Here is an 89,025-nt window from a genome sequence, read left to right as displayed (position 1 = left end):
TCATCTGCATGTAAATATCCAACGATTCCATGTGCTATTAATGCAATACCTAAGATGATGGTGATTAATATTGGATTGTTTGCTGCAAATACAGCAATGAACAAGATAACAATTCCTAATACTAAACCAACTAATGATCCGGTTTTATTGATTTCAGCTCCTCCAAGCAATCCGATTACGGAAGCTATGATAAGCATGAATCCAACAATATAAAACTGTAATCCAACTAGGAATGAAATTGCATTGGTTCCAAAGATGAATGCCAATCCTAAAATAATCATTACAACTCCAAATATTGCTGAAACAGTTGAAACAGCTGGTGAAATATCTTTTGAAATGATTCCAGTGTAAGCTAATCCTATACCAAATATCAATACAGCTGCACCAATAAGGATGGATATTAAATTAGCACTGAATATTGGGAATATGATAAATATTAAACCAATAATTATTGAAATAATAGCTAAAATCTTATTTGATTCCATTTTTTTTCACCTCATTTTACATTTAATTGTTTAATATTCTATTTATCAAGGTATATATAAATTATTCTTTATTTTTTATAGGGCCCATTTCTTCACTGCAAGGATTTTTTCATTTCAATTTTTTAATTAATTATTTAAATAATGATGAATTAATCTTAATTAATAATATTTTAAATTTTATAAATTTTTCAAGTGATAAAATGGCTGATTTTGAAGAGATTATCAATACAAGACGTAGTATAAGGGAATATGATTCCAAGGAAGTTGAAGATGAAAAAATAGAAAAGATTCTAAAGGCAGGTATGCAAGCTCCTGGAAGCAGGTTAGGCGCTGAACCTTGGGAATTCTTGATAATCAAAAACAAGGAAACTCTTGCTAAAATTGGAGAAATCAAACCTCGTGTAACAAATGCTCCAGTAGCTATTCTTTTGATTGCAAACATTGAAAGGTCCTTTTATAAATTGGTATGGCAACAGGATATGAGTGCAGCAGCAGAGAACATGCTTCTTGAAGCTGTCAATCTTGGCTTAGGAGGATTATGGAATGGTGTGGCACCTGAAGAGGAAAGAATGAATGCCATTGGTGAGATTGTAGGTTTGCCTAAAGATGACAACCTAAAGCCATTCTGCATAATAACTCTTGGTTATCCTGCTGAAGGTTGGGAAAACAAGTTCATGGATAAATATGATGAATCCAGAATCCATTATGAAACCTATTAATTAAATTTTAAACATTTTTTATAAAGTTTGCTAATAAATCTGATTTCAATTCTTAAACGGATGATGCATTATGAAATACAATTTTGATTCAATAATTGATAGAAAACACACCAATTCACTCAAATGGGATTTATTTGATGATGAATATCCTATGTGGGTTGCAGATATGGACTTTTATGCAGCTCCACTCATTTATGAATCAGTGAATAGAAAAGCAAAGCATGGTGTTTATGCCTATTCATTTGTCAATGATGAGATTTTTGATTCATATATCAATTGGTGGAAAAAATATGGCCTTGATATGAAAAGGGATGAATTGTTGTTTGCAACAGGGGTCATGCCTTCAATTACAAGCATCATTCGTGCATTCACTGATGTTGGAGATAATGTATTAATCCAAACACCAGTTTACCATGTCTTCTTTTATGTGATTGAAGATAATGACAGAAATGTTGTTGAAAATCCGTTGATTTATGATTCAGATTCCAATGATGTGGAAACTGCTTATGCCATTGATTTTGATGATTTGGAAGAGAAATTCAAGGATCCAAAGACCAAATTGATGCTATTATGCAATCCTCATAATCCAATCGGAAGAATATGGGATGAGAAAACCCTTGAAAAGATAGCTGTTTTAGCAAACAAATATGATGTCATTGTTGTATCTGATGAGATTCATTGTGATTTGACTGATCCTGATTTGAAATATGTTCCGTTTGCATCTTTAGATCATGAGTTATCAAATAACAGCATTACATGCATTTCCCCAAGCAAGACCTTTAACATTGCAGGTCTTCAAAGTTCTGCAGTCTTCACTCGTAACAAGGAACTTTATGAAGTTTTAGAAAAGCAATTGTCAGTTGATTGCTTCAATCACCCTAACATTTTTTCAATTGATGCCACAATTGCAGCATACAAAAGTGAAGATTGGTTAAATGAATTGAGAGAAGTCCTATTTGAAAATAAAATGATTGTTGATGAGTTCCTAAAAAGTGAAATTCCTGAAATAAAATTGGTTCCGGCAAATGCAACCTATCTTTTATGGTTGGATTGCAGTAAGTTAAGGGGAGAAAATTTTGAAGGTTGTGAATTTTCCACTTATTTATCTGAGTTTTTAAGAGAAAATGTAAGTTTATTCTTATCTCCAGGAATCCAATTTGGACAAAATGGAGATAATTTCTTGAGAATGAATATTGCATGTCCAAAAGACTTATTGCTTGAAGGTTTAAATGCATTAAAAATAGGAATTGAAAAATTTAAAAAAGAAAATAATTTATGAATTCTAAAAAAATTCTAAAAATAGTAATTTTTTTTTTTTTGAAAGTATTAAAAATAAAAAAGTAGAGAAAATTAATTTATTTTAATTTCTCTTCCCACTCTTTTTGTCTAAAACCAGTAAGCACTATATTATCTTCAGTCTCAATTATTGGACGTTTTACAAGCATGCCTTCAGTAGATAAAATCTTCAATTGTTCTTCTTCACTCATTTCTGGTAACTTGTCTTTTAATTGCATCTCTCTGTAAATTTTACCACTTGTGTTGAAGAACCTCTTGAGAGGTAGTCCACTTTTCTCATATAATGCCTTCAATTGATCATAATCGGGATTTTCCTCAACAATATGCTGTTCATCATATTCGAATCCATTTTCGTCTAACCATTTCTTAGCCTTTTGGCATGTGCTGCATCTTGGGTAGTAAATAAATAACATTCTCCATTCTCCTAAAAATTTTATAAAATCAATTTTTTGTTCTTATTCTTATTCTTATTTCTATATTTGAAATTTATAAATTATTCTAATTATTGATTAACTTTGTAAACTAAAGACTTTTATCATATGATTTTTAAATTAATATTAGAAAAATAAATAATATGAAATTAATTAAAAACAATAAGGTGATATCGTGAGTATTTTAGTTGCTTATTATTCAAGAACAGAAGTTACAAAAAAATTAGCAGAAGCCATTGCTGCAGAAACTGGTGCAGATATTGAAGAAATTGTTTCTAAAGTGAAATATGATGGTAAAATAGGTTTTGCACGTGGTGGAAAGGATGCTCTTTCAGAAAAGATCATTGATTTAGGGCCATTAGAACATGATGTTTCAGATTATGACTTGGTTTATTTAGGAGTTCCTGTATGGGCTGGAAAAGCTGCAAACCCTATGATTTCATACATTAAGCAAAATGAAGGAAAGTTCAATGATGTAAAATTCTTTGTAACTGCAGGTGGAAGCGGTTTTGAAGGTGCCATTGAACAAATGGAAAAATATGTCGGCAAAGCTCCTTTGAAAACATTAACTCTTGTAACAAAACAAGTAAAACATGATGAATTTGATGAAGAGTTAGCTTCATTTATAGAATAAACTAAATTTTAGTTTTTTTAGATTTTTAACCGTATACTATTAACTGATTTAATTATTAACCTATTAAATTATTTATTTCGCGAAATAGAAAGATTTAAATCCTTTAAAAATAATTTATAATATTAACAGATTTTTATTCACTTAAAATGTTTAATAAATGTAAATTAGGTGATATAATGTCAATTTATGATTTTGAAGTAAAAGACACTCAAGGAAACATGGTTTCCTTAAGTGAATACAAAGGAAAAGTATTGTTAATTGTCAACTCTGCTACCAAATGTGGTTTCACTCCACAATACACTGAATTGAATGAAATCTTCAATGAATTCAAGGATGAAGGATTTGTCATTTTAGATTTCCCATGTAACCAATTTGGTAATCAAGCTCCTGGTACTGGAGAGGAAATTGCAGCTACCTGCCGCAGTGAGTATTTGGTTCCTTATCCAATCTTTGAAAAGATTGAAGTGAATGGTGAAAACGAAGAGCCATTATACGCTTACTTAAAGCAAGAGCAACCATTTAAAGACATCACTGGTGATGGGGCTAGAAAATTGAAAATGGTCCTTAAGGTAATGGATAGACATTATAAGGACAATGATGACATCAAATGGAACTTCACTAAATTTTTAGTTGATAGAGAAGGAAATGTAGTTCAACGTTTCGAGCCAACTGAAAGTTTAGATGATGTTAAGGCAAGAGTTAAAGAATTATTATAATTCTTTATTCTATTTTTTCTCCATTTTTTCTATTTTTTTCAGTTTTTCAAATTCTATTTTTATTCTATTTTTCTATTTTTTTTAATTTTTTCTTATTATAATAAGCAGCATCTTTTTTTTCGTGTTGATTTATTAAATAGTTAAATAATTTAAGAATCAATATAACTTATGTGGGATTATGAAAAAGATTTTATACTTGACAGATTTATATTATCAGGCAAAAGGCAGAAACTACTATGAGGAGGACCTCTTTTTATCAGGGATACTTAAGGATTATTTTGATATAGTTTTGTGCAATCCAAAGAATTCTTCAAGTTTTGAAAATGATGTGGATTTAATCATTTTCAGAAACACTGGAAGTGTATTGAATTTTAAGGAAGGTTATGATTCCTTTAGAGAACGGGTGAAAAGCAACAATTTAAAAACTTTCAACGATTTCACTGGGAAGGCAGATATGTGCGGAAAGCAATATCTTGTTGACTTGACTTTAGAGGATTATCCTGTTATCCCTACAATTGATGATATAAAAAATATTGATTTATTGCCTAACTCCGATCTTTTTGTCATAAAACCAAAAGATGGCGCTGATTCAATAGGTCTTGAGTTTTTAACTAAGGAAGAATTAATCAAAAAGGATTTGAATAAGAATATTTTAATTCAGCCGGCAATTGATTTTGAATACGAACTGTCTTTTTATTTTATAAATGATAAGTTTGAATATGCATTATATGCTCCTAATAAAGAGGAAAGATGGAAACTTGAGAGATATGTTCCAAGCATTGAGGAGATAGGATTTGCAAAAAGATTTATTGAGTGGAACACTATTGAAAATGGTATTCAAAGAGTTGATGCATGCAAAACAAATGATGGTCAATTATTATTGGTGGAACTTGAAGATTTAAATCCATATTTGTCTCTTTTGGAGTTAAATGAAGAAACTGTTGAGATTTTTATCAATGATTTAGTGGATGCAATTAAAAATTTATGATTATTTTTTTGAAAGTGGTAAAATGAAATTGGAAATCAATACAGAAACCTGCACTGGATGTAAATTATGTGAAACCGTTTGCATTAGAGATAATATTGAAATTATTGATAAGAAAGCTGTTGAAGTTGATAATGGAGATTGCTTTGACTGTGGGCATTGTTTAGCTATTTGTCCAACAGGAAGCATATCCTTAAATACATATGAAGATCAAAAAGACCGTGTTGAAGATTATAATCCTCGTGAAATTCCAATCAATTCTGAAGATTTATTGCAATTCCTAAAACAGCGCAGAAGCATTCGTTGGTTCAAGAAGAAAAAAGTGGATAAGGAAACTTTTGATAAGCTATTTGAAGCTGCCTATTACAGTCCAAGTGCTCAAAATGCTCAAGATGTTGAATTTGTTGTTCTTGATGAGAAACTGGATGATTTCATGCATTTGGTTTATGATATAATCAAAGTGGAAGAAGATGAATTCTTCAGAATAAAACAGTTTGGTGAGTATCTTAGAGGTGAAGGAGATTATAAGAACCATCCACTTCTTTGGGAAGGAACACAGATGATTTTGTCCTTTTCCAAAAGTCAGGCAAATGCATTGATTGCAAATACAAGACTTGAGTTATTGGCTTATTCAATGGGTCTTGGAGGATTCTATTCATTATTCACTCTTAAGGCGGATGAATTGGATCATCAAAGATTAATGGAATTCTTCCCAGAAATAGACCGAGATAAGCACATGTATTCTGCATTCATAATAGGTTATCCTAGAGTAAAATACAGAAGAACAGTTCCTCATAAGAAAATAGATGTGTATTATAAATAGCTATTTAATTCTTTTTTTATTTTTTTATCTATTTTTTATTTTTTTATCTAAAAAACAAATCTAATTATAAAGTTAATTTAACGGAAAGGCAAGAAAATCCCTGTTCAATCTCAGATGAAACTGAAAGTTGATTGAATTTGGGGAATGATTTTCTAACATGTTCCAGGATTCTAAAGTCTATATAGATTTCTGTTACATAAAATTCAAATCCATCTGTAAAATAGTAAGTAGGCTTTCTGCATTTGAGCTTTGCACCATAGAAGAAATCTTCGAGCCTATTTTCCAAATCCCATTTTTCGTTTTCACTTAACTCTTTTCCATTGATGTAATCAATTATTTCATCTTCCAATCCCTCTTCAATAGGATAAAGCCTTAAGTCATTTTCCATTTCTTCTAATTCTTGATACAATTCTTCTCTGTTTAATTCAACCATAGTGTCACCATATTCAAATCTAAAAATAGAGTGATTTTTTAAAAATTTTCTTTAGAAAATTTTATAATTTAAATTTTAATAATTTGTAAAAAATAAAAATAAAAATAAAAAATAAAATGAAATTTTTATATGGAATTTTAATTAAAATTAAAGAGAAATAATTGAAAATTATTTCATATTTCCAAATAATCCTCTAATAATCCCTTTTGTAACTTCCCTTGCAGCAGTGTTTACAACAGTTGTAGTTGCCTTTTCAACAGTTGTCTTTCTTGTAGTCTTTCTCTTGGATTTAGTGGTTTGTTTTGTCATTTGATCCACTGCTGTTCCAACAGCTATGCCAATAACATCTTCAAGCAATCCTTTTTGTTTAGGTTGCTCTGGTGCTTGGGTTTGTGCTGGAGCTTGCTGTTCAGCAGGTGCCTGTTGGGTAGGTGTTTGTTGTGCTGGAGCTTGCTGTTCAGCAGGTGCCTGTTGGGTAGGGGCTTGTTGTGCTGGAGCCTGTTCTGCTTGATTAGGAATTTCCCTAATAGGTGCATCTTGAGGGATTTCAGATTGTACATTCGGATTGTTGTCAATCTTATTCAATAGCATCTCATATGCTGATTCCCTATCAACTGCATCTCTGTATTTTCCTCTAAGAGATGAAATGCTCATCAATTCTGCTCTGTAATTATCTTCAATAGCTCCAATATAACTTTGAGGAGGCAAAATGTCAACTTGTTGCACGATGCTTGGAGCTCCTTTTTCTTCAAGAACAGAGACCAATGCCTCTCCAGTTCCTAAAGTGGAAATGACTTCTGTTGTATCGAATTCAGGGTTTGGTCTGAAGGTTTCAGCAGCAGTCTTTACAGCCTTTTGCTCCTTTGGAGTGTATGCATGAAGTGCATGTTGCACTCTGTTACCAAGCTGTGAAAGGACAGTGTCCGGAATATCGGATGGACTTTGTGTAATGAAGTATACTCCGATTCCTTTTGAACGAATCAATCTTATAATCTGCTCTACCTTTTTCTGGAATGCAGGGGACATGTCATCAAACAATAGGTGAGCCTCATCGAAGAAGAAAACGAATTTAGGTTTGTCCAAGTCGCCTACTTCCGGCATTGTTTCGTAAAGTTCGGATATCATCCATAATAAGAATGTTGAGTATAATTCCGGTGCTGTAGACAGTTTTACAGAATCCAATACGTTGATCATACCTTTTCCTTCATCATTGCATTGCATGAAGTCACTGAGTTCCAATGCAGGCTCTCCGAAGAACAGGTCTCCTCCTTGGTCTTCAAGGGTAAGTATGGATCTGAGAAGTGTTGTTGCTGATTTCTTGGCAACTGCACCGTATTGGCTTTCATAAAGTTCAGCATTATCACTTACATGATTAATCATGGATTTCAAATCTTTCAAATCAATCAAAAGAAGGTTTTCATCATCTGCTACACGGAATACGATGTTCAATACCCCTTCTTGTGCTTCAGATAAGTTCAATATTTTTGAAAGCAATTGAGGGCCCATTTCAGAGATTGTGACTCTAATAGGCAATCCTTTCTCACCATATAAATCCCAGAATTCAACAGGATATGACTTGAATACAAATCCCTTATCAGCAAGTTTGTACTTTTCCATTCTTTCAGTTACTTTTGCGTTTGGTTCACCTACCTTTGCAAGACCTGAAACGTCCCCTTTCATATCTGCTAAAAATACAGGAACTCCCATATCACTGAAAGCTTCTGCAAGTGTTTTTAAAGTGACTGTTTTACCGGTACCAGTTGCACCAGCTATTAATCCATGACGATTGGCTAATTTGGATAACAAATAAACCTCTGTATTCTCATTAGCCCCAACTAAGATATTATTTTCTGCATACATGATAACACCTTTTTGATAAATCTGATAATGAAAAATTATTTAATTATTTCACATGTTCTTTAATTCTTATTATATTCCTAATAATATAAAAAATAATTTATTTTATTCTTTGTTTTTTCTTTTCGATTTTTCAATTCTTCATTAAAAATTATTTTCCATTTAATGCAAAGTAAAAATAATAAATTATATAATAGACTTAAAAAATATATTAAAATAAGATATTTTATTGAATAAAATTGATTTTATAATAATTTATGATTTTTATAAGGTGATGATTATATGTATGAAACCTTAACATTCACTGGTGGAATTCACAAAAGCGAAGAATTGAAAGAATTAATTGAGGATTTAGGAGGTTTTGTTCTTCAATCCAATATATTGCAAATGGAACTTGTATTGAATATGGCGGTTCCTATTGATGATGTGGATATTATTAAGGAAAAGGCTAAAGAGCTTTTAGGTGAACTCTCTGTTGCACCTATGGCAGGTTCTGAAATAGCTATTGTTTCCCCAACTCTTGCAAGACACCACCTTCCTCATGCTGCATGTGATATCTCCGAATACCTTAGACGTTATGGTGCTAAAGACAATATGGTCGGGTTGGCTCGTGGTCATGGTAAAGGAACTGCAGGAATCAGTGAAACTGAAAAGGCATTGATTGAAGAGCATGACATAGCCATTTTTGCATTAGGAAGCTTCAAGCAATGCATTATTGATAAGGCTTATCTTTACAATGACATTGATATTCCAGTGATTGTCACAGGTGCACCTGAAATTGATTTGGAAGAATTGCCTGGTGTAGACGCTTATGTTCCAGGATTAGGTAGAATTCCACGCAGATTAAAAAGAGGGGAAAACATAAGAGCTTTGAAAAAGTTAGTTGAAACTGTTGAAGACCTTTTGGAAAAACGTAAAAAAGAGCTTGCTCAAGACCCTCCAATTGCACCTTCAATTTTAGTCAAGAGCGAGATTGAAACTCAAGTTCCAGCTATTAAGGAAGTCATTTCCCCAACTCCTGTAACAAGTCAACTCTGTGGGCTTAGAGTAAAATTGGATTATGACAAGTATCATGAGGAAATTGAAAATGTAGTTATAGGGGACCAAAAATTAAAGGACATTGCAGAGATTAAAAAATCTCATTTCTATGATTACATACTCGTAGAGCTTTTAACTGAAAGTTCTTTAGTGGATTAAAGTTATTATATTAAAAAAATGATATTTTAAGGAAATATTTTTTAAAAAAAGTTATATTATAATAAATATAATTTTTTATATTTTTTATTATCTTATTTTTAAAAATCTCATGTCATCTTATTTTTAATGAATTATATAAATTATTTCTAATATTCAATCATCATAAATAATAATTAAATATTTATTTTATTATCAAATGTGAAGTGTAAAAATGCAAGTTATAGCGGATCTTGGTGGAACTCCTGGAAAAGATTGTAGAGGCTTTTGTAAGTTTTGCTACTTTAGAAAAGTGAAACCTTTAACAGAAGCTCTTGGATGCCAACATTGCCCACCTAATAAAGTGGGTTGTCCAAGATGTCTCGAAGGAGTTCAAGAGGCAGGGAAACCATTTCAACAGCCATTTTCAGTAATAAGTGAAGTTCAAATGGCTTTGATGATGAATCCTGTAAGAGATGCTAACTTGAAGGTCAACATCAGTGGTGGTGGAGATGTCAGCTGTTACCCTTATCTTGAAGAGCTTATATCTAACTTGTCTCAAATGCAATTGCCAATTCACTTAGGTTATACAAGTGGAAAGGGAATTGATGATGGCGATATAGCTACACAATTCTTGAATCAAGGAGTGGATGAGGTAACCTACACTATTTTTGCAGCAGACCCAAAACTCAGAAAGGAATGGATGTTGGATCCAAGTCCAGAGGAATCCCTTAAAGCTGCTCAACTTTTTGCAGAAGGTGCAGACTTGCATGCGGCAGCAGTTATCATTCCGGGGGTAAATGATGGTGCAGTGCTTCAAAACACTTGTGAAAAATTGGAAGCGTGGGGTGCAAAGGCATTGATGATGATGCGTTTTGCAAATAGTTATGACCAAGGGTTGATTTTAGGAAATGAACCTGTTGTTGAAGGAATAACTCCTCATGAACCTCTTGAATTCGAAGAGCTTGTAAAGGAAATCAACAGTGAATATAATCTTAGAGTCACTGGAACTCCATTATCCGATCCAACAATTGGAGCACCATTCATTTTAGCAAAAGATGAGTATGAGGAATTTTTAGGAATATTGCCTAAAGTTACTGGCGAAGCTACACTTCTAACATCTAAGATTGCAGCACCATTCTTGAAGAAAATATTTGATAAGATAGCTCCAGATAATGTGAATGTAGTGGCCACCAAGAAGGATATCGCATGCTTGATGACAAAACAGGACCTTGAAGTCTTGGATTTGGAAGACATTAAAGACACAGTCATTCTCCCTGGAAGAGCATTTATCCATCAATTGGATGCAGAAAGGATATTAAGTCAGGATGGCAAAAGCCGTCTTGTAGGATATGGTCCGGATACTTTAAGCGTTGATGGTGAGTTAAGCAGCGGCATGAGTGAAGAGGAAGTGATTGAACATGAGTTAGGTTCATTCATTGATCTTATTCAGGCCATCAATTTCTTTGGAATGAAAAGGGCTTTTTAATTTTTTAAATTTTTTTAAATTTCTTATTATTTTCATTGCCTTTTTGAATTTTTATTGCATTTTTGAAAATGAAAATAATTGAAAAATGAGAATATAATAATCACAATAAATAATATAATTTTTATATATTTTTTACACTACTTTTTTACACTATTTTTTCAAGTATTGATTAATTTTTCATTTGTTTAATTTTTTGATATTTTTTAAAAAAAATAGAATGTTTTTAGTATTACTAATAGTATTACTTTTGGCTAATTTATGTAATATTTTAATTTAACACGATTTTTAATTTTTTTCTTTATTTTCAATTAAAACGCTTTATTCAATTCTATTTTAGATTTAAGAAAAAAATTACATTTATTTTTTAAATTTAATTGAATGTATGTTATTTTACATTATTTGCTCCATTTTAATCAATTTAAAAAAGTATTACTATTGGGCTAATATATAATAAAAAAATTAAAAAATCTTATTACTTATAAAGTTTTCTATTTAATTCTTAAACGAATGTTTATATTATATTTTAAATAAACTAATATCTGTATACCAAATAGCTGGCTATTGCAAAAATTTTGCTGGATAGCTTACTCAACATAACTAAAAATTAGTTATTTTGGGTGGTATATTAACTCTATTTATTTAGGAGGGAAAAAATTGGCAAAGTTTGATGATAAAGTCGATTTATACGACGACAGAGGTTCATTAGTCGAAGCTGATGTACCAATCGAAGCTCTAAGTCCGTTACGTAACCCTGCTATTAAGAACATTATTAGCGGTGTTAAAAGAACTGTAGCTGTAAACTTAGAAGGAATCGAAAAATCTTTAAAAACTGCTTCCGTCGGTGGAGCAAAATCTAAAATCTTAGGTAGAGAAATGGATCTTGACATCGTAGCTCAAGCTGACTCCATTGCTGCTGCTGTAAAAGACATGCTTCAAGTAACTGAAGACGATGATACTAAATGTGAAGTACTCTCTGGTGGAAAAAGGATTTTAGTCCAAATTCCAACTATCAGATTAGACTCTTCCGCAGAATACTCCGTAGCAACCTTAGCTACCGCAACTGCATTAACTCAAGCTATTATCAAAGAGTTTGACGTAAACATGTACGACGCAAACATGGTAAAAGCTGCTATTTTAGGAAGATACCCACAATCTGTAGAATACATGGGTGCTAACTTAAAAACCATGTTAGACGTACCACAAAAATTAGAAGGTCCTGGTTACTCCTTAAGAAACATTAAAGCAAACGACTTCGTAGCTGCTACCTTAAAGAACACTTTACAAGCAACCGCTCTCGCAAGTATTTTCGAACAAACTGCTATGTTTGAAATGGGTGACGCAGTAGGTGCTTACGAAAGAATGCACTTATTAGGTTTAGCTTACCAAGGTTTAAACGCTGACAACATGGTATTAGGTCTCGTACAAGACAACGCAAAAGAAGGAACTGTAGGTTCTATCGTACAAGACACTATTGCTAAAGCTGAAGCAGATGGTGTAATCGCTGTAGAAAAAGAATTAACTGGATACAACATGTACGCAACTAGTGACGCAGCTAAATGGAACGCATATGCTGCTGCTGGATGTACTGCTGCTATTATGGTTAACGTCGGTGCAGCAAGAGCTGCTCAAGGTATTCCATCAACTATCTTATACTTCAACGACAACATCGAATTTGCTACCGGTTTACCTGGTATTGACTTCGGTAGAGCTGAAGGGGTAGCTGTAGGATTCTCTTTCTTCTCTCACTCTATCTATGGTGGAGGAGGTCCTGGTTTATTCAACGGTAACCACGTAGTAACCAGACACAGTAAAGGATTTACTATCCCTTGTGTAGCTGCAGGTATGGCATTAGATGCTGGTACCCAACTCTTCTCTCCAGAAGCAACTTCTGGATTAATTAAAGAAGTATACAGTGAGATTGACGAATTCAGAGAACCACTCAAATATGTTGCTTTAGCAGCTGCTGAGATTAAAGGTGACATCTAATTATCGAATTAATTTTTGTTAATTAAAATCTAATTTAAAATTCACGAAAAATTATTTAAATCGTCTGATTTAAATACTGAGGTTAAATAATGGATATTGAAATTTTTCCACACAGAATTTTAGGAACAGACACAACTGAAAAAGTATTGAATGATATCGAATCTTTAGACTCAGTTATAAGAACTGTTATTCAAGGACCAAGACTCCCACCTCAAGATGAGATTGACCGTATTTATGGTGATCGCAGAGTCATTGTGGTAAATGGTGAGGAAGTTGAATTGAAAGTTAAGACTGGTAGAATTTTTGTTGAACTATATGATGAATCTGGTATTGAAGAAATCAGATCCATATGTGATGAACATATTGATACTGGATATGATATCAACACTAGCAAATCCCAATACATCAGAAAACAAAGAACTGTTACTGATGGATTGAAATATGGTGAAAATACAGAGATTCCTGATGAATTGGTCGGTATCGCAGATACCCGTTCTAAATTTAAAGATCATGTCTCTATTCTAAAAAGGGATACATTGGAATAAAAAATATCTTTTAGGTTATTGATAATATGATTGGAAGATGCACACATCTTGTAGACTGTAGGGAAACAAGAGGTCTTGGTGAAGGAGGAGGAATTGCTCAAAGAGGAACTTTCGCAGAGTGTGGAAGTGATGTTTTGGCAGTTGCTATGTCTCCAGGTCGTAGACACATTACCAAACCTGTCTGTGAAATTACCTTTGGCTTACGTGAAGCAAACCTATTAACCAGTACCATGATATTGGATGCAGGTAGTGGTGTTCCACATGATGCTCCTGCAGGCGGTGCAGGTAATGCTTTTGGTTTAACTGATAAGGAAGTTGAACAAATGCAAAAGTTTAAGGTTATTGTGGTTCATTTAGGTGGAGTAAGAAATCATATTACATACAAGGCAAGATTAATCTTGCGTAACGTTAACAAACCTTGTGTTATTATTTGTGAATATCCTGTTGACTTTGAAGATTTTGCAAAAATCGGTGTCAAAACCGCAAAGGTCATGCCTGAAGAGGTAAAAACAGAAGGTAAAATCATGAACATAGTATCAGGGGTTATTAGGGGACAAACAGTGTCTCAAGAAAAATTAGATGAGATTATTAGAAAAGTTAGATTAACATTAGGAGATGCATAATTATGGCACAATATTATCCAGGAACTTCTCAGGTAGCTGAAAACAGAAGAAAATTCACTAACCCAGATGTTGAGTTAGAAGTTTTAAGAGAAATATCTGATGAAGATGTAGTAAAATTATTAGGTCACAGAGCTCCAGGTGAAGAATACAAATCCGTACACCCACCTCTCGACGAACTCGATGAACCTGATGACATTATTAGAGAAATTGTAGAACCTATTGACGGTGCAAAAGCAGGGGACAGAGTAAGATACATCCAATTTGTAGACTCCATGTACTTTGCTCCAGCTCAACCATTCTTAAGAGCAAGATCCTATGTATACAGATACAGAGGAATCGATACCGGTACTTTATCCGGTAGACAAATTATCGAAGCTCGTGAAAGAGACTTAGAAAGAATTTCCAAAGAAATCTTAGAAAACGAATACTTCGATACCGCAAGAACTGGAATCAGAGGTTCTGGTGTACACGGTCACTCTTTAAGACTCGATGAAAACGGTTTAATGTTCGACATGTTAAGAAGACAAGTACTCAACAAAGAAACCGGTAACGTAGAAATGGTAAAAGACCAAATTGGTCACGAATTAGATGAACCTGTAGTATTAGGTGAACCATTAGACGAAGAAACCTTAAGAGCTAAAACCACAATCTACAGATGTGATGGTGAAGCTTACAAAGACGATGAAGACGCTGTAACTGTCTTAAGACAAATACACGTCACCAGATCTCAATTTGGTTACAACCCAGAATATTAAGGAGGTTTATTAAAATGGCTGACAAAAAATTCTTAGATGCAATGACTAAAAAGTTCAAAGAAGCTCCAGAAGAAAAAACTACTACCTTCTATAATATGGGCGGTTGGACTCAATCTGAAAGAAAAACTGAATTTGTAAACGAAGGTAAAGCAATTGCTGAGAAAAGAGGAATCCCAATGTACAACCCTGACATTGGTAACCCACTCGGTCAAAGAGCTTTAATGTCCTACCAATTATCTGGTACTGACACTTTCGTAGAAGGAGACGACTTACACTTTATCAACAACGCAGCAATCCAACAAGCTTGGGACGATATCAGAAAAACTGTAATCGTAGGTTTAAACACTGCTCACAACGTACTCGAAAAGAGATTAGGTATGGAAGTAACTCCTGAAACCATTACCAACTATTTAGAAGTTGTAAACCACGCTATGCCTGGTGCAGCTGTAGTACAAGAACACATGGTAGAAACCAACCCATTATTAGTAGACGACTCCTACGTAAAAGTATTTACTGGAGACGACGACTTAGCAGCAGAAATCGACCCTGCATTTGTATTAGACATTAACAAAGAGTTCCCAGAAGAACAAGCTGAAGCTTTAAAAGCTGAAGTAGGTAATGCTATTTGGCAAATTGTAAGAGTTCCATCTGTTGTAGGTAGAGTTTGTGATGGTGGTACCACTTCCAGATGGTCTGCTATGCAAATTGGTATGTCCATGATTTCTGCATACGGTCAATGTGCAGGTGAAGGTGCTACTGGTGACTTCGCATACGCATCCAAACACGCAGAAGTAATTGGTATGGGTACTTACTTACCAATCAGAAGAGCAAGAGCAGGTAACGAACTCGGTGGTGTACCATTCGGATTTATGGCAGATATCTGTCAAGCAACCAGAGTAACCGACGACCCTGTAGAATCCGCATTAGAAGTAGTAGCTTTAGGTGCTGCTTTATACGACCAAATTTGGTTAGGATCTTACATGTCTGGTGGTGTAGGATTTACTCAATATGCTACCGCAGCATACACCGATAACGTATTAGACGACTTCTCTTACTTCGGTAAAGATTACGTAGAAGACAAATACGGAGAATTATGTTCCGCACCTAACAACATGGACACTGTTCTTGACGTAGGTTCTGAAGTAGCATTCTACTCCTTAGAACAATACGAAGAATACCCAGCTTTACTTGAAACCCACTTCGGTGGTTCTCAAAGAGCTGCTGTTGTATCTGCAGCTGCAGGTATTTCCACTGCATTCGCAACTGGAAACGCACAAACCGGTTTATCTGCATGGTACTTAGCACAATACTTACACAAAGAACAACATTCCAGATTAGGTTTCTACGGTTACGACTTACAAGATCAATGTGGTGCAGCTAACGTATTCGCTATCAGAAACGACGAAGGTTTACCACTTGAATTAAGAGGTCCTAACTACCCTAACTATGCAATGAACGTAGGTCACCAAGGTGAATATGCAGGTATCGCACAAGCACCTCACAGTGCTCGTGGAGACGCATTTGCAGTCAACCCTCTTATTAAGATTGCATTCGCTGACAAAAACTTGCCATTCGACTTCACTAAAGTCAGAGCAGAATTTGCTAAAGGTGCTTTAAGAGAATTCGAACCTGCAGGTGAAAGATCTATCATCATTCCAGCAAAATAAGTTTGGTGTAAACGGGAAATATGTAAATAAGGTTTTTAATCTATAGGATTCTTTATCCTAATAGATTTTACCTTATTTATTTTTTTCAATATGGTATTTGTTTGTATAAAGTAGAATGGATTTTTTTTCAATTGATTTTGAAAATAATAAAATGCATTTTATAAAGAAAATTTAAAAGAATTAGTGTCAATATAATAATTCAACTTAATTAAAATGGATTTAATTTCAATTGATTTTGATAAATCGCTTTAAAATTAAGGTAATGCTAAAAATAATTGATAAAATTTGAGATTTTTTAGTAAAGCTTATATATAGTGTTTTAAAAAAATTATAGAATATAGAGAGTTTAATGTCTCTAAATTAATTAATTTTAGGTTTATTTTAATTTAAGTAGACTTGAAAAAATTCTTGGTTTATCTTTTTAATTATTCAGGTTTAATTATTAAGATTTTTAGATTTATTCATCAAATATTTCATTCTTAACACTTTAAGGATTTAATCTAGCTAGATTAAAAGCTAAGTGGTTTGCCTTGGCTTATTTGATTTATAAAATCTTTGTTTAAGTTATGAGGTATAATCATAAAGTATAAAATCATTCAGATGTTCTAAAAATGGTCTAAATTTTGCTTTAGTCCATTATTTAGTCCATTTTTATTTTATGTCTTTATGGTTTTATATTTGAGCAGAATATGTCTAAATGTGGTTAATAGGAAAATTAATCACGTAATAGTTTATTAAATAATTAAATTTAATAAAATTTAAGGAGGAAAAGAAAATATGGACCCTATTACATTAGGTGTAGTCGCATTAATGGGTGCAGCAGCAACCATTGCTGGTGCTGCAGAGGACTTAGAGTCTGACATCGGTTCACAAAGTAACCCTAACTCACAAGTTCAACTTGCTCCACAAATGGGACATTTACACCGTATGATCAATAAGGCAGCTTCTGGTGAACCAGTAGCATATGGATGCTGGTGTGGTATCGCTGGTGGTATCGCAGCTCTTGCAATGGGTATGGGTATTATTCCTATAGTAGCAATTGCAATGGGTTCTACTGTTGCTGCATTTGTTCACGCAATTTATACAGTCACATCACACATGGGAAGGATTGTTGGTCAATCTCAATTTGAACAACCATTATTTATGGATGTATTAACCCAATCCTTAGGCCCTATCGCAGCTCATGGTTTTATAGCTAGTTTCGGTATTGTAGGAATCGCTTACTTAATGACCCTTCCATTAAGCGGTCTCGGACACCCATTCCCATTACCATTACTCGCTGTACTATGGGGAATTACTATTGGTGCAATCGGATCATCCACAGGGGATGTACACTACGGTGCAGAAAGCGAATACCAAAAATTCGATTACGGTGGAGGTACTCCTGTAGCTATTCAAGGGGATATCGTAACCAAAGCTCCTCTTGGTGCTAAGAACTCTATCGATGTAGGTAACTTCTGTGCTAAATATGGTGGACCTTTAACTGGATTCTGTTTCGGACTTATTGTTTTCGTAAGCTTCTGGATTACTGTTGTATTCGGAGCTATTGGAGGACAAGTTGTAGGACTTATCATCGTTATTTTATTAATCGCTGGTAACTACTTCCTTGAAAAGTCTGCAAGAGAAAAATTCGGACCATATGAGGAATAAGGAGGTTACATTATGGATCTTATTATGTTTATTATATGTGTTGTAATTGCAGGTATTATTATGGGAGGAGGTGTACACTTCATTCCTGTAGGTGGTGCTCCTGCAGCTATGGCTACCGCTACCGGTGTAGGAACTGGTACCGCAATGTTAGCAGCTGGTGCAGGATTAACTGGACTCATTACCGCAGCTTCTATGACAGGACAACCAGTATGGTTGATCATCTTAGCAGGTGCAGTTGGTTCCATGTTAATGATGGGTATCACCATGCTTATTGGTAACTTTATTTATATTTATGGTGTTGGTGTAGTACCAGCATCTGGTAAAGCTGCAGTTGACCCAATCACCAAATGGAACCAAGAAAAATATAAAACTCCTGGTACCGAAGGACACGGTATTCCTACCGTATGTTACATTAGTGGTATCATTGGTGGTTTACTTGGTGGTGCTGGTGGTGGATTAGTCTACTGGGCTATTAACGAATTCGCAACCGCTAACATGACTGGATTTGACGCTACTGTTATTGCAGGATTAGCTGCTATCTTATCTGTAGGTATGTTCTTCATCAACTCTGTAACTGCTTCCTATAACATTGGAGGTACTATTGAAGGATTTGTAGACCCTAAATTTAAAAGACTTCCTACTGGAATTTTAGCTTGTGCTATTGTATCTCTTGTAGCTGCAATCTTCATGGTATTAATGATTGGAGGTATTTAAGATGTCTGCTGGAGGAAGTGGAGCACCTGCAGAAGGTGCTGTAGATGCTAATGTAATGTTAGCTATTGGTATTATCGGTGGATTACTCGGTATATACTTATCTGGTATTAACCCTGTTATTGGACCTGTATTAAGCTGTCTTGGTGCAGTTTGTGCAATCCTTTGGGGTGTAATTGCAATCCGTAGTGTAGCAAGTTATGGTTTAGGTACTGGTGTACCTTCTATCGGTTACATGTCTTTAGGTATTGGTGTAATCGGTGCTTTAGCTGGTGTAGGTATTATCGCATCTTTAAAATTAACTGGATTAGAAATTGCTGGACCTATTCTTGCATTAATCTTTGCAATGATTATTGGATTATTAGTTGCTATTGTAGCTAAAAAAATTGTTGGTATGAAAATTCCTGTTATGGAAAGATGTACTGCAGAAATTGCAGGTGCTGCAGCATTATCTGTTTTAGGATTCTCTGCTGCTATTGCAGGTGGATATTCAATTGACTTACTCTTATCTGCTGTAATTGCTCCTGGATTTATTGCTATCTTTTACATATTATGTACTATGGCTATCCAACACCCATTCAACGCATGTTTAGGACCAAACGAAGACCAAGTAAGAACTCTTAAATGTGGTGCTTCTACTGCATTCTTAACTATGGTTATTACTGGTATTCTTGCTATTTCCGCTGGAGGATATGCATGGTTTGCAATTTTAATTGTCGGACTTATCGGTTGGTACATCTCATTTAAGATGTTTGTTAACGCTTCATGTGAAGCAGCAGCATCTGTTAAATGGGCTGGTTTATGGCCAAAAGTTGAGGAATAAGGAGGTTGTTATAGATGGTATTACCTTTAATACAATTTATTCCTGAATTAAACTTAAATCTTGACGCAGAATCCGGTATTCTCGGAGCTGGTGGTGGAGATTTAATTATTCTTTCAATGGATGAAATAAATGCAGAAATCGCAAAAGTCGAAGCAGCTGCTGACGAATTAATGAATTCCTTAGATCCTAACTCTGCTCCATTAGGTTCCTTCCCAGGAAGAGAAGGTAACTTTGTCATTGCAGGTAAATTAACCAACATGGTTTACGGATTTGTTTTAGGAATGTTCCTTATCATGGCAGCAATGCCTATATTAACAGCTATGGGGGTTTTATAGATGGCTGACAAAAAACCTGCTGCTGATAACTGGCCTGTAGTAAGTGGAGACTACATTGTAGGGGACCCAGAAAGTCCTGTTGCTGTAACTACTTTAGCTTCTCACAATGAAGATATCCCAGCTGCTGCTGGAGCAGCAATTGCTGGACCTTGTAAAACTGAAAACTTAGGTATTGAAAAAGTTGTAGCAAACATCATTTCAAACCCAAACATCAGATTCTTAATCTTATGTGGTGCAGAAGTACAAGGTCACATTACTGGTCAAAGTATCCAAGCATTACACGAAAATGGTTGCGACCCTGAAAAGAAAAAAATCACTGGTGCTACCGGTGCAATTCCTTTCGTAGAAAACATTCCTATGGAAGGTGTAGAAAGATTCCAACAACAAGTAGAACTTGTTGACTTAATCGATAACGAAGACGGTGGAGCAATCACAGCAAAAGTAAAAGAATGTATCGAAAAAGATCCTGGTGCTTTTGAAGAAGATGCTATGGTTATTGAAGTGAAAGAAGGAGATGACGACGACGACGATGGTGAAGAAATTCGTCCTATCTCTCCAGAAACTGCATTACTTGAAGCAAGAATCAGAAATATTGATACTCAAGTAAAATTAGTTGGTGCTGTACAAAGAAATATGGCAGGTAACTATTCAGGTAAAGTCCAAGGTATTATGATTGGATTAGTATTTACTTTAGTAATCGGTTTCTTATTATTAATGGCACCATTAGTAGGTGTATAAACTGGAGGTTTTATTTATGGTTAAATTTTCAAACAAACCAAATACTCGTGGTATTAAAAATGCTTCTAGTGATGTAGAATACCGTGCTAAGCTCTTAGGAAGAGAAGGAAGATTATTCGCTGGCGTAATCAGCACCAGATTTTCTGGTATAGCTATCGGTATTGGAATTGCTCTTTGTTTAGCTGTTGTTATTCCATACTTAGCTAAATTATGTGGATTATAGAGGTGTTAAAAAATGTCTGAAGAATCAGTACCTCAAATTATTGTATCTACCGACGATATGTCAGCTGCAGTCCAAAAATTAGATGAAGCTGAAGAAAAAGTAGAATTTGCTGTTGGGGAATACTTCCAACGTTTAGGTCAACAAAACGGTAGAGATATTGGTATTTTATATGGTATAATTTTAGGTCTTGTAATTTTAATAGTGTCCATTGAATTTGGTTTAGTAAGTGCAATGAGTACTATTATGGCAGGATTAATCTAAATTGGAGGATTATAAATGTTTAGATTTGATAAAGAACAACTCGTCGTAGATATTGCTGGAGTAAAAATGGGAGGACAACCTGGAGAATACCCTACCGTTTTAGCAGGAACTATCTTTTACGGCGGACACAAAATTATTAGTGATGAAAAAGCAGGAGACTTTGATAAAGACGCTGCTGAAGGATTAATTAAAACTATGGAAGAAATGTCTGATGTAACCGGAAACCCTTGTGTTGTACAAACTTTCGGTGCTACTGCAGAAGCTATGGTTAAATACTTAGAATTTGTAGGAGACGTCTGTGACAAACCTTTCCTTATCGACTCAACTGCTGCAGCTGCAAAAATTGCAGGTGTAGAATACGTACAAGAAGTAGGATTAGCTGAAAGAGCTGTATACAACTCCTTAAGTATGGCAGCTGAACCTGGTGAAATCGAAGCTGTAGCTAACTCCGACATCGACGCATCCATTCTCTTAGGTTTCAACCCACTGACCCCTGGTGTAGCAGGTAAACTCGAAATCTGGGAAACTGGTGGATCTGTAATCGATGAAGGTATTCTCGAAATGGCAGAAAGATGTGGAATTACCAAACCATGGATGGACGTAGCAGTAACTCCTTTAGGACAAGGTGCAGGTCCTGCAGTAAGAACTTCCTACGCTGTAAAAGCTAAATGGGGATACCCTGTAGGTTCCGGTATTCACAACGTACCTTCCGCATGGGATTGGTTAAGACAATACAAAAAAGAACACAAAGAAGCATGGCCTGTATGTGATATAGGTTCTAACATCGTACAACAAATGGCTGGTGGAGACTTCGTACTTTTCGGTCCTATCGAAAACGCAAGACTCGCATTCCCAGCTTGTGGTATGGCAGATATTATGATTGCTGAAGCAGCAAAAGATATCGGTACTGAACCTATTGAAGCACACCCATTGAACTTATTATTATAATTTGAAAGGGTCCGAGATTAGATGATTTATTCATCTAATCTTCTTCAAATTATAAAATTTTTCTATTTTTAACTTATTTTTACTTTACTTATTTTTACCTCAATTTTTTTTTAAATTCTCATTAACTACTTTTAATATTTTTTCTGGCTGATTTTTTTAATAATTTTAAAATTTATCTTTATTCTCAACATTTGAATATTTAACAAAATTATTTAACAAAATTTATATTATTTAATGAAAATAGTATATATTATATAGAATATTATGGGGATTTTATATGTCTTTTTTAGATAAATTTTTCAATAAGGGACCTAAGCCAATCATTGCTGAAAGTCAACCAAGGGATTTAAGTATTTTAAAAGCAGGTAATAGACCTCAAGGTCCAGGTGTTATGGCCGCACAACAGGATGAATACTATGTGACTGCTTCCGTAGAATTGGGAAACACCACTACCAAATGTGTTATTATGGCTACAAACTTAAATAACAGTCAATCTTATTTAATCAACAAAACTGTTAAAATGACAAGGGATGTTAGAAAACCTAAAGCAGGAGAAGAGGTATTCGGTAAAACTGTTTGGGGTGTAGAGCTTTCTAAAGAATCTGTTGCAGATATGATTAAGGATACAGTTTTGGAATCACTTAAAAAAGCCCATGTGGATATGGAAGATGACTTGGATTTTGTTGTGAGATCCACTGGGGTAACTGCAGGGTTTGCGACAACCAAGGAAGTGGGAGAATTGATTAAGGCTCTTGCTGATGGTTGTCTTGATGCAGGTATTTCCCACAAGAAAATGGCTCCCGCTATGTCTACTGCACACCTTCCAAAAAGACTTCAAAAATACACATTATTGGATAATGTAATGTTTGATGGTGCTGTAGTAAGTGTAGTCCCTCCAAAAGGAAAGGAAGTTGTAGCGAATGAAATGGAAGGGGAACTTGTAACTGCAGGTATTAAATTAGGTGCTAAATGGACTGAAGTGGACTATAGAAACCCTTGTGTATCCTTAGACTTTGGTTCTACCTTGGCAGGTAGGATTGTAAATAAGGATGAGCCTTATGCAAGTACCGTTGGTAACTTCTTAGGTTTAGCTGGGGTTATTTCAGACTCATTAGCTAAAGGTTCCAAGCAAATAGACCAAAATAATGGTGCTGCATTAGACATATTTGATCCTAAATTGCTTAAAAAGGCCGATGGCAAAAAGCATCAGGAAAAAGCTAAGCAATATGCTAAAGAGGCACATGAACTCATTAACATCTGTAAAGTTCCAGAAGGTATTGACAGATTTGGTACTGTTCCGTTAGATGCTGCAGGTGCTAAAGCAGCAGGTACTTGTTTGATTGGTTGTGATGTCGGTACCAATGCAGATGGTCTTGGTGGATTAGTGGAAATTGGTGCTAAGATCTATGAGGATGAAGGAATTCCTACATTGCTAGCTACAATGGACCATGTAAGTGCAAATATTGTATACAGAGTTTTAGATGTGGCATTTGAAGAAGACCTTATTCTTGACGGTTCAATTTTAGGAGTTACTGGTAGGGCAGGTATCACTGGTAAGAAACCTGAACTCATTTTAGAGTATGCTCAGGACAAATTCAAGGATGTCGTATTTGTAGAGGATGGACTTGCTCTTGGTTCTGCAATTATGGCTCGTTGTATGAATTCTATGGGAACTCAAAAGAACCCTCTTGGTGGAAACCAAGGAGAAAAATGTATTCTTAAGAAAAGAATGCAAGAACAAGGTACAATTCCAAAATAATTTACCTTATTTTTCTTTTTTTATTTTATTTTAATTATTTTAATTAAAAATTTAATTAATTTAATAATTTAATTTTTTAATATTTTTTCTTTTTAATTTTCAAAATAGTTTAAATCTTCTATAAAATTTCTTTAATGGTGTATTTATGATTATAGCTCTTGTTATGGCAGGTGGAAAAGGCTTAAGATTAAAATCAGATATTGAAAAGCCACTTTATCCTTTAAATGATAAACCATTGATGAGTTATGTCTTGGATAATATTAATCAATCTGAACTAATTGAAAAGACAGTTGTTGCAGTTAGTCCAAATGCTCCAAATACAAAGGAGTTTTTAATAAATGAATTGAGCTTTTCAAATTTTGATGACTCATTTTATGAAAGTGAAAAAAATAATTTTTATTTGGATACCTTAGGTAAAGGTTTTGTTGAAGACCTGTCCAATATCTTAGAAATTTTTGAGTCAAGGTCTAAGGAAGACATTTTGATTTTCATCAATGCAGACTTGCCACTGGTTGGTGCCGATATTCTTGATGAAATCTTAAACTATTATTTAAGTCAAGATAAACCTGCATTATCTGTCTCAGTTCCAGTTGAAATTTTTGATGAATATGGGATAAATTATTCCTATGAATTTAATGGAAATGTCCCTTCAGGAATCAACATACTTAGAAGCGAAAATGTTGTTCAGGATGAGCAACTTTTAATTATTTCAAGGCATGAGTTAATTTTTAATGTAAATACTATCGAGACAGCTATATTAACCAATAAATTTTTATAATTTTCATCAATTTTTAGATTTTTAAGCATATTTTTTAGCATATTTCTTAGCATATTTTTTACTATTTTCATTGATCCAATTTTTTATATTTTTTTAGTTTTTTTCAGTTTTATCCATTGTTATATTATTTGAAAATAAGAAATTTTTAAAATTTTTTATTCTTTTTCATTTATTCCCATTATATTTTACTCTTTTTTAGATTTTTATACTATTTTTCTTTATTTTTACTAAAAATATCAATAACTTTATATATTTCTTTAAATATAAACAGTATTAAGGTAAACTAATCTATATTTTATTAAAATTAGTTATTTAAATTGAGTGTTTTTATAAAAAACTAAAACACGAATCATACCTTCAATCATTTTTATAAAATTTATCGGTGAAAATATGGAAAATGCTGTTGCTAAACCTAATACTCATAGAAGAGAAGAAAAATTATGGAGTGAAATTAAAAGCTATCAAGTAGCTACTAATAATGCTCGTATTTTAGGAGTGCTTGATGAGTTAATTATTAATGAAAAAACTGGTAAAATCGTGGATATTGCAGTAAAAGTAGAAGCTGGACGTAATATTCATGTAAAAGGTGCAAAACGTAGAGGAGATTTATTATTAATCCCATTCACCAAAATAGAAAAAGTTGGAGAATTTATTATTGTAACTGAATAATTTTTCTAATTTTCACTTTTTTTATTTTTTATTTTTTCATTACACTTAATTTAAATTAACACTTAGTTTAACTGTTTTTCATTGATTTAGTCTATTTTTTCTAATTTTTATCATCTAACTATTTTTAAAGATCACTTTTTTTCATAAGATTTATCATAGATTTAAACTTAAAAATGTAATGTTTTTATATGATAAAATAAATATAATATTGTTATATAAGGTTGTTATATAATGCCGTTATAACTATTGTTATAGCAGCGTAATAATGCTTTTATTTAATTGATATTAATCTTAGTAATTTAAATCAATAAGGATTTGATATAATGTTACTTGAAGTAAAGAATTTAGTTGTTGAAGTAGAGGGTAAACGTGTTTTAAATGGCGTAAACCTTGCTATTAGAGAAGGGGAGACCCATGTGCTTTTAGGTCCGAATGGTGCGGGAAAAAGTACATTATTCTTAACTATCTTGGGATTCCCAAAATATAAGGTTGTAGAAGGATCTATCATATTCAATGGAGAGGACATCACTGATTTAACCACTACTGAAAGAGTTCAAAAAGGTCTTGGAGTAAGTTTCCAAAACCCTCCAGCTATTCGTGGAGTTAGTGTAAGGGACTTATTGAAACTTGAATCCAAGCAAGACCCTGATGAAGAGTTAAATCCAAGAATGAAAGAGCTTGCAGAAAAACTCAAATTCAGTGATGAATTCTTGGATAGAGATGTAAATAGAGGATTTTCAGGTGGGGAAGTAAAAAGATCTGAAATTCTCCAATTGCTTGCACAGGAACCGCTTTTCACCATGTTTGACGAACCGGATTCTGGTGTAGACATTGAAAATGTGGAATTGCTTGCAGGACAGTTAAACGTTTTGCTTGACAAAGATAAAAAACCAGGCCAAAGAAAAAGGGCTGGCTTGCTTATCACTCACTTAGGTTATATCTTAAACTTTGTTAAAGCGGATAAGGCACATGTATTGATGCATGGTATGATTGCCTGTTCTGGAGACCCTGATGAAATTTTAGAAGACATTAGAAAAGAAGGATTTAATGGATGTGTTGGTTGTGCGGAATGTAACTCATGATGCTGAAAAGGCAAAGGATAAAAAAGCAGCTTTAGGTACTGATATTGTCATCGAGAACTTTTCTAAGGAAGAGGTTAATGCTTTCGATGTATTGGATGATATCAGTGATGTTGACAAGAAAACCAAAAGAACTTTACTTAAAGTTGGTGTTGACACTGAATCAGAAGAAAGATCAGGTTCTTTCTTGCAAATGGATCAATCTAATGTATTTTCCCATTCAATCTCAGATTCCATTGAACTTATGAATACCCAAATGGCTTTGGAAAAATATTCATGGTTACAGGATTATATGTGGAAAGCAGTTAAGCCTGATGCAGACAAATACACTGCTCAAACTGCACTTCGTGAAGCTGAAGATGAATTCTGTAGCGGATACTTCATTAGGTCTTTACCTGGCACCAAAGAGGTTTTCCCAGTACAGGCTTGTATGTTCATTGCAGATCAAGATGTTATGCAAACTGCACACAATATCATAATCGCTGAGGAAAACTCAGAACTTCACTTAATTACCGGTTGTGCAACTGGCGAAGACGTATCTTCTGCACTTCACGTAGGAGTGTCTGAAATGTATCTTAAGCCAGGTGCAAAAATAACCTTTACCATGGTTCATAACTGGGCGGAACAGGTTGAAGTACGTCCTAGAACAGGTATTGTTCAGGAAAAGAATACAACTTACATAAACAATTACATTCTAACCAGTCCTGTAAGGTCTATTCAATCATATCCTACCACCAATTGTAATGGTGAAAATGCAAGGGCATTATTCCAAAGTATTCAAAGCGGTGTAAAGGATTCAATCATTGATGTAGGTTCAAGAGCTCTTTTGAATGCACCTAATACAAGTGCTGAGATCATTTCCCGTGCAGTTGCAAATGATGAATCAAAAATCTTCTCAAGAGGTCATTTATCTGGAAATGTTCCTAATGTAAAAGGTCACTTGGAATGTCATGGATTGGTATTGGATGACAATTCATCTATTTATGCAGTTCCAGAACTTGAGGCAAATGCAGCAAACCTTGAAATGTCTCACGAAGCAGCAGTTGGTCAAATCGATGAAGAAGAGATTTATTACTTGACTTCAAGAGGATTGACTGAAGAGGAGGCGGCTTCCATGATTGTCAGAGGTTTCTTGAGTATGGACATCACAGGACTTCCTGATGAATTGGCTGCTGAAACTCAAAGAATGATTGACATGAGTTTAGATGGAATGTAGTTCAAACTTTTAGAAAAAGTTTGAACAAAATCTTTTCTTTAGTTGGGAGTAATTCACTCTTAACTTTTCTATTTTTATTTTTCTATTTTTTAATATTCATTTCGATAATTTTTTATAAATTTTTTTAAATAATTTTTTAAATAATTTTTTAAATATTTTTTTTAAATTTTTCCACGGATTTTTAATTTTCATAACATTTTTTTTAAATTTTCAATTTTTCTAAATTTCCTCAAATTCTTTATTTTAGGCATTCCTTAATTTTTAGCCATTTTTTAAAATTTTATTCTTAATTGTAAAAATTGTTTTAATGGTTTAAAACTTAATTTATTTTTATTTAAATTCCTCATTTTAAATTTAAGTAAAATTGATTAGTTTTTTCTTAATTTTTATTAGTGAAAATGGTTATTTTCCAATAATATTTCGTATAAATAAAAATAAATTTTTTGGCTATGTAATATCTTTTTAAAAAAAAGTATTATAGTATATAAATCTTGTGTATTTGCTTTCCAAGTAACCTTTATATTTAATCTTTAATATAATATATAATCAGTACATTAATGTTAAGCTGAGCTAGCTCATTAGCGTACGATGATTTGAGATTAAGGTATGCCTTAACATACTTTAATATAGATTTGAAAAACTTTTTTAAAAAAGAAATTAGATTGAAATCTATAACTTTAAAAATTTTGATTTGGTTTTTAAAGTTAAAACGGAATTCTTGAATTTTTTTGATTTGGATTCAAGAAGGTAATCTATTAAGATTTTTTGATTTGGATCTTTATAGATTAAAAATAGTGAAAACTATTTAGGTTGAATATCTCAATTATTTCAATTTTAATAAAGTTTAATATTTTCAATCGATATTAAATGAATTGAATTGTATTAGTTTTGATTTGATAATATGGTTCAATGTTTATTGGATTGAAATAGTTGGATGAGTCTTAGATAAAATTAAATTTTTTTTAGGACTATAAACTAAAATTTTAATAGAGGAGGATAAACTCTATGTCTGAAGATGTAAAAATTGTAATGTTTTGTTGTAACTGGTGTTCCTATGGTGGAGCAGATACTGCAGGTACTGCAAGAATGCAATACCCACCTAACATTCGTGTTATTAGAGTAATGTGTTCTGGAAGAATTGACCCTCAGTTTATTTTAAAAGCATTTAGAGACGGTGCTGATGGTGTATTCGTAGCAGGATGCCACATGGGTGACTGCCACTACGATGCAGGTAACTATAAACTTGACAGAAGAATGAGATTAGTTTATAAATTAGTCGAAGATATGGGAATCGGAAGAGAAAGAGTCCACCACGACTGGATTTCTGCTTCTGAAGGAGAAAAATTCGCTAGTTCTGTAAAAATGATGGTAAACAGAATTAAAGATTTAGGACCTTCCCCATTAAAAGCACAATTAGATGCTGAAGGATAAATTTAAATGGAGGATTATTTATGGCAGATAAAGCTAAAGTAGGAACTATGTGGCTCGGAGGTTGTTCCGGTTGTCACTTATCCATTGCGGACTTTCACGAATCTTTATTAGATGTTTTAGAATTAGCACAATTTGAATTCTCACCAGTATTATGTGATACTAAATATGATGAAGTACCTGAATTAGACGTACTCATTGTAGAAGGTGGAATTAGAAACGAAGAAAACAGAGAATTAGCAGAAATGTTAAGAGAAAAAGCTGGCCTCGTTATTGCATACGGTACTTGTGCTGCTTACGGTGGTATCCCTGGTCTCGGTAACTTACACACTGTTGAAGAATTAACTACTGAAGGTTACATTAACTCTTGCAGTACTGTAAACCCAGAAGGAATCATTCCTAACGAAGATGTACCAACCTTAGAAAGCAGAGTAAGACCATTAGGCGAAGCAATTCAAGTTGACTTAATGATCCCTGGTTGCCCTCCAAAATCTGACGTAGTAGCTGAAGCTATTCTTACCTTATTAAACGGAGGAACTATCGAATTACCAACCACTAACCTTTGTGAAGTATGTCCTAGAGAAAAACCACCTGCTGGACTCGCTATGGACTTCATTAAAAGACAATTTGAAGTTGGTAAACCAGAAGATGATTTATGTTTAATTGCTCAAGGTTTAGTATGTATGGGACCTGCAACCGTATCCTTATGTGGTGCACAATGCCCAAGTATTGCTATCCCATGTAGAGGTTGTTACGGACCTACCGCTAAAGTAAACGATGCAGGTGCAAAAATGATTTCTGCGATTGCATCTGACTACGGTATTAACGAAGATAAAACCGTAGACCCTGAACAAGTAGCTGACCAATTAGATGATATTGTAGGTACTTTCTACACTTACACTTTACCAGCTGCTTTAGTCCCTGCTAAAATGCAAAAAGGAGGAAAATAATATGGTAAAACTTACTATGGAACCTGTAACTCGTATTGAAGGTCACGCAAAAATTACTGTACACCTTGACGAAGCAGGAAATGTAGAAGACACTAGATTACATGTTATGGAATTTAGAGGATTCGAAAAATTCTTACAAGGACGTCCAGCTGAGGAAGTACCTCGTATTGTACCTAGAATCTGTGGTATTTGTGATGTACAACACCACTTAGCAGCTGCTAAAGCTGTTGACCAAATCTATGGATTTAAAGATGACGAAATCTTACCTGCTGCTTACAAAATGAGAGAATTAATGAACTGGGGATCTTACATGCACTCTCACGCTCTCCACTTCTACTTCTTAGCAGCACCTGATTTAGTCATTCCTGACGGAACCAGAAAAACTAGAAACGTTTTCCAAATTATCCAAGATATGCCTGAAGTAGCTTTACAAGCTATTAAAATCAGAAGAAACGGTTTAGATATCGTATCTGCAACTGGTGGTCGTCCAATTCACCCAACTTCCTCTACTCCTGGTGGTATTTCCACTGAATTAGATGAAGAAACTCAAGCTGACTTATTAGCAAAAGCTAAAGAAAACGTAGAATTAGCACAAGCAACCATTGAATTAGCAGTACCTATCTTAGAAGAAAAAATTGACTTAGTCAAAACCTTAGGTTACTTCGGTGACACCCGTCACTGCGGTCTCGTAACTGAAGATGGTGACTGGGACGTATACAACGGTAAAGTAAGAATAAAAGACAAAGATGGCTCTATCTACACTGAATACAGAAACCTTGAATACAAAGATATTGTTGCTGAACACGTAAAACCTTACTCCTGGTTAAAATTCCCTTACATTAAGGAATTAGGATACCCAGAAGGTATTTACAGAGTAGCACCATTATCCCGTATTAACGTTTGTGACAAAATGCCTGATGCAGCTCCTTTAGCACAAGGTGCTTTAGAAGACTTCAGAGACAAATTCGGTTACGCACAATACCCATTATTATTCCACTGGGCAAGATTAATCGAATTATTAGCTGCTGCTGAAATGGCTGTAGATGCATTAGAAGGTGACTTATCTGGTGACAAATTCCCAGAAGCATTAGAAAGAACTGCTGGTGAAGGTGCAGGTATTGTAGAAGCTGCTCGTGGTACTTTAATCCACCACTACACAACTGATGACGATGGTTTAATCACCCAAGCAAACATCATTGTAGCAACTATCCAAAACAACCCTGCAATGGAAATGGGTATTCAACAAGTAGCTAAAGATTACATCAAACCTGGTGTAGAAGTAGATGACAAAATTTTCAACTTAATGGAAATGGTTATCAGAGCTCACGACCCATGTTTATCTTGTGCTACCCACACTATGGATAGCCAAATGAGATTAGCTACTGTAGAAGTATATGACAGTGAAGGAAATATGATTAAAAAAATCTAACTTTGGAGTGTTAAAATGATAGTATTCAACGAAAATAGCTGTATTAAATGTGGAGCATGTGAAGGCGTTTGTCCTACAGCAGCTATTGAAGTAGGCGATCATATCGTTTACTGTGATACTTGTGGAGGAGCACCTGCATGTGCTGATGCATGTACCAATGGTGCTTTACAAGTAGAAGACATAGCTATTGATGAAGAAGGAAACACTCAAGTTAGATTAATCTTTAACAAAACCAAATGTGATGAATGTGGAGATTGTGTAGACGCATGTCCTTCCAAAACTCTTAAATTAGATGCAGAAGATTCTCAACTACTCAAAGGATTCTGTGTAATGTGTCAAAAATGTGTTGACATTTGTCCTGTAGACGTTATCGGAGTTCCTGGAGTAAAAGAACCTGCAACTAGAGTAATTGAACCAGAAGGACCTGTATACATTGATGATTGTAAAGGATGTGGCGTATGTGTAGCTGAATGTCCTGTTGATGCAATCACCTTATCTGCTTACGGAGAACCTATCGAAGTAGATGAAGAAAAATGTATCCAATGTGGTGTATGTTCACAATCCTGTCCATGGAACGCAATTTTCATCGCAGAAAATGCAAACCCTGCTAAACGTACTAAAAACATGAAATCATTCACTTTAGACGCTGAAAGCTGTATTGGTTGTAATTCCTGTGTTGACATTTGTCCTGGAAGTTTCATCACTCCTAAATCTGACTTGACTGTAGATCTTCCAGAAATGTGTGCTGCATGTGGTCTTTGTGTAAATGTATGTCCTGTAGATGCAATTGACTTAGATGTTGAATATGGAGCATCTAAATTCAGTGCTTCTGAAGGTATCTGTTGGGACGAAGAAAAATGTCTCTTTGACGGTGGTTGTGCTTTAAAATGTCCTACTGAAGCTATAAAAGTAGTTACCAAAAGAGGAATGGAAGTACCTTCCCGTCAGAAAGATATGGGCGAACAATCTTTCACCATGTGTGTAAGATGTGGTGCATGTGCTAACGTATGTCCTAACGACGCATTAATCTTAGACTATGTTGACAAAGAAATTGATGGCGAAGTAGTATCTAGAGATAGAATTATCTTCAACCCATCTAAATGTGACGAATGTGGAGAATGTATTGACGCATGTCCATATGATATGTTACACAAAGCATACAAAGTTAACTTACCTATTGCTGGATTCTGTACTCTCTGTGAACAATGTCTCGAAAAGTGTACTCCAGAAGCTCTCAACTTAAAATAGATAAGTTACAAACACAAAACAAAATTAAACCTAAATATTTAGGTATAAGGCACTTAACATGGGGTTAAGTGCCTTTTTTTATTTACTTTTTTTACTAGATTACAAGATTTCCCATGAATCTTTTTTTTTAACTAAAATTTTTCATTCATTTTAATCAAATTTATTAAATATTAAATTAAATATTAAATTAATTAGATATTAATTAAAAAATTAATAGAAAACTTATTAAATTAATTAATTAGAAAATTTATTAAAAATTAGTTAAACAATATAATTGGTTTAATTTAAAATTTTTATCATTACAGAAAATTGTTTTAAATTAAAATTATTTAAAAATATTCGTGATTTTATGTTTGATTTAGTTTTAAAAAATCTTAAATTATTGGATTATTCTGATTGTATGTCTTTAGCGATTGAGGATGGCAAAATAGCTAAAATATCAAAATCTTCAATTGAAGGTGATAAGGAAATTGACCTTAATGGACAGTTAGTATTACCTGGGCTTATTGATCCTCATGTCCATTTTAGGGACCCTGGATTGACATATAAGGAAGATTTCAAAACAGGATCCATAGCTGCTGCTCATGGTGGATTTACATTTGTTATGGATATGCCGAACACTGTTCCAAAAACCAATACTTATAAAGCTTTTAAGGAAAAGCAGAAGATTGCAGAATCTAAGTCTATAGTTAATTTTGGGCTTCATGCAGGGTATTCCTCACTTGATGAAATGGAAAAAATTCTTGAATTGAATCCGATGTCCTTTAAAGTCTTTATGGATTTGGAAACTGATGATAATTTAGATAAAATATTTGAAGATATTTCTAAATTAGGAGAAAATGCGATTAAAAAGCCAATTGTAACAGTTCATGCTGAAAAAAGGGATATTGTATTGGAATCCACTAAAAAGCTATCTGAAGAGAGTGAAGCTATTGCATATAGTTACGGCAGACCAGCGGAATCTGAAGATGCATCTGTAGCTCAAGCTATTGAACTTTCTAAAAAATATGGGGTGGATTTGCATATTTGTCATTTAAGCACTAAAAATGCAATGAATCTGGCCATTTCCAATAATGTCAGTTATGAATTCACTCCTCATCATTTATTGTATGATAATACAGCATTCAATGAATTTGGAACACTTATAAAAACCAATCCTCCTTTAAGGGAAAAAGGTAAAAATGTCACAATAAATGATCTAAATGAACATTCAATGATAGGTACAGATCATGCCCCACACAGTTTGGAAGAGAAAACCAAAGGAGTTTGGGATTCAAGTCCAGGAATTCCATCTTTGGAAACGGTCTTATCATTATTATTAACTGAAGTCAATAGATCAAAACTAGATTTAAGTTTAATTCCAAAGATATTTTCACAAAATGCTGCTAAAAGGTTCAATCTTGAAAATAAAGGTTTTATTAAAGAAGGATATGATGCTGATTTAGTGGTAATTGACTTGAATAAAGAAGGAATCTTCGATATAGATACTTTCTATACAAAAGCAGAGTATTCTCCATTTGATGGGCTTTCATATAAAGGTAAAGCAACTATGACAATAGTCAATGGAGAAGTTGTTATGGAAAATGATATTTTAATTTAATCTTCATTTTCTATTTTAATTTTTTCAAACTCTTTTTCTTTTAAATTTCTTTTTTTTAATTTTATTTTTCTTAATTTTTTTCTAATTTTTTTAATTTTTTTTATTAAATTTTAGCATTGATTTAAATTTATAAAATTGCCGCAATTTTAAGTCAATTATTAATTATAATTCTTATTTTCTAATTTAAGGGCTTTATAGAAAATCTTTTTATTAATAAAAACTATATATTATAGTAATTGCAAAAAACATTGATTTAAGGATGTTTTTTTATAAATAGTTATGTATAGTAAACTGATTAAAAAGTAAAAAAATTAGCATAAACGAAATTAATTTTTAAAATTCATTAGTTGTGATTATATGGCATCTGAAGAAAGTGATGAAAAAAGAGTTACTATTGTTATTGATAAGAATTTAGATTACAAGTTTAGAAAAATGGCCTCTCAGAAGTTTAGATTTGAGCCTAAATGGTATAGCAAGGCTATGGAAGAAGCAGTTAATTTATGGATTGATAAAAATAGTGAGGAGGATTTTGAATAGTTTTATAAATTTTAATCATTATATAATATATTATGCCTTCAATAGATTTTTTAAAAGATATTCAAGAGAATGATAGGAAAACATTTTTCAAGGATTTTGAAAATTCAAAAAAATTATGCGAAAAAGGTTCTGAAAATGAAGTTTCAAGCAAATCATCTGATTCAAGACCTTTAATTGCAGATTTTACAGAATATTCTCCCCTTCATAATGGTCATTTTCATTGTATGAAAACAGCAAAGGAAAAAATTCCTGATGGGTTATTTGTAGCTGTTGTTCCAGGTTTATTTGAGAGAAGCGGTCGAGGATTGCCTTATATCTTGCATAGAAAAACAAGGGCAGAAATAGCAGTTGCTGTAGGTGCAGATATTGTTGTTGAAGGACCACCTATGGGAATTATGGGATCTGGCCAATATTCTTTATGCTTAACAAAAATGTTCCAAGCTTTAAATACTGATTATATTCCAAGAGGTTATAGGCCTTTTGAGGGTTATGAGAAGATATTGGAGAGAATCTCTTTAGGTCATGGAGTAGCTCCAAAACCTTATAAAATCGTTGACATGGATACAAAAGAAGTAATTTACAAAGGAAAATTGGAAGAGGATAATTATGTTATCGTTTCATTTTCTAAATCATTGAAAAAGATAGGCTTTGATTTTAAGGATAAATTCATTTTTGTTCCTCGTATTGAGGGCGTTAGTGGAACTTTGATTCGTAAGGCCTGTTCAGAGAATAATTTGGATTCAGTCAAATCAATGTTGCCAAGTGAAACACTTAGGATCTTAGAAAGGGAGATTAATGCGGATAGGGCTCCATTGCATGATTTAAGAGTTGAAGAACATATCATTGATTCTGCAAACAGTTTGTCATTTGAAGATTTGCTTAAATTGAATTTCTTTAATGAGAAATTAGTTAGAGAACTTATTGATAGGCGTGAAGAAAAACCATTTGAATCAATATCTGAAATTGAAGATTCAATATTCTATGGATTCAGCAGCCATTTTAAAAATAGGGTATTAAGCATTTTAGAAACAAGAATCAATGCAGATATGATTTCAGAATATATTAATAATTATCCTAGCACTGTACGTGTATTAAATTATAAAAATGAAGCAGTATTAAAGGAATTTGAAGAGAAAGTATTTGAAAATGGCAATAGGTTTGTAAAGAATATTGTGACTGACTGATTCTCTAATTTTTAAAATTTTTACAATAATTTTATCCATTATTCTTTCATCAATTTTTTCAAATTTTCTATTTAAGATTTTTTAACTATTTTTTCTAATTTTTTTATTAAATTTTTTATTAAATTAGTAAATATTATATAATATCACTTAATAAAAATATATAATGAATATTTGATTAATTAAAAAATTCAATTTTAATTAGCTGGATATTTTATATTGATATTAAATTATTAAATTTACTATTCAATTTTATTATTAATTACATTTAATTATTGAACTTGAGTATGCTGTGAAAGTAAAGACATATTCCTAATATTTAATAATGTAATTTGTTTTCTCAATAAAGATTATAGGAGAATTATTTATGGCAATTAAAGAAGGAGATTTTGTAAGATTAAATTTCACTGGAAAAATTAAAGAAACTGATGAAGTATTTGATACTACTTCCGAAGATATCGCTGAAGAAGCAGGTATTTTAGTAGAAAATAAAGTTTACGGTCCAATCCCAATTATTGTTGGAGGAAATCATTTATTAAAAGCTATTGATGATGCTATTATCGGAACTGAAGCTGGAGATGCTGTTCATGTATCTGTAACTCCTGAAAACGGTTTTGGTCAAAGAAACCCTAATTTCATTCAATTAATTCCAATGAAAGAATTCAAAAAACAAGGTATGACTCCTGTTAGAGGTATGAAAATTACTGCAGATGCAGGTACTGGTAAAATCATTTCTGTAAACGGTGGAAGAGTTAAAGTAGACTTCAACCATGAATTAGCTGGTAAAAACTTAGAATATGACGTTTCTGTAGTGGAAGTTATTGAAGATGATGAAGAAAAAATCAAAAGTATGATTGAGTTACACTACTCCTACCCTAACATGGATTTAGACAAAACCGAAATCAAAATCGATGGTGACAAAGTAAGCATCAAATTAGATGAAATCACCAGATTCGATCAAAAATCATACATGGATGTAACTTTCGCTAGATTCAGAATTTCCAAAGACATTTGGGACAACATGGATTATGAAAAAGTTGAATTCGTAGATGAATTCGAGAAAAAAGTAGAAGAACCTGCTGAAGAAGAAGCAGAAGAATAATTATTTTAATTATTTCTTTTTACTTTTTACTTTTTTTATTTTCTTTTTTTATATTTCACTTACTTTTTTCTATTTTTAATCACTTTTTTTAACACTTTTTACAATTTTTATCTTTATTCTGATAGATCTTTTCATTTTCTATCATTTTTTCAGCGTTTACAAAAATAGTTGATTCTTTTTTATAATTTTTTAAATATAATATTTAATAATTTTAATAAACAAATAAGTTTATTTTAATTATAAAATAAGTTAATTAGCAAATTATTAAAATTAGTAAAATAAGTAAAAGAAAATTAAATAAAAAAATAATTGAAGTGTTAAAAAAAGAAAAGATAGAGAAATAATTTTCTCTATTATTTTAATTAATTCAATACATTAGTAATGAATTCGCCAGGATTTTGAACTAATCCCCTAAGTGCTTCTATGAAACCAGAGTAATCTCCACTTAATCTAAATAAGTAAATTACATATAAGACAAGTAATATTATTAAAATGATTAAGATGATTGCAAGGAGGATTTCAACTATTGAAAGTTTTTCACTTTCTTCCTCTACAGGATATCTGTGCATCTCTTGGATATTCTCTAGTTCATCATAGTCATCATAATCGTATTTTGATTTTTTAGATCTTCTGAAGCGACCTCTTTTCTTGCTTTTCTGTTCCATTTCATAGTTTCTTTCGATTCTTCTTTTAAGTTCTTCATAACTTTCAGCATCTCTTTGAGGTGCTCTTCTTCTATTATGTGATGGAACTATAAAGTCTTCCTCGTATTCATCTCTAGGGTTAATGTAATATTCCCCATCATCACTTGGATAATTTCTAGGTCTTTGTCTTCTAGGTGCTTCATCATATGCTGCACGTTCTTTTTTAGCTTGTTTCTTCCTTCTTCTTTTTCCTTTAGGAGCTCTAGACCTAGGAGGTTCTTCTTCAACTTCATCAATTAGTTCTTGAGGAACTATGTCCTCTTCTTCATCATAATATAAATCATCTAAATATCTTTCATATTTTGCTTCAAGTTCATTACTTGGAGTTTCACTAGGACGTGGTTCATAATAATAATCCTCATCTATGTCTCCAGTATGGATTGGTTCAATAGGAGGTTGGCGAGATTTAGCTTTTGCTTTGAGTTTTCTTTCCCTTTCCCTATATTCTGGTTCAGGTTCAGGAATAGGGTCAGGATTTTCGTAATAGCTATCCTCAGCACCATCTTCCTCATATGTTTCAACATATTCTGTTTCATATTCATAATCAGTTTCAAAGTTTTCAGGAGCTTTTTCCACTGTTTTTAAAGCTTCTTCCTCAGCTTCACGTTCTTCTGCTTGTATTGGAGTAATTGGTTCTATTGGTTCAAAATTGTCTGCAGGCTCTTCTATTTCAGCTGCAGGTTTTTTAGCTAATGTTTCTTTTTCTCCAAAACTTTTTGTAATGATCTCATTTATGCAATCTTTACAATAAATATTTCCGCCAATTTCCATACTACACTCTGGACAAACTGCTTTTCCGCAAAATGCACAATTTGCCACGGCTTCTCTATCTGGGTGATTATGACATTCCATATTAACACTTCATTCTTGTCCTTTTTTATATTATGATAAAAAATATAACTCGTTGTTATATCAATATATTGTAATATATTTATGATTTTAATTATTATTAAATTTATCTTTTAAGAGAAAATTTTTTAGTTTTTTGTTGAATCTTTTTTTATCTTTTTATTTCAAAATATCTTTTTGGTTTGTTTTCCTAATAATTTCTTCAGCTAATATTTCAGATGCTATCAGATCATCAGCTGTAGCTAAAAAACTGCCTAACTTGTCACTTTCAATTTTAAAATTTATTAAGTTTTCATCCAAGACACTTTCAACAAAACCTTCGTTATCAACTTCAAGAGATTTATAGACAATTTCAGTGTATGATGGATCTTTATATTTCATTTTAATATTTGATTTAATCTTCATCTTCTTTCCCTGATTATATTTTTTATGATTATTTATTTACATCATTTAAATCATTTTATTTAATCATTTTATTTAATCATTTTATTTAATCATTTAATGGTATTTGAAATCATTATTAATTTGAAATCATGATTATTTGTAATTATTATTTAATTTGTAATTTCAATTATAAATTTTTTAATTAAATTTTTTTTTCATTGATCAATTCCTTGATTTCAGTTTATATAATATTTTTAGAATTATATATAATATAGGGTAACATTTATTAATGTTTAGAAAAATATATAGTAATATTCTATCTAACTTTATAAATTAATAATATATAATATTCAATTATTAAATCAATTATTAATTTTCTCAATTTTATATGGCTAAGATATGAAAGTATGATAATAAGAATATAATTATAGCTTATATTTTCTTAATATGGGATTATACTTTACAAAATAGCTATTATTCTTTGTTCTGATAGAACAATCACTTTTCGACTTTTCAGTCGATTTAAAAAATTTAAAGAATTTTTGTGATATTCAGATTAGAAATTAAATCAAGCATTCTAAAATATACACTATTTAGAAATAGTTTTGTATATGGCTTTGGTCATTTGGTCACAATAAATTCTAATTATGATTATATGGAGGACTAGTAATGGTTCGTGCTTATTCAAGAAGAGAATATATTAGAAAAATACCAAATAACAGAATTGTTCAATATGATATGGGAAACTTATCAGAAGATTTCCCAGTAAGAGTATCCTTAGCAGTTAAAAAACCAGCTCAAATTAGACACAATGCTTTAGAAGCAGCTCGTATTGCTTCTAACAGATACATGCAAAGATCTGCTGGTAGATTAGGATACCACTTAAAATTAAGAGTATACCCTCACAACATTGTAAGAGAAAACCCTATGGCAACTGGTGCAGGTGCGGACAGGGTACAAAGCGGTATGAGAAATGCTTTCGGTAAAGCAATCAGTGTAGAAGCTTTAGTAAAAACCAATCAAAAGATCATGTCTATTGATGTAAACCCTAAAAACTTCCAAGACGCTAAAACCGCTTTAAAAAGAGCAGGTATGAAAATGCCTGTATCTTGCAGAATTGTCATTGAAAAAGGTGCAGATTTAGTTAAATAAGTCTTTTGGCTTTTTTATTAATCTCTAATTTTTCATTTAATATTCTTATTTTTAATTTCATTCAGAATTAAGAAACAATCTTAAAATATATTTATTTGGACTTTAATTTAATATCCAAACGTCATTATCATTCAATTATTGAAAATTGATTAAGGACTATTGTTTAAAAAGGAGCAGAACAATGTACGTTAAAAAATTTGAAGATTTAAGTAAAGATGATTTAGGTATTGCTGGTGGTAAAGGTGCTAATTTAGGTGAATTAACCCAAGCAGGTATTCCAGTTCCTCCAGGATTTGTTGTAACCTCTAAAACTTATGATAAGTTTATGAGAGATACTGGAATTTTTAGTAAGGTTATGGATATTTTAGACCAAGTAGATATTAATAATACTAAAGAGCTTCAAGAAGCTGCAGAAAAAATTAAAGCAATTATCATTGAAACTCCTATCCCTGATGGAATTTCTACTTACATTACTGAAGCTTACAATCAATTATCTGAAAGAGTTGGAGAAGAAGATGGTGCTGATGTAGCTATTCGTTCTTCTGCAACTGCTGAAGACTTGCCTGAAGCTTCATTTGCAGGTCAACAAGACACTTTCTTGCACGTTCAAGGATTAGATAATGTAATTGAATATGTAAGAAAATGTTGGGCTTCCTTATTTGAAGCAAGAGCTATTTTCTACAGAGAAGAAAACAACTTCGAACACTCTCAAGTTTACATTGCAGTAGTTGTTCAACAAATGGTTGATTCCGATAAGGCAGGTGTAATGTTTACTGTAAACCCATCAACTGGTGAAAACATTGCTTTAATCGAAGGTTCTTGGGGACTTGGTGAATCTGTAGTAAGTGGATCTGTAACCCCAGATAACTATGCTGTAGATAAAGAAACAAATGAAATCTTAAATGTTACCATTAGTGACAAGAAAACCATGTTCACTAATGAAGAAGGTGGAACCTCCATTCAAGTTGACGTTCCTGAAGATTTAAGAAAAGAAAGAGTCTTATCTGATGAGGAATTATTAGAGCTTGTTGCAATGGCTAAAAGAGTAGAAGGTCATTACGGCAAACCTCAAGATACTGAATGGGCATTCCATGATGGAAACTTATTCTTATTACAATCCAGACCAATCACTACCTTAGGCGATTCTAAAAAAGAAGAATCTGAAGAGGAAGAAGTGGATTTAGAAGTTTTAATCAGAGGTCTTGGTGCAAGCCCTGGTTTAGCATCAGGTACTGTTAAAGTTATTTTAAGTCTTGATGAACTTGATAAAGTTCAAGAAGGAGACGTAATGGTAACCACTATGACCACTCCTGATATGGTGCCAGCTATGAAAAGAGCTACCGGTATCGTAACTGATGAAGGTGGAGTAACCTGTCACGCAGCTATTATCTCAAGAGAATTAGGAATTCCTTGTGTAGTAGGTACTGGAGATGCAACAACTACCTTAAAAGAAAATGATGAAGTCACTGCTGACGGTAAAAAAGGTTTAGTATATAAAGGTATCATTAAAGGTGCTGAAAGTGAAGAAGCAAGTGCTGGTGCAGTTCAAGTCTCTGCAACTCCTTTAATCACTGTTACCGAAGTTAAAGCTAATGTAAGTATGGCTGAAGCAGCTCCAAAAGCAGCAGCAACTGGTGCAGATGGTGTAGGATTACTCAGAACTGAACACATGATGTTATCCGCTGGTGTTCACCCAAGAAAATTCATCCTTGATGGTGAAGAGGACAAATTGGTTGATACAATTGCTGAAAGTGTTTTAAAAGTAGCAGATGAATTCTATCCAAAACCTGTATGGTACAGAACTCTTGATGCCCCTACTGATGAGTTCATTACCCTTGAAGGTGGAGAAAATGAACCTAGAGAACACAACCCAATGTTAGGTTGGAGAGGTATCAGAAGAGAATTGGATGAACCTGAAATCTTAAAAGCAGAATTCAAAGCAATTAAAAAGCTTCACGATAAAGGTTACAAAAACATTGGAATCATGATTCCATTATCTCAACATCCTTCCGAGCTTAGAAGAGCTAAGGAATTATGTAGAGAAGTGGGTATGGAACCTCAAGTTGATGTTGAATTCGGTATGATGGTTGAAATTCCTGCAGCAGCTATTCTCATTGATGAATACATTGCAGAAGGTATTGACTTCGTAAGTCTCGGTACCAATGACTTGACCCAATACACTCTTGCAGTAGACAGAAACAATGAGTTTGTTGCAAAACACTACAGAGAAGAACACCCTGCAGTAATGGCTTTAATTGAAAGAACCATTAAGCATTGTGCAGCAGCAGGTGTAACCTGCAGTATCTGTGGTCAAGCAGGTAGTGTACCTCATATTGTTGAAAAACTTGTTAAATTTGGAATTACCAGTGTATCTTCCAATACTGATGCAGTAGAGGAAGTAAGAAAAACTGTTGCAAGAGCTGAAAAGAAAATCATGCTTGATGCAGCAAGAAAACAATTATAATTCTAAATTGGTTTTGATTTAAAAGTTAAATCTTTTAAATCTTTATTTTTTTATTTATTTTAAAGAGTTTATTTATTCTTTATTTTTTTTATTTTCAAATATTATAAAAATATAATTTTTAATTTTATTCATTTCATTTTATTTTTAAGTTCAGGTAATTTTTATGAATGAAAAACCAATATCTCATGATGAAATTTTCAATCAATTAAATAAATTTCAAGTAATGGATTGCAAATATTCAGATGGAAGAATCTTAGGGTCCATGTGTACAGAAGCACATCCTATTGCAAAAGAGGCTTTTTTTAAATTCATTGATTCCAATTTAGGAGATCCTGGTCTATTTAAGGGAACCAAATTATTGGAAGATAAGGTTTTGAAGATGATTGGATCCTTCTTATCCATTGAAAATCCTGTTGGCCATATGGTAACTGGAGGTACTGAAGCCAATATTATGGCAATCAGGTCTGCAAGAAATCTTGCAAGAGATAATAAGGGAATTAAAAAAGGAGAATTAATAGTTCCTAAATCCGCTCATTTTTCCTTTAAAAAAGCAGCTGATATGCTTGATTTGAAATTGATTCGTGTTGATTTGGATGAGAATTATCGTATCAATCCTAAATGTGTGGAAGAAAACATTAATGAAAACACTATAGCTATTGTTGGTATTGCAGGTACAACTGAACTTGGAATGATTGATCCAATAGAGGATTTGTCCAAAATGGCTATTCAAAATGATATTCATCTACATGTGGATGCTGCATTTGGTGGCTTTTCAATTCCTTTCCTAAAAGATAAAGGATATGATTTACCAAACTTTGACTTTTCACTTGAAGGTGTCAAATCCATAACCGTAGATCCTCATAAAATGGGACTTTCCCCAATTCCTTCTGGAGGAATTTTATTCAGAGACCAATCCTATTTGGATGCAATGTCTGTTGATTCCCCTTACTTGACCATTAAAAATCAATCAACCATAGTTGGAACTCGGTTAGGAGCTTCAGCAGCTGCAACCTATGCGGTAATGAGTTATTTAGGAAAGGAAGGTTATGCAAACAATGCTATTGAAGCAATGGAAAAAACTCACTTTTTAGCAGACAATCTTAAAAACTTAGGATATGAGTTGATTGTAGAGCCTAAATTGAATATAGTTGCTTTCAATCACCCATATTTGGAGACTTTTGAATTGGCTCAATTGCTTGAGGAAAGAAATTGGAAAATATCCTGTTCCTCTTATCCTAAAGCTATCAGGGTCATCTTAATGAATCACATTAAAAAAGAACATTTAGTTGAACTTATAAGTGATTTGGATGAGATAAATAAATCTCTCTAATTATTTTACCTATTTTTTAAATATTTTTTTTTATTTATTTTTCCTTTCATATCTCTTTTTTATTCTTTTATCGATTATTAGGGCTTAATCTTATTTTTTTATAATAGAAAAGTATTTTAATAAGCATATTCAATAAAATAAATGAAAGATTAAAAGAGGTGATAATATGAAAAGCTCTGTTTTAATTTTAGCAGTTCTTGCAGTAATACTTATTGCAGGTGGTGCATTTGCATTTGTCTTTATGGATGGTATTGCTGACATTGCAGACGGTGGCAATTCAGGTACTTTTCATAAGGTAGCTGATAAGATAGATCAAGTTACTTCATCTGATAGTTCAAGTTCAGATGGTGGAAGTGACATTGTAAGTGAAGTGGTAAAGTTCAATTACCAAGCGGGTGATGGCTGGTATCGTGAAGTCACTTACAAGGATGGAGGGTTCCGTCAATTTGATAATGCTAGTGGTGAACTTATAGGATCATCATATGATGAAGACCAAGAGAAACTTGGCGTTGTTGATGGAAATTTAGAATAATTCTAAAATTTAAAAAAGTTTTCACAAAATGATGGAAATTTAGAATAATTCTAAAATTTAAAAAAGTTTTCACAAAATTTTTTCTTTTTTTTCATTTTTATAATTTTTTTCTTGTTTTCACTATTTTTCCATATTTTTTTATTTTTTACTTCCTTGATGTACATGGTTAATATCTTTATATAATTCAATTGAGTATACTTTGATTATATTAAATATATACTAAATTATTTAATCATTTTTTATCAATACATATAGTTTAATTAATCGTTATTTCAATTAAAATATATTTAATTTTTTAGCAGATTTTCACTTTCACACAATTACTATTTTTCACTCTTTAAGATAATTTTTGTTCTTTTGGAAAATTTTATAAATTCTAAAAAAATATCTAATTATATGAAAAAAATACAAACTCCCATTAGTGATGATGTCATAAATGATTTGAAAGTTGGGGATAAGGTATCTCTATCTGGCTTAATGTATTGCGGTAGGGATGCGGTTTTACCAAAATTAGCCAAATCTATTGAGAACGATGATACTGATAAGTATCCTTTTGATTTTGAGGGCATGGCTATTATGCATACTGCATTTAGTGTTGCAGGAATTGCTCCAACCACAAGCAATAAAGCAGAAATAGAATCATCAATTCCGACATTATCCCAAGCGGGGGTGAAGTTTCATATAGGAAAAGGATCTTTATCTGATGAAACAAAGGATAGTTTAGATAAATATAATTCTGTTTTTATTGTCACTCCTCCTGTAGCTGCACTACTTACCAATAATGTCATTTCCAAAAAATGTGTAGCTTATGAAGAGGAAGGAATGGAGGCTTTCTTTGAATTAGAAGTTAAAGACATTCCCGGTATTGTAGCTATTGCGCATGGCGAATCTTTATAATTTTTTTATTTCTCCTATTGGATTGTTTAAAAGAATATTTTTTCACACCTTCTCTCATTTTTTCTTATATTTTTTCATTATTTTTTTTTATTATTTCTCGTATTATTTTTCAAATGCTCTTTTTAATTTTATATACTATTTTTTAGATAATATTAATTAGAACTTTTTTTAGGGGTATTTTAATGCAACGAAGAGGAACAACTAATCTGCCACTGCATGGAGGGCATACGCCAAGATGGTTATTTGATAGGATGACTAAATTATCCGGTGCAATTTCTGAAGTGGTAATAGAAGAATATGGGACTAATGAATTCCTAAATCGAATATCTGACCCTTATTGGTTCCAAGCATTTTCATGTGTAATTGGTTTTGATTGGCATTCCTCTGGAACAACTACAACCACCCTTGGTGCATTAAAATCCTCAATTGATCCGGAAAAGCATGGAATATATATCTCTGGAGGTAAAGGAACCGCTTCTAGAAAAACTCCTCAAGGAATTGAAAGGGCAGGAGAAATATTCAATCTTAAAAGCTCTAATGTTGAAGATATGATTCATTCAAGCAAATTGTCTGCAAAGGTGGATAACTCATGCTTACAGGATGGCTATAATTTATATGTCCATAACTTCTTTATCACTGAAAAAGGGGATTGGGCAGTTGTACAGCAAGGAATGAACACTGCAACAAAATATGCAAGGCGTTACCATTGGATGGGTGAAAATGTTGCAAGTTTCTTAGAGGACCCTCATAATGGAATATCCTGTGATAAGAAAGAGACTGAAGCCTTGAATATGGCTTCAAAGGATAGTGTTGAAGCACAAAAAATCAGTGTTGATTTGATTAATGATAACCCTGACCATTTAAGGAGTTATTTCAAAAGAAAAGATTCTAATCAACTCCTTTTGACAGACTTTAGCATCAATGAAGCAAACTCATTGACACTGCCGGAGCATCATCAGGTATTGGATATGGATTTATCAGATAAGGAATTTGAAGTTTTAAAGAATGCTTGGGAAATACAACCTGAAAAGTATGAAGACTTGATTTTGCTTCAAGGCATTGGTCCTAAAAAAATAAGGGCCCTTGCTTTAATTTCAGATTTAGTCTTTGGTGAGCCTGCAAGTTGGAAAGATCCTGTAAAATATTCATTTAGTCATGGTGGAAAAGACGGTTTTCCATATCCTGTAGACAGGGATGTTTACGACCATTCCATAGCAACTGTAAAGGATGCTCTTTATCAAGCAAAATTAGATAAATATGATAAAATGAAAGCTTTAAAACGTTTGGATGATTTTATTTCTTAGGTGTTATGGTGGTAAAGATAAATAAATTATTGTGAAATAATTTATTCTTCTTTATAGGTTATTTTTTTTTTATTGGTTATTTTCACTAATTATTCTTTGTTGATTTTTCTATTTTCATCATGGATGTTTACAGTTTTTCCATGAGCTGTTGGAATGACTTCAAATACAGGATTTTCAAATTCCAAATCAAATTCCTTTCCTTCCATCAAAAGATGTTGGAAAATTGCTAGTGCTGCAACTTCAGAATGAGGTTGTGTTGTTACAGACACATTCCAATCAGCATTTTTATAAACTTTTGTAGGAACTTTTGCTCCACCAACGATGATTAGTATATCATCACTGGTTTCACGCACTTCATCTACAATTTCATGAGCTTGTGAGCCATACATGGTCAAATGAACTATTTTTCCTCCATTTTCTCTCCAGTTCATTATAACTTCCATATATGAATTGTTATATTCAATTTCAAAGTCTCCTCCCCATCTGTCTGCAATATCTCTTACGCTTTTCATCATGCTGTGGTCTTCTTCTCCTGCTAACCATACTTTACTTGCACCAAAAGCTCTTGCAGTTAAACATACATGGGTTGTAATACGTGTGTCTCTTCCTATTCTGTGGTCTAATCTTAATACATTTATATTCATTGTTTCACTCTTTTACAATAAGATAATTTGATAATTTTAATTTTTTATTTTTCAATGTTTAATTATTTATAATTCTTAAGTTTTTTTATTAAATTTATAATTTAAATTAAAGTACTGAAATTCATTGAAATAAATACTAACATAGCGAGTAATGAGAAAAGTCGGCCTAATTCATTAGAAGTTCCAAGAACATCTCCATTTGCAATTTTAAGATGTTTCTTAGCAAGCAATGCTGTTAATGCTCCACCGAATGCTCCTCCAATGATGCCTAAAAGTCCTATGTGGATTCCAGGGCCTAAACTTAATGCTACAGAAATTATAAAGCAAATAATTAATCCAATAACATAATTCTTCAAGTTCATGTACTTGATGAAATATTTGCCGATTCCATCTTCTGATGCTTGGGAGCTTATGCAACAAGTTGTTAAGCCTATTTTTGCAGAGATTTCTGCCACTATAATTAATAAAAGAATATTAAAGCTAACTGCATATGCATAGTTAATTAAGGAACTAAATGCCGCAATTGTGATTGTTCCTACAATAAATCCTGTAGCTATTCCGCCGACACCAGTCATGGGATCTTTCATAATGCTTAACTTTTTCTCTGGGGGGCCGTGGACCATCACCCCATCTCCAAAGTCCATCAATCCATCAAAATGATTATATCCATTAATCAATAATAAGAATCCATAGACTATTGCAGCAACTAATAATGGGTCAAAATGTATGAATTTTGCTAATATGAATGCAATAATTGTGGCCATTAATCCTATAAGCCCATTTAAAACTGGCCAAAACCAGGTCAATTTTGCCATTTCATCTATAGTTGTGTAAACGTTTAAAGGAAGTATTGTTGAAAAAGTCAATAATCCTCCAATTGAACGTAATGTTGAAGGGCTTTGTTTTTCAAAGTAGTCATCATTATTTTGATCTTTCATATTTTCAAATCCATCAATTCTTTAATAAATCATCAATAATCATTAGAAATTTATTCTTCGAGTATTTTTGTCATGCATCCTGCAATCAAACCCGCAAATGTGTTTGATAAAATTGGTCCTAAGCCGTATAAGATGCCTGGCTTTTCTTTTGAGTATCTTCTGAAATTCAGTAAAGCTTTTGTTCCAGCGATTTGGTTTGCAATTGTTGCGCCGATAAGCTCATCAGGATAGAAATGAACTAATTTTTCATTTAGGTTTATTTCACGGACTCTTCCTTTTTGAAGGTCTTCCTCAAGTCCAATTGCTGAAATCAATAGTGCATTGATGTTATTATCGCTTATTGACTTAAGCAATTGCTTTTCAAATCTTTCTTTCAACTCCTCACTTTCTTCAATGTTTTCCAAAAGACTCATTCCAACTTCAATCATATCTCCAATTTGGATTCCTTTGCTGACAAGATAATCAAGTATTCCAATGTTTAAATTAATCTTTTCCAATGCATCCTCACAACTAATGACCACTGCATCTTCAATTCTTTCTATAAATTCATCCAAATCTATGTCATCATCCTCATATTCCATATTTGTAATGTCTAAACCAATTTCCATTATGTAATCTTGATCTAAAGTTTCTTCTGGAAGATTGGATGCAATAACCAAGAAATCATTGTTGTTTAGGATATGATTAATATGGGCTGGCAAGTGAAGGGATTCAAAGAATTTTGCTTTTTGTTTAGTTGCTACCTTATAAAGTTGTATGAGCAATTTAGGACTAAATGCATGATTCAATAGAATTATTTGTCCAAAGTCAACTTTAGCATTCTCAAATCCTTTCCAGCTGTTAAGCACTTTCAGGTCATTGTAAAAATCCTGAACTTCAAGGTCATTGGAAATTACAGTAATGACAGTTATATCTTCATAGGTATTGCTTATAAAATCTATTTTATCAAAGCTTTGAGCGATATACCCTCCATCAATATCATTATTTTCCTTATATTCTTCAGTGATTTCCATTAATTCAACATCATTTAATGGTTCATCCTCATTTTCTCTATTGAAACTTATGTAATTATCGGACAAGACCATGATATTTTCTATAATGTCAATCCCATCACTTATTTCCAAATCACTGAATGTTAAAAAATAATCTGGATTATTGATGTATAAAGCATCTTCGTTTTTAATCAATTCACCATTTGCAAGCTTGTTTTTGATGCTTTGGATTTTCTTATTGTTCTTTTTGCTTTTGCTTTTTTTAGACAATTAAATTCCTCTTTTCAATTGCTTTGAAGATTATACTTTATTTTTCTAATTTCAGATTGCTTATCTATTAACTGTTTTCTATAATTAATCGTTTTCTATAAAAATTGATTATTTATTATATGAATATTAATGAATATATTTTTATAACAAATATTATTTAATTGTAATTATATATAGTATTTTAGAGAATTTTTTAGAGATTAATTTTAATATTAGAATTTAAGCTTAAGGAAGTAATTTTATGGTTTATATTATTGACCCTCAGAATGCAGGAATTTCTGGGAATATGATTATCGGGGCTCTTGTTGATTTGGGAGCTGATGGCGAAAAGGTTAAAGGTCTTATGGAAGATGTGGCTGTTGACTTTGGTGAGGTTGAAGTGTCCTTAAACAAGGTAAATAAGTCTGGAATTGATGCTACATTTTGTAATGTAAAGACCATAGACGAAGATAATGAAAACAATCATCATGTTCATTTTCCAGATTTTATGGAAAAAATTGATCTCTTGAAATATGCAGATATTGAAAATTTAACTGATGAAATGGTTGAAATGGCTAAAAAGGTATTTAAAAGAATAGCTATTTCAGAGTCCAGCGTCCATGGCAAAAGCCTTGAAGAAGTTCATTTCCATGAAGTTGGTGCTGCAGATGCTGTTGCAGATGTTTTAGGTTCCATTTGTGCTTACTTTGATTTGGGAATGGATAATGATAAGGTAGTTGGTCTTCCTATTGCTGTTGGTGGGGGAGTAGTTGAAACTGCCCATGGAAGAATTCCTGTCCCAGCTCCTGCAAGCTTGGATATTCTCAAAGGATTAAATGATGGCAATTTCAGTGATTTCTCAAAGGGAGAAGCTAAATGCATTGGAGGGCCGGTAAATTCTGAACTAGCAACACCTACAGGTTGTGCTTTGTATATGGAGTTCTGTGACGAATTTTTGGAATTTGCCCCTATGATGTCTCCTGAAGAGATTGCATACGGTTGCGGCTCAAAGGAATTCGATTTCCCTAATGTTTTAAGAATCATCAAATCCAAGAATGCCAATGGAAAACATAAGGTCTCTGTAATCGAAACCAATATTGACCATATGTCCGGTGAAGAATTGGGATTCCTGTTTGACTTGTTGTTGATTGAAGGGGCATCTGATGTTTCAATGGTGCCTATTACAATGAAGAAAAATAGGCCGGGACATTTAATTAAAATTATTTCCAAACCTGATTTGGTTGACCATTTGGTTAATATCCTCTTTAAGGAAACAGGTACTTTAGGTATTAGAGTCTCTGAAAACACTCATAGAGGAGTGGCTGAAAGGCAATTTGTTCCTTTGGATATTAATGTTGGCAATCATATTTACACAATCAACTTTAAGATAGGCTTGATCGGAGATGAAATTATTTCTCATAGGCCGGAATATGAGGATTTACGCAGAATCTCTGTAGAGCAGGACATTCCTTTAATTGAAATTAGGGATGTTGCAAACACAATGATTCGTGATTATTTGGAAAACAACAGAGAGTAAAGAATAGAGAGTTAAAGAATATAGAGTAAAGAAAGAGAGTAGAAAATATATTTATGCAAAAATTGTTAGTTTAAAAAGAAATTCTTAAATATGGACTAACAGTAATTATTATATGTGAAAATATGAGAATTCCAAGAATAGATTTAGCATTTTTATCAAGATTATTTATATTATTGGCTCTTGTAATATTGATTTATAATGAATTTAAGCTCCAATCTGGTTTGGTTTCATTCATTTCATTGATATTTGCAGTCTTGTCTGTTCTTTGTATGGTTTTATTTGCCATTCGTTTAAGACAAGGAAAGTACAATAGGTCTTTTCAGATTGTCGTTGAAACAGATGTAGAGAGGGCTTTAAAAGATGGTGTCATTTCTAAGGAACAAGCGGAATCCATTCCAAGAAGGGTTGTTCTCAATACCAAAGATCTTATATTGAATGTTATTTTTAATTTTGCAATTGCAAACCATTTTGATTTGATTCCTATTGATATTCTTAGGGAGATATTGCCTCATATTCCCCCTGCACATTTAGAGCATTTGTATGAGGAATCCCGTGAAATCAGCGATGATTTGAATGATTATTTCAGGTCTCAGAAATTTGCAAATAAGGCGGATGTCATTACCAGGTCAGATGAGATAAAGGAATACTTGGCTAAAACATATCCTTGGATGGCTCCAGACACTTTAGAAAATACTTATAATTATTTCTTTTTAGGAATTGGAAATGGATAATGCTATCATTGTCCATTTATTTTTTTATCATCCATATAATAGTTTCATATTTTACGAATTAATTGGGCATTATATGAGTTTCTTTTTACCAGATGTTTTGAAAATAAATTCTTAAAAATAGTTTGTTTAATTTTAAATAGGAGATTTTAATTTTAGAAGGAGCATTTAATTTTAAATAGGGTGTAAAGAGATTAAATCTAATGAACATTAAATCAATCTAAAAAAAATAAAAAGATAATGGTAAATAATTACCATTATTCGTCTAAAGGTTTAATCAACATTAAGTTGTCACCTGCGTTGACAGTGTCACCTTCTTCTACGAAAATTTGTTCTACAATACCTTCTTCTTCAGCGTAGATATCGTTTTCCATTTTCATAGCTTCAAGAACTGCCACTACAGTACCTTTTTGGACTTTATCTCCAGTGTTTACTTTGATTTTAAGTACCATACCTTGCATGGATGCAGTTAATGCACCAGGAATTGGGCCGATGTCTCCAGAGCCTTGTTGTCCTATTTGCATGTATCCTGTAGGCATGATTTTAACATCAAAGATATCTCCATCCACTTCTACAGAGTATTCTGTTGGAATAGCACTTAAGTCATCGTCACTGGAACTTCCAATATGGACTTCTGGGAATGCTTCTTCTTCAAGTTCGCCTTTAAGGAATTGTTTAGCGACTGGAGGTAACATTGCAAGAGTAAGCACATCTTCCTCTTTCTTGATGATTCCTAAATCTTCACCTTCTTTTTTGAAGTTTTCATATTCCGGTTCAATTAAATCTGCAGGTCTGCAGGTAATAGGCTCTTCATCACCAATAATCTTTTTAGCGATTTCCTGATTGATTGGTGCTGGAGCACGTCCATAGAAACCTTTCATGTAATCTTTAACTTCGTTAGAAACGATTTTGTATCTTTCTCCATTTATAACGTTCATTACAGCTTGAATACCAACGATTTGGCTTGTAGGAGTTACAAGTGGAGGGTATCCCATATCCTTTCTTACACGAGGCATTTCTTCCAATACATCTTGGTATCTGTCTAATGCATTTTGCTGTTTTAATTGTGAAATTAAGTTTGAAAGCATTCCACCAGGGATTTGGTACATCAATACATCAGTGTCGATTCTTTCACTAATAGGATCTATGTATCCTTCGTATTTTTCCCTAAGGGTTTCGAAATACTTTTTAATTTGGTTTAATGCTTTTAAATCAAGACCAGTGTCGAATTCAGTACCTTGTAAGGATGCTACAATACTTTCTGTTGGAGGTTGTGAAGTACCCCAAGCGATAGGTGAAATAGCGGTGTCTAAAATGTCAACACCTGCTTGACATGCAGCATAGTAACTGATAGGAGTCATACCACTGGTACAATGTGAGTGTAAATTAACTAATAGATCAGTTTCTTCTTTTAATCTTGTAACCAATTCGAATACAACGGATGGGGTGATTAAACCAGCCATATCCTTAATAGCTATTGAATCACACTCTAATGCTTCAAGTTCTTTTGCAAACTCTACGAATTTGTCAATGGTATGAACTGGGCTAATGGTGTAGCTGATAGTTCCTTGAACATGAGCCCCTTGTTCTTTAGCTACTTTAATGGATTGTTGCATATTCCTTATATCGTTCATTGCATCGAAAATCCTAAAGATGTCAATACCGTTTTCATAGGATTTTTCTACAAATTTAGTTACAATGTCATCAGCATAATGTTTGTATCCGAGTAAGTTTTGACCTCTAAGGAGCATTTGCAAGGGAGTTTCAGTAAAGTTTTCCTTCAATATTCTTAATCTTTCCCATGGGTCTTCGTTTAAAAATCTTATACAAGTATCAAAGGTAGCTCCACCCCATGCTTCTATTGCATGATATCCCACTTTATCCATTTCTTCAATAATAGGAACCATGTCTCTTGTTCTCATTCTGGTTGCTAAAAGGGATTGGTGAGCATCTCTGAATGCGGTTTCTGTTATTTTCACTTTCATCTTTACACCTCACTAAAATTTTTACATATCATGATAAATTTAATTCAAAATCACGTTTTTGATTTTAAATAAATTTCTATTTATTATTTCTAAATCACATACGATTATATTACATTATATTATTATTTATTGTTATAACTACTAATAAAAGTTATCTATTTTTAGTTAAATTTAATTGTGATTTAAAAATAGAGTAAATTTATTAAAGTATTGGATCAAAAAAGTTTATAAAAAAGTAAAATAAGGACAATTCGTAAAAAAAAAGAAAGTTATTAAAAAAATAAAAAAAGTAAAAGTTAAGAATAAATTCTTAACGTTCAATTTCTCCATTAATGAATGCTTCAACATTAGCTGCTGCTTCATCATCAGTAAATTGGATTGGAGGGTGTTTCATAACATAAGATGAAATTGAAGTTAATTGTCCACCAATTCCTCTTTCAAGTCCTAATTTACAGCAACGAATAGCGTCAATTACACATCCTGCAGAGTTTGGAGAATCTTCTACACTTAATCTGAGTTCTATGTCCATTGGCACGTCACCAAAGGTTTTACCTTCCATTCTTAAGAAACAGATCTTGTTGTCTTTTTGCCATGGTACATAATCACTTGGACCAATGTGAATGTCATGAGGGTCCATTCTTTCTGCAAGTACTGATTGAACAGCTTCAGTTTTAGATTCTTTTTTAGAGTCTAAACGTTTTCTGTTTAGCATGTTTAAGAAGTCAGTGTTTCCACCAGTGTTGATTTGGTAGGTGTGAATCAATTTGACACCTCTTTCTTTAAACAAGTTACTTAAAGTTCTGTGTGTAATGGTTGCACCAATTTGTGCTTTAATGTCGTCACCAACAGCAGGGAGGCCTTTTTCTCTGAATTTTGCATCCCATTCTGGGTCACTTACAATAAACACTGGCATACAATTAATATAAGCAATTTCTGCATCTAATGCACATTGTGAATAGAATCTTGCAGCTTCTTCAGAACCTACTGGTAAATAACTGAGTAATATTTCTGCTCCACTTTCTTTTAAGACTTCAACAACGTCTACTGGTTCTTCATCAGCTACTACAAAGGTATAATCATCTTCAAATTCTGCCATATGTTCACTGACACCATCAAGTACAGGTCCCATTTGGACAACTACATCACTTTTTGGTATTTCTGCTTGGAAAACAGTGGTACAATTTGGTTTTGCAAAGATTGCTTCATCAACAGTTTTTCCAACTTTTCTTGCATCAATATCAAAAGCAGCCACTACTTCAATGTCAGTTGGGTCCCAGTCACCAATTTTCCAGTGCATGAGACCAATTGCATCTTCAGGATTCTTATCTTTATAGTAATAGATTCCTTGTATAAGAGAACTTGCGCAGTTTCCAATTCCTACTACAGCTATTTTAATCTTGCTCATATTTTCACCAGTATATAATAATTCTAATTTTTGATTTTCTAATTTAGTTAATGATTAAATTAAAGTATTTTTGTTTTTTTTTAAAAATTTATATAAATATTATTGAATAAAAATAAATATTAATCATATTACTTTAATATATTAACATTTGTTTATATAAATCTTTTCAAAAAAAATGACGATGTTCTATTGAAATAATAATTTTACATGGTAAACTATTTAGATTAAGTCTTCAATTCGGTGGTTAAATGAAAAAAGTGATTTTAATAGCATTTTACTTTAATCAAGTGAATGAAATTGCTTCAAAGCGTTTAAGGGCACTCGCAAAATATTTGCCTCAATTTGGATGGGAGCCTATAGTGATTGTCCCGGATTTAGGTTTCATTCCAAAGGAAAACGATGATTTGAATTGCAGAATCATTTTCACTGAATATGAGGATATGTTCAGTCATTTTACCAATAAATTCAAGAAATCTAAATCAACTGATTTCACTGATTACAATGATTCTAAAGATTCTATAGAATTTAATGATGAAAAGTTAAAGGATTCCACTTCTTATTCCAATCCAATTGCTTCAAAGGCCATTTCAATGGCGGGTGAAGTATTTGCATTTCCTGATGGAATGAAATACTGGCATGAATCTGCATTTGAGGAAGCTTCTAAAGTAATTGAAGAGGAAGAAATTGATGCTATCATAAGCTCTTCATGGCCTATAACATGTCATACAATTGCAAAGGATTTAAATGAAAAGTATAATCTCCCTTGGATAGCAGACTTAAGGGATCTTTGGAATTTGAACCCATATGTTTCACATACTTCCATAAGAAATTATTTTGAAAAAAGATTGGAATTGAAGACATTTGAAAATGTAGATGCTTTAACAACTACTACAGATTTGGCTGCTAAGACATTAGCCACTTTACATCCGAAGAATAGGATAGTCCCGATTTTATCAGGTTATGACAAGGATGACTTTAAGTTTTTAGGGGAATTAGTTTCTAAGAAGGATGATTTTTCCAGTGACTCTTCAGAAAAATTGAAATTTATTTATGCAGGATCTTTGTATGGGGGTAAAAGAGACCCAAGTTATTTATTTGAAGCTATTCGCCAATTGGAGGATGAGAATAAATTGGATTCATCTAAAATTTCAATCGAATTTTACGGTGACAGCACTAGTTTGGAAGAAATAGCTAAGCGTTATGGTCTTTTGGATATCGTTCATATTGGCGGTAAAATAGCTCATGAGGAAGTGTTGAAAAAGCAATTGAATAGTGATGTTCTTCTTCTTATATCTTGGGATAATGAAAAGGAAAAGATGTTTATTCCAGGAAAGATTTATGAATATTTCGCATTGAAGAAACCTGTTTTATCAATTGGATACAAGGAAGGTTCCCTGAAGGATCTGATTGAGGAAACTAAAGTCGGATATCATGTTTCAAGCTTGGAATCAACTAAAGACGCCTTATTGGACATTTATAATGAATTCATTGAAAATGGAACTGTTGAATTGAATTCAGACATCAATATTGAAGATTATTCCATGGAAAACATGGCTAAAAAATTCGCTGATTTACTGAATGAATTATAAATTTGCAATTTTAATAAATTTGCAACTTTAATATTAAAAAATAAAAGATTTATACTTATAAAATTATAAATTTATTTAGGAGATAAATATTTAGAATTAAAATTGAGGAAATAAAATGAATGCTTATTTAGAAATTATCCGTCCAGGAAATGCACTTATGGCAGCTATTGCTGTAATATTGATGATGTTTGTGGGACATTATTATGATTTGCCTATAATCATCTGTGCAATAATTGTTTTTGTCTGCACTGGTGCAGGAAATACTATCAACGACGTTTTTGATGTAAAGATAGATGAAATAAACAAGCCTAATCGACCTATTCCGTCAGGAAGAATCAGTCTTGAAAATGCAAGAAATTATTCTTATGTCCTCTTTGGAATAGGAATTCTTTTAAGTCTTGTTGACAGCTATTTAGTAAATTCAATTTGGCCATCTATAATTGTCATTCCTGCTGCATTCATAATGTATCTTTATGCTAGAAACTTAAAGGCAATGCCACTGGTTGGAAATCTTACTGTAGCTACTTTAACAGGTTTCTGTTTTGTAATTGCCGGTGTTGTAATAGCTTGTGCTACAAGTTCATTAAAGATTTTATTTATCTCAATTTATTTAGGATTATTTGCGATGTTCATGACATTGGCACGTGAAATAGTAAAGGATATGGAAGATATTGAGGGTGATAAACAGGAAGGTGCAAGAACTTTTCCTATTTTATATGGCAAGAAGATCCCTTCAATAATTTCAATAATCCTGATTGTTGTAACAACTTTAATGTGTCCTATTCTTTACATCTTCAAAATATTTAATATTGGGTATATGGTGATAATGATTATACCTATAATCATATTCTTGTATAGCGCTTATAGTTTAAAATTGAATCCGCCTGAAGAGACATGCGCTAAGGTTTCTAAAAATCTAAAAATAGCGATGTTAATCAGTTTTGTAGCATTTGTAGTAGGATCTTTTAATGTTTTTAGCTTTGTATAGTTTTAAAAATTATTGTGAATTCAATTGAAAAATTGTTAAATTAATTGTTGAATATAATGTGGATTTAATTGTAGAAATTGATTGTTAAAATTAATGAAATTATTGGGATTAGTGAAAATTATGATGTTTAAAAATATTTTAGATGATTTGAATATCTCTAAGAATGATTTTTTCTATTTGCTTATTTTAACAGTCTTTAGCATTCTCATTACTTATACTCTCATAAATTTTAATCAGGCATTAGGAATTTACTGTTCTGATGTCTTTATTTATTTATCAAATTCCCTTGTTTTTGCAGGTTATGAATCAAGTATCCTTTATCTGTACTTGTCACCTGTTATTTGCATTTTAACAGCTATTCTTTTCAAATTAGGATTTTTATCTGAAGCTTCTCTTTACTTGGTTACTGGAATCTTTTGCATATTAGCAAATATTGGCATTTATGTGCTTCTAAAGAATAAGTTCAGTTCCCTATTAAGCCTTTGTGGGGCATTTCTTTTTGGTAGCTTTTCCCTTACTTTGCTTTGGTGGGCAAATGGGACTTTGGATGTGCCTGCAGTCGCTTTATCCATATGGACTGTCATTTTCATTCTTCTTGCAGTTGATAATGATTCAAAATATTATATGATAGCTATTCCTTTATTTGTTTTAGCTGTTTTCACACGTTATACTGCATTATTCTTGCTCCCTTTGATACTCTTGTATTATCTTTCCAAGCATGATTTTTTCACAAACCTGGATTTATTGATTGTGGATAGGCAAGAGTTTTCAAGAAAACTCAAATCTTACATAAAAAGCGAGGAATTTAGGAATATTCTAAAATCATTTGCAATAGCTTTTATGTTAGTCGTGCTCTTTTCAGCTACAATTTTAGCATATGGGTCTAATTTATCATTTTTAACACAAAGCTCTACATTTGCTTCAGGTTCTAAAGGAGAAGTGATTGATAATGCATATACAACTGACACATTCTTTTATCTTCATGATTTCCCAAATTTCCTATACTCGGACTATGTGAGTTTTGATAATGTTATTCCAGTATTAAATGGCTTAAATCCAATGTCATTTTTCTTAATTGGACTATTTGCTGCCGGAATTTTGTTATCTGGATATAAGTTAATCAATGCTGAGAGAAAAGGGGAGTCTAAATACAAGTATCTTGTATGGATCTTATTTGTTGTGCTGTTGGTCATTTCAATCTTAAGCTTTAAAATCAATTCCCTTATCACAATAACACTTATACTGATTGATTTGGTTATTCTGTTTTCATATTTCAGGAAAATCGGTATTGATAGGGAGATATATTCAACAGATATTTTCATGTTGGCATGGTTATTAGTTTACTTTATTTTCTTCACATTCTTGAATATTAAGGTGAATAGATACATAATAACTGTTTTCCCAGCTTTCATTTATTTTGTGATATATGCTCTAAACGAGATTTTGGATTTGTCTGGGAAATTTGAGTTCTTTGAGTTTAAAAAGCAGAATCTTTTAAAGATTATTCCAATACTCCTTATTGTATTTTGCATATTTTCTGCATTCACATTCACATCTACAGTTCATTATAATGAGGATTTCAATAAGAATAAGGTAATTGCAGATTACTTAACAGAATATGATTCTGATTATATGTCAAAGGATGTTGCTGTATTTAAACAAAGGCCTTACAATTGGTTCTTAAGGATGTATACAATTCCAATAACAGATGACCGATTGGATTATTTGGAGTCAAGCAATATCACTTATTACATCTCTGATGGTAATTTTAATTTATCAAATTATACAATGATTTATCAAAAAGAAGGGTTATATTTATACGAAAGGATTAATTAAATACATTAATTCTATAAAATAATTTTTTAGATGGTGAATTTTATGAAAATTTTACATGTTGCACATTTCTTTTATCCTTGCTTGTCAGCAGGAGGGGTGGTAAATGCAAGTTATCAAATAGCTTCCAAACAAAGCGAGGATAATGATGTAAAAGTCATTAGTTCAGATTCATGTAAGGAAAGATTAAGATTCCCAAATGGTCGCTATGATGTTGATGTTGATGGAATTAAAGTGGATTATTTCAGAAATCTCTCTAATGGATTTAAGCTTAAAACCATGTTAGACACACCATTAGCAGCTCCATTCAAGATTAGAAATGATATTAAAGGCTATGATATCATCCATATTCATGAGCATAGACAAACCTTAGCTATTTTTGCAAGCTATTTTGCAAGGAAAAACAATATTCCATACGTCGTGCAGGCTCATGGTTCAGTTCTTCCTTTCTTCCAAAAGGAGGGGCTAAAGAATATTTTTGATAAGGTGTTTGGATTCAAGATCCTTCACAATGCATCATGTGTATTTGCACTTACTGAAGTGGAAAAGGAACAATATTTGAAGAGGGGTGTTGATGAGGATAAAATTGAAATTGTTCCTCTTGGGATTAATTTAGATGAGTATGAGAACCTTCCAGATTATGGCAAATTCCGCTCTAAATTTAACATTGGTGAAAATGATAAACTGATTCTTTTCGTTGGAAGAATCCATGAAATAAAAGGGCTTGGCTTATTGATTGATTCATTTAATGATTTGATCAATCAGCATAATGAAAATCATAGTTTAGAGGATATCAGTAGTTCAAGCATTAAATTAGCTATTGTAGGTCCAGATGATGGTTATTTAGTAAAATTGGAAGATAAGATTAAGGAATATTCTCTTGAAGATAATGTCATTATCACTGGCCTATTATATAAAGAGGAAAAGCAGGAAGCTTTAGTGGATTGTGACTTATTTGTCATGCCTTCTAAATATGAATCATTTACAACAAGCGGTCTCGAGGCAATGGCATGTTCCAAGCCATTGGTGTTAACTAAAAACAATCATATTCATGATTGGGTGGATGGAAATGTTGGCCTTGCTTGTGATGACAATAAGGACTCCTTAAGGGAAGCAATTGAAAAGGTATTATTCGATGAAGATTTGTCTCTCATTTTCGCTCGAAATGGTCAGAAACTTATCAAAGAAAAATATAATTGGGACATAATCAATGATCAAATTTTAGAAATTTACAATAGATATCTCTAATTTTTTTAAATTTTTTTTAAATTTCTTTTTTGATTAAATAATAATTAAAAAACACTGATTTTTTTAATCAAATAACTATTTTTTTGAATTTCTCCTATTTTTAATTAAATAATACATAATGTTTAAATCTAATAAATTATATATATTATATTAATATTAATCTATTTGAGTGTTTTATAGATTTTTAATAAATTTAATTAGATTTCTAATAAATTTAATCACTTTTTAGATAATATTTTGATAAAATTTTTGATTATAATCAAATTGAGTAGGGATAAGATGAAAGTGGTAGTTTGTCAGAACTGTGGTGAAAAATATCAGCTTGATGATGAAGATGATATTAATGCATTTGAATGTTCTGTTTGTTCTGGAAATCTGGAGGAATTGGATGGTTTCTCTAATGACGAAGAGAAAGTTTCCTCTGATTATGATTCGCAGAATAATTCTGGTTTAGTACTTGTTTATTGTACAAGTTGCGGATTAAAATATCAATTAAGTGAAAGTGACAATATAAACGAATTTGAATGCAATAGCTGTGGAGGATCTTTAGATTACATTTCCAATATGGTCTCCGCATCAACCGAAACCACTGACTCAACTAATTTTACACAAAACCCACTCACAGAAACCCCACTCGCTGATGATGAAATCGATGAGATTATTCCTATTCATGCAGAGGCTAATTTTGTAGATGATTCTTTATATTCTCATGCAGAGGCTAATTTTGTAGATGATTCTTTATATTCTGATTCTGATGTTGATGAGATTATTCCTATTCATGCAGAGGCTAATTTTGTAGATGATTCTGATGTTGATGAGATTATTCCTATTCATGCGGAGCTAAATGCTCAAAATGAAGGATACTCTGATGAAGACTATTATTATGAAACTGAAGAGATATTGCCTGATACCTTAGAGTCCTATGGCGAGGAAGAAATGGTTTCCTATGGTTCAATTTATGACTCTACACTTGGAGATGTTGATGAGATTATTCCTATTCATGCTGAAAAAAGGTATATGCAAACTTCAAGGGATATAGCTTCTGGTTTTGCTTATAAGGATGCTTATGAAGAGGCGCATGAAAATCAGGAATATGGTCTTGTTGAAGTCACTGATATTCCAGAAGATGAAATGCCTGAATCTCCAGTGTCTTTAGCTAGGCAGGAATTGTCTGAAGAGGATCAAAAGCTTTTTGCCAGAGTTCAAAATGAAATGGTCTTTGATAGTCCTGAAGAGTATGAAGCATTCAAGCTTGCTCGTTATAAGTATTACACTGCATTGTCTGATATTCTTAAAGATGAATATATAAGAAGCATGGATAAGGAATTCTACAAGGGAAGTTCAGTCAAACGCTTAATCAAAAAAGGTGAAGAAAGTGTTAAACGTGGAAACATAACTGCAAGCCAAGAGGATGCATTGGTTACTCCAGAAACAGTTGAACTAATGAAATCTCAAAATAGGGCTTATGAACCTAAGAAAACCAATGCTGATTTATATATGTTAATCGGAGCATTCATTTTAGTTGTTTCAGCTGCATATTATTACTTCATTAACCAAATATGGTATGTGTTGATTGCTGTTGCAATAGGTGTTCTTATTCTAAGTTACGGTATTTATAAAAGATACGCTTTCAATAATTACATTGCTCGTGGAAGAATCATTCGTGAAAGATTGCTTGCACTTCCAAATGATTTCTATGTCTTTTATGCAGTTCAACCTCCACAATCAAGAGATATAATTAACCACGTGGTTGTTGGACCTACTGGTGTATATACCATTTTATCCAAAAGATATGACTCTAAAGACTACAAGAATAAGGTCAAATCTGACAATGAAACTGACACTATGGTGAATGATTCTGCTTCTATCCAAAATTACATGGATAAGAAGAATACATTAGAGCTTCAAACTGATTATAAGGATAATCAAACCAGATTTGAATTTGGAAATGAAGAGATTCATTTTGTAAACAATAGTCAAATCAAGCGTAAAGCTTTAGAGTTAAATGAAGACTTAGCTATTTTCTTGGATAATAAAGGATTTAGCGGAATTTACATTGAACCTTTAATCGGTTTTGTAAACGATGACTTGGCTATTTTAAATGTAATCCTTACCAATGAGGATCTCTTTATAGATGAATTGTTCAATAGAATGATTCGTGGTCAAAGAAGAATTGATGAGTTAACTGTTGCTAAAATAGCAAGATTATTATCATATTATTCTGCAGATTGTTCTGTAGTATAATGCTAATTTTTTCTTTTTTTATTTATTTTCACATTTTTTCTATAGATTCAAGCTGTGATGAAGATGATTTCTAAAGTTTTAAATGTTTTTAAGGTTATTAAAAGGAAATATTATACATTTAGAGTTAAAAGGGTCTCTGCGTCATGTGGAAATGACTTAACTGTTAATGCTTTTTCCTATATTACTCCTAAAACAAGTCTTGGGAACAATGTGAATTTTAATGGCATGAAGATTCAAGGAACAGCCAATGTGATAATTGGGGATAATTTTCACTCTGGAATCGAATGCATGATAATCACTGATAGTCATAATTATGAAGGGGATGCCATTCCTTATGATGATACTGTAATTTCTAGGGATGTTGTTATCGAAGACAATGTATGGTTAGGAAATCGTGTCATTGTTCTTCCTGGAGTGACTATTGGTGAAGGCGCCATCATTCAAGCAGGAAGTGTTGTAGTTAAGGATATTCCTAAATATGCAATTGCTGGTGGTCATCCTGCAAAAGTCTTTTCTTCAAGAGATAATGATCATTATGAAAAGTTAAAAAAAGAAGGAAAGTTCCATTAAATAAATTATCATCTTTAATTTTTTTCATGATTTATTTTTGTATATTGCTATTTTTACATATTTTTTCATTTTTGCACAATAACTATTTTTCACAAAAAAATTTCATTCATCTTAATCAATTTTAGCTTCAATTTAATGAAGCAAATCTTTAAAGATTGCAATTTCTTTAAATGTCACTGCCTTTAAAATGAAGATGACTGCAAAGTATATGATTACACCTGCGATAATGGATATCAAGACATTAACAATTCCAATTGGGTGCATTAAATATACGGCAATTCCCATAAGGGATGCCGCAACGACTATTTTTAAAAGCTCTTTCATGTTGAATGGCAATCTCATTGTTTTCTTGCTTGCGATTGCTGTTACAGCAAATGCCAATATGTAGCAGATAAGTGTTGCAATTGCTGCCCCTAAAATGTTTAGGTAAGGAACAAGCAATAAGTTCAAGACTATATTTGAAATAGCCACAACAATCCATAGCTTTCCGAGAATCATTGTGTTTTTTTCCAAGATCATAATATTATTTGTAATTCCATACATTCCCATGAATATTGCTCCAAGGCAAACAAAAGGAGTTACCATATAACCTCCAAGTGCAATCTCAGGGGTTGTGATTATGTATAATAATGGCTTTGAGAGCACACTCATTCCAACTGCTGCAGGAACTGTTAGCAAGAGATAGTATTTCATTGAATAGCTAAGATACTTGTCCACTTCCCTTATGTCTCCCTTTTCATAATGTTCAGGTAAAACTGCAGGTAAGAGAACTGCAAATGGGGAAAGGAACATCAATAGTATGCTTCCCAATGCATATCCTGGTGAGTAGCATCCAACTGCAACTGATCCAATAAGGATTCCAATGACATACTTGTCACTTGAATCAACAACCCAACTGGACACATTGCTTGGAATGGTAGGTAAAGCAAATGCAAGTTGTTCCTTTAGATTAGACCATTTTCCAATTCCAATTCCAAGATATTTTACAATTAGAAATGCCATCATTATGAATACTGCCACATAACCTGTCAAAAGACCAAGCACTACAGTTTCAATATTATGTCCTGCATAAGTTAGGTAAATGCTTACGAATACTCCAATATAACTTTGAAGAACCAGGAATAATGAGTATCTTTTCATTTGCTTGAATGTTCTAAAGAAGCTTATGAGCATAAGGTTCATGCATGCAAAGAATGAGATTGCAGTTGTAATGTACAATACTTGCATGCTTCCGTTGAATAATGCATTTGCAATTGTGTTTCCAAAGATTAGGAACAATAAACATATTATGATTGTTGAAATGAATGTTAGGCTAATCATTGGATAGAATGAGTCCTTGATTTTTTCCTTATCCTTTTCAGCAGAAAGGAACCTTACCATTGTGTATGGAAGGCCAAGATTTGCAATGTTTGGAACAAGTGCGATTGTAGTGTTTACCTGTGCCCACATACCATATTCTGCGGTGGTAAATGACTTTGTAATAATTGGAATAAAGATCAGGCTACTGAGAGAGATTAGGATGTTTGTGAGTCCCACCAAACCTATTCTTTGTATAAATCGCACATATTCGCTCATTTAATCACTTAAAATCTTTTTAAAAATAGTTTCATCAAAGTTCTTGAAGAAATAATCCTTATCATATTCTTTAAAAATTATTTCATTTTTTTCATCTTCTTTTAGATAATCTATTAGTTCTTCACTGTTTTTAACTTTTTTCACGATATTCTTATCAATCAAATCATCTAAGTATTCCACTCCTGGAACATTGATTATGAAAGTTTTGCAGTTGAATGCAAGCCCTTCATAGATTGCAGTTGAAAATGCCCCTATTTGATAGTGGCTTTTAGCAAAGAGTTCGTATAATGGAGGTTCACTTTTATCAATTACAGTAAAGTTATCGAATTTGTCAACTGCTTTTGTCAGATAATCGTAATTTTCCTTCCAAGTTCCATATTCTCCTGGATGTAATTTATAAATTAATTTGAAATTTTGAGAATCATTAATGTTTGAAGCGGTTTCATATGCTAATTCAGATAAGTATTTTCCAATGACTCCTTGTGAAATAAATAGGATTTGTTTTTCTTGAGTTTCTCCATTATTTCCATCTTCAGAGTTTTTATTTTCAGCTATTTTCATATATGTTCTTGAGTTTTCCTCAAAATATGGGAATCCTATAGAAATGATGTTTTCACCAGTTATAGGGAATGGGCAAGCATTTTTCCAATAGTCTCCAAAACTTAGAATCTTGTCTGGGAAGTATTCGATTTCCTTGATTTTACCGTTAAATTTCATTGTATTTTCAGGATAGCTGTATCCTAAATGGTATGGGCTGATGGTTCCGTGTTGTAATTCGATAATGTCTATGCTCATTTTTTTACATGCTGCAACCAATGCTTTATTTTCATAAGCCACTACAAGAAATACCACTTTAGGGTTTTTCCTTTGAAGAAGTTCAATATACTTCTTATAGTCATATTGGAAATTCAGGATATGATTTTCCATGATACTAAACAAGTCAATTTCAATTTTAAAGGCGGTTTCAAGATCTTCTTTCACACTATTGATAAATTGCTTCTCATCTTCTGTAAAAGGCAATTTGCCCCTATTTCTTGTTTTATGAATGAATGAACCTAAAAGAATTCTGTCATTGAATCTGACATGATTTTCCTTAATGTTTGCATTGCTTCTAAAATGCTGATTTAGATAAGGTGATTCAATGGTTTCAAAACTCTTCCCATATTGATTAAGAGTTTCTTTTAAAAAATAACTATAGATATCCTGATACTCATCTTCAAATATGACTTTTCTCGGATGATCGAATATCAAAACATCCACATTTTCCCTTCCGCTTAATGGATTTGATAAAATGCTGTTTTTAATAAAAGGCAAGAATGAGTTTATTTTATCAAATAATGAAAGGCTGGACTGTTGAGCAGATTCAAAGACATTTGTCTTTCTTGTTATTTCATAATATAAATACATTCTAATCAATTGCCAAGGATAGCAATCTTGAATTTCCTTATGATTCAATTCATACTTCTCTTCAAGATTCCAAATCTTTTGACAGATCTCTTTTACAGTAAAAGTCATATTTTTTCCTTTAAAGTTTTATTTTCAATAAAATTCTTCAATATTTTTCAATATTTTTCAATAAAATTTTTCAATTTTAATTCATTTATTCCAAATATTCATATTTAATCAATTCATCTTCTGCAATGTCAATTTTTGCCTTTTTGCCAATAACTTTCTCTATTTCGCTTGGTGAAATTCCGGTTCCCGGCCTTTTGTATGTAAGCATATCCTCTGAAATCACTGTTCCCTCTTTAATTTCATCTTTTGCAATGATGGAACGTCTTGCTTGCTTTCTTGATTCGCTTTCACAAGGGAGAGGAACCTTATCATATTGTCCATTGATTGTTTTGATAAGTTTTATGTTTTCATTGAATTTTCTAATGTCCTTAGGGTCCATTCCATGATAATGGTCATTACCCTGCAATGTTTTATCTAATGTATAATGCTTTTCAAGGATTGTTGCTCCATAAAGATAAGCTGTTGTTAAAATAAGCATATTTTCATCAGGTTTTGTATGGTCTGAGTAACCGATTTCATAGTTAGGGTACAAATCCTTAAGGTTTTTAATCATCAATAGGTTTGCATCGCTATTGTCTGTAGGGTATGAAAGAACACAATGCATGATTCCTATTCCGGCTTCACCATTTGCATATTTCTTATTGGCATTTTCTATTGTGTCTATTGCCAATTTAATTTCATCAAGATTGGAAGCGCCAGTTGAAATGATGATGTCCTTTCCCTTTTCAGCTATTTTCCTAATGAATGGAATGTTTGTAAGGTCTGATGAGGATATCTTATAGACATCCATGAATTCATCCAGATAATCAATTGAATCAAAATCAAAAGGTGTTGATAGGAACATGATTCCAATTTCTTTGCAGTAATCTGCAATTTCCCTGTACTCTGCCTCTCCAAAGGAATCAAATTTCTTAAACAATTCATATTGCGAGGTTGTAGGCTCTTCATTTGTATCCCAATATGCGGGGGAGTTCTTGGAAGCTATTGTATTAGCTTTATATGATTGGAATTTAACTGCATTGCAACCTGCATCTTTTGCCTCTTTCACCATCAGTTTAGCTGCATCCATATTGCTAATATTTTCCTTTTTGGCAATGTCATAGTAATTTACACCAATTTCAGCTATTAAAAATGGTTCTTCATTAAATATGCTCATATTTTCACCTTATCTTTTATCTTCATCTATTTTTCCATTTTTTTCATTTCTTCTTCCCATTCTTTGTATGATTGCTTGATTAGCCTTTTGATGTTATCAAATCCATGCTTCAAATCAACTTCACTCATTCTTTTGTTCATTTCCTGTCTTAATTGATAGTCATTTATTGTGCTTTCAAATGTTTCCTTAATTTCTTCCTTAGAGACTTCACTGCCTAAACCTAAATTAATGAATCCATTTTCCACATTTCCAAAGATGTGGCTTAATTCCCTTTCATTTTGGCAAAGGCATATGCAAGGAACTCCAAGTGAGGCTATTTCATACATGGTTCTGCCTGCTGAAGTGAATATCAAGTCAGCATCGTGCATGTGTTCACTCATGTTTTTAACGTTTTCAAAGATTTCTATTCTTTCATTATCCTTGTATTTATCTTGTATTTCCTTCTTGTTTCCATAACCAAGTCCTAAAATGATTTCAATTTTGTTTTTGTAATCGCTTTCCAAAATTGCTTCAAGAACCTTTTCAGTTAAGTTATTTGGATCTGTTCCTCCAAAGGTAAGAAGAACTTTATCCACATCCTCTTTGATTTCCTTAAATGATTGGTAATAGAACTCATCTTTCAGTATGTAATATTTATGTCCTGAGTAAAGGTTTTGAAGAGGTATTTTATGCTCATATAATGCATCAAAGACCATATGTGCATATTTCACTCCCCCACCGACATCTTCAAAATTGACTATGAAGAATCCTTTGTCCCTAAGGGATTTAGTGTACTTTGAATTTGTATTGAGGATGTCATTGATTACAATATCAGGGTCATATTCAACTATCTTTTCAATCAATTCCTCTTTTGCTTCATCATCTGCCTCTTTTCCATTGCCCTTATTGCTGTTATGAGTAATGTAAGGATAGTTGTTATTGTTGACGATTTCAATTCCTAAAGGCTGTGCTTCATCAAGCAAAAACACTACTTCATGATTGACTAATTTTGAAGCTATTGACAATGCCCTGTAGATATGGCCGGTTCCGATTTCATGGGAAGCATCTGCTTTAATCAATATTTTCTTTTTCTTAAGGATTCTCTCAGCCACCCACCAATCTTCATAATTGTCAATGTCAATGCTTTCTTGCTTGGATATTTCAACAAGTCCAATATTTTCTCCAAGACGGCTATTTTCCTTTACAAATTCCCGTTTTGTTGCAAATATGCTTCCTGTCTCTTTATATGCTTTTGGCAGGTATTGCCTATTTACTCTTTCCTTGTATAATGGGAAATACTTCTTCTCCTCCTCATCGTATCCCCAACTTAAGTGTCTATCATCAACAACACTGATTATTGTATCATAGAACTCCTTGTCGTCATTTGGATTTAATAATGTTTCAATAGCTAAATCTAAGGTTTTTGTTTTAAGAAGTGGGGAAGTAGGCTGCACTGTTATTACAACATCAAATTTTTTGTTCTCTTTTTTCTCTTTTTGAATTGTAGCATCATGGATTACAGGATCAAGTGGGATTGAGTCTTCTGCAAGTTTTCCATCTCTTTTGACAGTTTCTGCACCGAATTTCTCTGCAATGAATTTTATTTCATTGTCGTCGGTTGTTACAAGAACATCATCAACATATCCTGATGCCTTTCCCATTTCTATTGTATGTGCTATGAGCGGTTTTCCTCCAAGCAATCTTATGTTCTTACGTGGAATCCCTTTAGAACCACCCCTAGCAGGAATTACAACTAAAATTCTATTATCATTATACATTTTAAAACCTTTAGCTATTGTTTTTTCATTATTTTTATTGAAATTGGGAGTTATAAAAATTTCAATTATAAAAATTTCTTATATTTTTGTTTGAATTTTAAAAAATATTATTAATTAAGACAAACTAATAATATTATATTATTAATTAATATTAAATTTTATTAATTATAAATAGTTTATATAAAATGACTTATATAATCAATTTAAATTAATTAAAATAAATTTAAAACAAGTTTAAGATTTAACTGATAATTAATTATAAAAATTTTAAAAAAATTTAAGGTGTTATAATGGCTAGTATGAAAGAGATGGCTGATACTTTAATTAAAAGAATAAATGATTTAGCTACTCCTGTTAAAATTATGCATGTTTGTGGTTCCCATGAACATACCATAATGGAACATGGTATAAGATCTTTGCTTCCTCCTGAAGTGGAGATCGTTGCAGGGCCAGGATGTCCTGTATGTGTTGTTCCTTCAAGAGAAATTGATGAATGTTTACAATTGATAGAAAAAGGGGTTACTGTAACCACTTTTGGAGACATGTTGAGAGTTCCTGGTTCCAATGGCTCTCTTGCTGAAGCAAAAGCTGAAGGTGCAGATGTAAGGGTTGTTTATGGTATTCCAAATGCAGTGGAAATTGCAGAAAAAATAGATAATGATGTTGTATTCATGTCTGCAGGTTTTGAAACAACTGCTCCTGCAACTGCATCCGAATTATTGAAAAAGCCACCTGAAAACTTCTCAATCGTTTCATGTCATAGATTGATTCCACCAGCTATTGACTTCTTGATCAATTCTGGTGAAACCAATTTAAATGCTTTAATCGAACCTGGACATGTATGTACAATCTTAGGAACTGAACCATTTGAAAAGTTCTCAACCGAATATGGCATCCCTCAAGCTGTAGCAGGTTTTAATCCATTGGATATTTTAATGTCCGTTTACATGATCTTAAGACAAATTGACAATGGAACTCCAAGAATTGACAATGAATATAAGCGTGCAGTAAGAACTGAAGGAAATGTTATTGGAAAAGAAATGATGGATGAGGTTTTCCACGTGGAAAGCAGAGAATGGAGAGGTTTCCCAAAAATCCCTAACTCAGTCTTGGAAGTTAATGATGAGTTTGCTGAGTGGGATGCAAGGAAGAAATATGACATTGAAGTGAAAGATGTTACTGAAGCTCCTAAAGGATGTATTTGCGGACCTATCTTAAGAGGTATGGCAAAGCCAACTGACTGTAAATTGTTTAGAAAGGCATGTAATCCAATGCACCCAATCGGTGCATGTATGGTAAGTAAGGAAGGAACCTGTAACATTGCTCACAGATATAGCAGATAAGTTTTCTAAATGATAAATTTTATAATTTTTCAATTATGGCTCAATTTAAGGATTTGAAAATATGGTAAAAATAGAAGCGATAGCTGTAGATGTTGATGGAACAATTACAGATGGAAAAAGGAGAGTTTGTCATAGTGCATTGGATGCTCTTCGTAAGGCTGAAGATGCAGGAATTCCAGTAATAATTGCTACTGGAAACATTTCACACTTTGCCTATGCAGTGGCTACACTTGTTGGAACCACTGGAGGATTGGTTTGTGAAAATGGTGGAGTTATTTACCAAGATGGATATAATGACAATAGGGTAATTGTTTTAGGAGACATTTCCAAAGCTCAAAAGGCTTATGACTTTTTACTTGAGAAATTTGGGGATGATATTCCATTTAAGATTGTAGAGGATTCCGATGCAAGAGTATCTGAAATCTGTTTCTATAAGAATATGGATTCAGAGCCACTTAAAGAGCTATTGAAGGACTTTGATGTGGAGGTCTATGATAGTGGATTTGCACTTCACTTGACAGATCCTGAAGTTGATAAGGGAACTGGTCTCGTGGAATTGGCTAAGCTCTTGGATTATAATATAGATAATATGATGTGCATTGGGGACAGTGAAAATGACATTGACTTTTTACGTTCTGCGGGTTTTAAGGTTGCAGTGGCCAATGCATGTGATGAGCTTAAGGAAATGGCTGATTATGTCTGTGAGAATAAGTATGGTGATGGAGTGGCAGAAGCTATTGAAAAGTTTGTTTTTACTGAAGATTAATTAAATCATATTCTTTTTTTATGTGTGATAATATGTTATATGAATTAGCTGAAGAGGCAAAAAGGGAAATTTCCAAATATTCGGATAATTATGAAATATATTTGGAAAATACTGAATTGCTTCAATTGGATTCTCAAAAGACCGATTTGAATTTTGCAAAAGAGGATATTAGCTTAGGCATTGGTATAAGAGTTATTAAGGATGGTTCAGTAGGTTTTGCTTTCACATCAGATATGGGTGAAATTGCAAAGACTTGTGAAAATGCTTATTTAAACTCTAAACTTAATTCAAAGGATGAAAACTTCTCTTTTCCAGAGCTTGAAAAATTGCCTAAAATCAATGGCACTTTTGATAAAAAGTTCCAAGAGATTGACTTGGATGAACTTACAAGTTCCCTTAAATCTGTTTTAAATTGCATAGATGATAATGGCTGTCAAACCACATCTGGTGGATTTTCAGCAGCTGAAGGTGAAGTCCTAATTGTAAACTCCAATGGTGTTGAAGCATATGACAAGTCAACTGGTTTCGCATTGGGAGTTTCAATCAATGCCATAAAAGATGGTGATTTGGCAACCGCTTATGACTCTGTTTCATCATGTCTTTATGATTTGGATGGAATCAAATTAGCTGAAGACTTATGTGATTTGGCAAAATCCTCATTGAATGGGGAGCATATTGAAACTTCAGATAAGGATGTCATATTGGATTATCATGCAGTTACTGGTTTACTCTCTACTTTTATGAGTGGATTCAGTGCAGATAACGTTCAAAGGGGGAGATCAAGACTTACCGGTAAAATCGGTGAGAAAATAGTCACCGAAGGGCTTTCCATTTATGATGACGGTACAGTTGATGGCGGTTTGAACTCTGGAGTTAGTGATGATGAAGGAACCGCTTCAAGAAGAACTGCTTTAGTTGAAGAAGGTGTCCTAAAAGGATATTTATATGATATTTACACTGCAAATAAGGATGGAGTTAAAAGCACTTCCAATGGATTTAGAGGTTCATATGCAGGAACTCCCTCTGTAAGCGGTTCAAATATTATTTTTGATTTTAAAGATCATGTAATGGAAGATGAAATAAATGATGCATTCTTAGTCACTGATGTTTTAGGTGCACATACTGCAAATCCTATCACTGGTGATTTTTCAGTGGAAGCAAGCAATTCATTCTTAATTGATAAGGGAGTCAAGAAACCTATTAAAAAAGCTATGATTTCCGGCAATATCTATGACTTGTTAAGTGATGCTGTAGCTGTAGGTGAAGAGACAAAGCAAAGAGGATCTTTCATTGTTCCTAAATTGCTTTTACATGATGTAAGAGTGGTGGGGAACTAATCCCACCGAAAATTCTTTTTAAATTCATTTAAAATTTTTAAATTTTATTCATTCTATTTTATTTTATTTATTCTATTTTTGCATGTTTTTAAATCTTGCATTGATTTTCTTATCCAATTCTTTCATTTTTCTATCAATTCTTTTAGTGTCTGTTTTATATACTTTTGACACTTTTTTATTAATTTCCTTTTCCTTTTTCTTTAAATTCTTATTGAATTTTGAAGTTTTGGTATCAAAGGCATCTTGGATAAAGTTTTCAAGTTCATCTTGAGATGAGAAGTCTGCGAAGTTTTTTTCTATTATTTTATCTACTTTTTCATTAAGTTTTTCCTCTTCCTTTCTAGTCATTTTTTTAGTTTTCTCTTTAGCCATTTTATCATTCCTTCAGTAGATTTAATAGAATTTGATTAATGATTTATTTTTATTAAAATTTTAAAATTTTTTAGAATTATTAAGATTTTTAGGTTTTTAAGTTTAAAGATTAAGATTAAGTGTTATGGGTTAATTAACCCATTTTAATGACTGGCAATTGAATTTCAGTTACCAAGTCCTCTTCATTATCCACTTCATATTTGTTTTTTATGTAAATTTCTTTAGGGGATCCGATAATGTCGTATTTGTTTTCAATGGAGTATTCTGCCATAATGTTATAGCTTTCTTGAATATTGTCTAAACTTCCATTATGAATTCCTGACAATACTTTATGTTCGATAAGGGTTACGATTCTTATTTCTTCAGTTTCATCAGGGTCTAATTCTGGATTGATTGGAATTCCTACATCGTATACAACTTCATTTTCCTTAGCTGTTCTTGGGTTATTGTAGAATATTGCAAATAAGTCTCCAGCAGTTTCGATTTCTTCAACTTCAATCCAACCGGTTAATTTAGAAACCAAAACATCCATATCTTTTAGAGCTCCTTTATAATTCATAATAGCTACTTTTTGATCTTCCATAGTTTTTTCTTTAATTTCCATGTTTACACCTGATAATTATAATGAATATCTTTTGTATATTTTATAATTTTAAATTTATACTTTATCTGAAATTTATAGTTTTATTTTAAATTCATAGTTTATATTTTAAATTTATAATTTTTAAATTTAATTTTGATTTAATTAAAGAGAATTACTTCAACTTCCTCTCCTTCTTCAAGCAATTCTGTCTGTTTAGAGACTTTTGTATATCCTGCTGCACTTGCAAGTGAGAAAATAGCTCCAGAGTCTTTAAATATAGGGATTACATCGTCACCTTCAACTCTCACCAATTGATATTGCATTCTTCCAATTGGTGAATGGATTCTTCTTTTCAAAGTTCCTTTAATTGTTCTTTGCTCTTCCTCATCTTTGTAGCCAGCTAATTTCTTAATTGCCGGTGCAACGAATACATTAAAGATAACAATTGCAGAAACAGGATTTCCAGGAAGTCCAATAACTATCTTTCCATCAACAACTCCAAGGATGGTTGGCTTTCCAGGTTGAACAGTGATTCCATGAATATGAACTTCTCCAAGTTCATCAAGAATATGTCTGATATTGTCCCCTACACCTGCAGAGGTCCCGCCAGAGCATAGCAAGATGTCACATTCTTTTAATGAGTCTTGAATTTTAGTCTTTAAGTCATCGTAAACATCTTTAACGATTCCTAAGCATTCGCCTTCTCCTCCACAGTTATTTACCCCTGCTTTAATCATTTCACTATTAACATCATAGATTTTTCCAGGCTTCAATTCTTCCTGATTGGTCAATAATTCATTTCCAGTAGATATGATTCCAACTTTAGGCTTTTTATACACTTCAACGGTGTCTATTCCTTGAGCAGCTATCACTCCTATTTTAGGAGGATTGAGCAAAATGTTTTCTTCAAGAATTGTCTGTCCTTTTTTAACATCAGAACCTTTTTGGCCAATGTCTTGGGAAGGTGTAACGCTTGTCAAAATTTCAATTTCATCATCTTTGAGTTCATCATTGTCTTCTGGCCTATTGGAGAATTCCACCATAACGACTGCATCTGCACCTTCTGGAATTGGTGCACCAGTACTTATCTCTACACATTTTCCAAGTTCCACAGTTTTATCAGTGAATGATCCTGCCTCTAAAAAGTCAATGACTTTAAGTTTTTTAGGATTTTCTTCGTTAACCCCATAGCTGTCCTCTGACTTAATTGCAAAACCGTCTTTCAAAGACCTGTTAAATGGTGGAAAATCAATTTTACTTTCAATCTTACTGAATGTAATCCTATTATTGCTGTCTGCAATATCAATGATTTCAGATTGTGGAGTATAGTATTCATTAAACTTTTCATTAATGATTTCTTTTGCTTCATCTACTTCCTTTATCTTTAAAAATTCTACACCCATTGTATTACCTTTTAAATTTTGAAAAATTATTAAATTAATATTTTTTAATTATATGTTATATTTAATAATATATTAATTGATATATTTACATTATATGTTTTTGTTTAAATTTAAAAAAATTTCATCTAAAAAATCAAAACATTTATAAATTATCTTGTTAGTATTTATAGTAAGAAATATATAATATATAATAATAAATTATTTGCTGTATTTTTTAAACAATAATTTTAAAATGATATTTTTACAATTTATTTAGAAAATTGTTTAATCAAATATATAATCAAATTAAATTTATTATAAATGATTTATTCAATTATGAAAATGATGTGTTATTAAATATTTGGAGAATGAGCAGGAGGAGAATTTTTGAGTAAACCACAAAATAACGACCAACAAGAATATAGAAGAGTACGTACTCCTAGAAAAGGCGAAATTCCAGGAGTAGTTGAACAGATTATGGGTCATGGAAAAATTAAAGTAAGATGTGCTGATGGTAATATCAGAATGACACGTATTCCAGGTAAAATGAAAAAGAGAATTTGGATACGTGAAGGTGATGTCGTTCTTGTTAAACCATGGGATTTCCAATCAGACCAAAAGGCTGATGTAATTTGGAGATACACAAGAACTGAATCCAACTGGCTTGAAAGAAAAGGCTATTTGACTATGTAAATAAGTAAATCATTTGATTTACTTTTTTAATTTTCTTTTTTTTTACCAAAATTTTACTTTATTTTTTTAAATATCCTATTTTAAACTACTTCTAAATTTTTATCTAATTTTAAAGCGGTGTTTTTATGGAAGAGAATCCAAAAATGGCTAATGCTCATGCAGAGCTTATTGAAGATGATTCAATGGAAATTGAATCTGATGAAGAAGTCATGAATGAAAATCCAAGAGTGGCTAAAGCGGATGCTGAAGTTCAGAAATTGATTTCACAAAAGAGGATTAAGGATTCAGATGATAGGAAGGTATCCAGTGAAATCTTCGATAAGGCAACATTGCAGGTACTTTATAAATTAGCTAATCAAGGTTATTTGGATGTTTTAAATGGTGCTATAAGCACTGGAAAGGAAGCTAACGTATTAAAGGGAATTAAAGAGGATGGCTCAATTGTTGCTGTTAAGATTTATAGGATTGCCACTTCGGACTTTAAGAAAATGCAATATTATATTGCGGGAGACCCTCGTTTTAATGTCAGATCAAGCAATAAAAGACAACTGATAAACAATTGGGTTAATAAGGAGTATAGGAATTTGACAAGGCTTAAGGATGCAGGAGTTAATGTTCCTGAAGCAATTACAAGCTTAAACAATGTTTTAATAATTGAATTCATTGGTGATGAAGATGGAAATCCTGCTCCAACCGTGAAAAACTTGCCTCCACAAGACCCTAATGACTTTTATGAAAAATTAGTGGACCAAATGGATAAGTTCATAAACAAGGCAAATTTGATTCATGGTGACTTATCAAGTTATAATATTCTAAATTTCGATGAAGAGCCAGTGATTATTGATGTATCACAATCTGTTGTTAAGGATCACATTATTGCCCGTGAATTGCTTGAAAGAGACATAAAAAACATTAGTTTTGAATTTAAAAAGATGGGTGTAGACACTTCCATTGAAGATTTGACTAATCGTTTAATAAAAGAATAATTTATTAAAAACCTATCCAAACTTTCTTAGAATGCTAATTGATAAATAGTTTTCAAATGCTCTTGGTAAACCTATTTTTTATAAATATTAAATAAATATTTTTAAGTTCCAATTAGGTTTCCATTTGGGTGTTTATTAATTTAGAATTAATTCTAAGATTAAATTTTGTTATTAATTTTAAATTTATTTAGAATAATAATTTATCAAAATATTTATTAAATTTAATTGAAATATTTAATATATAATTGTAAATGAATTTATTAAAAAATCAAAGAGGTGAATGAATTGCCGGAAACCGATTATCTTAGAGTTCCTGCAGATAGAGTAGGTGCTTTAATTGGAACAAAAGGAGAAACCAAACAATTAATTGAAAATGCAACCAATACTCATTTGGATATTGATAGTGAAGAATGCACTGTAGCTATTTATCCTAATGAAAATATGGAAGATCCTCTTGGTGTATGGAAAGCAAATCATATTGTAAAAGCTATTGCTCGTGGATTCAATCCTCGTGTAGCATTAAAATTAAATAAAGATGATACTTATTTGGAAATAATCAAATTGCCTTTGTATGTTGGAAAATCCAAAAAGGCTATGGCAAGATACAAAGGTAGAATAATTGGAAAAGATGGAAAAACCAGAGAAATAATCGTTGATATGGCTGAAGTTGACATGGCTATTTATGGAAAGACTGTTTCATTGATTGGTGAACTTCAAAATGTGATGGTTGCTAAGGAAGCAGTTGAAATGATTCTTAATGGATCAAGACATAAGTCTGTCTATGCATTTTTAGAAAATAAGAAGAATGAACGTAAAATGAAAGAGTTCAAAGAAGTTGTTGGAATTGAAAGAGATGAAATTCAATTCCGTGATGACTTAGATTAGAATTTTTTCTTTTATTTTTTTATAATTTTATTATTTTTTATTCATTCAATCATATCTTGATTTTTTATTTTTTTATTTTTTATTTTTTTCATTTCTATTATTTTTTCTATTTTTCTAATTTTCATTATCTTTCACTCTTAAATTTATTTCCATATTTCTAATATCTATTTTTATTAATTTTATTTTTACAAATCGATATTGTTTTAACTGCTTCGAATCAATTTTCTTAATTAATTGTTATTTTTCATTAAAGATATATGTATGGTTTAATATTTTTTAACAATATTTTTTGATGTGATGTAATTTAATTATATTTAGCTTAAATTTTTATGCTATATGATGATTTTTTTATTAAAATTTTTATAGTAATTAAAAACTTTTATATACTTTCAACAACATATGTATATATAGTGATATATTTACTATAGTTTTGGCATACTTTTAAAATATTTTACTTATGTTATTGTCTAAAATTTTAGTAACTTTTTCATTTTTGTATAAAAATTTTCCATAAAAATAATATTTGTATATTTTCATTAAAATATTTAATAAATATATGCTATTTTATGATTACATTATCATATAAAAAAATCATCATATGTTTTTTAAGGGGAATTTTTATAAAAATTTCAGTACTTTAAATAATTAAGTATTATTGATTATTTAATGATTAGTTTAATTAATTCATATGTTAATTAAAAACTATGTAAAGGAGGTTTAATTTGTCTCAACAAGCGCAAGAACTCTTTGAGAATTTTGACCAATTAACTCCATCAGAGTTCTTTAGAAAAAATAAACAGATGTTAGGATTTTCTGGTAAAATCAGATCTTTAACTATTGTTTTCCACGAATTGATCACAAACAGTTTTGACGCTGCTGAGGAAGCAGGGATTTTGCCTGAAATTAGAATTGATTTAAAGCAACTCGGAAAAGAGCATTATCTTTTAAGACATTCAGATAATGGTCCAGGTATCCCTGAGGAATTTGTAACTCAAGTATACTGTCAGATGTTTGCAGGTTCCAAATTTAGAAACATCCAATCAAGAGGGCAACAAGGTTTAGGTTGTAGTGGTTGTGTACTTTTATCCCAAATGACCACTGGTGAGTCCACCCATGTAATTTCCGGATGGAAAGAGGATGGTGAGCTCAAAGGGGTTAAAATGGAATTTAAGATGGATGTAAAAAACAACGTTGGAGATATCATTAAAACTGAACATTTCACTCCAGAAAGCACTGGTGTTTGTATCCAACTCCATTTTAAAGAGGTATCATATTCATTAGCTGAACAAGGGGCATTTGAGTACATTCGTAGAACCATGATTGCTAACCCTCATGCAAAGATTACTTTTAGAGACCCTAAAGGGCATAAATACATCTTTAAAAGAGCTGCAGAAATTGTTCCAGTCTTACCTAAAGAAGTATTGCCTCACCCTAAAGGTGTAACTGCAGATGACATTACTCACATTGCAAAAACCACTGATAAGAGAAACTTCAAAAGCATGTTAACTACCAACTTGTCAAGAATGTCCTCCAAGAAGATCAAAGAGCTTCAGGAACTCACTGGTATTGACATGAAAAAACGTCCAAAAAACATGACTTGGGCTGAAGCGGAAGCTATTGTAGAAGCATTTGGAAAAATGAAATTCATGGCTCCTCCTACTTCTGGTCTTATTCCTATTGGTGAAGAGCAAATTGAAAAGGGTATGAAATTAATATTGAAACCTGAATTCATCACTACAATTACAAGAGCTCCTGTTACCTATAAAGGTGGTGTGGCATTCATTGTGGAAGCAGGTATTGCTTATGGTGGAGATGCTGGTAGAATTGTAAATGAACAAAGGAAATCTGAAATCTTAAGATTTGCAAACAGAGTTCCATTGACTTTCGATGCAGGAAGCTGTGCTATTACAGAAGCATTGAAATCTATTGATTGGAGAAGATATGGTCTTAGAGATTTGGATAACACTCCACTTACCTTGTTTGTTAACATTATTTCCACTCAAGTTCCTTACTTATCCACTGGTAAGCAAAGTATCGCACCAGAACCTGAGATTGTTCATGAAATCAGGCAAGCTACCATGAAAATAGCAAGAAAACTTCAAAGACATATCAGATCCAAAAAAGCTGAAAAGGAAAAAGCTATGAGATCTAAAATATTTGAAGATTATGTTCCTGTTATCATTGAAGAGGCAGCATCCCTTGCTGAAACTGGTGTTCCAGATTATAAACCTGTTCTTGCTAAAGTTACAAGAAGAGCATTAGCAGAATTAATGGGTGAAAAGGTTGAAGAAGAGATAGAAGAGGAAGACTACGTCGATTCCTTACTTGAAGAGCTTGACGAATTTGGTCATGTTGTAGACAAGGAACATTCAAGTCGTAAGGACAGAGTTCAAGAATCAGATTTAGATGAAGCGTTAATAGATGATGAAAAACCTAAAAAGAAAAAATCTAAAAAAACTGGACAGTCTACATTGTTTGATTCAGAAGACCAGGAGGAATGATTAGATGGCTGAAGAAACTACTACTCATAAACATACTCACAAAGAGCAAAGGAGACAATACACTTTCAATAAACTCAAGGCATTTGGTCAAGAGATTATAGGGGATGTTGAAAAAGAGAAAGTACCTACATTAAGAATTCCTTCTAGAGGTACTGGAAACATTGTTTATGACCCAGATAAACGTTATTATATCCTCGGAGACAGATTTGGTAAAAGGTCTCTTGGAAATGTAAAGCAAATCAGAAAGTTAGGGCAAATGGTTTATGTTGCTAATTTCTGTAAGGATTTGGTATTAAGAGACAAAACTGCAACTATCAGGGAAATGTATTATATCTCTGAAGGTTGGGGTATTGAATTCAATAACCAACAGGAATCCAACATTGTAGGGGAGGACTTAGAAGTTGCATTAGGTGCTACCCGTGAAGATTTAGGATTAATGCCTGAGGAAGACGGTGCATCCGTTTACGGAGATATCACCTTGCTTGATGGTGAATTTGAGATCAATGCCGCAAGAGCGGGTAAATCTGGCTATACCATTTCACCTACCATTGACCAAGTTGAATTGTTGGATTGTGGTGCTGACTTTGTGCTTGCAGTGGAAACCATGGGAATGTTCCACAGGTTAGTGCAAGAGGATGCTCATAACAGATTCAACTGTTTGATTGTAGGTCTTAAAGGTCAAGCAGCTCGTGCAACAAGAAGATTTATCAAAAGGGTTAATGAAGAATTAGGCCTACCTGTATATATCTGTAACGACGGAGACCCTTGGGGATTCCACATCGGACAGGTAATTATATCTGGAAGTGCAAAATTAGCTCATGTAAATCATGATTTAGCTACTCCTGATGCTAAGTTCTTAGGGGTAACCGCATCCGATATCATTGAATATGATCTTCCAACAGACCCATTGAAAGATATTGATGTATTGAGATTGAAAGAGCTTTCAAAAGACCCAAGGTATCAAACAGAGTTCTGGCAAACCGAGATTAAGAAAATGCTTAAGATTGGTAAAAAAGCAGAACAGCAATCTTTCTCCAAATATGGTCTTGAATATGTAGTAGATACATATTTCCCAGAGAAATTAAGACAATTTGGACAATTATAAAAATTAATTATTTAATTAATTTATTTTTTCTTTTTTTATTTTTTTTATTTTTTAATTATTGTATCTGGAGACTTTTTCCAAACTTCCATCATAATTGTTTTTATAATATTGACAAACCCTTTTTTTATTTTTCAAAACATTTATATAGTACAAGGTTCAATTTTAATATATGCATACCCCATAGGGTATATTGATTTATTTGGTGGTGTTATTTTGAAACAGTGTATGGATTCTGATAATCTTCATAGAAGAATAAAAAAGATTATAGGTCAATTAAATGCTATTGATCGTATGATAGATGAGGATATTCCTTGTGAGAATATTTTAATGCAAGTAAATGCTTCTAAATCTGCTTTACATAAAGTAGGCCATATAATAGTGGAAGGGCATCTTGAGCACTGTATTAAGAATGCAATTGAAGCAGGAGACAGTGATGAAGCAATAAATGATGTTTCTACTATTTTAGAATATTATTCAAGATTATAATTAAAAATTTTCAAAGTTAGAGGGGAATCCTTGGAAATTTTATAGATTAAATTGTTTTTAGGGAGAATTCTTTAAGTTTCTCAAATAAACAATTTTTTCTATTTTTTTTCAAATTATTTGTATACCTATAAGGGTATACCTATATGTATTGGCTTGGAGGGTTAAAATGAACATAAAAAAATTTTTCCTTAACGATAAAAACATAATATCCCATGGTTCTAATAGTCGTAATATACATATTAAGGACTTTTTTATAGATAGTCAAATGAAGGATGTTTTATTCATATTCATTTCCATTATCTCAGTAGTTCTAAGTTTTATAGGTACGGACATATTCAGATTTGACTTAATTTGGATTGCCATATTGTTTTGTGGCATTCCTATTTTTAAGGAAGCAATAATAGGTCTTTGCACAGAATTTGACATAAAGGCAGATGTTCTTGTCTCAGTTGCAATTATTTCTTCAATTCTTATTGGAGAATTATTTGCTGCAGGAGTGATAGCTGTCATTATGGCAATTGGAGGATTTTTAGAGGAATTCACTGTTTCTAAAACAAAAGCAGGAATCAAGAATCTCATTGACCTGAATCCTACAATTTGTACTTTAGTAATCAATTATAATAGAAAAAATGAAAGTGAGATAGTGGTTCCAGCTAATTTGATTAAAGTGGGAGATATTGTAAAAGTTGTTCCAGGGGAAATTGTTCCAGTAGATGGTGAAATAATCCTAGGTGAATCTTCTTTAGATCATTCTGTCTTGACTGGAGAATCCATACCAGTGGATAAAGTAGTTGGTGATGAAGTATATAGTGGAACTATAAATCTTTATGGTTCTTTTTTGATGAAAGCCACTAAAAAAGGAGAGGACAGTTCTCTTCAAAGATTAATTAAAATAGTTGAATCTGCAAGTCCTGAAAATGCGAAAGTGGTTAGAGCAGCGGATAAATGGGCTACTTTCATTGTTGTTATAGCATTTATCTGCGCAGTTTTGACTTTGGTGTATACTGGAGAAATCATACGTGCAGTGACTATTTTGGTTGTATTCTGTCCTTGTGCATTGATTTTAGCTACTCCCACAGCCATTATGGCATCAATTGGAAATTTAACCAAAGTGGGCATTTTAGTCAAAGAAGGGATTTCAATTGAAAAATTAGCTAAAATAGACCATATGGTTTTTGATAAGACAGGTACTTTGACTTATGGAAAACCTGTTGTCACTAAGATTATTGCATATGATAATGCAATTAGTGAAAAAGAATTGATTCGTTTATTCGCTTCATTGGAAAGCCCATCTGAACATCCTTTAGCTAAAGCTATTGTAAAATATTATAAAGACAATTATGATGGAAGTTTGGAAAAAGTTTCAAGCTTCGAAATGATTATTGGAAAAGGAGTTACGGCTACTTTAAGTGATAATAAATTATGTGCCGGCAATGAGGAATTCTTAAAATCATTAGGGGTAAATTTGCCTAGTGATTTTATATTGAATAATATTTCTAGAGATTTAAATCTGGGTGCAACAGCAATTTATCTTTCAAGAGATGGAGAATTATTAGGGGCAGTTTTACTGGCTGACATTTTAAGAGATGATGCAGCAAATCTCATTGACCAATTAGATAAATTAGGTGTAAAATCTACTTTATTAACTGGAGACAATAGGAATGCTGCTGAGCATATTGCCTATGATGTAGGTATTGAGGATTTAAAATACAATTGTCTGCCGGAAGATAAGATCTCTAAGATTAAAGAATTCCAATCCAATGATAGGAAGGTTGCAATGATTGGCGATGGAATAAATGATGCGCCAGCTTTAAGACAAGCGGACATTGGAATTTCAATGGGAGGTGTTGGCAGTGACATCTCAATTGAAGCATCTGATGTATGTCTTGTAAGTGATGACATTAAGTATATTCCACATTTGCTTGCACTTTCTAGAAAAACCATCAGAACTATTAATATTGGAATCGCCTTTGCTTTGGGATTAAATATTATAGCAACAATTCTTGCCGCATTAGGATATTTGGACCCTATTGGGGGAGCATTTGTACATAATATTGGATCTGTAATAGTGATTATCTATTCTTCTTTGCTTTTAAGATTCAAAACAAGGGTTGATTAAACAATAATAATTTCTTAAAAACAGATATGATAAAAAGGTGATAAAAATGATATTTGAATTTGCTATCCTTTGCATATTATTGTTTTTTGTACTTTCATTAGCATTTTTAAGAGCTTGAAATGTTTGAAAAATATTTTAAAATACTGATACTATTTCATTTTTATTTTTTTATTTTTTTTATTTTTTCAGTCTTTTAGGCTTTTTTTTAGTTTTTTTTAGTTTTTTTTTAGTTTTTTTTAGTTTTTTTTAGTTTTTTTTAGTTTTTTTTTAGTTTTTTTAATGTCCCTTTCCATTTCTTTTTTTAAAAAATTTTATTAATGATTTTATTAAAATATTTATCATAAGAATTCTAATTATAGAATATTAAATAGAAATTAAAGAATTAACAAAAGATTATAAAGGTTTTAAATTTGAATATATTGACACCGCCACAATTGTAGTTGAGCCATGGACAAGATTAAAATGTCAATATGGATGTCCTAACTATGGTAAAACACTTGTATGTCCGCCTTATACTCCAAAGGCAGAAGAGTTTGTTGGAATGGTAAATTCATATAAAACTGCCATTTTATTTGAAATAAGTTTGGCTTCTATTGAAGATGATATTGGGGGAATCTCTAAAATAGCATTAGATATAGAGAATTGTTGTGCTCATTTTGGTTATTATAAGGCATTTGGCATGGGTGGTGGTCCTTGTATGGTCTGCAAGTCCAAAGGGGAAGAATGTATATTGGAGGAATCCAATTTGACTGGGTGTAAATATCCTACTGAAGCCCGTCCGTCTGGTGAAGCTTGTGGTGTGGATATTCATAAGACTATTGAAAACAATGGTTTTGATATTTTAGGAATTGATGAGGAGAATAATAGTTATTTCTGTTATGGAATTATTTTATTGGATTAAAAAATTTTTAGGGGGATAAAATGGAATTGAATAATAAGACTACAATAATCATTGTTGTTGCCGTAATATGTTTAACTTTCATATTAGGTACAGCATTATACTTGAACTCAGGGGGAGAAATCAATCCTCTTTCTCAAGATGAGCCAATGCATATTATTAACACTACTTTTTCAACTCAACATTCTTTAGATGCAAAGACAATCTGCGCTATTAATGTTGGTTCTAATCACTCTGATGAAAAGGTAATTGTAGAGGTATTGTATAGTAGAGATGGTGCTAATTTAAATGATGGTGACAAAGTTGAGAAAACTGTTGATTCTGAGGGTAGCATAGTGTGCGAAAGCAAGGATTCATATGACAAGTATCCTGATCATGCAATTGTAACACTTTATGATCTTGATGGGAATGTATTGGATAAGGTTGATGTTAGTTTAGCTACTGATGACAGTACACAAGTGGCTATTGGAAATGGTACGGTAACTGCTAAATCAATCACACAAGCAGAACATTCCGCATCTGACAGCAAATCTGGTTCTAGCGGAAAAAGGGTTACTGAATGGGTAGAGGATTTAGATTTATCTGATAAGGCAGGATATGATTGTCATGTTTACATTCATCATAGAAGTGATGGTACAAAATATTATATAGATGAGGATGGAAAAAAACATTCTGCTCCAGAAAGTCAAGAATGGGTATTTTAATCTCCTTTTAAATGTTTTATATCATATCAAGTAATATCAAATTATATATAGATTGAATTATAAATCTTTAATTATATATTTATTGGATTTATAGAATTTAATGAGTTTATATAAATTTAATATTCATAAAGGAAGTTTAAAAATGAAATCTGTAGCTATTAATGGATTTGGAACTATAGGTAAAAGAGTGGCTGATGCTGTAGCTGCTCAAGATGATATGAAAGTCATTGGTGTAAGTAAAACTAGACCTAACTTTGAAGCAAAAACTGCTGTAGAAGAAAAGGGGTATCCTTTATACATTGGAATTCCAGAAAGGGAAGGTCTCTTTAAAGAAGCAGGAATTGAAATTGCAGGTACTGTTGAAGACATGATTCAAGAAGCAGATATTGTAGTTGACTGTACTCCTGGAAACATCGGACCTCAAAACCTTGAAATGTATAAAAAAGTTGGTGTAAAAGCTATTTACCAGGGTGGAGAAGACCATGAATTAACTGGATTGTCCTTCAACTCATTTTCTAACTATGATGATTCATATGGTGCAGACTACGCAAGAGTAGTATCCTGTAACACTACCGGTTTAACCCGTACCTTACACACTCTTAATCCATTAGTTGACATTAAAAAAGTTCGTGCTGTAATGGTTAGAAGAGGATCTGACCCTTCTGAAATCAAAAAAGGTCCTATTAACGCTATTGTTCCTAACCCTCCAAAAGTGCCTTCTCACCACGGTCCTGATGTACAGACTGTAATGAAAGGCATCGATGTTACTACAATGGCTTTACTTGTACCTACCACTTTAATGCACCAACACAACCTAATGGTTGAAATTGGCAATGAAGTGACTAATGATGAAGTAATCGATACGGCTGCTGGCCTTGACTCAACTGCAGCACTTATGGAATATGCTAAAGATTTAGGAAGAAGCAGAAACGATTTATATGAGATTCCAGTATGGAAAGAATCCATTAACGTTGTAGACAATGAATTGTTCTACATGCAAGCAGTACACCAAGAATCTGATGTAGTGCCTGAAAACGTAGATGCTATCCGTGCAATGTTGGAAATGGAATCTGATAATGAAAAGTCCATTGCTAAAACCAACAAGGCAATGGGAATTTTATAAATCAACATAATTTCAGATATAATTAATTAAATAGAATTATTCTATTTAATTTTCTTACTTTTTTTCTAAATCATAAAATTTATAATTTCTATTTAATTTGTTTAATTTCATTTTTTATATTTTATCATTTTTTTAATTATTTATGGTGTTTTTATGAAAGATAAGGTTATTTTTGGTCCAGCTGGAAAACCAATAGAATTCAATGGAAAAGCACATGAGTCTCCAGAATTTTTAGGGCCTTTAGGATTATATGCATTTGAGTATCAGTCAACTTATGGTGTCAGAATTGGCGAATCCTCTGCACTTAAACTTCGGGAATCTGCAGAAGAGAATGGAGTTTTAATGTCTATGCATTGTCCTTATTATGTAAATGTATGTTCCAAAGAGGAAGAAAAGATTGAAAGCACAATAGACAGATTGGTTCAATCTGCTAAAGTTGGAGAGTTCATGGGTGCATATAGGCTTGTATTCCATCCGGGATTTTATTCAGGCAGAAAACCTGAAACTTGTATGGATCTAGCTAAAAAGACTTACACAAGACTCCTTGAAAGATGTGAAGAGGAAGGAATAGAAAACTTTACTTTTGCACCTGAAACAACTGGAAAACGTTCTCAATTGGGAAATATTGATGAAATCATTGAAATGTGTGCAAGTTTTGATCACTTCGAGCCTACAATTGACTTTGCTCATGTTCATGCAAGGGGAAGAGGAATCCTAAATAATAAAGAGGATTATAATTGCATATTCTCAAAGCTTGAAGACAATTTAGATATCGATAGACTTCACTGTCATTTCACTACAATTGAGTATACCGATAAGGGTGAAAAGAAGCATCATACCTTGGCTGAAGATGATGAATATGGGCCACACATTAAGGATTTGCTTTTGAATCTGATTGAAAACGATTGGAAAGCAACAATTATTTGTGAAACTCCATTAATAGATCAGGATGCCTTAAGAATGAAACAGCTTTATGATACTTTAATTTAGGTAAATTTTTTTTAAAATTTTACTAAATTTTTTCTCAAATCTTAAACTTAATTCCTTTATGAAAATATTTAAATAATGTTAAAAATATAATAAGTAATCTAAACATTCATAAAAAAATTTTAATATTTTTAAACATATTAAGAATAGGGCTAGTTTCAGTGAGATTGAAACCAAGGTTCTTGTATTGGAAACTGCAGGTTATCCTTTCAATTTTGGATTATTGGAAGGGCCTAATCTAGAGATATCTGATAAAGTTCTTTTTGAACAGTATGCTATAGATCAGTGGAGCGGCACCTCTGTTAGAACAGGTTCCTATCTTTTTGATCAAAAGATCATTCCAGATTTTGCATTCAAAATCATAACTGCATATCCAGAGGATTCAGTTATTGGAGAAAACACTTCAATTGAAATTGTTATTCCAGATGTTGAAAAGAATGATTCCATTAAAAAAATAAAATCCAATGTTTTCTTTGATGATGTTGTAGGTCAAGAGAATGCTAAAAAGAAATCAAAATTAATTTACAAGTATCTTCAAGACCCAGAGAAGTTTGGCAATTGGGCTCCTAAGAATGTTCTGTTCTATGGTCTTCCCGGAACCGGTAAAACCATGCTTGCAAAGGCATTGTCAAATGAATTGAACATAAATTTGTTCTTGGTCAAGGCAACCTCATTAATCGGGGATCATGTAGGAGATGCCGCAAATAAGATTCATGATTTATATGAAACTGCATTAAAATCAGCCCCATCCTTGATTTTCATTGATGAAATTGATGCAATAGCATTGCATAGGTCATTCCAATCATTAAGAGGGGATGTTTCTGAAATTGTAAATTCCCTTTTAACTGAAATGGATGGAATCAATCCAAATGATGGTGTTGTAACAATTGCAGCAACCAATAAC

At 32.4% G+C, this 89,025-nt stretch carries 81 protein-coding genes; 63 read left to right on the top strand and 18 right to left on the bottom strand.

Annotated elements, in window-relative coordinates; genetic code table 11:
- Positions 1-485, bottom strand: a 485-nt coding sequence (locus tag QZU90_RS04865; protein WP_296855829.1) for a DUF308 domain-containing protein, incomplete at its 3' end; no start/stop codon positions are given.
- A gap of 200 nt (positions 486-685) precedes the next feature.
- Between QZU90_RS04865 and QZU90_RS04860 the strand changes: the two genes are divergently transcribed.
- The gene (locus tag QZU90_RS04860; RefSeq protein WP_295605527.1) at positions 686-1,204 is read left to right on the top strand and encodes a nitroreductase family protein; all 519 of its coding nucleotides are present in this window, start codon (positions 686-688) and stop codon (positions 1,202-1,204) included.
- A 70-nt stretch (positions 1,205-1,274) separates the two neighbouring features.
- On the top strand, positions 1,275-2,483 hold the full coding sequence (locus QZU90_RS04855; RefSeq protein ID WP_295605525.1) for a MalY/PatB family protein: 1,209 nt from the start codon (positions 1,275-1,277) through the stop codon (positions 2,481-2,483).
- A gap of 76 nt (positions 2,484-2,559) precedes the next feature.
- Here the strand turns inward: QZU90_RS04855 and QZU90_RS04850 are convergent, their stop codons facing one another.
- Positions 2,560-2,913, bottom strand: coding sequence for an arsenate reductase family protein (locus tag QZU90_RS04850; RefSeq protein WP_296855827.1), 354 nt, complete (start codon positions 2,911-2,913; stop codon positions 2,560-2,562).
- A 193-nt stretch (positions 2,914-3,106) separates the two neighbouring features.
- Between QZU90_RS04850 and QZU90_RS04845 the strand changes: the two genes are divergently transcribed.
- From QZU90_RS04845 to QZU90_RS04830, 4 genes are all read left to right on the top strand, one after another.
- Positions 3,107-3,565 (top strand): flavodoxin, encoded by a 459-nt coding sequence (locus QZU90_RS04845; protein WP_296855825.1) that lies wholly within the window; start codon positions 3,107-3,109, stop codon positions 3,563-3,565.
- A gap of 176 nt (positions 3,566-3,741) precedes the next feature.
- Entirely contained in the window at positions 3,742-4,281 is a 540-nt protein-coding gene (locus QZU90_RS04840) for a glutathione peroxidase (protein ID WP_295605519.1), read from the top strand.
- Between the two features lie 178 nt (positions 4,282-4,459).
- Entirely contained in the window at positions 4,460-5,269 is an 810-nt protein-coding gene (locus QZU90_RS04835; protein WP_295605517.1) for a hypothetical protein, read from the top strand.
- 22 nt (positions 5,270-5,291) lie between these two features.
- Entirely contained in the window at positions 5,292-6,089 is a 798-nt protein-coding gene (locus QZU90_RS04830) for a nitroreductase family protein (RefSeq protein WP_295605515.1), read from the top strand.
- A gap of 64 nt (positions 6,090-6,153) precedes the next feature.
- On the opposite strand, the gene QZU90_RS04825 is transcribed toward QZU90_RS04830, so the two are convergent.
- Together QZU90_RS04825 and QZU90_RS04820 are read right to left on the bottom strand one after the other, a co-directional pair.
- Positions 6,154-6,522, bottom strand: a complete 369-nt coding sequence (locus QZU90_RS04825; RefSeq protein WP_295605513.1) for a hypothetical protein — start codon at positions 6,520-6,522, stop codon at positions 6,154-6,156.
- 168 nt (positions 6,523-6,690) lie between these two features.
- A complete protein-coding gene (locus QZU90_RS04820) occupies positions 6,691-8,382 on the bottom strand; it encodes a helicase HerA-like domain-containing protein (RefSeq protein WP_296855822.1) in 1,692 nt (563 codons plus the stop codon).
- Positions 8,383-8,661: 279 nt separating this feature from the next.
- Between QZU90_RS04820 and QZU90_RS04815 the strand changes: the two genes are divergently transcribed.
- The 28 genes from QZU90_RS04815 (at position 8,662) to QZU90_RS04680 (ending at position 37,282) form a co-directional block, all read left to right on the top strand.
- A complete protein-coding gene (locus QZU90_RS04815; protein ID WP_295605511.1) occupies positions 8,662-9,576 on the top strand; it encodes a methanogenesis marker 7 protein in 915 nt (304 codons plus the stop codon).
- Positions 9,577-9,787: 211 nt separating this feature from the next.
- Entirely contained in the window at positions 9,788-11,041 is a 1,254-nt protein-coding gene (gene mmp10, locus QZU90_RS04810) for a methyl coenzyme M reductase-arginine methyltransferase Mmp10 (protein ID WP_295605509.1), read from the top strand.
- 654 nt (positions 11,042-11,695) lie between these two features.
- Entirely contained in the window at positions 11,696-13,027 is a 1,332-nt protein-coding gene (mcrB, locus tag QZU90_RS04805) for a coenzyme-B sulfoethylthiotransferase subunit beta (RefSeq protein WP_295605507.1), read from the top strand.
- An 89-nt stretch (positions 13,028-13,116) separates the two neighbouring features.
- A complete protein-coding gene (gene mcrD / locus QZU90_RS04800) occupies positions 13,117-13,572 on the top strand; it encodes a methyl-coenzyme M reductase operon protein D (protein ID WP_295605506.1) in 456 nt (151 codons plus the stop codon).
- 26 nt (positions 13,573-13,598) lie between these two features.
- Positions 13,599-14,195: a methyl-coenzyme M reductase I operon protein C gene (gene mcrC / locus QZU90_RS04795; protein ID WP_292777442.1), complete on the top strand. Its 597-nt coding sequence runs from the start codon at positions 13,599-13,601 to the stop codon at positions 14,193-14,195.
- A 2-nt stretch (positions 14,196-14,197) separates the two neighbouring features.
- On the top strand, positions 14,198-14,950 hold the full coding sequence (gene mcrG / locus QZU90_RS04790) for a coenzyme-B sulfoethylthiotransferase subunit gamma (RefSeq protein ID WP_295605505.1): 753 nt from the start codon (positions 14,198-14,200) through the stop codon (positions 14,948-14,950).
- Between the two features lie 14 nt (positions 14,951-14,964).
- A complete protein-coding gene (gene mcrA, locus QZU90_RS04785; protein ID WP_295605504.1) occupies positions 14,965-16,617 on the top strand; it encodes a coenzyme-B sulfoethylthiotransferase subunit alpha in 1,653 nt (550 codons plus the stop codon).
- A 777-nt stretch (positions 16,618-17,394) separates the two neighbouring features.
- On the top strand, positions 17,395-18,267 hold the full coding sequence (gene mtrE / locus QZU90_RS04780; protein WP_295605503.1) for a tetrahydromethanopterin S-methyltransferase subunit E: 873 nt from the start codon (positions 17,395-17,397) through the stop codon (positions 18,265-18,267).
- A gap of 12 nt (positions 18,268-18,279) precedes the next feature.
- Complete coding sequence (gene mtrD, locus QZU90_RS04775) at positions 18,280-18,981, top strand: tetrahydromethanopterin S-methyltransferase subunit D (RefSeq protein WP_295605500.1); 702 nt, start codon at positions 18,280-18,282, stop codon at positions 18,979-18,981.
- A gap of 1 nt (position 18,982) precedes the next feature.
- Positions 18,983-19,801, top strand: coding sequence for a tetrahydromethanopterin S-methyltransferase subunit MtrC (mtrC, locus tag QZU90_RS04770; RefSeq protein ID WP_295605498.1), 819 nt, complete (start codon positions 18,983-18,985; stop codon positions 19,799-19,801).
- Between the two features lie 14 nt (positions 19,802-19,815).
- Positions 19,816-20,136, top strand: coding sequence for a tetrahydromethanopterin S-methyltransferase subunit B (locus QZU90_RS04765; protein ID WP_296855817.1), 321 nt, complete (start codon positions 19,816-19,818; stop codon positions 20,134-20,136).
- A complete protein-coding gene (gene mtrA, locus QZU90_RS04760) occupies positions 20,137-20,874 on the top strand; it encodes a tetrahydromethanopterin S-methyltransferase subunit A (protein ID WP_295605495.1) in 738 nt (245 codons plus the stop codon). It abuts the gene before it with no gap.
- Positions 20,875-20,890: 16 nt separating this feature from the next.
- Entirely contained in the window at positions 20,891-21,097 is a 207-nt protein-coding gene (locus tag QZU90_RS04755) for a tetrahydromethanopterin S-methyltransferase subunit F (RefSeq protein ID WP_295605493.1), read from the top strand.
- Between the two features lie 12 nt (positions 21,098-21,109).
- On the top strand, positions 21,110-21,358 hold the full coding sequence (gene mtrG / locus QZU90_RS04750; protein WP_295605491.1) for a tetrahydromethanopterin S-methyltransferase subunit MtrG: 249 nt from the start codon (positions 21,110-21,112) through the stop codon (positions 21,356-21,358).
- A gap of 15 nt (positions 21,359-21,373) precedes the next feature.
- Positions 21,374-22,306 (top strand): tetrahydromethanopterin S-methyltransferase subunit H, encoded by a 933-nt coding sequence (gene mtrH / locus QZU90_RS04745; protein WP_296855814.1) that lies wholly within the window; start codon positions 21,374-21,376, stop codon positions 22,304-22,306.
- A gap of 277 nt (positions 22,307-22,583) precedes the next feature.
- Positions 22,584-24,065 carry a methanogenesis marker 14 protein gene (locus tag QZU90_RS04740; RefSeq protein WP_295605487.1) on the top strand — a complete coding sequence of 494 codons (1,482 nt, stop codon included), beginning with the start codon at positions 22,584-22,586 and terminating at the stop codon, positions 24,063-24,065.
- 145 nt (positions 24,066-24,210) lie between these two features.
- Entirely contained in the window at positions 24,211-24,843 is a 633-nt protein-coding gene (locus QZU90_RS04735) for an NTP transferase domain-containing protein (RefSeq protein WP_295605485.1), read from the top strand.
- 390 nt (positions 24,844-25,233) lie between these two features.
- Positions 25,234-25,512 (top strand): PRC-barrel domain-containing protein, encoded by a 279-nt coding sequence (locus QZU90_RS04730; protein ID WP_292777407.1) that lies wholly within the window; start codon positions 25,234-25,236, stop codon positions 25,510-25,512.
- A gap of 323 nt (positions 25,513-25,835) precedes the next feature.
- A complete protein-coding gene (sufC, locus tag QZU90_RS04725) occupies positions 25,836-26,594 on the top strand; it encodes a Fe-S cluster assembly ATPase SufC (protein WP_295605481.1) in 759 nt (252 codons plus the stop codon).
- The gene (locus QZU90_RS04720) at positions 26,560-27,807 is read left to right on the top strand and encodes a SufD family Fe-S cluster assembly protein (protein ID WP_295605480.1); all 1,248 of its coding nucleotides are present in this window, start codon (positions 26,560-26,562) and stop codon (positions 27,805-27,807) included. Before sufC ends, QZU90_RS04720 begins: the two co-directional genes overlap by 35 nt.
- Before the next feature lie 1,005 nt (positions 27,808-28,812).
- Entirely contained in the window at positions 28,813-29,238 is a 426-nt protein-coding gene (locus QZU90_RS04715) for a hydrogenase iron-sulfur subunit (RefSeq protein WP_295605478.1), read from the top strand.
- A 20-nt stretch (positions 29,239-29,258) separates the two neighbouring features.
- On the top strand, positions 29,259-30,185 hold the full coding sequence (locus tag QZU90_RS04710; protein WP_295605476.1) for a F420-nonreducing hydrogenase: 927 nt from the start codon (positions 29,259-29,261) through the stop codon (positions 30,183-30,185).
- 1 nt (position 30,186) lies between these two features.
- On the top strand, positions 30,187-31,614 hold the full coding sequence (locus QZU90_RS04705) for a Ni/Fe hydrogenase subunit alpha (protein WP_295605474.1): 1,428 nt from the start codon (positions 30,187-30,189) through the stop codon (positions 31,612-31,614).
- A gap of 15 nt (positions 31,615-31,629) precedes the next feature.
- Positions 31,630-32,862 (top strand): 4Fe-4S binding protein, encoded by a 1,233-nt coding sequence (locus tag QZU90_RS04700; RefSeq protein ID WP_296855809.1) that lies wholly within the window; start codon positions 31,630-31,632, stop codon positions 32,860-32,862.
- A gap of 349 nt (positions 32,863-33,211) precedes the next feature.
- A complete protein-coding gene (locus tag QZU90_RS04695) occupies positions 33,212-34,462 on the top strand; it encodes a dihydroorotase family protein (RefSeq protein ID WP_296855807.1) in 1,251 nt (416 codons plus the stop codon).
- Between the two features lie 357 nt (positions 34,463-34,819).
- Positions 34,820-34,999, top strand: a complete 180-nt coding sequence (locus tag QZU90_RS04690; RefSeq protein WP_295605468.1) for a hypothetical protein — start codon at positions 34,820-34,822, stop codon at positions 34,997-34,999.
- Positions 35,000-35,040: 41 nt separating this feature from the next.
- On the top strand, positions 35,041-36,183 hold the full coding sequence (locus QZU90_RS04685) for a nucleotidyltransferase family protein (protein WP_394349902.1): 1,143 nt from the start codon (positions 35,041-35,043) through the stop codon (positions 36,181-36,183).
- A gap of 364 nt (positions 36,184-36,547) precedes the next feature.
- Positions 36,548-37,282, top strand: a complete 735-nt coding sequence (locus QZU90_RS04680; RefSeq protein WP_295605464.1) for a peptidylprolyl isomerase — start codon at positions 36,548-36,550, stop codon at positions 37,280-37,282.
- Positions 37,283-37,644: 362 nt separating this feature from the next.
- Here the strand turns inward: QZU90_RS04680 and QZU90_RS04675 are convergent, their stop codons facing one another.
- Positions 37,645-38,838, bottom strand: coding sequence for a hypothetical protein (locus QZU90_RS04675; protein ID WP_296855806.1), 1,194 nt, complete (start codon positions 38,836-38,838; stop codon positions 37,645-37,647).
- Positions 38,839-38,994: 156 nt separating this feature from the next.
- Positions 38,995-39,240, bottom strand: coding sequence for a KEOPS complex subunit Pcc1 (locus QZU90_RS04670; RefSeq protein ID WP_295605460.1), 246 nt, complete (start codon positions 39,238-39,240; stop codon positions 38,995-38,997).
- A 648-nt stretch (positions 39,241-39,888) separates the two neighbouring features.
- Here QZU90_RS04670 and rplJ point away from each other — a divergent pair.
- The 6 genes from rplJ (at position 39,889) to QZU90_RS04640 (ending at position 46,898) form a co-directional block, all read left to right on the top strand.
- Positions 39,889-40,371 (top strand): 50S ribosomal protein L16, encoded by a 483-nt coding sequence (gene rplJ / locus QZU90_RS04665; protein WP_295605458.1) that lies wholly within the window; start codon positions 39,889-39,891, stop codon positions 40,369-40,371.
- Between the two features lie 181 nt (positions 40,372-40,552).
- Positions 40,553-42,835: a phosphoenolpyruvate synthase gene (gene ppsA / locus QZU90_RS04660; protein WP_295605456.1), complete on the top strand. Its 2,283-nt coding sequence runs from the start codon at positions 40,553-40,555 to the stop codon at positions 42,833-42,835.
- A gap of 163 nt (positions 42,836-42,998) precedes the next feature.
- The gene (gene mfnA, locus QZU90_RS04655; protein WP_296855803.1) at positions 42,999-44,165 is read left to right on the top strand and encodes a tyrosine decarboxylase MfnA; all 1,167 of its coding nucleotides are present in this window, start codon (positions 42,999-43,001) and stop codon (positions 44,163-44,165) included.
- Positions 44,166-44,331: 166 nt separating this feature from the next.
- Positions 44,332-44,697, top strand: coding sequence for a flagellar protein, FliL (locus QZU90_RS04650; protein WP_295605452.1), 366 nt, complete (start codon positions 44,332-44,334; stop codon positions 44,695-44,697).
- A 396-nt stretch (positions 44,698-45,093) separates the two neighbouring features.
- Positions 45,094-45,594 carry a fumarate hydratase C-terminal domain-containing protein gene (locus QZU90_RS04645; RefSeq protein ID WP_295605449.1) on the top strand — a complete coding sequence of 167 codons (501 nt, stop codon included), beginning with the start codon at positions 45,094-45,096 and terminating at the stop codon, positions 45,592-45,594.
- Positions 45,595-45,776: 182 nt separating this feature from the next.
- On the top strand, positions 45,777-46,898 hold the full coding sequence (locus QZU90_RS04640; protein ID WP_295605446.1) for a DUF763 domain-containing protein: 1,122 nt from the start codon (positions 45,777-45,779) through the stop codon (positions 46,896-46,898).
- An 89-nt stretch (positions 46,899-46,987) separates the two neighbouring features.
- On the opposite strand, the gene QZU90_RS04635 is transcribed toward QZU90_RS04640, so the two are convergent.
- The 3 genes from QZU90_RS04635 to QZU90_RS04625 all read right to left on the bottom strand — a co-directional run bounded on the left by QZU90_RS04635 (position 46,988) and on the right by QZU90_RS04625 (position 49,742).
- A complete protein-coding gene (locus QZU90_RS04635; RefSeq protein WP_295605445.1) occupies positions 46,988-47,542 on the bottom strand; it encodes a tRNA (cytidine(56)-2'-O)-methyltransferase in 555 nt (184 codons plus the stop codon).
- A 101-nt stretch (positions 47,543-47,643) separates the two neighbouring features.
- On the bottom strand, positions 47,644-48,480 hold the full coding sequence (gene cobS / locus QZU90_RS04630) for an adenosylcobinamide-GDP ribazoletransferase (RefSeq protein WP_296855799.1): 837 nt from the start codon (positions 48,478-48,480) through the stop codon (positions 47,644-47,646).
- A 50-nt stretch (positions 48,481-48,530) separates the two neighbouring features.
- Entirely contained in the window at positions 48,531-49,742 is a 1,212-nt protein-coding gene (locus QZU90_RS04625) for a phosphatidylglycerophosphatase (protein WP_295605441.1), read from the bottom strand.
- 241 nt (positions 49,743-49,983) lie between these two features.
- On the opposite strand from QZU90_RS04625, the gene larC reads away from it, so the two are divergent.
- Positions 49,984-51,258 (top strand): nickel pincer cofactor biosynthesis protein LarC, encoded by a 1,275-nt coding sequence (larC, locus tag QZU90_RS04620; RefSeq protein WP_295605439.1) that lies wholly within the window; start codon positions 49,984-49,986, stop codon positions 51,256-51,258.
- A 122-nt stretch (positions 51,259-51,380) separates the two neighbouring features.
- Entirely contained in the window at positions 51,381-51,989 is a 609-nt protein-coding gene (locus QZU90_RS04615) for a hypothetical protein (protein WP_295605437.1), read from the top strand.
- A gap of 254 nt (positions 51,990-52,243) precedes the next feature.
- On the opposite strand, the gene oadA is transcribed toward QZU90_RS04615, so the two are convergent.
- Complete coding sequence (gene oadA / locus QZU90_RS04610) at positions 52,244-53,971, bottom strand: sodium-extruding oxaloacetate decarboxylase subunit alpha (RefSeq protein ID WP_295605435.1); 1,728 nt, start codon at positions 53,969-53,971, stop codon at positions 52,244-52,246.
- 310 nt (positions 53,972-54,281) lie between these two features.
- Positions 54,282-55,376, bottom strand: coding sequence for an inositol-3-phosphate synthase (locus QZU90_RS04605; RefSeq protein ID WP_295605433.1), 1,095 nt, complete (start codon positions 55,374-55,376; stop codon positions 54,282-54,284).
- A gap of 248 nt (positions 55,377-55,624) precedes the next feature.
- Between QZU90_RS04605 and QZU90_RS04600 the strand changes: the two genes are divergently transcribed.
- From QZU90_RS04600 to QZU90_RS04575, 6 genes are all read left to right on the top strand, one after another.
- Positions 55,625-56,965, top strand: a complete 1,341-nt coding sequence (locus QZU90_RS04600; RefSeq protein WP_295605431.1) for a glycosyltransferase — start codon at positions 55,625-55,627, stop codon at positions 56,963-56,965.
- A gap of 115 nt (positions 56,966-57,080) precedes the next feature.
- A complete protein-coding gene (locus tag QZU90_RS04595; protein WP_295605429.1) occupies positions 57,081-57,953 on the top strand; it encodes a UbiA family prenyltransferase in 873 nt (290 codons plus the stop codon).
- Between the two features lie 120 nt (positions 57,954-58,073).
- Positions 58,074-59,789, top strand: a complete 1,716-nt coding sequence (locus tag QZU90_RS04590) for a glycosyltransferase family 39 protein (protein WP_296855795.1) — start codon at positions 58,074-58,076, stop codon at positions 59,787-59,789.
- Between the two features lie 42 nt (positions 59,790-59,831).
- Entirely contained in the window at positions 59,832-61,034 is a 1,203-nt protein-coding gene (locus tag QZU90_RS04585) for a glycosyltransferase (protein ID WP_295605426.1), read from the top strand.
- Between the two features lie 279 nt (positions 61,035-61,313).
- Entirely contained in the window at positions 61,314-63,278 is a 1,965-nt protein-coding gene (locus tag QZU90_RS04580; protein WP_296855793.1) for a hypothetical protein, read from the top strand.
- A gap of 63 nt (positions 63,279-63,341) precedes the next feature.
- On the top strand, positions 63,342-63,848 hold the full coding sequence (locus QZU90_RS04575; RefSeq protein WP_295605422.1) for a DapH/DapD/GlmU-related protein: 507 nt from the start codon (positions 63,342-63,344) through the stop codon (positions 63,846-63,848).
- A gap of 132 nt (positions 63,849-63,980) precedes the next feature.
- Here the strand turns inward: QZU90_RS04575 and QZU90_RS04570 are convergent, their stop codons facing one another.
- The 4 genes from QZU90_RS04570 to pseG form a co-directional block, all read right to left on the bottom strand.
- Positions 63,981-65,423 carry a flippase gene (locus QZU90_RS04570; protein WP_295605420.1) on the bottom strand — a complete coding sequence of 481 codons (1,443 nt, stop codon included), beginning with the start codon at positions 65,421-65,423 and terminating at the stop codon, positions 63,981-63,983.
- Positions 65,424-66,938, bottom strand: coding sequence for a sialyltransferase (locus tag QZU90_RS04565; protein WP_295605418.1), 1,515 nt, complete (start codon positions 66,936-66,938; stop codon positions 65,424-65,426).
- Positions 66,939-67,023: 85 nt separating this feature from the next.
- A complete protein-coding gene (locus tag QZU90_RS04560) occupies positions 67,024-68,094 on the bottom strand; it encodes an N-acetylneuraminate synthase family protein (protein ID WP_295605416.1) in 1,071 nt (356 codons plus the stop codon).
- Positions 68,095-68,120: 26 nt separating this feature from the next.
- On the bottom strand, positions 68,121-69,851 hold the full coding sequence (pseG, locus tag QZU90_RS04555) for a UDP-2,4-diacetamido-2,4,6-trideoxy-beta-L-altropyranose hydrolase (protein ID WP_296855789.1): 1,731 nt from the start codon (positions 69,849-69,851) through the stop codon (positions 68,121-68,123).
- Between the two features lie 299 nt (positions 69,852-70,150).
- Between pseG and hypD the strand changes: the two genes are divergently transcribed.
- From hypD to QZU90_RS04540, 3 genes are all read left to right on the top strand, one after another.
- The gene (gene hypD, locus QZU90_RS04550) at positions 70,151-71,194 is read left to right on the top strand and encodes a hydrogenase formation protein HypD (protein WP_296855837.1); all 1,044 of its coding nucleotides are present in this window, start codon (positions 70,151-70,153) and stop codon (positions 71,192-71,194) included.
- A 61-nt stretch (positions 71,195-71,255) separates the two neighbouring features.
- Complete coding sequence (locus tag QZU90_RS04545; protein ID WP_296855787.1) at positions 71,256-71,960, top strand: phosphoglycolate phosphatase; 705 nt, start codon at positions 71,256-71,258, stop codon at positions 71,958-71,960.
- A gap of 32 nt (positions 71,961-71,992) precedes the next feature.
- Positions 71,993-73,297 (top strand): TldD/PmbA family protein, encoded by a 1,305-nt coding sequence (locus QZU90_RS04540; protein ID WP_296855785.1) that lies wholly within the window; start codon positions 71,993-71,995, stop codon positions 73,295-73,297.
- 72 nt (positions 73,298-73,369) lie between these two features.
- Here QZU90_RS04540 and QZU90_RS04535 read toward each other — a convergent pair whose 3' ends face one another.
- From QZU90_RS04535 to glp, 3 genes are all read right to left on the bottom strand, one after another.
- Entirely contained in the window at positions 73,370-73,669 is a 300-nt protein-coding gene (locus QZU90_RS04535) for a hypothetical protein (protein ID WP_295605408.1), read from the bottom strand.
- A gap of 133 nt (positions 73,670-73,802) precedes the next feature.
- Positions 73,803-74,273, bottom strand: a complete 471-nt coding sequence (locus QZU90_RS04530; protein ID WP_296855783.1) for a GyrI-like domain-containing protein — start codon at positions 74,271-74,273, stop codon at positions 73,803-73,805.
- 137 nt (positions 74,274-74,410) lie between these two features.
- Complete coding sequence (gene glp, locus QZU90_RS04525; protein ID WP_296855781.1) at positions 74,411-75,655, bottom strand: gephyrin-like molybdotransferase Glp; 1,245 nt, start codon at positions 75,653-75,655, stop codon at positions 74,411-74,413.
- A 366-nt stretch (positions 75,656-76,021) separates the two neighbouring features.
- Between glp and eif1A the strand changes: the two genes are divergently transcribed.
- The 12 genes from eif1A to QZU90_RS04465 form a co-directional block, all read left to right on the top strand.
- Positions 76,022-76,327 (top strand): translation initiation factor eIF-1A, encoded by a 306-nt coding sequence (gene eif1A, locus QZU90_RS04520; RefSeq protein ID WP_292776837.1) that lies wholly within the window; start codon positions 76,022-76,024, stop codon positions 76,325-76,327.
- 209 nt (positions 76,328-76,536) lie between these two features.
- Positions 76,537-77,313 carry a serine protein kinase RIO gene (locus tag QZU90_RS04515; RefSeq protein WP_296855835.1) on the top strand — a complete coding sequence of 259 codons (777 nt, stop codon included), beginning with the start codon at positions 76,537-76,539 and terminating at the stop codon, positions 77,311-77,313.
- Between the two features lie 285 nt (positions 77,314-77,598).
- The gene (locus QZU90_RS04510; RefSeq protein WP_295605401.1) at positions 77,599-78,198 is read left to right on the top strand and encodes a KH domain-containing protein; all 600 of its coding nucleotides are present in this window, start codon (positions 77,599-77,601) and stop codon (positions 78,196-78,198) included.
- 722 nt (positions 78,199-78,920) lie between these two features.
- A complete protein-coding gene (gene top6B / locus QZU90_RS04505; protein ID WP_295605399.1) occupies positions 78,921-80,699 on the top strand; it encodes a DNA topoisomerase VI subunit B in 1,779 nt (592 codons plus the stop codon).
- A gap of 4 nt (positions 80,700-80,703) precedes the next feature.
- The gene (locus tag QZU90_RS04500) at positions 80,704-81,804 is read left to right on the top strand and encodes a DNA topoisomerase IV subunit A (protein ID WP_295605397.1); all 1,101 of its coding nucleotides are present in this window, start codon (positions 80,704-80,706) and stop codon (positions 81,802-81,804) included.
- A gap of 213 nt (positions 81,805-82,017) precedes the next feature.
- On the top strand, positions 82,018-82,290 hold the full coding sequence (locus QZU90_RS04495; RefSeq protein ID WP_295605395.1) for a metal-sensing transcriptional repressor: 273 nt from the start codon (positions 82,018-82,020) through the stop codon (positions 82,288-82,290).
- A gap of 166 nt (positions 82,291-82,456) precedes the next feature.
- Positions 82,457-84,409, top strand: a complete 1,953-nt coding sequence (locus tag QZU90_RS04490; RefSeq protein WP_296855778.1) for a cation-translocating P-type ATPase — start codon at positions 82,457-82,459, stop codon at positions 84,407-84,409.
- Between the two features lie 367 nt (positions 84,410-84,776).
- Positions 84,777-85,310: a DUF2284 domain-containing protein gene (locus QZU90_RS04485; protein ID WP_363142477.1), complete on the top strand. Its 534-nt coding sequence runs from the start codon at positions 84,777-84,779 to the stop codon at positions 85,308-85,310.
- Positions 85,311-85,330: 20 nt separating this feature from the next.
- Positions 85,331-86,011, top strand: coding sequence for a hypothetical protein (locus QZU90_RS04480; RefSeq protein WP_296855775.1), 681 nt, complete (start codon positions 85,331-85,333; stop codon positions 86,009-86,011).
- 142 nt (positions 86,012-86,153) lie between these two features.
- Positions 86,154-87,134 (top strand): phosphorylating glyceraldehyde-3-phosphate dehydrogenase, encoded by a 981-nt coding sequence (locus QZU90_RS04475; protein WP_296855774.1) that lies wholly within the window; start codon positions 86,154-86,156, stop codon positions 87,132-87,134.
- A gap of 153 nt (positions 87,135-87,287) precedes the next feature.
- Positions 87,288-88,124 (top strand): TIM barrel protein, encoded by an 837-nt coding sequence (locus QZU90_RS04470; protein WP_296855772.1) that lies wholly within the window; start codon positions 87,288-87,290, stop codon positions 88,122-88,124.
- Between the two features lie 124 nt (positions 88,125-88,248).
- Positions 88,249-89,025: AAA family ATPase (locus QZU90_RS04465; protein ID WP_296855831.1), on the top strand; the 777-nt coding region annotated here is incomplete at its 3' end.

Source organism: uncultured Methanobrevibacter sp. (assembly GCF_902784195.1).
Lineage (GTDB): Archaea > Methanobacteriota > Methanobacteria > Methanobacteriales > Methanobacteriaceae > Methanobrevibacter.
The sequence above is the reverse complement of the archived record's forward strand: the minus strand, read 5'-3'. Positions and strand labels throughout refer to the sequence as shown.

What these genes read in the sequence shown, in the direction of transcription:
- QZU90_RS04860 (WP_295605527.1), top strand. Translation starts at nt 686, where the DNA reads ATGGCTGATTTTGAAGAGATTATCAATACAAGACGTAGTATAAGGGAA.
- QZU90_RS04855 (WP_295605525.1), top strand. Translation starts at nt 1,275, where the DNA reads ATGAAATACAATTTTGATTCAATAATTGATAGAAAACACACCAATTCA.
- QZU90_RS04850 (WP_296855827.1), bottom strand. Translation starts at nt 2,913, where the DNA reads ATGTTATTTATTTACTACCCAAGATGCAGCACATGCCAAAAGGCTAAG.
- QZU90_RS04840 (WP_295605519.1), top strand. Translation starts at nt 3,742, where the DNA reads ATGTCAATTTATGATTTTGAAGTAAAAGACACTCAAGGAAACATGGTT.
- QZU90_RS04835 (WP_295605517.1), top strand. Translation starts at nt 4,460, where the DNA reads ATGAAAAAGATTTTATACTTGACAGATTTATATTATCAGGCAAAAGGC.
- QZU90_RS04830 (WP_295605515.1), top strand. Translation starts at nt 5,292, where the DNA reads ATGAAATTGGAAATCAATACAGAAACCTGCACTGGATGTAAATTATGT.
- QZU90_RS04825 (WP_295605513.1), bottom strand. Translation starts at nt 6,522, where the DNA reads ATGGTTGAATTAAACAGAGAAGAATTGTATCAAGAATTAGAAGAAATG.
- QZU90_RS04820 (WP_296855822.1), bottom strand. Translation starts at nt 8,382, where the DNA reads ATGTATGCAGAAAATAATATCTTAGTTGGGGCTAATGAGAATACAGAG.
- QZU90_RS04815 (WP_295605511.1), top strand. Translation starts at nt 8,662, where the DNA reads ATGTATGAAACCTTAACATTCACTGGTGGAATTCACAAAAGCGAAGAA.
- mmp10 (WP_295605509.1), top strand. Translation starts at nt 9,788, where the DNA reads ATGCAAGTTATAGCGGATCTTGGTGGAACTCCTGGAAAAGATTGTAGA.
- mcrD (WP_295605506.1), top strand. Translation starts at nt 13,117, where the DNA reads ATGGATATTGAAATTTTTCCACACAGAATTTTAGGAACAGACACAACT.
- mcrC (WP_292777442.1), top strand. Translation starts at nt 13,599, where the DNA reads ATGATTGGAAGATGCACACATCTTGTAGACTGTAGGGAAACAAGAGGT.
- mcrG (WP_295605505.1), top strand. Translation starts at nt 14,198, where the DNA reads ATGGCACAATATTATCCAGGAACTTCTCAGGTAGCTGAAAACAGAAGA.
- mcrA (WP_295605504.1), top strand. Translation starts at nt 14,965, where the DNA reads ATGGCTGACAAAAAATTCTTAGATGCAATGACTAAAAAGTTCAAAGAA.
- mtrE (WP_295605503.1), top strand. Translation starts at nt 17,395, where the DNA reads ATGGACCCTATTACATTAGGTGTAGTCGCATTAATGGGTGCAGCAGCA.
- mtrD (WP_295605500.1), top strand. Translation starts at nt 18,280, where the DNA reads ATGGATCTTATTATGTTTATTATATGTGTTGTAATTGCAGGTATTATT.
- mtrC (WP_295605498.1), top strand. Translation starts at nt 18,983, where the DNA reads ATGTCTGCTGGAGGAAGTGGAGCACCTGCAGAAGGTGCTGTAGATGCT.
- QZU90_RS04765 (WP_296855817.1), top strand. Translation starts at nt 19,816, where the DNA reads ATGGTATTACCTTTAATACAATTTATTCCTGAATTAAACTTAAATCTT.
- mtrA (WP_295605495.1), top strand. Translation starts at nt 20,137, where the DNA reads ATGGCTGACAAAAAACCTGCTGCTGATAACTGGCCTGTAGTAAGTGGA.
- QZU90_RS04755 (WP_295605493.1), top strand. Translation starts at nt 20,891, where the DNA reads ATGGTTAAATTTTCAAACAAACCAAATACTCGTGGTATTAAAAATGCT.
- mtrG (WP_295605491.1), top strand. Translation starts at nt 21,110, where the DNA reads ATGTCTGAAGAATCAGTACCTCAAATTATTGTATCTACCGACGATATG.
- mtrH (WP_296855814.1), top strand. Translation starts at nt 21,374, where the DNA reads ATGTTTAGATTTGATAAAGAACAACTCGTCGTAGATATTGCTGGAGTA.
- QZU90_RS04740 (WP_295605487.1), top strand. Translation starts at nt 22,584, where the DNA reads ATGTCTTTTTTAGATAAATTTTTCAATAAGGGACCTAAGCCAATCATT.
- QZU90_RS04735 (WP_295605485.1), top strand. Translation starts at nt 24,211, where the DNA reads ATGATTATAGCTCTTGTTATGGCAGGTGGAAAAGGCTTAAGATTAAAA.
- QZU90_RS04730 (WP_292777407.1), top strand. Translation starts at nt 25,234, where the DNA reads ATGGAAAATGCTGTTGCTAAACCTAATACTCATAGAAGAGAAGAAAAA.
- sufC (WP_295605481.1), top strand. Translation starts at nt 25,836, where the DNA reads ATGTTACTTGAAGTAAAGAATTTAGTTGTTGAAGTAGAGGGTAAACGT.
- QZU90_RS04720 (WP_295605480.1), top strand. Translation starts at nt 26,560, where the DNA reads ATGGATGTGTTGGTTGTGCGGAATGTAACTCATGATGCTGAAAAGGCA.
- QZU90_RS04715 (WP_295605478.1), top strand. Translation starts at nt 28,813, where the DNA reads ATGTCTGAAGATGTAAAAATTGTAATGTTTTGTTGTAACTGGTGTTCC.
- QZU90_RS04710 (WP_295605476.1), top strand. Translation starts at nt 29,259, where the DNA reads ATGGCAGATAAAGCTAAAGTAGGAACTATGTGGCTCGGAGGTTGTTCC.
- QZU90_RS04705 (WP_295605474.1), top strand. Translation starts at nt 30,187, where the DNA reads ATGGTAAAACTTACTATGGAACCTGTAACTCGTATTGAAGGTCACGCA.
- QZU90_RS04700 (WP_296855809.1), top strand. Translation starts at nt 31,630, where the DNA reads ATGATAGTATTCAACGAAAATAGCTGTATTAAATGTGGAGCATGTGAA.
- QZU90_RS04695 (WP_296855807.1), top strand. Translation starts at nt 33,212, where the DNA reads ATGTTTGATTTAGTTTTAAAAAATCTTAAATTATTGGATTATTCTGAT.
- QZU90_RS04690 (WP_295605468.1), top strand. Translation starts at nt 34,820, where the DNA reads ATGGCATCTGAAGAAAGTGATGAAAAAAGAGTTACTATTGTTATTGAT.
- QZU90_RS04680 (WP_295605464.1), top strand. Translation starts at nt 36,548, where the DNA reads ATGGCAATTAAAGAAGGAGATTTTGTAAGATTAAATTTCACTGGAAAA.
- QZU90_RS04675 (WP_296855806.1), bottom strand. Translation starts at nt 38,838, where the DNA reads ATGGAATGTCATAATCACCCAGATAGAGAAGCCGTGGCAAATTGTGCA.
- QZU90_RS04670 (WP_295605460.1), bottom strand. Translation starts at nt 39,240, where the DNA reads ATGAAGATTAAATCAAATATTAAAATGAAATATAAAGATCCATCATAC.
- rplJ (WP_295605458.1), top strand. Translation starts at nt 39,889, where the DNA reads ATGGTTCGTGCTTATTCAAGAAGAGAATATATTAGAAAAATACCAAAT.
- ppsA (WP_295605456.1), top strand. Translation starts at nt 40,553, where the DNA reads ATGTACGTTAAAAAATTTGAAGATTTAAGTAAAGATGATTTAGGTATT.
- mfnA (WP_296855803.1), top strand. Translation starts at nt 42,999, where the DNA reads ATGAATGAAAAACCAATATCTCATGATGAAATTTTCAATCAATTAAAT.
- QZU90_RS04650 (WP_295605452.1), top strand. Translation starts at nt 44,332, where the DNA reads ATGAAAAGCTCTGTTTTAATTTTAGCAGTTCTTGCAGTAATACTTATT.
- QZU90_RS04645 (WP_295605449.1), top strand. Translation starts at nt 45,094, where the DNA reads ATGAAAAAAATACAAACTCCCATTAGTGATGATGTCATAAATGATTTG.
- QZU90_RS04640 (WP_295605446.1), top strand. Translation starts at nt 45,777, where the DNA reads ATGCAACGAAGAGGAACAACTAATCTGCCACTGCATGGAGGGCATACG.
- QZU90_RS04635 (WP_295605445.1), bottom strand. Translation starts at nt 47,542, where the DNA reads ATGAATATAAATGTATTAAGATTAGACCACAGAATAGGAAGAGACACA.
- cobS (WP_296855799.1), bottom strand. Translation starts at nt 48,480, where the DNA reads ATGAAAGATCAAAATAATGATGACTACTTTGAAAAACAAAGCCCTTCA.
- larC (WP_295605439.1), top strand. Translation starts at nt 49,984, where the DNA reads ATGGTTTATATTATTGACCCTCAGAATGCAGGAATTTCTGGGAATATG.
- QZU90_RS04615 (WP_295605437.1), top strand. Translation starts at nt 51,381, where the DNA reads ATGAGAATTCCAAGAATAGATTTAGCATTTTTATCAAGATTATTTATA.
- oadA (WP_295605435.1), bottom strand. Translation starts at nt 53,971, where the DNA reads ATGAAAGTGAAAATAACAGAAACCGCATTCAGAGATGCTCACCAATCC.
- QZU90_RS04605 (WP_295605433.1), bottom strand. Translation starts at nt 55,376, where the DNA reads ATGAGCAAGATTAAAATAGCTGTAGTAGGAATTGGAAACTGCGCAAGT.
- QZU90_RS04600 (WP_295605431.1), top strand. Translation starts at nt 55,625, where the DNA reads ATGAAAAAAGTGATTTTAATAGCATTTTACTTTAATCAAGTGAATGAA.
- QZU90_RS04595 (WP_295605429.1), top strand. Translation starts at nt 57,081, where the DNA reads ATGAATGCTTATTTAGAAATTATCCGTCCAGGAAATGCACTTATGGCA.
- QZU90_RS04590 (WP_296855795.1), top strand. Translation starts at nt 58,074, where the DNA reads ATGATGTTTAAAAATATTTTAGATGATTTGAATATCTCTAAGAATGAT.
- QZU90_RS04585 (WP_295605426.1), top strand. Translation starts at nt 59,832, where the DNA reads ATGAAAATTTTACATGTTGCACATTTCTTTTATCCTTGCTTGTCAGCA.
- QZU90_RS04580 (WP_296855793.1), top strand. Translation starts at nt 61,314, where the DNA reads ATGAAAGTGGTAGTTTGTCAGAACTGTGGTGAAAAATATCAGCTTGAT.
- QZU90_RS04575 (WP_295605422.1), top strand. Translation starts at nt 63,342, where the DNA reads ATGATTTCTAAAGTTTTAAATGTTTTTAAGGTTATTAAAAGGAAATAT.
- QZU90_RS04570 (WP_295605420.1), bottom strand. Translation starts at nt 65,423, where the DNA reads ATGAGCGAATATGTGCGATTTATACAAAGAATAGGTTTGGTGGGACTC.
- QZU90_RS04565 (WP_295605418.1), bottom strand. Translation starts at nt 66,938, where the DNA reads ATGACTTTTACTGTAAAAGAGATCTGTCAAAAGATTTGGAATCTTGAA.
- QZU90_RS04560 (WP_295605416.1), bottom strand. Translation starts at nt 68,094, where the DNA reads ATGAGCATATTTAATGAAGAACCATTTTTAATAGCTGAAATTGGTGTA.
- pseG (WP_296855789.1), bottom strand. Translation starts at nt 69,851, where the DNA reads ATGTATAATGATAATAGAATTTTAGTTGTAATTCCTGCTAGGGGTGGT.
- hypD (WP_296855837.1), top strand. Translation starts at nt 70,151, where the DNA reads ATGAAAGAGATGGCTGATACTTTAATTAAAAGAATAAATGATTTAGCT.
- QZU90_RS04545 (WP_296855787.1), top strand. Translation starts at nt 71,256, where the DNA reads ATGGTAAAAATAGAAGCGATAGCTGTAGATGTTGATGGAACAATTACA.
- QZU90_RS04540 (WP_296855785.1), top strand. Translation starts at nt 71,993, where the DNA reads ATGTTATATGAATTAGCTGAAGAGGCAAAAAGGGAAATTTCCAAATAT.
- QZU90_RS04535 (WP_295605408.1), bottom strand. Translation starts at nt 73,669, where the DNA reads ATGGCTAAAGAGAAAACTAAAAAAATGACTAGAAAGGAAGAGGAAAAA.
- QZU90_RS04530 (WP_296855783.1), bottom strand. Translation starts at nt 74,273, where the DNA reads ATGGAAATTAAAGAAAAAACTATGGAAGATCAAAAAGTAGCTATTATG.
- glp (WP_296855781.1), bottom strand. Translation starts at nt 75,655, where the DNA reads ATGGGTGTAGAATTTTTAAAGATAAAGGAAGTAGATGAAGCAAAAGAA.
- QZU90_RS04515 (WP_296855835.1), top strand. Translation starts at nt 76,537, where the DNA reads ATGAATGAAAATCCAAGAGTGGCTAAAGCGGATGCTGAAGTTCAGAAA.
- QZU90_RS04500 (WP_295605397.1), top strand. Translation starts at nt 80,704, where the DNA reads ATGGCTGAAGAAACTACTACTCATAAACATACTCACAAAGAGCAAAGG.
- QZU90_RS04490 (WP_296855778.1), top strand. Translation starts at nt 82,457, where the DNA reads ATGAACATAAAAAAATTTTTCCTTAACGATAAAAACATAATATCCCAT.
- QZU90_RS04480 (WP_296855775.1), top strand. Translation starts at nt 85,331, where the DNA reads ATGGAATTGAATAATAAGACTACAATAATCATTGTTGTTGCCGTAATA.
- QZU90_RS04475 (WP_296855774.1), top strand. Translation starts at nt 86,154, where the DNA reads ATGAAATCTGTAGCTATTAATGGATTTGGAACTATAGGTAAAAGAGTG.
- QZU90_RS04470 (WP_296855772.1), top strand. Translation starts at nt 87,288, where the DNA reads ATGAAAGATAAGGTTATTTTTGGTCCAGCTGGAAAACCAATAGAATTC.